General features: G+C 36.9%; 77 protein-coding genes, 2 other RNA genes and 1 CRISPR repeat array (1 of these 80 only partly in view). Of the genes, 46 read left to right on the top strand and 33 right to left on the bottom strand.

What is annotated here, in order from left to right; genetic code table 11:
* Positions 1–140: IS3 family transposase (locus C9914_RS06800; protein WP_158707287.1), on the top strand; the 140-nt coding region annotated here is incomplete at its 5' end.
* A 57-nt stretch (positions 141–197) separates the two neighbouring features.
* A CRISPR array of direct repeats spans positions 198–9,001; the repeat unit is 33 nt; unit sequence ATTTCAATCCACGCTCTCCGTGAGGAGAGCGAC.
* Between the two features lie 162 nt (positions 9,002–9,163).
* Here the strand turns inward: C9914_RS06800 and cas2 are convergent.
* The 7 genes from cas2 to C9914_RS06765 form a co-directional block, all read right to left on the bottom strand.
* Positions 9,164–9,454 (bottom strand): CRISPR-associated endonuclease Cas2, encoded by a 291-nt coding sequence (gene cas2, locus C9914_RS06795; RefSeq protein WP_106764298.1) that lies wholly within the window; start codon positions 9,452–9,454, stop codon positions 9,164–9,166.
* A gap of 11 nt (positions 9,455–9,465) precedes the next feature.
* On the bottom strand, positions 9,466–10,497 hold the full coding sequence (gene cas1c, locus C9914_RS06790; RefSeq protein ID WP_106764296.1) for a type I-C CRISPR-associated endonuclease Cas1c: 1,032 nt from the start codon (positions 10,495–10,497) through the stop codon (positions 9,466–9,468).
* A gap of 3 nt (positions 10,498–10,500) precedes the next feature.
* Positions 10,501–11,160 (bottom strand): CRISPR-associated protein Cas4, encoded by a 660-nt coding sequence (gene cas4, locus C9914_RS06785; RefSeq protein WP_106764294.1) that lies wholly within the window; start codon positions 11,158–11,160, stop codon positions 10,501–10,503.
* The gene (cas7c, locus tag C9914_RS06780) at positions 11,157–12,005 is read right to left on the bottom strand and encodes a type I-C CRISPR-associated protein Cas7/Csd2 (RefSeq protein ID WP_106764293.1); all 849 of its coding nucleotides are present in this window, start codon (positions 12,003–12,005) and stop codon (positions 11,157–11,159) included. Before cas7c ends, cas4 begins: the two co-directional genes overlap by 4 nt.
* Positions 12,006–12,007: 2 nt before the next feature.
* The gene (gene cas8c / locus C9914_RS06775) at positions 12,008–13,924 is read right to left on the bottom strand and encodes a type I-C CRISPR-associated protein Cas8c/Csd1 (protein ID WP_106764291.1); all 1,917 of its coding nucleotides are present in this window, start codon (positions 13,922–13,924) and stop codon (positions 12,008–12,010) included.
* Positions 13,908–14,666 (bottom strand): type I-C CRISPR-associated protein Cas5c, encoded by a 759-nt coding sequence (cas5c, locus tag C9914_RS06770; RefSeq protein ID WP_106764290.1) that lies wholly within the window; start codon positions 14,664–14,666, stop codon positions 13,908–13,910. Before cas5c ends, cas8c begins: the two co-directional genes overlap by 17 nt.
* Positions 14,667–14,871: 205 nt before the next feature.
* Entirely contained in the window at positions 14,872–17,250 is a 2,379-nt protein-coding gene (locus C9914_RS06765) for a CRISPR-associated helicase/endonuclease Cas3 (protein ID WP_106764288.1), read from the bottom strand.
* A gap of 472 nt (positions 17,251–17,722) precedes the next feature.
* Between C9914_RS06765 and C9914_RS06760 the strand changes: the two genes are divergently transcribed.
* The 5 genes from C9914_RS06760 (at position 17,723) to C9914_RS06740 (ending at position 24,869) form a co-directional block, all read left to right on the top strand.
* The gene (locus C9914_RS06760; protein WP_106764287.1) at positions 17,723–18,970 is read left to right on the top strand and encodes a hypothetical protein; all 1,248 of its coding nucleotides are present in this window, start codon (positions 17,723–17,725) and stop codon (positions 18,968–18,970) included.
* Between the two features lie 52 nt (positions 18,971–19,022).
* On the top strand, positions 19,023–22,052 hold the full coding sequence (locus tag C9914_RS06755) for a protein kinase domain-containing protein (RefSeq protein WP_106764285.1): 3,030 nt from the start codon (positions 19,023–19,025) through the stop codon (positions 22,050–22,052).
* A gap of 279 nt (positions 22,053–22,331) precedes the next feature.
* Complete coding sequence (locus C9914_RS06750; RefSeq protein ID WP_106764284.1) at positions 22,332–22,913, top strand: hypothetical protein; 582 nt, start codon at positions 22,332–22,334, stop codon at positions 22,911–22,913.
* Positions 22,910–23,803: an LptM family lipoprotein gene (locus tag C9914_RS06745; protein WP_106764282.1), complete on the top strand. Its 894-nt coding sequence runs from the start codon at positions 22,910–22,912 to the stop codon at positions 23,801–23,803. The genes C9914_RS06750 and C9914_RS06745 overlap by 4 nt, the downstream gene beginning before the upstream one ends.
* A 556-nt stretch (positions 23,804–24,359) precedes the next feature.
* Entirely contained in the window at positions 24,360–24,869 is a 510-nt protein-coding gene (locus C9914_RS06740; protein ID WP_106764280.1) for a hypothetical protein, read from the top strand.
* A 104-nt stretch (positions 24,870–24,973) separates the two neighbouring features.
* On the opposite strand, the gene C9914_RS06735 is transcribed toward C9914_RS06740, so the two are convergent.
* Positions 24,974–25,306, bottom strand: coding sequence for a cupin domain-containing protein (locus C9914_RS06735; RefSeq protein ID WP_106764278.1), 333 nt, complete (start codon positions 25,304–25,306; stop codon positions 24,974–24,976).
* Positions 25,307–25,507: 201 nt separating this feature from the next.
* Between C9914_RS06735 and C9914_RS06730 the strand changes: the two genes are divergently transcribed.
* From C9914_RS06730 to C9914_RS06670, 13 genes are all read left to right on the top strand, one after another.
* Positions 25,508–26,791 carry an ammonium transporter gene (locus C9914_RS06730; RefSeq protein ID WP_106764276.1) on the top strand — a complete coding sequence of 428 codons (1,284 nt, stop codon included), beginning with the start codon at positions 25,508–25,510 and terminating at the stop codon, positions 26,789–26,791.
* Between the two features lie 21 nt (positions 26,792–26,812).
* Complete coding sequence (locus C9914_RS06725; protein WP_022264204.1) at positions 26,813–27,154, top strand: P-II family nitrogen regulator; 342 nt, start codon at positions 26,813–26,815, stop codon at positions 27,152–27,154.
* Positions 27,155–27,649: 495 nt separating this feature from the next.
* Positions 27,650–28,918, top strand: a complete 1,269-nt coding sequence (gene yfmF / locus C9914_RS06720) for an EF-P 5-aminopentanol modification-associated protein YfmF (RefSeq protein ID WP_158707351.1) — start codon at positions 27,650–27,652, stop codon at positions 28,916–28,918.
* Between the two features lie 26 nt (positions 28,919–28,944).
* Positions 28,945–30,210 (top strand): EF-P 5-aminopentanol modification-associated protein YfmH, encoded by a 1,266-nt coding sequence (gene yfmH, locus C9914_RS06715; RefSeq protein WP_106764325.1) that lies wholly within the window; start codon positions 28,945–28,947, stop codon positions 30,208–30,210.
* A gap of 409 nt (positions 30,211–30,619) precedes the next feature.
* Positions 30,620–31,456 (top strand): prolipoprotein diacylglyceryl transferase, encoded by an 837-nt coding sequence (gene lgt, locus C9914_RS06710; RefSeq protein ID WP_106764273.1) that lies wholly within the window; start codon positions 30,620–30,622, stop codon positions 31,454–31,456.
* A gap of 24 nt (positions 31,457–31,480) precedes the next feature.
* Positions 31,481–32,335, top strand: a complete 855-nt coding sequence (folD, locus tag C9914_RS06705; RefSeq protein ID WP_022264200.1) for a bifunctional methylenetetrahydrofolate dehydrogenase/methenyltetrahydrofolate cyclohydrolase FolD — start codon at positions 31,481–31,483, stop codon at positions 32,333–32,335.
* A gap of 63 nt (positions 32,336–32,398) precedes the next feature.
* A complete protein-coding gene (locus C9914_RS06700) occupies positions 32,399–33,280 on the top strand; it encodes a LicD family protein (protein ID WP_106764271.1) in 882 nt (293 codons plus the stop codon).
* A gap of 11 nt (positions 33,281–33,291) precedes the next feature.
* Positions 33,292–34,002 (top strand): IspD/TarI family cytidylyltransferase, encoded by a 711-nt coding sequence (locus tag C9914_RS06695; RefSeq protein WP_106764269.1) that lies wholly within the window; start codon positions 33,292–33,294, stop codon positions 34,000–34,002.
* A gap of 13 nt (positions 34,003–34,015) precedes the next feature.
* On the top strand, positions 34,016–35,212 hold the full coding sequence (locus C9914_RS06690) for a DegT/DnrJ/EryC1/StrS family aminotransferase (RefSeq protein WP_106764267.1): 1,197 nt from the start codon (positions 34,016–34,018) through the stop codon (positions 35,210–35,212).
* Between the two features lie 45 nt (positions 35,213–35,257).
* On the top strand, positions 35,258–36,823 hold the full coding sequence (locus tag C9914_RS06685; RefSeq protein ID WP_106764323.1) for a peptide chain release factor 3: 1,566 nt from the start codon (positions 35,258–35,260) through the stop codon (positions 36,821–36,823).
* Positions 36,824–36,861: 38 nt separating this feature from the next.
* Positions 36,862–37,656 carry a class I SAM-dependent methyltransferase gene (locus C9914_RS06680; RefSeq protein WP_106764265.1) on the top strand — a complete coding sequence of 265 codons (795 nt, stop codon included), beginning with the start codon at positions 36,862–36,864 and terminating at the stop codon, positions 37,654–37,656.
* 303 nt (positions 37,657–37,959) lie between these two features.
* Positions 37,960–39,297, top strand: a complete 1,338-nt coding sequence (locus C9914_RS06675; protein WP_022264195.1) for a glucose-6-phosphate isomerase — start codon at positions 37,960–37,962, stop codon at positions 39,295–39,297.
* A 56-nt stretch (positions 39,298–39,353) separates the two neighbouring features.
* Positions 39,354–39,770, top strand: a complete 417-nt coding sequence (locus tag C9914_RS06670; protein WP_022264194.1) for a hypothetical protein — start codon at positions 39,354–39,356, stop codon at positions 39,768–39,770.
* 633 nt (positions 39,771–40,403) lie between these two features.
* Here C9914_RS06670 and C9914_RS06665 read toward each other — a convergent pair.
* A complete protein-coding gene (locus C9914_RS06665) occupies positions 40,404–41,678 on the bottom strand; it encodes a chloride channel protein (protein WP_408003188.1) in 1,275 nt (424 codons plus the stop codon).
* Between the two features lie 181 nt (positions 41,679–41,859).
* On the opposite strand from C9914_RS06665, the gene C9914_RS06660 reads away from it, so the two are divergent.
* From C9914_RS06660 to C9914_RS06625, 8 genes are all read left to right on the top strand, one after another.
* The gene (locus C9914_RS06660) at positions 41,860–43,185 is read left to right on the top strand and encodes a DUF5711 family protein (RefSeq protein ID WP_106764263.1); all 1,326 of its coding nucleotides are present in this window, start codon (positions 41,860–41,862) and stop codon (positions 43,183–43,185) included.
* 480 nt (positions 43,186–43,665) lie between these two features.
* Positions 43,666–46,302, top strand: a complete 2,637-nt coding sequence (adhE, locus tag C9914_RS06655) for a bifunctional acetaldehyde-CoA/alcohol dehydrogenase (RefSeq protein ID WP_106764261.1) — start codon at positions 43,666–43,668, stop codon at positions 46,300–46,302.
* 91 nt (positions 46,303–46,393) lie between these two features.
* Positions 46,394–46,786 carry a hypothetical protein gene (locus C9914_RS06650; RefSeq protein WP_106764260.1) on the top strand — a complete coding sequence of 131 codons (393 nt, stop codon included), beginning with the start codon at positions 46,394–46,396 and terminating at the stop codon, positions 46,784–46,786.
* A gap of 13 nt (positions 46,787–46,799) precedes the next feature.
* Positions 46,800–47,246 (top strand): YaiI/YqxD family protein, encoded by a 447-nt coding sequence (locus C9914_RS06645; RefSeq protein WP_022264190.1) that lies wholly within the window; start codon positions 46,800–46,802, stop codon positions 47,244–47,246.
* Between the two features lie 2 nt (positions 47,247–47,248).
* Positions 47,249–48,127 (top strand): radical SAM protein, encoded by an 879-nt coding sequence (locus C9914_RS06640; RefSeq protein WP_106764258.1) that lies wholly within the window; start codon positions 47,249–47,251, stop codon positions 48,125–48,127.
* Between the two features lie 86 nt (positions 48,128–48,213).
* Positions 48,214–49,071, top strand: coding sequence for a patatin-like phospholipase family protein (locus C9914_RS06635; RefSeq protein WP_106764256.1), 858 nt, complete (start codon positions 48,214–48,216; stop codon positions 49,069–49,071).
* Positions 49,072–49,082: 11 nt separating this feature from the next.
* Positions 49,083–50,072 carry a hypothetical protein gene (locus C9914_RS06630; RefSeq protein ID WP_106764255.1) on the top strand — a complete coding sequence of 330 codons (990 nt, stop codon included), beginning with the start codon at positions 49,083–49,085 and terminating at the stop codon, positions 50,070–50,072.
* Between the two features lie 191 nt (positions 50,073–50,263).
* A complete protein-coding gene (locus tag C9914_RS06625) occupies positions 50,264–52,084 on the top strand; it encodes a glycosyltransferase family 2 protein (protein WP_106764253.1) in 1,821 nt (606 codons plus the stop codon).
* 54 nt (positions 52,085–52,138) lie between these two features.
* Here C9914_RS06625 and C9914_RS06620 read toward each other — a convergent pair whose 3' ends face one another.
* The 10 genes from C9914_RS06620 to C9914_RS06575 form a co-directional block, all read right to left on the bottom strand.
* Positions 52,139–53,836 carry a glycosyltransferase gene (locus tag C9914_RS06620; protein ID WP_106764251.1) on the bottom strand — a complete coding sequence of 566 codons (1,698 nt, stop codon included), beginning with the start codon at positions 53,834–53,836 and terminating at the stop codon, positions 52,139–52,141.
* Between the two features lie 76 nt (positions 53,837–53,912).
* Positions 53,913–55,019 (bottom strand): UDP-galactopyranose mutase, encoded by a 1,107-nt coding sequence (gene glf / locus C9914_RS06615; RefSeq protein ID WP_181013442.1) that lies wholly within the window; start codon positions 55,017–55,019, stop codon positions 53,913–53,915.
* A gap of 5 nt (positions 55,020–55,024) precedes the next feature.
* Positions 55,025–55,927, bottom strand: coding sequence for a DUF4422 domain-containing protein (locus tag C9914_RS06610; RefSeq protein WP_106764249.1), 903 nt, complete (start codon positions 55,925–55,927; stop codon positions 55,025–55,027).
* Positions 55,928–56,061: 134 nt separating this feature from the next.
* Positions 56,062–56,316, bottom strand: coding sequence for an LPXTG cell wall anchor domain-containing protein (locus tag C9914_RS06605; protein ID WP_022264182.1), 255 nt, complete (start codon positions 56,314–56,316; stop codon positions 56,062–56,064).
* A 145-nt stretch (positions 56,317–56,461) separates the two neighbouring features.
* Entirely contained in the window at positions 56,462–57,586 is a 1,125-nt protein-coding gene (locus C9914_RS06600) for an EpsG family protein (protein ID WP_106764248.1), read from the bottom strand.
* A gap of 14 nt (positions 57,587–57,600) precedes the next feature.
* Positions 57,601–58,998, bottom strand: a complete 1,398-nt coding sequence (locus tag C9914_RS06595) for an undecaprenyl-phosphate glucose phosphotransferase (RefSeq protein ID WP_106764246.1) — start codon at positions 58,996–58,998, stop codon at positions 57,601–57,603.
* 39 nt (positions 58,999–59,037) lie between these two features.
* Positions 59,038–60,336 carry an Ig-like domain-containing protein gene (locus C9914_RS06590; RefSeq protein WP_158707350.1) on the bottom strand — a complete coding sequence of 433 codons (1,299 nt, stop codon included), beginning with the start codon at positions 60,334–60,336 and terminating at the stop codon, positions 59,038–59,040.
* A 13-nt stretch (positions 60,337–60,349) separates the two neighbouring features.
* The gene (locus C9914_RS06585) at positions 60,350–61,480 is read right to left on the bottom strand and encodes a glycosyltransferase (protein WP_106764243.1); all 1,131 of its coding nucleotides are present in this window, start codon (positions 61,478–61,480) and stop codon (positions 60,350–60,352) included.
* On the bottom strand, positions 61,467–62,255 hold the full coding sequence (locus tag C9914_RS06580) for an ABC transporter ATP-binding protein (protein ID WP_106764241.1): 789 nt from the start codon (positions 62,253–62,255) through the stop codon (positions 61,467–61,469). The genes C9914_RS06585 and C9914_RS06580 overlap by 14 nt, the downstream gene beginning before the upstream one ends.
* A 15-nt stretch (positions 62,256–62,270) precedes the next feature.
* Entirely contained in the window at positions 62,271–63,053 is a 783-nt protein-coding gene (locus C9914_RS06575) for an ABC transporter permease (RefSeq protein WP_022264176.1), read from the bottom strand.
* A gap of 310 nt (positions 63,054–63,363) precedes the next feature.
* On the opposite strand from C9914_RS06575, the gene hemZ reads away from it, so the two are divergent.
* The 17 genes from hemZ to ptsP all read left to right on the top strand — a co-directional run bounded on the left by hemZ (position 63,364) and on the right by ptsP (position 81,856).
* Positions 63,364–64,842 carry a coproporphyrinogen dehydrogenase HemZ gene (gene hemZ / locus C9914_RS06570; protein ID WP_106764240.1) on the top strand — a complete coding sequence of 493 codons (1,479 nt, stop codon included), beginning with the start codon at positions 63,364–63,366 and terminating at the stop codon, positions 64,840–64,842.
* Positions 64,826–65,788 carry a uridine kinase family protein gene (locus tag C9914_RS06565; protein WP_022264174.1) on the top strand — a complete coding sequence of 321 codons (963 nt, stop codon included), beginning with the start codon at positions 64,826–64,828 and terminating at the stop codon, positions 65,786–65,788. Before hemZ ends, C9914_RS06565 begins: the two co-directional genes overlap by 17 nt.
* Positions 65,789–65,865: 77 nt before the next feature.
* A complete protein-coding gene (locus tag C9914_RS06560; RefSeq protein ID WP_106764238.1) occupies positions 65,866–66,309 on the top strand; it encodes a zinc ribbon domain-containing protein in 444 nt (147 codons plus the stop codon).
* Between the two features lie 214 nt (positions 66,310–66,523).
* On the top strand, positions 66,524–68,290 hold the full coding sequence (locus tag C9914_RS06555; RefSeq protein ID WP_106764237.1) for a putative polysaccharide biosynthesis protein: 1,767 nt from the start codon (positions 66,524–66,526) through the stop codon (positions 68,288–68,290).
* A 617-nt stretch (positions 68,291–68,907) separates the two neighbouring features.
* Positions 68,908–71,661, top strand: a complete 2,754-nt coding sequence (locus tag C9914_RS06550; protein WP_106764235.1) for a cation-translocating P-type ATPase — start codon at positions 68,908–68,910, stop codon at positions 71,659–71,661.
* Positions 71,662–71,879: 218 nt separating this feature from the next.
* An RNA gene (gene ffs, locus C9914_RS06545) (signal recognition particle sRNA small type) lies at positions 71,880–71,977 on the top strand.
* A 72-nt stretch (positions 71,978–72,049) separates the two neighbouring features.
* Positions 72,050–73,642 carry a DNA polymerase III subunit gamma/tau gene (gene dnaX, locus C9914_RS06540; RefSeq protein ID WP_106764234.1) on the top strand — a complete coding sequence of 531 codons (1,593 nt, stop codon included), beginning with the start codon at positions 72,050–72,052 and terminating at the stop codon, positions 73,640–73,642.
* A gap of 1 nt (position 73,643) precedes the next feature.
* Positions 73,644–73,994, top strand: a complete 351-nt coding sequence (locus tag C9914_RS06535; RefSeq protein ID WP_022264169.1) for a YbaB/EbfC family nucleoid-associated protein — start codon at positions 73,644–73,646, stop codon at positions 73,992–73,994.
* A gap of 2 nt (positions 73,995–73,996) precedes the next feature.
* Positions 73,997–74,599 carry a recombination mediator RecR gene (recR, locus tag C9914_RS06530; RefSeq protein ID WP_022264168.1) on the top strand — a complete coding sequence of 201 codons (603 nt, stop codon included), beginning with the start codon at positions 73,997–73,999 and terminating at the stop codon, positions 74,597–74,599.
* Positions 74,600–74,628: 29 nt separating this feature from the next.
* A complete protein-coding gene (gene smpB, locus C9914_RS06525) occupies positions 74,629–75,096 on the top strand; it encodes an SsrA-binding protein SmpB (protein ID WP_022264167.1) in 468 nt (155 codons plus the stop codon).
* A 15-nt stretch (positions 75,097–75,111) separates the two neighbouring features.
* Positions 75,112–75,463, top strand: a transfer-messenger RNA (tmRNA) gene (gene ssrA, locus C9914_RS06520).
* Between the two features lie 111 nt (positions 75,464–75,574).
* Positions 75,575–75,805, top strand: coding sequence for a transposase (locus C9914_RS06515; protein WP_270750783.1), 231 nt, complete (start codon positions 75,575–75,577; stop codon positions 75,803–75,805).
* Between the two features lie 385 nt (positions 75,806–76,190).
* Complete coding sequence (locus C9914_RS06510) at positions 76,191–76,937, top strand: DeoR/GlpR family DNA-binding transcription regulator (protein ID WP_106764232.1); 747 nt, start codon at positions 76,191–76,193, stop codon at positions 76,935–76,937.
* On the top strand, positions 76,938–77,840 hold the full coding sequence (gene pfkB / locus C9914_RS06505) for a 1-phosphofructokinase (RefSeq protein ID WP_106764230.1): 903 nt from the start codon (positions 76,938–76,940) through the stop codon (positions 77,838–77,840).
* 65 nt (positions 77,841–77,905) lie between these two features.
* Complete coding sequence (locus tag C9914_RS06500; protein WP_106764229.1) at positions 77,906–79,816, top strand: PTS fructose transporter subunit IIABC; 1,911 nt, start codon at positions 77,906–77,908, stop codon at positions 79,814–79,816.
* A 61-nt stretch (positions 79,817–79,877) separates the two neighbouring features.
* Positions 79,878–80,144, top strand: coding sequence for an HPr family phosphocarrier protein (locus C9914_RS06495; protein WP_106764227.1), 267 nt, complete (start codon positions 79,878–79,880; stop codon positions 80,142–80,144).
* Positions 80,145–80,215: 71 nt separating this feature from the next.
* A complete protein-coding gene (ptsP, locus tag C9914_RS06490; RefSeq protein WP_106764226.1) occupies positions 80,216–81,856 on the top strand; it encodes a phosphoenolpyruvate--protein phosphotransferase in 1,641 nt (546 codons plus the stop codon).
* Between the two features lie 70 nt (positions 81,857–81,926).
* Here ptsP and C9914_RS06485 read toward each other — a convergent pair whose 3' ends face one another.
* From C9914_RS06485 to C9914_RS06475, 3 genes are all read right to left on the bottom strand, one after another.
* Entirely contained in the window at positions 81,927–82,508 is a 582-nt protein-coding gene (locus tag C9914_RS06485) for a hypothetical protein (RefSeq protein ID WP_106764224.1), read from the bottom strand.
* Between the two features lie 670 nt (positions 82,509–83,178).
* Positions 83,179–84,765 carry an NAD(P)/FAD-dependent oxidoreductase gene (locus tag C9914_RS06480; protein WP_106764223.1) on the bottom strand — a complete coding sequence of 529 codons (1,587 nt, stop codon included), beginning with the start codon at positions 84,763–84,765 and terminating at the stop codon, positions 83,179–83,181.
* Between the two features lie 20 nt (positions 84,766–84,785).
* The gene (locus C9914_RS06475) at positions 84,786–86,474 is read right to left on the bottom strand and encodes an ArnT family glycosyltransferase (RefSeq protein ID WP_106764221.1); all 1,689 of its coding nucleotides are present in this window, start codon (positions 86,472–86,474) and stop codon (positions 84,786–84,788) included.
* 437 nt (positions 86,475–86,911) lie between these two features.
* Between C9914_RS06475 and C9914_RS06470 the strand changes: the two genes are divergently transcribed.
* On the top strand, positions 86,912–87,199 hold the full coding sequence (locus tag C9914_RS06470; protein WP_022265033.1) for a helix-turn-helix domain-containing protein: 288 nt from the start codon (positions 86,912–86,914) through the stop codon (positions 87,197–87,199).
* A gap of 375 nt (positions 87,200–87,574) precedes the next feature.
* On the opposite strand, the gene C9914_RS06465 is transcribed toward C9914_RS06470, so the two are convergent.
* The 11 genes from C9914_RS06465 to C9914_RS06415 form a co-directional block, all read right to left on the bottom strand.
* Positions 87,575–88,201, bottom strand: coding sequence for a V-type ATP synthase subunit D (locus C9914_RS06465; protein ID WP_022265034.1), 627 nt, complete (start codon positions 88,199–88,201; stop codon positions 87,575–87,577).
* A gap of 20 nt (positions 88,202–88,221) precedes the next feature.
* Positions 88,222–89,670 (bottom strand): V-type ATP synthase subunit B, encoded by a 1,449-nt coding sequence (locus C9914_RS06460; RefSeq protein WP_022265035.1) that lies wholly within the window; start codon positions 89,668–89,670, stop codon positions 88,222–88,224.
* Positions 89,671–90,147: 477 nt separating this feature from the next.
* Positions 90,148–91,914, bottom strand: a complete 1,767-nt coding sequence (locus C9914_RS06455; protein WP_022265036.1) for a V-type ATP synthase subunit A — start codon at positions 91,912–91,914, stop codon at positions 90,148–90,150.
* A gap of 27 nt (positions 91,915–91,941) precedes the next feature.
* Positions 91,942–92,595, bottom strand: a complete 654-nt coding sequence (locus C9914_RS06450) for a V-type ATP synthase subunit E (RefSeq protein ID WP_106764219.1) — start codon at positions 92,593–92,595, stop codon at positions 91,942–91,944.
* Between the two features lie 27 nt (positions 92,596–92,622).
* Positions 92,623–92,931 carry a V-type ATP synthase subunit F gene (locus C9914_RS06445; RefSeq protein WP_022265038.1) on the bottom strand — a complete coding sequence of 103 codons (309 nt, stop codon included), beginning with the start codon at positions 92,929–92,931 and terminating at the stop codon, positions 92,623–92,625.
* Positions 92,932–93,265: 334 nt separating this feature from the next.
* Positions 93,266–93,679 carry an ATP synthase subunit C gene (locus C9914_RS06440; protein WP_207654838.1) on the bottom strand — a complete coding sequence of 138 codons (414 nt, stop codon included), beginning with the start codon at positions 93,677–93,679 and terminating at the stop codon, positions 93,266–93,268.
* Positions 93,680–93,758: 79 nt separating this feature from the next.
* Positions 93,759–95,696 carry a V-type ATP synthase subunit I gene (locus tag C9914_RS06435; protein WP_106764217.1) on the bottom strand — a complete coding sequence of 646 codons (1,938 nt, stop codon included), beginning with the start codon at positions 95,694–95,696 and terminating at the stop codon, positions 93,759–93,761.
* 14 nt (positions 95,697–95,710) lie between these two features.
* A complete protein-coding gene (locus C9914_RS06430) occupies positions 95,711–96,748 on the bottom strand; it encodes a V0D/AC39 family V-type ATPase subunit (RefSeq protein WP_106764215.1) in 1,038 nt (345 codons plus the stop codon).
* A 4-nt stretch (positions 96,749–96,752) separates the two neighbouring features.
* The gene (locus C9914_RS06425; RefSeq protein WP_022265042.1) at positions 96,753–97,064 is read right to left on the bottom strand and encodes a hypothetical protein; all 312 of its coding nucleotides are present in this window, start codon (positions 97,062–97,064) and stop codon (positions 96,753–96,755) included.
* 618 nt (positions 97,065–97,682) lie between these two features.
* Positions 97,683–99,041, bottom strand: a complete 1,359-nt coding sequence (locus tag C9914_RS06420) for a PFL family protein (protein WP_022265043.1) — start codon at positions 99,039–99,041, stop codon at positions 97,683–97,685.
* 42 nt (positions 99,042–99,083) lie between these two features.
* Entirely contained in the window at positions 99,084–99,353 is a 270-nt protein-coding gene (locus tag C9914_RS06415) for an ACT domain-containing protein (RefSeq protein ID WP_022265044.1), read from the bottom strand.
* 276 nt (positions 99,354–99,629) lie between these two features.
* On the opposite strand from C9914_RS06415, the gene C9914_RS06410 reads away from it, so the two are divergent.
* A protein-coding gene (locus tag C9914_RS06410) for a histidinol-phosphatase HisJ family protein (RefSeq protein WP_106764212.1) crosses the window boundary here: on the top strand, positions 99,630–99,711 show its 5' end (the start). It continues 731 nt past the right edge of the window; only the first 82 of its 813 coding nucleotides appear in the window; the start codon lies at positions 99,630–99,632; the stop codon falls past the right edge of the window.

Genomic DNA, 99,711 nt, shown 5'->3' with positions numbered 1-99,711 from the left:
CCAACCGCAGAACTTACTCTTCCTTTGATGAACTGAAACTGAGCATTTTTCAGTATATCAACGGTTTCTACAATTCTTTCAGACCTCATTCTCACAATAACGGCCTCTCTCCTGATCAGGCAGAAATGAATTTTTTGTAAAATTTGCTCTTTTACTTGTCTACTTTATTGACTATGGTCCAAAAGATTAACCTCCGAATTTCAATCCACGCTCTCCGTGAGGAGAGCGACTGAGCCAATTTTGCCCCCATTCTATCGCCAATTTGATTTCAATCCACGCTCTCCGTGAGGAGAGCGACTGTATCAGCTGGAGCTTCCAATGCTTCAACAATAAATTTCAATCCACGCTCTCCGTGAGGAGAGCGACAAGGCGGCAAAAAATCAGGCGAAAGCCGTCGTCATTTCAATCCACGCTCTCCGTGAGGAGAGCGACCGAGTGGCCTTACATTTTGCGCCGTGGAGACTATCAATTTCAATCCACGCTCTCCGTGAGGAGAGCGACTTATCAACAAGTACTCTAAAGCTGAATTAAAAGCAATTTCAATCCACGCTCTCCGTGAGGAGAGCGACCCTCCGCCGAGTAAGCGTATAACTCCGTTAATATTTATTTCAATCCACGCTCTCCGTGAGGAGAGCGACAGTATCCTTGAGAGCTGGCTGGAGCTTATCAATCATTTCAATCCACGCTCTCCGTGAGGAGAGCGACCTGGATAACAATGAGGATTGATTCGTCTCCTCGGAGGATTTCAATCCACGCTCTCCGTGAGGAGAGCGACGTACCAAAATGACGAATACTTCCACATATCCTGCTCGATTTCAATCCACGCTCTCCGTGAGGAGAGCGACCCCTCAAGCCAACTAAAAACGCTGTATGAGGTCTTATTTCAATCCACGCTCTCCGTGAGGAGAGCGACGTATATATGCACAATTTTTAAATACGCAATTTGTATTTCAATCCACGCTCTCCGTGAGGAGAGCGACTATATCAAATGGTATACAAAACGGAAATTTAGACATTTCAATCCACGCTCTCCGTGAGGAGAGCGACCGCAATTAGGCAATCTGTTTTCGGCTGGTATGAAATTTCAATCCACGCTCTCCGTGAGGAGAGCGACTAATCTCATACCGCAACGATAACCGAACAGTAGCGATTTCAATCCACGCTCTCCGTGAGGAGAGCGACTTTTTGCCCCTCAACGATTCGCAAACTGGCGGCAATTTCAATCCACGCTCTCCGTGAGGAGAGCGACTTTGGCTACTTAATACTCCCTCAATCGCTCCTGCGATTTCAATCCACGCTCTCCGTGAGGAGAGCGACTTGTACTTACATCCGCAACAGTGATATAGTCCTCAAGCATTTCAATCCACGCTCTCCGTGAGGAGAGCGACTATTTGTATATCCACGATTTCTAAGCCGTTTTCTATTTCAATCCACGCTCTCCGTGAGGAGAGCGACCAGTGACACTCTCTCGCTTAGTAGAGCTGGGAGCTATTTCAATCCACGCTCTCCGTGAGGAGAGCGACCTGTCGTATTCGTATTTAAATGTCGTTTCTCCTGATTTCAATCCACGCTCTCCGTGAGGAGAGCGACCTAAAGTCAAACAAGCCTCGACTGGACACATGGTTATATTTCAATCCACGCTCTCCGTGAGGAGAGCGACCATAGATTTTAAATATATATATTGCGATTAAATCGCAATTTCAATCCACGCTCTCCGTGAGGAGAGCGACACAAAGCGTAACAAATTAATTGATTACGCAAATATTTCAATCCACGCTCTCCGTGAGGAGAGCGACAGTAGACTTACCGTTACGAGTGGTCTTACCATGAAATTTCAATCCACGCTCTCCGTGAGGAGAGCGACCCATTTGGCTGGGGTAAAGTCTTGGATTATATAGATTTCAATCCACGCTCTCCGTGAGGAGAGCGACATACGATAATATGCAAAAACAAAAAATGCAAAAGAATTTCAATCCACGCTCTCCGTGAGGAGAGCGACAATTGAGGGAAGAATTTCACTTGTCACCCATTTACGATTTCAATCCACGCTCTCCGTGAGGAGAGCGACACCCATTTTCATTAAGTATATTTCTAAATTTCTTAATTTCAATCCACGCTCTCCGTGAGGAGAGCGACTATGTCAGTAGTTGCAGTTAATGCGTTCGCAGCTATTTCAATCCACGCTCTCCGTGAGGAGAGCGACCGGGTGATGGGCGGAGGCTTTAAGATTAACCTCCGAATTTCAATCCACGCTCTCCGTGAGGAGAGCGACCATTTGCACATTGGAAAACGCTCTTTCAAATGCTTACATTTCAATCCACGCTCTCCGTGAGGAGAGCGACATATGGCTACGGCTGCTATCCAAGCAGCTAAAACAATTTCAATCCACGCTCTCCGTGAGGAGAGCGACTAAAGAAGTGTCGTTGGATAACTCTTACATATGCTATTTCAATCCACGCTCTCCGTGAGGAGAGCGACTTCTTCAAGTCTTTGTGCTACTTTTGTTGCGTTATTTCAATCCACGCTCTCCGTGAGGAGAGCGACTATATGGCAAGTAAATTGCCTGGAGGTATTGGAATTTCAATCCACGCTCTCCGTGAGGAGAGCGACTTCGGGTGTGACTGCATACAATTCTCCATTTACAAATTTCAATCCACGCTCTCCGTGAGGAGAGCGACTCGGCATATCATTACAAGTCGCCAAACTAAATATCATTTCAATCCACGCTCTCCGTGAGGAGAGCGACATTTTTAACTACTTTTACTACTGCAATAACAATAAATTTCAATCCACGCTCTCCGTGAGGAGAGCGACTAGATATACAGGAGCATTGCTCGGTCATTATCGGAATTTCAATCCACGCTCTCCGTGAGGAGAGCGACTCCCCGGCAGCTTTGGCTTGCATACGCCGCTCGAATTTCAATCCACGCTCTCCGTGAGGAGAGCGACCCATAGAGAGTGACCCCACTTAGAGCCGATACGCCATTTCAATCCACGCTCTCCGTGAGGAGAGCGACATGTTGTCCTCCTTATTCTTCGTACTCTGTCGGATTTCAATCCACGCTCTCCGTGAGGAGAGCGACGTCCTCCATTGTGTAATCGTTCATAGCCGTCTTAGCATTTCAATCCACGCTCTCCGTGAGGAGAGCGACTGATATAATTCAAACAGAGGTGAGTTTGGATTATATATTTCAATCCACGCTCTCCGTGAGGAGAGCGACCATGCCAACAATTCCGCCGAATGTTGTTGATGTGCATTTCAATCCACGCTCTCCGTGAGGAGAGCGACAGTAGTAGTAGTAGCACCATCAACAGCAAAAGCGATTTCAATCCACGCTCTCCGTGAGGAGAGCGACCACCTCAATTTTTATTTTATTTTATTTTATTAAGTTAAGCTATTTCAATCCACGCTCTCCGTGAGGAGAGCGACCCATTGTATCATAACAACTTGCTTTTCGTTTATTATTTCAATCCACGCTCTCCGTGAGGAGAGCGACTTCTGTCTGTAAATGCTAAGGGTGCAGGTACAAACATTTCAATCCACGCTCTCCGTGAGGAGAGCGACTGCCTGTGACCCACCTCTCGACCGAAACGAGTTGCATTTCAATCCACGCTCTCCGTGAGGAGAGCGACTTCTGCAATCAGAGCTTCAATGTCAGTCTCCGGTATTTCAATCCACGCTCTCCGTGAGGAGAGCGACTCATGGTCGGACTTTGAGACAGCCGCTTCACTTGTGATTTCAATCCACGCTCTCCGTGAGGAGAGCGACAAACATTTCGCTTCACCTTCTTTTTATTACGATTCTATTTCAATCCACGCTCTCCGTGAGGAGAGCGACAGATGTTGTCGAGGTGGTCTATCTCACCACCAGGATTTCAATCCACGCTCTCCGTGAGGAGAGCGACCGCAACGGTCGTGTCATTATGGACGAGGACTTATCCTGATTTCAATCCACGCTCTCCGTGAGGAGAGCGACGCACTCTTTCGAGGTTTACCCGGTGGACGCTTTCGATTTCAATCCACGCTCTCCGTGAGGAGAGCGACGCTGTTTTGGATAATTTCAATATCGTTTGTATATCAGATTATTTCAATCCACGCTCTCCGTGAGGAGAGCGACATATTAAGAAGTGTATATAAATCTTCCATATCTATCATTTCAATCCACGCTCTCCGTGAGGAGAGCGACGAGGACTTAGAGAAGATAAAGATATAACGCAAGCTATTTCAATCCACGCTCTCCGTGAGGAGAGCGACTATAAAAAATCGTAATATAGGTACAACATCATCAAATTTCAATCCACGCTCTCCGTGAGGAGAGCGACAAAATGGAATATAATGTAGTGTATAAATACAATATTTCAATCCACGCTCTCCGTGAGGAGAGCGACCGGTATCATAATGATTTCATTGTTGACCTTGAGTGCATTTCAATCCACGCTCTCCGTGAGGAGAGCGACTTCCTCTCGCATTGATACAACGGCAATCAAAAAGATTTCAATCCACGCTCTCCGTGAGGAGAGCGACTTATCCAGATATAATGACAGGTGGATATATGACGGATTTCAATCCACGCTCTCCGTGAGGAGAGCGACATAATCGCTTCGAGGTGATTGAGCCTATCTGACAATTTCAATCCACGCTCTCCGTGAGGAGAGCGACAGCTTTGATGTCAGAGTGGGCTTAATAGTCGAGCAATTTCAATCCACGCTCTCCGTGAGGAGAGCGACGCTGTAATACTCCGCATAACCCTCAAGGACGGAATTTCAATCCACGCTCTCCGTGAGGAGAGCGACAGTTACCTCTTTGACCGGAGCTGTATGTCTGCCAATATTTCAATCCACGCTCTCCGTGAGGAGAGCGACTCTACATTATTGAAATTGAAGTAGATACCATTCAATTTCAATCCACGCTCTCCGTGAGGAGAGCGACCAAACCGCACATATACAAGGCAGAGGACACAAAGATTTCAATCCACGCTCTCCGTGAGGAGAGCGACCAAACATGTATAGGGACTCTTACCGCCAACATAGATTTCAATCCACGCTCTCCGTGAGGAGAGCGACGTGTTCACCACGGTAAGAGTAGCCACCGTGTCGGTATTTCAATCCACGCTCTCCGTGAGGAGAGCGACTCTTGTCTGCACGACATTCACCTCCGTTCTTTATTATTTCAATCCACGCTCTCCGTGAGGAGAGCGACAGTGGTGAGGTTGAAGGAGATAATGTCTCCTAACTCATTTCAATCCACGCTCTCCGTGAGGAGAGCGACCACCGCCTAAATTTGATATACCGTTTAAGTATATATTTCAATCCACGCTCTCCGTGAGGAGAGCGACACTAATGATGTTGATAATCATTATTTTAAATCCATTTCAATCCACGCTCTCCGTGAGGAGAGCGACAGTGGCAATGGTAAATCCAAGACTGCGAAGGATAGATTTCAATCCACGCTCTCCGTGAGGAGAGCGACGATACATTTCAGCAAAACTATATTACTAAATCGAATTTCAATCCACGCTCTCCGTGAGGAGAGCGACTTATATAGTCATTAAGATTATAATTACCACCTCTCATTTCAATCCACGCTCTCCGTGAGGAGAGCGACTCAGTTATTTTTTTCGCCGCCTTTTGTGCTGAATTTCAATCCACGCTCTCCGTGAGGAGAGCGACGGTGGTTCTATCTACAAAGGAGATTTTTAAACAATGATTTCAATCCACGCTCTCCGTGAGGAGAGCGACAAACGAGCTGTTGCCGCAACTGCATATATAAACGATTTCAATCCACGCTCTCCGTGAGGAGAGCGACCGTATGGAGCTTGAGATTAAAATATACAACCTCAAATTTCAATCCACGCTCTCCGTGAGGAGAGCGACAGCCAACAATCAGATAAGGAGGTGATGTTATGGCGATTTCAATCCACGCTCTCCGTGAGGAGAGCGACTGAAACAGGCAATACACTTATTCGTGCTTATACTGATATTTCAATCCACGCTCTCCGTGAGGAGAGCGACTGCAGTATAATCATCAACGCTTGTTACAGACTTTGATTTCAATCCACGCTCTCCGTGAGGAGAGCGACTGTGTCATAGCAACGAGCCTTAGAGCGATTAAAGCATTTCAATCCACGCTCTCCGTGAGGAGAGCGACAATTTAACACCGATACCGACAGCAAGAATCATACCATTTCAATCCACGCTCTCCGTGAGGAGAGCGACAGTATTACCGTAAATTATTTCTATTTTCTTATCTGGATTTCAATCCACGCTCTCCGTGAGGAGAGCGACAGCTTGATAATACAAACTATAAAATTGGCTAAAGATTTCAATCCACGCTCTCCGTGAGGAGAGCGACGCTTGTCATCTGACGCTTCTTCATGTCCTCATAATTTCAATCCACGCTCTCCGTGAGGAGAGCGACGGGTATGGCAAACCTGTTCGGTCTGCTCTACTCTCACATTTCAATCCACGCTCTCCGTGAGGAGAGCGACTCTTGAAAGTGTTATTGTATAGTCATAGCAAGACAAATTTCAATCCACGCTCTCCGTGAGGAGAGCGACTTTCCGTTCGTGGTCTTCGCTGACCTGTTGAAAATATTTCAATCCACGCTCTCCGTGAGGAGAGCGACTACCAGTGTCAATGATATGCTGTGCCGCAGACACGATTTCAATCCACGCTCTCCGTGAGGAGAGCGACCGAACCAGCAGAACGACAACGATTATTCCGCTGATATTTCAATCCACGCTCTCCGTGAGGAGAGCGACATGACCATACTTAACATCTTGACCTTCTGCATTTTATTTCAATCCACGCTCTCCGTGAGGAGAGCGACTTCTTAAATTACATCGTTTAGGGCTTACAGATACTCATTTCAATCCACGCTCTCCGTGAGGAGAGCGACACTGTATAAATAATAATGACCAAATTGTGCTTTGATTTCAATCCACGCTCTCCGTGAGGAGAGCGACTAGCGGTTATCATTATGAAACAATTTACAGCCCGATTTCAATCCACGCTCTCCGTGAGGAGAGCGACTATTATTAGTAATCGTTCTATTGCCGCCGCAAAACAGATTTCAATCCACGCTCTCCGTGAGGAGAGCGACCCGATTCATTCTCCATATCAATGTTTGGCATATTATTTCAATCCACGCTCTCCGTGAGGAGAGCGACTATATTGAGTTTTTCTAAGGTTAAAGTATGCAAATTTCAATCCACGCTCTCCGTGAGGAGAGCGACTCATTTTTAGCACCGTCCTTTTTTGTTTTTACCCATTTCAATCCACGCTCTCCGTGAGGAGAGCGACCGAGGTGCAAAAGGGCATTAACTTGATTATATAAATTTCAATCCACGCTCTCCGTGAGGAGAGCGACATCCAAAGCGGATTTTATATATACAAGTCAGAAAGATTTCAATCCACGCTCTCCGTGAGGAGAGCGACACAGTTCCTGAACAACATCAAGACGGTGCTTGGCACATTTCAATCCACGCTCTCCGTGAGGAGAGCGACGTTTAAGCAGAGTGATAATATTCCTCAGAAGCTCAAATTTCAATCCACGCTCTCCGTGAGGAGAGCGACATTATCCTGTAAGGATTGAAATTTGCATTATATAGATTTCAATCCACGCTCTCCGTGAGGAGAGCGACTGTATATCCAATTGCAATTATAACGGCTAATAACGAATTTCAATCCACGCTCTCCGTGAGGAGAGCGACACTATGTTTACCAGCATACCAATCTTGCAAAGTGCATTTCAATCCACGCTCTCCGTGAGGAGAGCGACGGTATCTGTGGCGAGCATGGTGGCGACCCATCATATTTCAATCCACGCTCTCCGTGAGGAGAGCGACACTACTTTGTTTACCTGCTTCCGCTTCGTGAGCGATTTCAATCCACGCTCTCCGTGAGGAGAGCGACGCTTTAAATGACTTCTCGTGTATCAGTGACGATACGCATTTCAATCCACGCTCTCCGTGAGGAGAGCGACTCTGCTTTTAACGCTTTATTTCTGATAATCTCATCAATTTCAATCCACGCTCTCCGTGAGGAGAGCGACGTGTGCAAATGTCAGGTAAAGGCTGTCGTGCATTTATTTCAATCCACGCTCTCCGTGAGGAGAGCGACGTGTCTGTTGGCATTAAATTTGTTCGTAAGTTTATATTTCAATCCACGCTCTCCGTGAGGAGAGCGACTAAAGATAAATGAAGTACCATAACGAATTATAGATTTCAATCCACGCTCTCCGTGAGGAGAGCGACTACATTGTCTTATTGGATACCAATATGATACACAATTTCAATCCACGCTCTCCGTGAGGAGAGCGACCTTAATCATAATTTAACCTCCTTTCGGAATTAATAGATTTCAATCCACGCTCTCCGTGAGGAGAGCGACAGCCGAGGGTGCCGTCTTTACCAACAGTAACAGCAATTTCAATCCACGCTCTCCGTGAGGAGAGCGACGAAGCAAGCATTATGTTTAATGCTCGTGATTTTGATTTCAATCCACGCTCTCCGTGAGGAGAGCGACTGACTATTTTTCGTTTGTGTCTAAGTGTGATGATATTTCAATCCACGCTCTCCGTGAGGAGAGCGACGTTATGGTTTTAAAATGATGTTTGATGCGGAGACTTGATTTCAATCCACGCTCTCCGTGAGGAGAGCGACGTTGCAAGAAATATTTATTTTGATTCGGCAACTTATATTTCAATCCACGCTCTCCGTGAGGAGAGCGACCCAAGCAACTAAAGTAGATAAAATAAAATCCACAGATTTCAATCCACGCTCTCCGTGAGGAGAGCGACCTGGGGCTTATAGCTTCGCTTATGATGTTCGTCAATTTCAATCCACGCTCTCCGTGAGGAGAGCGACACAACAGCTATTGCCTCCGCTTTTTGTGTTACTGATTTCAATCCACGCTCTCCGTGAGGAGAGCGACATTGTGACGGTGGTACCGTACAAATCACGCTTGGCATTTCAATCCACGCTCTCCGTGAGGAGAGCGACAGCAAAATCCAACATAATATTTACTCTTAAATCAACTATATATCTGCACTTTTTCACAAAATTATAGTTAGGTATATAAAAGCAGATTTAATATTAGATTTGCAAAATTATATTTTTATGGTGCGAATATCCTTGTAAATTTATGTAAGCTTACTATTCGCACTAAAATAGCAACACTCCCTCCACATCGAATGTATTATCTATACCATAATGTTCCACTTTAGTTTTATAGTTATTTCCAAGGTAATAGAATCTTATGCTATCAAATTTCTCATCTATTATATTTATTAGTTTTTCTTTGACTAGCCTGCTTGTTGCTGCATCCATAACACACTCGAAAACCGAGTTTTGAACTCTTTTTCCATAGTTAACACATTCTTTAGCAACCTTACGCAAGCGTTTTTTGCCGTCAGTAGTTTCAGTATTTACATCATAGGTAATAAGCACAAGCATATAAATTACACCTACTTCCACATAAAGGGCGGATAACCATCAAGATCACCTCTAAGACATCTTGCAAGAAGTAATGACTGAACATAAGGAACCATACCCCATTCAACTTTCTCTTCTAAAAATGGGTGTTTTATTTCAAGTGATTTTTTATTCTGCCATGACTTAATAATTTTCTTTTTACCATCATCATTAAGCAAGACCGCTCCATTTTCTTTGATAAAGAAATCATTCTTATTCACGATTTTTTTATTTATTACAGTAAGCACAAAACGGTCTGCAAAAACCGCTCTGAGTTCTTCTATCATATCAAGTGCAAGCGATACTCTTCCAGGACGGTCTTTGTGCATAAAGCCAACATATGGGTCAAGTCCCACACAATAAAGAGCTGAAGCAGTCATATTTGTAAGCAGTGTATACGAAAATGATAACAAAGCATTAACTCTGTCTGTTGGAGGTCTTCTGTTTCTTCCATTAAAAACAAAGTCCTCCTTTTGTTGTAAAATCAAATCATTAAATACAGAAAAATATCTCGTTGCAGCTTCGCCTTCAATACCTCTAAGCTGTTCGGTATTTTTGCAGTCATTAAGATTTGCTATTGAATCTTTAAGTTTTGCAGAAACACTCTTTAATTTATTAATATCAAGCGAATTAGGATAATCACGAGTTGCTCTTTCAATAACCCAACGAGAATTATACAGTTTTCCAGCTATCATATTTCTAGCTATTTCAGTACAAGCATTTTCATCATCAGAAAGTTTATATTGGGTTTTCCTAAGAATCACATTACCGCAATATGAACCTACCACATTTGCAAGGAATCTTCCACTTCTGCTCAGAAATGAAACACCTATACTATTATCAGCACATTTTCCAAGCAAAGCAGGACTCATTCCACTATATCCCAAAGTAACAATTGATTCTATGTTATGTAATGGAACTCTCGTTATTTCCTGTCTTTCTTTTGATAGAACAACATTTTCTCCATCGAGTGATAAATATGTATCCGGAGAACTGATATAGAGTGTATTAAGAAGCTTTTTCATAATTCAATCCTCGTTTGTCATATCAGAAATATATCTTTTTACAGTTTTTATTTTTGTTATCTTTGGCAAGCATAAATCCTTTAGTGAACACGCTCTGCAATTTTTATTTTGCTTAACTTTAGGTGTATATTTTCGTCTATAAAGTTCATGCATTTCTTCAACTACACTCTTTAAGCGAATTCTTATATCATCAGTAAGCTCTATTCTCTGTCTGCGTTTTGTTTTACCATAGAATATATGCACCTCGTTTATGCTTGTACAAAACATATTTTCAAGGCACAAAGCTTGTGCGGCAACCTGTAATATATCTGCATCTGATACCTTTGGTTCACCATGCTTGTATTCAACGGGAATGATAGTATATTTTCCAGGCTTATCATAAAGCAAGGCACCGCCTTCAGACGGAATAAATTCAACAACATCACATTCGCCGAATATGCCAAGTTCATATGAAGCAACTTGCATTCCTCTTGATACTATTACACCGTTTCTTGTTTCCGAGAAAGTATTGTCATGAGCCTTATTGTGCATAATTTCGCCGCTAACAGTAAGTAAATTTTCTGCCCATTGCTGTTCAATATGAATTAAAGCCCATTGTCTGCGGCAAAACACAAAATGTTGTATTCCAGATATACTTAGTATGTTGTCATCATCATAAGTCATTCAATCACTTCCGGAGTTAAACCTTCAAGACTTCCATCATATATAAATTCATAATCCTTAGCTGATGTAGGCTCTTCACACAAAGCCTTTGCGATAACGCTGTTATGTACCTTTGCTGATGAATATTGTCCCGACTTGCAGTTATGCTTAAACCAGAAAAGCTTTTCAATGTTCATAGTTCCTTCAGGGCGAGCTGATGAACAATCATTCTCAAAAAGTGTTGCTACTGCGTTTTTAATCTTCTCAGCGTCTTCTTCTGTAAAGCCAGTTTTTTCTGCAAGCTGGCAGTTGATGCTTCCTTTCAATACATATATACCAAACCTGACTCTATGCTTCATACCCATTGTATCAGATGCTTTACCTGACTTACTTTCACTATTAACACTCTTAGTAATCTGTATATCTTCAATTTCGACTGGTTCAAGACTAAATGCAGGTTGAATAGTCACAGGGCCTCTTACGCCTACCGAAACCGTATCGCCTTTAAAAGCAAAAACCTGTCCGAATGTTCTTACATCAATCCATTTTTCGCAAGCCAATTTTGCAAAAGCATCTTTGCCTGTTTCCTTACCTTTTGAAAGCTTTTTCAATTCCTCATAGCTATCTGCTCGTTCTTTAAGGCTCTTACAACCATCGTCGCTGCGCTCATCTGATTGTACAAATACACATTCACCCATATCCTGAAGTCTGTTTCTGATTTTACGCTTAATGCAGACATCAGAAATCTCTCCAAAACCTTCCATTGTATCTCTCGGACGATTACCATTGATTGGGTCGCCATTAGGGTTTGCATGATTAACGGAAATAAAAGCTACAAAATCCACCTTGTTATTAAGTACTGACATAATTATAAATCCTCCTTGTTATCATCATTTTTGTTTTTTCTTGATGTATAAAGATATTGTTGTTCGCCATAGTAGCCCATAAAGAATAAAGGCTCCAGAGGCTTTTTCATTTCATATTCTCCAGCTTTAAACATATTATATATTTCTCTAAGCTCTTTCTGATAATAAACACAAAGACCTGGGTTTTTACTTTGTATTTTGTTTATATATGGGATAAGTCTTTTACTAACATTTCCCCAAGACTTATATGGAGATGCAATAACCGAGTTCATAAATCTTGCCGCATTAGTCATTCTTGCCTCGTTATCATCATATGTATCAGTTTCAAGTTTCTCAGCAACAGCCATAAGTCTACCATAAAGATAGCTTCTATTATTGTAACTTCTATTAAGTTCCATAGTAAGTTCAACTCCTTTATCTTCATAATATTTTCTATATAATGCACAACAGACATCAAGAACCCTTTTCCAGTTGTTTTGTTCACTATAAAGCTGAGGATTTGAGGCTCTTGTGAAAATTCTTTTCAGTATGTTTTCTGGAAATCTCACACCAAGAGTAATGCAAGGATAGATTTGCTTAATTACCGTCTTGAAAATACCAGATTTATAATCAATAATAAGCTCTCCATCTCGCTCATTACCATAAGCACATCTTGCAATCTCGATAGGGGTAGGTGTCTGCACACAATGTATAACTTCACCATCATCTGTCTTATAGCAACTATGCCAGTATACTTTGCTATACCAATCTTGAATATTTTTATAAAAATCAGTAGAAGTAAGTTCCTGATACATAATAATTGAAAGCCTGCCAGGTGTAGCAGAATCTAATGCCATAAGAATAACCTTTGAAGAATTTAAATCCAGATTTTTTTTATATCCCTTAATTGCAATTTCTATTATATTCTTATACTGCTCTGCCGTCTTTGCATAAACCTTATCGTCCTTATCCTTTACAAAAGAGCCAGAATTTTCGCTTGCATCAAGCACTATTCTACCAAACACATTTGGTATTTCATTCAGACAGCTTTCCCACGCAACATATTTTTCATCACCAACACTTATGCCACCAGTTTTTATAAGCCACTTTAAAGCAAGATGAGCTTTCTGACTTACAATTTCACCTACTGCAAAAGCTTCTTCTCTATTTGCAAATCTGCCTCTATAAGTAAAATTCGATTCATCGTTTGAAGAGATAAGTTTGGCACTATCACCTGAATTTCGAATTCTAGCCATATGCTTATATGTTACAGGAACGATTTTTCCGCTTGCATAACAAAGCTGGCAATCTCTTTTCTTGCCTAAAGATTCATAATAAGCTATGTATTTATCAAAAAGTACCTTACTTTTCCAAACCTTTATATTTTCCCCTGAATCCAAATCATTGACAACAAAGCGTACAAATGAATCTATTTGCTTTACTGACTTTGTTATTTTATATTCTTCATCAAGAACAGCATCTTTTAATCTCAGTATCCCATCGCCTATAAGGTCGTTTATGAGTATTCTTTTGCTAAGATAATCGTATATAGCTGTAATACAAATATCCGAATACTCCGACTCTGCCCAAGCCTTTAAAGCCTTGATATATGTCACAAAATATTCATCAGCATTACTTTTAGCTTTTGCAACATACGTGCTGTAATCACCTGAAATATAAATCAGCTTATCACAAAGTGGATGTGGTGCAATCCCAGAACTTCTCGAACTCGAATCTTCCGTAACAGGTATTATAGTTTTTGCATCATCAGCATCAACTACTTCTGCGTGTGAAAATGTTCCGTCGCTAAAAATAGTAACCTGTATCTGTGCATTACTTGTAGAATGATAAAGCGGAAGAATAGGTTCCCATTCATCGCTATTATTAACCTTTTCCTTGATTTCATCGTATAAGGCGGCAGTTTCAGTTATCCAACTCATTTTTATCTACCTCCCTAAATAATTCCGTATGAAGTGTATCAACACTCTCACATTTTTCTGCATCAAAAACTTTCTGTTTAGCATCTCTTATATGACGCTTAATTGTGCATTGCTCAGGTCGAATAAAATCAATCTGTCCATTTTTCATAACTGGCGTATGGAAACAAACAGTCATCTTACCTTTATCTTCTTCGTTAATAGCCTCATCACAATATATTATGCTGTGATACATTAAGCCAAATGAGATTTCCGAGTTATTGCCATCATCATAGCAACTTTTTTCCTCATCAAAATTACAAGGCTCAACATATGCTGGACACTCGCTAACACCAAGCTGAGGAGAGCGTCTGCCGCCAAGCTTTATCATTCGTTTAAGTATTTGATAATGCTTGTCCTCATTTCTGTCATTTGCAAATTCGGGACGATTTTCGTTCCAAATAAAATGCCCTTTTACTGCATAAGCAACATCAGTAAGATAGGTATAGATTGAGAGGTCATTTCCGCCGTTGTATTTAATTGGTCTGACTCCCTTAGATACCGTTCTTATTGGTTTAAGCACTTTTACAGAATCAATCACATAAAGCAAAGTCGGTTTAAAATAGATAGCTTTTGTAATACCTATAAGAGCTGAATATGTAGGTATAGGGTAACTCATCTTTTCTCCACCAACTCTTGTTATAGGGTCGGAAAAAAGTGCATAATCTCCATAGACCTTATAACAAAATTCATTTTTATATTTCACCTCACAAACTCCTTTCTATTAATTTGAATTTATTATATATCGATTTTTTATACTTGTCAATAGAATTTGTAAAATAATTTATTTTAGGCTATAATATTTTTGTCATAGCTAATATCTTAGTTATGTGGATTGAAATTATTACTTTGACTTTATTATTGTAGTTTGCCAAAGGCTCTATCGAAAGATAGGGCTTTTGGCTTTTTATTTAGAAATAGCAAAAATCCAAATTAGGATTTTCCGAGAAACCATATATTTCATCATAATATCCATCTGCAAGAAAACGAATACCAGTTTTCTTATCGACACTTATATAAGTGTCTTTAAGCTTATTTTTCGGCAATCCTATCAAATATCGCTGAGCCTTTTTTATAATTGCGTCATAATCCTTATATCCCTCTGATAAAAGCTCGGATATAAGCTCCTTGCCGTCTTTATAGGGTACAAGGACGCTTTCATTTATATCAGTTATAACTTCAAAGCATTCTCCAGCGGTTTTCATAGCCGCCCTAAGAAGTGTTTTAGTATGGTATGAGCCTTTTTCATTAGTGGAAAGCATTTCAAATATTGAGCATGTAAAATCTTCAACATATAAATCTTTTTTGTCAAAATTTTTATAATAATCAATATAAAACTTTTTTATTGCTTTTAAATCAAGCAAATCCTCATATTCATCTGGTTTTTTCTTTATGCGTTTAAGCAAACCAATAGTAGCACTTTTACCCTTTTGAATGCTTTTCAAGCTTGAAACATTTTCATATTCATTGCTTATATTCAATATGTAAACATAGCCAATATCTCTTTCAGCATTTCTGTTACATCTGCCTGCCGCCTGTACAATACTATCTGTACCAGCAAGAGAGCGGACAACTGTTTCAAAAGAAATATCAACGCCCGCCTCAATAAGCTGAGTACTTACACAAAGAACACGCTTGCCATTTTTCATTTCATCTTTCATATTTTTGATAACATTAGCTCTATGTTCAGGACACATATTAGTTGAAAGATGCACAAGCACTATTTTCTCATCTTCAAATAAATGCTTTGCACTTTTAAACACCTCAAAAGCCGCTTTTTTTGTATTAACTACGCAAAGAATAGTTCGACAATCTTCTGAAAGAGAATGTAAAAAATCAGCGACATTATCAGCAGTATATCCTCCTGGAATTGTTTTATCTATAATTCTTGTACGCCTCATTTTTTCGCTGTAATCTTCAAAATCGTTTATCATTTCACAGCTTTCATCAAGCCTTAAACAATAATCCATATGTTCAAAAGGTGGTTGTGTTGCTGTACATAAAACAATTGTACAATTACATATATAAGCAAGAAATTTCATTGCCATATTAAATAATCTGATAAATTCATATGGAATAGACTGCACCTCGTCTATAATAATTACCGAATTTATAAGACCTCTCATTCTTCTTATTGAACTTATTTTTCCATCAAAAAGAGAATTTAAAAACTGTACCATTGATGTAGCTATAACATAAGAATTCCAATTTTCACTCATATATTTAATATTTTGTTCAGTAGCTAAACTTTCATTATAATTACAATCAAGCATATCTCCGAAATGTGGTAAAACAGAAACATCATCAGGCAAAAAAGATTTTATTTCATTATAATTCTGTTCAAGTATTGAATTAAAAGGAGCAACATAAAAAATCCTGTTCTTATTAAATTTTTTAGCATGATGAATAGCATATCTTAGTGAGCTTATAGTCTTTCCACCACCTGTTGGAACAGTCATTCTTACGATATTTTCAGAATTTTCTGAATAAGCTAATGCCTTATCAGATATTTCTGCTCTTATCTTATTGAGTTCAGTATCTTTATTAAATAGCTTAATCTTTTCTTCAAAATAATTGCAACATTTCTCCCATAGTTCTGCATCTCCATATAACTTAGGTCGTTCTATCCGATTAACAAATTCCGCAGTATCAGAATGGTCAGAATCAACCAATATTGAAAGTAACACTCTTATCAGCAAAGAACAATTAAATAACTTAATCCTTTCTAAAGATTCGCCATCTTTTCTTTTATCTTCATCTTTACTGCAAAAATTCAGAAATTCATTAACTTCATTTTTAGCGTTGAGATAAAGCTCTTCAATTTCCTTTTCGCTTATAACCTCATCGAGTGTAAGCTTTTTACATTCATTGTAATCGTAATTTGTATTATTTATTTTTGTAACAAAGCCATTTTCTTTGCCTGATTTAGGATAATCAAAATCAAACAAACCATGATGTGACATAATAACCGAAGAAATAATTTCAACAGTATAGTTATTTGTTTTATCAGAATCATTGTTCTTTATAAATTTTTCGTATATATATCTTCCGCCACAATTTGAATGTACAACCTTACCTTTGTTCCACTCACCACCTGAACCAACTGTCCTTTGATATTCATCACTGCGAGCAGTGTTTTTACCCATATCGTGTAAAATTGCTGCAAGATAATAAAGGCTTGGCATATTTATAAGCTCAGAGTCCCTTTTACCTTTTTCGGCTACACTTATGAGATGCTCTTTAACAGTTTGTAATCTTCCATCTTCTGTAAAATGTGCTGCATATTCCATATAATTTCCTCTAATCTTTGCTTATATTATTTGTTTTGAAAGGTATATATCAAATTTTATTTAATTCACAAATTTCAACAAGACATATGTAAATTTGATATAGCTATTATAGCATATAAGGAAATAATTGTAAACTATTTAATTATTTTTTGTTAAAACTGTATAATATTATACAAAACTTTTTCTTTTCAAATATGAGTCAGTTTTGTTTTCATAAACACTTATATGTTAATAACTTTTTGACATTAAAAAATTCCTCCTGATGTATATTCTAAATCAGAAGGGTTCTGTTTTCCTAATTTTACGGACTTGTCCATTTTTGTTGATTACTTTATTGTTTTTTTATTCAGAAAATATCGACAATATTATTATTTATATGTATAATATTATTATAATTTATAAATTCTATATTCTGAACGATAAAGGTACAAACTTAATATATAAGTAAATTTAAATAATAGGAGTAAGGAAAATGGAAAAGTATACTGAACAACTTGAAAATATAAAGTATGAAATTTCACCAGAAGATGATAACTATACAGAAGAACTACTTTCTGTCGCTAAATCTTTTCGTGATTTTGATGAAACTTTGGATACTTTTATAATTAATAAGGGATTTATCGGAGATATATTGAATATTGATGAAAAGGTTGAGTTTATTAAGGATAAATTTCAGAAAGCGGATATTTTACCCTTGCCAAGAAATATAAAGAAATGGTTTACAGAGAAAAAGAGAATTGAAAAAAGAAAAATTGCTTTTCAATTTTGTTTTGCTTTTAAACTTGATTTAAAGGAAAGCGAGGAATTTTTCAGAACAGTATGCTTACAGAGAGGCTTTGATTGCCATTATATTGAGGAAGCAATTTACTATTATGCGATTAGTAATGAATTGAGCTATGCTGAAACAATAGATTTGCTTGAAAAGGCACCAAGTGATATAAAGGGAAAAGTCGATTTTAATGATGAGGTGCTATTTACTGAGTCGATTATTAAAGAGATAAATAGGTTTAAATCTAAGGAAGAACTGATACAATTTTTTAATAATAATCTGGAACAGTTCGGATATAATAATGCGACAGCTTATAAATACATAATGAAAATATGGAATGAAATTAAAAAATCTAAGGGTTTAGCAGAAAGGGAAAAGGCTTTATTATTTCCTAATCTTATAAATAATGGTGATAAGACAGAATCAAAAAAGCGTTCTGTATGGGATATTTATCTTCAAATACTGGGATTGTATGATTTTGATTATGATAATTCTCCTTTGTTTGTTCTTGATACTGATAGAACTTTAAAACCCATTTTGAAAAACAATGATTTATTGCACCCTTTGGCAGAAGATTCATTTCCAGACAGGCAAGGCTTGGAGGCTATACTAAGAGGAGAACATAAATCTAATGAGCTAGTACGCAAAACCATTATTTTGTTGGTCTTTTATGAATATTGGACAAAACGCTTATTAAAAAATAATGTTAAAGTTTATTGTGCTGATGATGACAATGAAAGATGCTATGCAGAAATAAACAGATACCTTATAGATGCAGGTTATCCTACCTTATATGCTGGAAATCCTTATGATTGGATTTTTCTCTTTGCTATGCAAGATGAATATCCAATGGAAACATTTCGCTATTTTATGAGAGAGCTTTATATAATAAAAGAAGATGAGTTGAGGGCTTCTTCTGATAGTGTGGCTTGCACTCAAAAAACCATTTGACGAAAAAAGCATTGTAAAATCTAAGTAGAAATATCAATGGAGATGTGAAACTATGGATACAAGAGTTGCATTAAAAGATAAAACAGAACTTAGATTTTATAATTCTTCAAATGGAGTTTGTGTATATACTATTCAAAAAGAGCTTGCAAGAGGGGCGGCTTGTATTGTATATGATGCCTCTTATGTAAATAATTCAGGAGTAAAAGAATCTGTTAGAATAAAGGAATGTTATCCTTTTGCTCTTGATATTGAAAGATGTGAAAATAATTTTCTATTCCCTAATGAAAGTGATAAGGATAGTTTTGAAAAACGCAAGGCTGAAATGTGTCGTGCGTTTGATTTGGGAAATGAGCTGTTTAGCACAAGTGGTTTGACGAATTTTACATCAAATACAGTGGATATTTATGAGCTTAATAACACCATTTATGTTGTTACTAACTATCAGGAGGGAGAAACTCTTTCGCATAGTAAGTTCATATCGCTTAAAGATTGTATTGCAGTTGTGAAAAGTACAGCTAAGGTGATTATGAAAGTTCATCGTAAAGGTTATCTATATTTAGACCTAAAACCAGACAATATCTTTTTGTTGACTGGAACAAAAGAAGTTGTACAATTATTTGACTTTGATTCTCTTGTGCCGATAACTGCATTTAAAAGTGGGGCAGAAGATTGTGAATATAAAATATCTCACACTAAAGGTTTTTCGGCTTTAGAATTACAAACTGGAAAGCTAAGGAAGGTTGGAAAGCATACAGATATATATGCAGTAGGTGCAATTTTATTTTATCTTGTATTCGGAACTATCCCGACAGCTTTAGATTGTGGGATATATGCTGAATATAGCTATGAACAATCAAAATATGCTGCAAAAACATTTCAGGATAAGATGTATTATGAATTGACGGATTTTTTTCATCATACATTAGCTAATTTTTATTTGGATAGATACCAAGATATGCAGCAAGTAATCAGAAAGCTTGAAGAAATAGAAAAGCTGGCTGATACGGCAATTCCATATATTCTCAATTATTATGCATCTTATACAAAAGCGATTATAGGCAGAGAGAAAGAACTTCAAAAACTTAATGAGTGGATTGAAAATACAGGACAAAGCCTGCTTTTTGTTACAGGAATGGGAGGCATTGGAAAAAGCTCCTTGATACAAAGTTATCTAGCGAATAATGCTCAGAAATTTGATATTGTGATTTCTTTAAAATTTTATCATTCCTTAAAGGAAACAATTGCTGATGATAGGCAGTTTGTTATCAATGCAGTAATGCAAAGCCCTCAGGAAGAACCAGATGAATATTTTATCAGAAAGTTGGCTATTGCCCGTAAATTAACACATAATCAAAAGGTTATCTTAATTATTGATAATTTTATTGGAGATAATTTCAGTGGTGTAGAAGAATTATTAAAGCTTGGCTGGAAAATTATCATCATTACCCGTAAGGACATACTTAAAGGCGAATACTTTTGCCTTAATATAGAAGCAATACAGAAAAAAAGTGATATGTATTCTATGTTTGAGAGTTACCTAAGACGAACTATTGAGCCTTATGAATATCCTATGATAGACTGTATTATAGAAAAGGTTCAAGGGCATACCTTAGTGCTTGAATTGATTGCCAAACAGATTGCAAATAGCTTTCTTTCTATATCAGAAGCTGAAAAATTGATGGAGAAAAATGGTTTTTCAGAAATTGCACCTGAAAAAGTACCATATACAAGAGATTTTATAGCTTATACCGATACGATAAAGAATATTATAGATACGCTATTTATTTCATCGCAAATAACAGAATATAAAAAATCTGTTCTAAAGGGAATATCATTTTTTGGTATAGAGGGAATAGAGGTAAAATTATTTGCTTCTGTATATGGGCTTAGAACAAAAGATATAATAAATGAATTGACAACAGACGGCTGGATTTCCATAAATAATTATAAAATTGTAATGCACCCAGTTATTGCGGAGGCTGTTAAAGGTTGGAAAATTACTGACACATTCAGAAAAGCTTCAACTCATATTATGATAGAGCTAAAAAAGGTGTTAAAGGAAGACAAAAGAAAGGCTTTACATTTGTGTGAAGAATTTTTGGAATGTTGTAAGAAAGATAAAGAACTTGCAAGTCAAAATCCATATAGGGAATTATTTTTTGAAGTATTATCTGCAATGCCTCGTTATAGGGAAAGCTATATACTCAATAATGCCATAGAACTGATAAAAAATCGTGGCGATTTGAATGGCAATGCAGTAATCAAATTATATGAGTTTATTTCTGAAATTTATGAGGAACAGCGTGATTTAGATAAAGCATATGAATGTATTATTAGTGCAGAAGATGTTATAAATGCATTTTCTGATGACCACATAAAAGGGCAATATTACTATCTTTTAGTGGGTTATTATGATTATAAGCTTGAGGGGTGGTATGATACAAGAAATAAAGAGGATGCAAAAGTATTGTCTTTGCTGATGAAAAATCTTGATAAGGCAATCAGATATATGAAAAAATCTTATCATCAAGATGGAAAAAAGCTTCTTGCTGAGTATTTAAGATGTAAGGCAAATATACTGATAAGAAGTAATCCGAAAATGAAATTCAGAATTGATTGGTTGCTTAATAAAGTAGATGATATAATAAAAAAAGAAGCCTATGAATATACTGAGCTTGGTTGTGGCTACTATCTGACTTGTGCTTGGTATTATACTTATGTTGAACCTAATAAAAAAATAGTTTCAAAATATATTCAGCAGGCTTATGAGATAGAAAGTGCGATTTGTGAAAATGACTTGGATTTCATTGATAATATAATTATTCCAAGTGCGAATATTTCACTTGAATCTGGACAAGAAAAGAAAGCGGAAAAATGTTTGCTTTTTGGAATAAAATTATGTGAGGAGAATGATGAGATTATTCCATTTATCCGAAAGAAAATGGAGCTATATACATATTTAGTAGATGTATACTACTTTACAGACAATAAAGAAAAATATTCTGAAACTATAAAAATAATAAAAAAGGCAAATGAGAAATATAAGGATATTGGCTTAATTACTGATATTAAAGAGTTATAAAAAACAAATAAATTCACAGCATTTAGAAGGATATTTCTAAGTGCTGTTTTTCTTTTGCAGTCACAAAACCAATTTCAAATATTCATATGTTAAAATAAAGGCGGTTAAAGTATTAATAGATAAAATTTTTAAAAATAAGGGGGTGTGTAAATTATGGGAAAATTTACGGTGCAGATGATTCATATTAAAAATCATATAAAGCAAGTTGTTTTATGAATATCTGTGCCAAATAAAGAACTAATTTCTATTATTACAAAATTATTTTAGGGGGAAAAGTCTATGTCAGAAAAAATTGAAGTAAAGAAAGCTGGTTTTAAAATGGATAAACGCTTGATTTCTTGTATAATTGCGTTAATCGGTTCGATAATGTTAATCGCAACATTATTTCTGCCCTTTGCATCAGCTACGGAAAAATATAGAGAGCAACTTGAAAAATTTCCTGATACAATGTATGCAGAAGAAATTGGAATGACAAACAAAGACGCTGTGAATATTTCATTATTTGAATTTGGTAAGATTTATTCTTCAACTGCTGCTGCACAAAATGCACAAGCTGTAAGTATTACCTGTGTGGTTATGATTTCTGCTTTTGCAATTTTTGCTTTATTGTCAGCGATCTTCTCATTATTGAAAAAACCGATAGCAATAATGATATTCAATGTTTTGTCTTTGGCAACATTTCTTTTATTAAAATGGGATTTCAATGACAGAGGTGTACTTCCAAGTAGTAGATATGACTGTGGAATGGCACAATATTTTTGTTACTTTGGAGTAGCTATAGTGTTTGTAGGTGCTATTATTATGTTATTAATAAAAATTAATCAAAATAAAAATTTAGAACAAATGGAGGAATCAAAATGAAAAAAATAGTATCACTTATCCTTATTGCAATGTTGGCATTATCATTGACAGCTTGCGGAGGAAAAAATTCCAATAGTCAATCATCTATATCAGATAAGAGTAGTTTCTCAAGCAGTGAAGCATCAAAGGAAGCTGAGAGCGGTTCAAATAGTACTGTTTCTGAGGAATCAAGCAAAATAGATGAATCGACATCAAACGAGAGTAGTTCAAATAGTATCGTTTCTGAAGAATCAAGCAAGGAAACAAAATCTGAAAGCAGTGCAGATAATGCTACATCTAAAGATTTAAGCAAAGAGTTTAAAGAATCTGTAAAAAAGGATATTAAAGACACGATTGAATCTCTTGAAAAAGACTATAAACAGCTGAAAGCAGATATTGATACATACGATAAATATTCTAAAAATGTTGATAAGGTAAAAGCTTTCTATGATAATATTAATGAAACTCATAAAAGCTTGTGTATTAGAATGAGAGAGTATGCCTTAGATTATGCTGATAAAATTCTATCATCAAATACTTCTAATGATGAAAAATACGAAGAACTTGATAAGTTATATAAAATCATATATGATGATGGCGGTGAAAGCATTTATGATGGAGTATATGATGGAATATTAAGTGATATGTATAAGGATTTCTATGATGGCATTTTAGCAGATGCATATGATAGTGTTCCATACGCTGAATTATCAAAGCTACAAACACAGGAATATAAGTGGTGGTCAAACACTGGTTCAGATGTCTATAAGCAATGGTCAAGCTTTGGCTCCGATGTATACAAATTTTGGTCTGATTTAGGCAGCAAAGTTTGGAATGATGAAATTGATAAAACTAAAGAGATAATGTCTGATTTCAAGGCTGACATCAATGAATTAAAAGAAAAGAATTAATAGCAATATAAAAAATATTTCTATGAATTTTTGGACAATGCTTTCGTATTTATTGCGAAAGCATTGTTTTTTAATTTGGAAATTTATGATTTGTACTTCTAAAATTATATAGACAGTATAAAAAAGACTATCTAAGATAGAGAATTAAATTTTAAACAACAAGCTGATTTCGTTTTTTTGAAATGCTTTCCAAACATCAGCCAATAAGCTATAAGTCATCTACTTCGATGAAGTATGCAGAAATAAAGCTTTCCAAAGGTGACTTTGTATAGGCTGGATATGATTTTGAAGGATTCTAAGCGGATATAGATAATATCGTTATCGGACTTACTAAAATCGTTACATTTGAGAAAGAGGATAGGATAAGCTTATTAGAGAAAAATGTCTTTTTGCAAAACTTGTTGTAAGACAAGGATTAGATGATAAGTAAATCAATAAGCATTTACATAAAAGTTTCTAAATTCAATTATAATTGTGTAAAATTCAACATATTATGATATTTTATGTATTGTTGAGTTATAATTCAATCATAAAATTTAAGAAAGAAGGATATTCTATGAAAAAAACAATCAAACAAACCTTAGCTATTGCAATGACAGCAGCAACACTCCTTGCAGTTCCCGTGGTATCTATGAGTGTTGCTGCAACAGACAATGCAACTACCTTACAAGCATCAAATTCGGACAATTATACCTTTGTAGAAAATCATTCTATCATTGATTGCACAAACCGTTATAAGATGGATGATGGAAGATTTAATTTTACAATTAAACTTCCAGCTGGCACAGATACATATGCTGTTACTCTTGAGGTTACAAGAAATGACCAAGGTGAAAAGCTATTCTCCGACCGTTTGATGTATTTTACAGGTGGAATTTGGAACACAAGCTTGAGATTAATAGATTCTTATGATGGTTCAGATTATTATGAACTTATAACAGATAAGTCTGTAAATGCTGGTGTAGGAATTAAGCTTTATATGAATTACGATGGTGCAAGCTATATGGCTACTAATAATGCAGATGGTTCTACTGTAGAGGGCAGAGGTTATTGGCTTAGTGCATAATAAACTCCTTAGATTGGTGATGACTTTGGTTATCACCAATTTTTTATATAATAAAACAAGCTTCTTGTTTAAAAGAACTTGTTTTAGATGTGTATTTATTAAAACTATTTTACGACAGCAAGAAGCATTTTGAATTTTGTTACAGCCTTTACAGAGTGTGGCACACCACAAGGCATAACGACAGATTCGCCAGCTTTAAGAATATATTCCTTATTGTTTATAGTAATGCTTGCCTTACCTTCAAAAATATAGACCAAAGCATCACCTAAAGCAGTGTGTGTGCTTATGTCCGCATTTTCGTCAAAAGCCATAACTGTTATACCAATACCAGGTCTTTGTGCAAGGGTAAGGCTTGCTACTTTGCCACATTCATATGCAACTTTGTCTGCAAGTCTGATGATTTCAGATTTATCTATATTTTTAATAAGTTTTTCCATTGTTGTTCCTCCTAAAATAAAAATTCTACTTATATTATGCCATAAGTCTTCCTATAAAATACTGTTTTTAAAAAAAACTATTAAAAAAAGTGTTGACAAAATAATCCAGTAGTGCTATAATACGGAATATAGACGAAGGCGTCGGATTTATTTCCGACGCCTTTTTTATTTTCTAAAAATTATTTTGAGGAGAGATGTTTTATGAACAGCGGAAGTGTCAGCTTTATAATCATATGTTCCGCACTGGTTTTCCTAATGACCCCAGCACTCGCATTTTTCTATGGAGGTCTTGTAAGAAGAAAAAATGTCCTTAACACAATGTTTGCAACTATGTTTATTGCAGGTACGGCAATAGTTATGTGGATTTTGTTTGGTTACTCGCTTTCTTTCGGAAGTGATGTTGGTGGAGTTATCGGAGGCTTCGACTTCCTCGGTTTTAATAATGTAAGCATTTCAGAAAGCACAAGAGGACTTGAAATTCCTGATGCACTTTTCGCAGGTTTCCAAATGATGTTTGCGGTTATCACACCTGCTCTTATAACTGGTGCTATTGCGGGCAGAATGAAATTCAAGGCACTTGTTCCATTTATCTGTCTTTGGTCAATCGTTGTTTACTATCCGCTCGCACATATGGTATGGGGTGGCGGTTTCCTCGGAGCAGGAACTGACGGAGGACTTTTCGGTACAGGTCTTTACCTCGATTCCGTAGACTTTGCTGGTGGTAATGTTGTACATATCAGCTCAGGTATTACAGGTCTTGTTCTTGCAATTATTCTTGGCAAGAGAAGAGATTATGAGAGAAGTGCATATAAGCCACACAATATTCCATTCGTACTTCTCGGTGCAGCATTGCTTTGGTTCGGTTGGTTTGGATTTAATGCAGGTAGCGCACTTGCAGCAAACGGTACAGCAGTTCACGCATTTATGACATCAGCAGTTTCTTCGGCAGCAGCTTTGATTTCTTGGATGTTTATTGATGTTGTTAAGACAGGCAAGCCAACACTCGTTGGTTGCTCAACAGGTCTTGTTGTAGGTTTGGTCGCAATTACACCAGGTGCAGGCTTTGTTCCAATGTGGTCAGCAATTCTTATCGGCTTGCTCGTAAGCCCTATCTGCTATTTCGGTGTACATCTCATAAAGAGAGTATTTAAAATTGATGATGCACTTGACGCATTTGGTTGCCACGGTATCGGTGGTATCTGGGGCGGTATTGCAACAGGTCTTTTCGGTGTTAAGGAGCTTGCTCCTGGAGTTTCATCTGGTGCAAAGTGGAATGGTCTTATCTACGGAGAAACTGGCTTGTTCTTTGCACAGATAGAAAGCATTTTAGTGACTGTTCTCGTAGCTGTTGTGGGTACACTTATTTGTGTAGGTATCGTAAGATTATTTACAAAGCTCCGTGTTTCAGAGATGGACGAAAGAGTTGGTATGGATATTACACAACATGGTGAAAGTGCATATCCGTCATTTAATGGTCTTGATTAATATATGAAAGGGTGAGTTTTCGTGAAGAAGATAGAAGCTATCGTTCGTCCTGAAAAGTATGAGGAAGTAAAGGACGCATTAGAGTCAATAGAAGTTCGAGGAATTACAGTATCTCAGGTTATGGGTTGTGGCCATCAGAAAGGTTCAACTGAGAATGTTCGTGGTGTTGATGTCAGCATAACAATGATACCAAAGATTAAGTTTGAGATTGTAGTTTCTACTGAAGAATGGGCAGAAAAAACCATAGATGTTATTCAAAAAACAGCTTGCACAGGACATATAGGTGATGGTAAAATCTTTGTTTATGATTTGGATAATGTAGTAAGGATTCGTACTAATGAACGAGGAATAAAAGCAATTTAATCTGATGTATAAAACATTGTAATTTACTGCAAAATAATGCAGTGGTTTAGAAATTTATATTTCTGACCACTGCATTATTGTTTTTATTTAGCTAATAACCTTCTCTAAGACAATTAAAAGTTTCGCTCGAGGCGGCGTGCCGCCGCAGTCAAGACACAAAATCGCATTAGGTGACTACCTGCGACAAGTCTCGTTCGGTGTGGGCAGGGGAATGATGTGGTGGAAGTAATTTCCAAAGAACTACTGAACGGGCGAACACAGTTCGCCCCTACATTTCGTAATTCAAGGGTAATGCTTTTGTCAATTTTCATAGAGAGTGAAAAATTTAGAGTTGATTAAATAATTTTATATAGCTATTGGAAAGTAATGAAAAATGTGGTATAATAATTAAGATATATCGCAGGTTAAAGCGTTTTATCTATGCTTATGAAAAGTTTACTTTGTTGATTATTTTAATTCATATAAATATAAAAAAGAAAGGGCGTAATGAAAATAATGTCTGAAATAATTAGAGAGAAAATCGCTGATGGTGTATATTTTAATTTCATTCCCGATAACCGTTTCAAAACAATCCGTATAACTGCATCATTGTTTCTGCCAATAACAAAAGAAACAGCTTCCGCAAATGCTCTTGCGGCAAGCCTTATAACACGCTCTTGCAAGGCTTATCCTGATTTTACATCACTTGCTAAAAAGCTTGATGAACTTTACGGTGCAGCACTATATTCAACAGTAAGAAAGCTTGGTGAAATTCAAGAGCTTCGATTTACTGTTTCAGGTATTGACGATAAATATGCTCTTGATAGCGTTAAAATTTCTAAGGAACTTACAGAACTCCTTTGTTCTGCATTGTTTGAGCCAAATATTCAAGAAAATGCTTTCCTTGGTAGCGAATTTGCTGGTGAACGCCGTCAGCTTATAGAGGAGCTTGATTCTGAATTTAATGAGAAGCGTCTTTATGCAGTAAAACGCTGCACAGAGATTATGTGCGAAAATGAGCCATTCTCTGTAAACAGAACTGGAACAAAAGAAAGTCTTATGGATACTACAAGCGAACAGGCTTATAAGGCTTGGACTAATGCGATAGAATCCGCTAAGATTGAGCTTTATATGCTTGGTAATACAGAACCTCAGAATGCACTAAATGCCTTTAAACAGGTATTTGATGGAAAGAATCGTTCAATCGGTCTTTCAACAACTCTTGTTACAAAAGCTGATGAGGTTAAGAGAGTTACAGAGCGTCAGGAGGTTACACAATCTAAGCTCGTAATGGGTTTTAGAACTCCATATGCAGAACCTTATACAGATGTTGCAGTAGTAAAGCTTATGTGTGCTGTACTCGGCGGAACACCAAGCTCAAAGCTCTTTATGAATGTTCGTGAGAAGATGAGCCTTTGCTATTATTGTGCCGCAAGATATAATCCTAATAAGGGAATTATTATCATAGATAGTGGCGTTGAAAATGCTAATATAGAAAAGACTGAAACAGCTATTCTCGAACAGCTTAAATCTATGCAGGCAGGAGATATTACAGATGAAGAAATTGATGCAGCAAAGCTTGCACTCAAAAATGCCTATATAACATCTCTTGATAGCCTTGCATCAATTGAAAATTTCTATCTTTCACAGACCTTCAATCGTGAAACACTTACACCTGAAGAATCTGCCGAGAAGATTATGGCAGTAACCAAGGAACAGATTATAGAGGCAGCAAAGGCTGTTTCACTTGATACAATTTATGTTCTTACAAGCAACGAACAATAATAAAGGGGAGAAAGAGTTTGAATAAAATGGAAATTGTAGAAATAAAAAGCGAAAAGCTTAATGATAAATATTATAAAATAAAGCATACATCAGGACTTACTATATATGTCAGCCCAAAGGAGGGCTATAAGTCCGCGTATGCGATATTCGGAACACACTTTGGTTCAGTAAATTCTCATTTTATCACAAATGGTGAAGAAGTTATTGTACCTGACGGAATTGCGCACTATCTTGAGCATAAGCTTTTTGAGAGCGAGGACGGCGATGCCTTCACAAAGTATGCAAAGACAGGTGCTAACGCTAACGCTTATACCTCATTTAATACAACTTGCTATCTGTTCTCTTGTACAGATAAGTTTGATGAAAGCCTTAGAATTTTGCTTGATTTCGTTCGTGACCCTTATTTCACTAAGGAAACTGTTGCTAAGGAACAAGGCATTATTGGTCAGGAAATTAAGATGTATGACGATAGTCCGGACTGGAGAGTTATGATGAATCTTATATCTTCAATGTTCCAAAATCACCCTGTCAGAAAGGATATTGCAGGAACAGTCGAAACTATTGCTGAGATTACTCCTGAATTGCTCTATACTTGTTACAACAGCTACTATAATCTTAATAATATGGTTCTTTCTGTTGCGGGTAATGTTACACCTGAACAGGTTATTTCTATTGTAGATGAAATTCTTACAAAGCAAGATGAGCCTTTGGATACACAGTCAATTTTCCCTGATGAACCTTATGAAGTTGGTCAGGATTATGTTGAACAGAAATTATCTGTTGCTGTACCACTTTTTCAACTTGGTTTTAAAGAAGATGCAGGCGATAAACGCTTAACTTCTAAGGAAATTGCCGAAACAGATATTCTTTTGTCTGCTTTTGCAGGAGAGGCTTCACCACTTTATAAGCGACTTCTTGATGATGAGCTTATCAATCAAAGTTTTGGATATGAGTATTTCGAGGAAATGGGTTATCGTGCAGTAATTTTTGCAGCAGAAACTCGTTTTCCTGAGAGAGTTGCTGAGATTATCAAGCAAGCTGCCGAGGAGCTTCATAAAAGTGGTGTCCCGAAAGAGGAATTTGAGAGAGCTAAAAGAGCTATTTATGGTAAAAATATTGCTGCTCTTAATAGTCCTGAGAATACTGCAACTATTATGGCATCATTTGATTTTGCGGGCAGAGAACTTTATGAATATATGGATGCCATCGCAAATGCAAGTCTTGATGATATTAACGAAAGACTTAAATCACAGCTTGACCCAAATAACACAACACTCTCTGTAGTTAAATAAGACATTTAAGACAATTCAAAGTTTCGCTTGAGCCTTTTTAAAGGCTCACAGTTTCCAAAGGCAGAGCCTTTGGTCGCCGTCCGCAGACGGAGAAACACTTTTGGGCGAAGCCCAACATTTGTTTTTTCCTTAGGCGAACGCAGTTCGCCTTTATTGACTAATGTTATCAACAGAGAAAATTAAGATGTGGACGAAGTCCACCTCTTGAAAAGAAATATATGTTAAGGGCTTTGCCCTTAAAACCCACCAAAGGCTCTGCCGTAGGTGACTACCTTTGGAATCCGCAAGCCTTTAAAAAGGCTTGACCTAAACTTTGAGTGTCTTGGGTAAGTGTATATGCTAAGCGGTTGAAGTAATTACCAATGAACGCAGTTCACCCCCTACATCTAACGATGAAAGGATAATTAAAATGTCAGATATGAATGTATCTTTTCCACATCTGGGCATAAGTCTGAATATAAATAATGTCGCCTTTTCAATAGGCGATTATCATATCTATTGGTATGGAATTATAATCGGAATTGGCTTTATTCTTGCATTTATTTATGCGATGATGAGTTTGAAGCGTTTTAAAATTCCGAGTGAGAAATTTCTTGATTGTGTTATTGTCGGCCTTATAACCGCAATAATTTGTGCAAGACTTTACTATGTATTTTTCTCGTGGGATTTTTACAGTAGTCACCCCGATAAAATCTTTGCGATACACGATGGCGGACTTGCGATTTATGGCGGTCTTATCGGAGCATTGCTTGGTGGCTGTATCGTTGCGAAAATTCTCAAGCTTAATATTCCTGCGATACTTGATGTTGCCTCACTTGGTTTTCTGATTGGACAAGGTATAGGCAGATGGGGCAATTTCATAAATCAAGAGGCTTTCGGTACAGAAACTAATCTTCCTTGGGGAATGATGAGTGAAAATACCGGCGGAGTAACGGTTCACCCTTGTTTCTTGTATGAATCATTGTGGTGCTTGCTTGGTTTTGTGCTTTTGCACTTCTTTAGTAAGAAATTTCAGAAGTATTACGGACAGATTTTCTTGCTTTACCTTGTATGGTATGGCTTTGAGCGAATGATAGTTGAAGGCTTGAGAACAGATAGTCTTTATACACCATTCTTAAATCTTCGTGTATCGCAGATTCTTTCAGCGGTGGTTATGATAGCAGGAATTGTGATGCTTATCGTATTCCGCAAGAAAAATAATTTCGTTCATACAACAAAAGCATTAAAGGATAAAGTTAAAGAATAATTTAATATAAAAGGTGGAAATTTTATGGCTAAGATAATTAACGGTAAAGAGGTTTCTAAAAAGGTTCGTGAGAGCGTTAAGGCAGAAACAGAAAAACTAAAGGCACAGGGCATAGTTCCAGGACTTGCAGTTGTTATTGTTGGTGATGACCCCGCATCAAGAGTTTATGTCAATAATAAGAAAAAGGCTTGTGCAGAAGTTGGTTTTATGTCTGAAGAATATGCACTTCCAGCTGAAACAACTCAGGAAGAGCTCCTTGCCCTTGTTGATAAGCTTAATAAAAAGCCTGAAATTAATGGTATTCTTGTTCAGCTTCCATTACCTAAGCACCTTGATGAAAAGGCTGTTATTGAGGCAATCAGCCCTGAAAAAGATGTTGACGCTTTCCACGCATCTAATGTTGGTAAGATTATGATAGGCGATTATAAGTTCTTGCCTTGCACACCTGCTGGCGTTATGGAGCTTATTCATTCTGAAAATATAGAAATTTCCGGCAAGAATTGTGTTGTAATCGGCAGAAGTAATATTGTTGGTAAGCCTATGGCTATGCTTTTGCTCCATGAAAACGGCACTGTAACAATTACACACAGCCGTACAAAGAATCTTGCTGAAATTACAAGAGATGCTGATATTCTTGTTGCGGCTGTCGGTAAGCCTAAGTTTGTTACAGGCGATATGGTCAAAGAGGGTGCTGTTGTCATTGATGTTGGTATGGACAGAGATGAAAATGGCAAACTTTGCGGAGATGTAGATTTCGATAGCGTAGAGCCAAAGGCTTCTTATATAACACCTGTTCCTGGTGGCGTAGGTCCTATGACTATTGCTATGCTTATGAAAAATACTCTTATGGCTGCAAAAATTCATGCAGGTATTGAATAATAAAGGCGGATTATCTCCGATTGTTTATTAGCTATTATATTTACATATTAAATGAGGTTTTATATGGAAAACCAAAAGTTATATGAATTTACTCCCGAAACATTGCGTAAGCTACAGCTTAAAGAACTTGATACGCTTGTGTATTTCAAGGAATTTTGCGATAAAAATAATCTGCTTTTCTATCTCTGCGGAGGTTGCTGTATAGGTTCGCTCAGAACTGGTGGCTTTATCCCTTGGGACGACGATATAGACATACTTATGCCGAGAGATGACTATGAAAAGTTATATAAACTTTGGGATAACGATAAGCATGAACGCTTTAAGCTATTGCGGACAGATGAGAAAATCTTTACAGGAAATATTTTTACAACAATAGTTGATACTGAAACTACTTGTGTTAAGGCAAATCAGGCTCATCTTGATATACCTTTTGGAATAATGATGGATATTTTTCCGATAGATGGCTGTCCAAAAGGAAAATTTAAACGCACAATGCAAAAGCTCAATGCTATGATTTATTCGCTGTTTCTTGCACAAATCGTTCCAGAAAATCACGGCGGAATTATGGCTCTTGGAAGTAAATTTTTGCTTTCGATAGTCAAGTCACCAAAGGCTCGTGAGAAAAAATGGCGTAATGCTGAAAGGCGTATGAGCAAATATAAAATTTCCGATTGCGAATATATCACAGAGCTTTGCGAGGGTGTACATTCTATGCAGCCTGAATACCCTAAGGAATGGTTTGCAAGTGCGGTTTATCGTGAATTTGAGGGCTTGCAGATGCCTATTCCTGTCGGTTATGATCCATATCTTAAAAAAGCTTTTGGGGACTATATGACGCCCCCACCCGAAGATAAACAAAAACCTCATCACGATATGATTTTAGTTGATACAGAGAGAAGCTATAAAGAGGTTTTGAAGGGAAAGAAACCCTCAGAACTTTTATAGGAGTTGATAGAATGATTTTTGCCGCAATAGTTGCAGGTGGTGTCGGTTCAAGAATGAATATCTCGACTATGCCTAAGCAATTTCTGCCACTTGGCAATAAGCCAATTATAATTTATACACTTGAAAAATTCTTGCTTTCTGAAAAGCTCGATTATATCTATATTGGTGTACATTCAAGCTGGATTTCTCATATGAAAGAGCTTTTAGATGAATTTAATATAGATAAATCAAGGATAAGAATTTCTCAAGGCGGTGCGGATAGAAATTCTACAATTTTCAATATTATTGCCGATATAGAAAAAGAGTTCGGCGAAAGTGATGAACATATAATCGTAACACACGATTCAGTTCGTCCGTTTGTTACACTAAGAATGATTGATGAAAATATTGATGCGGCTCTTAAATATGGTGCTTGTAATACTGTTATTCCTGAGGTAGATACTATAATTGTATCTGAGGACAGCAATACTATTTCAGATATGCCTGATAGAAGTAAAATTTATCATAGCCAAACACCGCAAAGCTTTAACATAAACTTATTGAAAAGGCTTTATAATGCTCTTTCTGACGAGGAAAAGCTTACTCTTACAGATTCTTGTAAAATATGCTTTATAGGTGGAGTAGAAGTAAAGCTGCTAAAGGGTGACGCTTCAAATATGAAGATAACGACTGTCGGTGACTATAATATAGCCAAGGCAATAGCAGAAAATATATATAATTAAATGGGGGACAGCAATGAAAATACCATTTTCACCTCCTGATATTGGCGAGGAGGAAATAAGCGAAGTGGCAGACACACTTCGCAGTGGTTGGATAACAACAGGTCCTAAAACCAAAAAATTTGAAAAGGAAATAGCTGAATTTTGTGGTACAACAAAGGCTGTTTGTCTTAATTCTGCGACAGCCTCTCTTGAAATGACTCTCCGTATTCTTGGAATAGGTGAGGGCGATGAGGTTATCGTTCCTGCATATACTTATACAGCGTCTGCAAGCGTTATATGCCATGTGGGTGCAAAGCCTGTTATAGTTGATTGTGCAAAAGGAAAGCTACACCTTGATGCTGAAGCTTTGGCAAAGGCTATTACCGATAAAACAAAGGTGGTTATACCTGTTGATGTCGGTGGAGCTATGTGCGATTATGACAGCATTTTTAAGGTGCTTGAAACTAAGAAATCGTTGTTTAAGCCTAAAAATAAAATCCAAGAGGGCTTTGGAAGAATTATAGTTCTTGCAGATGGTGCTCATTCCTTTGGGGCGGAATATAAAACTCAAAAAAGCGGAGGTGTAGCAGATTTTACCGCTTTTTCTTTTCACGCTGTAAAAAATCTCACTACTGCAGAGGGCGGTGCTGTTACATGGTGTGACAGAGATTTTATTGATAATGATGAGCTTTATAAGCAATATATGCTCCTATCCTTGCATGGTCAGAATAAAGATGCTCTCGCAAAAACAAGAGCCGGCGCTTGGGAATATGACATAGTAGCGCCATACTTCAAGTGCAATATGACGGATATTATGGCATCAATCGGACTTGTACAGCTTAAACGCTATCCCTCAATGCTGAAAAGACGCAAGGAGATAATCGAATATTACAATTCACAGCTTGATAAGCTTGGTATAGATTATCTAAAACACTATACTAAAAATGGTACTTCAAGCGGACATCTTTATATTTCGTGGCTTACAGGACACGACTCAGAATTCAGAAATAATGTTATTTCAAAGATGGCAGAAATGGGAGTGGCTACTAATGTTCATTATAAGCCATTGCCTCTGCTGACAGCTTATAAAAATCTTGGTTTTGATATAAAAGACTATCCGAATGCATTTGAGCTATATCAGAATGAAGTAACCTTACCGCTATATTCCACCTTGACAAATGAACAGATGGAATATGTAATTTCAGCACTAAGTGAGTGCATTAAGGCTTAATAAAATTTATCCTATGGAGGAATCAGTTTGCCAAGTAATAGAGAAATGATTGAAAAGAGAAGAACATTTGCGATAATCTCGCACCCTGACGCAGGTAAAACAACACTTACCGAAAAACTTTTGCTTTATAGTGGAGCTATACAGCTTGCTGGCTCGGTTAAAGGAAAGAAAACCGATAAACACGCTGTTTCTGACTGGATGGAAATTGAAAAGCAGAGAGGTATTTCTGTTACCTCCTCTGTTATGCAGTTTGAATATAATGGCTGTTGTATCAATATTATAGATACTCCGGGACACCAGGACTTCTCGGAGGATACTTATAGAACACTTATGGCTGCGGACTCAGCAGTTATGGTTATTGACGCTTCAAAGGGTGTTGAAAATCAAACTAAAAAGCTCTTTAAGGTTTGTTTGCTTCGTGATATTCCGATTTTTACATTCATAAATAAAATGGATAGAGAAGCAAAAAGTCCCTATGATTTGCTTGAGGATATTGAAGATGTTCTTTGCATTAAAACTTGTCCGATTAACTGGCCTATCGGCTGTGGTAAGGAATTTAAGGGCGTTTATGACCGCAAAAAGAATGAAATCCTTGCTTTCACCGCAAATAACGGTCAGCGTGAAGTAGATACGGACGAGCTTAAAATTGATGACCCAGATTTGGATAAAAAGATTGGTGATGACCTCGCTCACACTCTCAGAGATGATATTGAGCTTCTTGACGGAGCAGGCGATGAGCTTAATCTTGATGATGTTCGTCACGGCAGACTTACACCTGTATTTTTTGGTTCTGCGTTGACGAATTTCGGTGTTGAGCCATTCCTTAACGAGTTTATCAATATGACAACTCCACCGCTACCAAGAAAAACTGTTGACGGAGAGGTTGACCCATTTGATGACCGTTTTTCCGCTTTTGTTTTCAAGATTCAAGCAAATATGAACAAGGCTCATCGTGACAGAATTGCCTTTATGCGTATTTGTTCAGGAAAATATGAGAAAGCCATGGAAGTTTATCATGTTCAAGGCAACAAGAAAATGCGTCTTTCACAGCCTCAACAGCTTATGGCTCAGGACAGAGAGGTTATTGATGAGGCTTACGCAGGAGATATTATCGGTGTATTTGACCCAGGCATTTTCTCGATAGGTGATACAGTATGTTCACCGAATGCGAAATTTAAGTTTGAGGGTATACCGACCTTTGCACCGGAGCATTTTAACAAGGTTCGTCTGAAAGATACTATGAAGCGTAAACAGTTTGTTAAGGGTATTACGCAGATTGCACAAGAGGGTGCTATTCAGATTTTCAGAGAACTTGACAGCGGTATGGAAGAGGTTATAGTTGGAGTTGTCGGCGTACTTCAATTTGATGTTCTTGAATATAGACTTAAAAATGAATATGGCGTTGATATTATTATGGAGGGACTTCCATATGACCGTATTCGTTGGATAGAAAATGAGGACTTAGACCCGAAAACTCTCGACCTTGCATCTGATACAAAGCGTATTGAGGACTTAAAGGGCAATCACCTTCTACTCTTTACAAGTGATTGGAGCATAAGCTGGGCAACTGAGCATAATAAGGAATTGATTCTTGCAGAGTTCGGAAGATGATAAATTTTTAAAATAATGTTTTGAGAGGTGAATAAGCAGTGAATTATGTTGTAGAAAGTTATGAAAATTATCGTGAAGAGGACAGATTGACAACCAATAATGCACGAAAAATTGAATTTATTACAACTATCCGTATTCTTAATGAAATTTTGGGAGAAAATCTGAAAATTTTAGATTGTGCTGCGGGAACAGGAATATATTCATTTTATTTGGCAGATAGAGGATACAATGTAACTGCAACAGATATTACTCCAAGACATATAGAAATTATTAATAATGAACTGAAATCCAAAAGTTATAAAATGGATACAGCTGTTTTAGATGCAACAGATATGAGCATTTTTCCAGATAATTCTTTTGATGTTGTTTTAAATATGGGGCCTTTCTATCATTTGACAGATGAAAATCAAAGAGAAAAGTGTTTTTCTGAATCCCTGCGTGTATTGAAAAAGGGAGGCTTAATTTTTACTGCATATATTCCAAGATATTTTATTTTTCAGTATGTTGCATTATCTGATAAGAAATATATAGATAGTAATTTAGCTGAACAGCTTATTACAACAGGTATTTTAAAACATACTGATGAAAAATGTTTTTGGACTGATACTTATTATTCAACAGATAAAGAAATGGAAAAATTATATTTAGATAATAATGTAAAGATAATAGACCATTTTGCACAAGACGGATTGACCCCTCTTTTTGCAGATAAAATTGATAGTTGGAAAGATGATGAATTTAAAATATGGTGTGATTATCATTACAGTATATGCAGGGAGAAATCAATTCTTGGAGCAAGTAATCATGTTATTATAATAGGAGAGAAAATATAAATATAAGTATTTTCCTAAATTAAAACTCAAATGATAGCTTAGACTGTTGTTTGGGTTTTTTATTTTTGCTTGGTATTTGTATGAATGTTTATTGCGAAAGTATTGATTAAAATTAAAAACAATATCATTGATTTTTGATAAATTTATAAAAAATGTTCAAATAGGCTTGTAATTATAGTTTAAATATTGTAAAATAAATTATAAAGGGATGGGGAATAGTAGGCAACTTTGTTTTTTCGAACATATATTTTGAATAAGCATTTAGCCAAACTTCCTGCTAACTTAAAGGAGGATATTTTAATTATGGCAACAAAATTAAGCGTTAAGCATGTTTCGGATTTTATCGCTGACCGTGAGTATACAGCAATTGCTCCACAGATTAAGGCTGCTCACGAAATGCTCCACAACAAATCAGGTCTTGGCAATGACTTTGTTGGTTGGCTTGACCTTCCTGTTGATTATGATAAGGACGAGTTCGCAAGAATTAAGGCTGCTGCTGAAAGAATCAAGAAAAATACAGAGGTATTTATTGTTATCGGTATTGGTGGCTCTTATCTCGGTGCCCGTGCAGCTATTGAATTCTTGAAGTCCCCGAACTACAATGCATTGAAAAAGGATACTCCTGACATCTATTTCACAGGCAACAGCATTAGCTCAACTGCTCTTTCTGAGCTTCTTCAAATCTGTGAGGGCAAAGATGTTTCTATCAATATGATTTCTAAGTCTGGTACAACTACTGAGCCTGCTATTGCTTTCAGAGTTTTCAGAGAATTTCTTGAGAACAAGTATGGCAAAGAGGGTGCTAAGGAGAGAATTTTCTGCACAACTGATAAGGCTAAGGGCACTCTTAAAATGCTCGCAGACCGTGAAGGCTATGAAACTTTCGTTGTACCTGATGATGTTGGTGGTCGTTATTCAGTTCTCACAGCAGTAGGACTTCTTCCAATCGCTGTTTCTGGTGCTGATATTGATGCTCTTATGGCTGGTGCTGCAAAGGCTCGTGAGGAGCTTTCAGTATGTGACCTCGAAAAGAACGATTGCTATAAGTATGCTGCAATCAGAAATATTCTTTATCGCAAGGGCAAGGCTATTGAGCTTCTCGTAAGCTATGAGCCAGCATTCACTCTTATGAACGAGTGGTGGAAGCAGCTCTTTGGCGAAAGTGAAGGTAAGGACAACAAGGGTCTTTTCCCAGCATCTGTTGTTTTCTCAACAGACCTCCATTCTATGGGACAGTTCATTCAGGACGGTTCTCGTACAATGTTTGAAACAGTTGTTCTTATTGATAAGCCAAAGCAAGATGTTACTCTTGGCACAGACCCAGAGAATGTTGACGGCCTAAACTTCCTTAGTGGCAAGACTATGGATTTCGTTAATAAGAAAGCTTTTGAAGGAACAGTTCTTGCTCATACAGACGGTGGAGTTCCTAATGTAATTCTTACAATCGAAGATTCAAGCGAAGCAGAGCTTGGCTATCTCATTTATTTCTTTGAGAAGGCTTGTGCTATCAGTGGCTATACAATGGGTATTAATCCATTTGACCAGCCTGGTGTTGAGAGCTATAAGAAGAATATGTTCGCACTTCTCGGCAAACCTGGCTATGAGGCTCAGAAAGAGGCTCTTGAGGCAAGACTTAAATAATATTTTAATATGTAATCTTTCCGCATATGCGGTTAAATTTATAAGGAGGCGTTACAATGGTAACTCTAATCATAGGCAAAAAAGGTTCGGGCAAAACTAAGAAACTCATCTCTCTCGCAAATGAAGCTGTTTCAGCATCAAACGGCAATGTTGTTGTCGTAGAAAAGGGTGCAAAGCTTACTTATGATGTTACTCATAAAGCAAGACTTATTGACACAGACCAATATGCTATCACAGGTTATGACTCATTCTTTGGTTTTCTTAGCGGTATCTGTGCAGGTAACTACGATGTAACAGATGTTCTTGTAGATTCTACACTCAAGATTTGTGGTGATGACTTTGATAAGCTCGCAGACTTTATCACAAAGGTTAATGTTCTTGCAGCTAAGTCCGAAACAAAGTTTACATTCTTGATTTCTGCTGATGAAAGTGAGCTTCCAAAGAGCCTTGATGCAATTTCTGTTAAAATCTGATTTAAGGCTAAAATGATATAAAAAGAAACCGTTCGTGCCAATGGCATTGAACGGTTTTTCTTTTTGGCATAATTAAAATAACTGCATTCGCCCCTACGATTAGTTAATGCACTTTTCTTAGACATTTAAAAGTTTTGCTCAAGCTTTTTCAAAAGCTTGCAGGGTCGAGGGACAGAGTCCCTCGTAGGTTTTAAGGGCAAGTGGCGAGCCGCCTCCTCCAAGACGCGGAATCGCTCGACAAGTCTCGCTCGTGATGAGTGTGGGAAGTTTGTTCACACGGAGGACTAAGCTACCGATAAGTTAATGCACTACCTCAAGACACTTAAAAGTTTTGCTCAAGCTTTTTCAAAAGCTTGCGGATTCCAAAGGCAGAGCCTTTGGTGGGTTTTAAGGGCAAAGCCCTTAACATCTCTTGCTCTCTAAGGGCGGACAAAGTTCGCCCTTAGGGACTAATGTTACTAACAAAAGAATAAGCGGCGGATAAAATCCGCCGCTAAGAAAAAACAAATGTTGGGCTTCGCCCAAAGGTATGTCGCTCTTTGCGAAGAGCGACAAGGGCGTTGCCCTTGACCTACGAGCCTTTGAAAAGGCTCGAGCGAAACATTTGAGTTTCTTAGGCACTTTGTTTTGCTGTTATTTAGTATGACGATTGACATATTTTGTTTTGTATTTTGAGTATACTATTGTTTGGTCATGATATAGTCCATAGTAACCAGACATAAAGTAACTTATTGCAACCGCAATCATAAAGAATGGTATACCACCTGCACCGAAAAGTTCAAAGCTGATAAGAATAGAAGTTATTGGACAGTTTGTAACGCCACAGAAAAGTGCAATAAGTCCAACAGCGGCACAGACAGAAGGAGAAAATCCAACGATATTTCCGAAAAGACAGCCGAAGGTCGCACCAATAAAGAATGTAGGAACAATTTCTCCACCACGAAAACCAGCACCGATAGTTATAGCTGTAAAAATCATTTTTAATATAAAAGCATAGGGAACAGCTTCACCTTTGAGAGCTTTTGTTATTACTGGTATTCCTGCACCATTATAATCTCTTGTATTGAATAATAATGTAAGACCAACAACAACTAAACCAGCAAGAAAAATTCTTATATAAGGATTTTTCAAGTATTTTCTTAGTAAATCACTTGTTTTATGGAGCATAATGCAGAATGCAATGCTTATACCAGCACAAAGAATAGAAAGACAGACTGTTTCAAAGGTATTAAGAAATGTTAATGACGGGAATTTTATAAATGTGAAATCCTCGCCACGAACACCAAAATTAGTCGCAAAGTATGATGCAATAAGAGATGAAAATACACAAGGAACAAGTGCTGCATAATACATTATGCCAATGCTGACAACCTCCATAGAAAAAACTGCTGCAGCCATAGGCGTTCCAAAAACCGCTGAAAAAGCTGCACTCATACCGCAAAGAACAACAACTCTTTTATCTGCGTCGTCGAATTTGAACCAGCGTCCAAGTTGATTTCCGATACTTCCACCAAGCTGTAAGGCGGCGCCCTCACGACCTGCCGAACCTCCAAAAAGATGGGTGAGTATTGTGGTTATGAATATAAGTGGAGCCATTTTGAAAGGAATTTCGCTTTGTGCATGAATTGTAGAAAGAACAAGATTAGTGCCTTTGTCGTCCTTGAATTTGAAGGCATTATATAGAAAAACCGTTATAAGACCTGCAAATGGAAGAAAATAGATAATATAATCGTTGTTACTGCGAAAATCTGTAACAACATTCATCATAAAGGCAAATAATGTACTAAATCCTCCAACAGTAAGACCTGTTATAATGGAAACGAGTGTCCATCTCAGAAATTTTTTCATCTTAAAGTTAATTTTTTTCAGATAGGTTTTAATCAGCTTGAAAAAAGTCAAATATAACACTTCCAATTTTATTTATATAATTAAATTATACAGAAGAAATCAGATTAAATCAATGCTAATATGATTTATTTGATAACTTATAGCACTATTATATAGCAGACTTGAATTTCTTAGGGAATGAATGTATAATAGAGAATATATTGGATTTTTTTATCGAATTGTCGAAAGGATTTAGATATAGATGGCGGAAAAAAACAATAGATTCAATGATGAAAGCGAAAAAAAAAGGCAACCTAAACGCTCTGCAAGAGGTGAAAGACATGCTGCCGCTAAAGAAAAAAATGCCGCAGATAGACGAGTTGTAAGCTATGAAGATGTGCCTATTGATAAGTATGATGAGCCTACACCTATTCAACCAGAACTTATAAAAAAGCTTTTAAAGGTATTGCTGATAATTTTTGCGTGTGTGATTTTGCTTCTTGTCATACTTAACTGGGAAAATCTTTCTCCAGATAATGTTTCAAGATTTATTCAGTATGATTTGTTAGGTATATCTCAGGGTGATGGATACCCTTCAAGCATAAATGGAAATGAAGTTACAGACGGAAACTTTGCCCTTATGGATGAAAAAACCCCTATATATGTAAGTGATACAAGCATTGTGCTTTTGAATGATAATGCCGGTCAGCGACAAAATCTTGGAAATGCTTTTGCAAAGCCTATATTAAGGACAAGTCGTGACTATTCTATGATTTTTAATGTTGGCGGAACAGGATTAAGGATTCTTAGTCATAGCGATGAATTATATAATCTTTCGCTTAAAAATAAGATTTTCTGTGCTGATATTTCAGCAAGCGGTGTGTTTGCTGCGGTTACTCAATCTGATGACTATCTCGCAAAGCTTACTGTATATAGCAAGGATAATAAGGAAAAATATGCCTATTCCTTTGCAGATTATTATATAAATAATATTTCAATAAATTCTGATGGAACTCGTGCTATTGTTTCGGGTATTTCCGCACAGAAGGGTTCTCTTGTGAGCTCAGTTTATATACTCGATTTCAGCCAAGATGCTTATATAGCAAAGTATGAACTCAAGGATAATAGCATTTATGATGTAAAATTCTTTGATAACGGAAATGCAGCCGCAATCGGCAAGAATGAAAGCTACTTCTTTGATATAGAGAATAATAAGAAAAATCTTATAAGCTATGATTCTAAAACGATTACAAATTATGAGGTTTCAAATGAAAAGGGGATAGCATTGTCACTTGCAAAGTATCCAGATGGCAGAGATTGTGAAATTGTGACAATTTCTCCAGAGGGCAAGACAACTGCAACTATTTCGACAGATATTAAGGTTGAATCAATTTCTAATGCAGATAAATCCGTAGCAGTTTCATCTGGTGATACAATTTATCTCTATGATAAAGAGAGTGGCAAGCTTACTGCCCAAAAGAAGTGTGAGCAGACGCTAAAAAAGATTGCTATGGCTAATGACAATACTGTTTATGCACTTGGAGCAACAGAGATTATTAAAGCAGAAATGAACAGTACTGTAAAATAGTTGTAAATAAAAACGGGTTTCTTTTACGCAAATAACACAATATGATTACTTTTTAAAGTTGATTTTTGATAAGGCGTATATTGTCAGAAAAGAATTTTTCGACAATATACGCCTTATTTTCTCAGCTTATTAGTATTACAAAAAATAAAAACGGATTATTTTATAAAAATGCTATTTTCTACTTTTTCTACAAATAAATTTTAACAAAAAGGCTTAAAATAGCGGAAAAATGAAATTGCTAATTTTTTGACAAGCTAAAATTATGCAAATATAACAGAAAATAAAATTATGATTGAACTTTATAAGACAAAATTCAGCGGACAAAGCATCTACTTTTTTGCACCTTGTTTAAATTCGATTTTCTTAGCAAAAATTACATAAAAATGCTTATTGACATTTTTTTAACAATGTCTTATAATCATTCTTGTAAGCGAAACAATTACAAAGCAGATTATATTTATAATAATAGGAGGACTTACCATGGCTAAGGAGAAAATCCAAGAGGTTGCAGCAGAAAATACTGCAACTGAAACAATTATTGACAACATCGAAGCTCTTCAGGCTAAGATTGCTGCAATGAGAGAGGCTCAAAGAATTTTTGCTAATTACACTCAGGAGCAGGTTGACAAAATCTTTTTTGCTGCCGCTGATGCTGCTAATAAGCAGCGTATCCCTCTTGCAAAGCTCGCTGTTGCTGAAACAGGCATGGGCGTTGTAGAGGATAAGGTTATTAAGAATCACTACGCATCCGAATATATCTACAACTATTACAAGAACACAAAGACTTGTGGTGTTATCGAAGAGGACACAGCATATGGCATTAAGAAGATTGCAGAGCCAATCGGTCTTATCGGTGCTGTTATCCCAACAACAAACCCAACTTCTACTGCTATCTTTAAGTCACTTATCTGCTTAAAGACAAGAAATGCAATCCTTATCAGCCCACACCCTCGTGCAAAGAATTCTACTATTGCTGCTGCAAAGGTAGTTCTTGATGCTGCTGTTGCTGCTGGTGCTCCAGAAGGCATCATCGGCTGGATTGATGTTCCATCACTCGAGCTTACAAACGAGCTTATGAGAGAGGCTGATACAATCCTCGCAACAGGTGGTCCTGGTATGGTTAAGGCTGCTTATTCTTCAGGTAAGCCTGCTCTCGGCGTTGGTGCTGGTAATACACCTGTTATCATCGACGATACAGCTGATATTAAGCTTGCTGTTAACTCTATTATTCATTCAAAGACATTTGATAATGGTATGATTTGTGCTTCTGAGCAGAGTGTAACTGTTCTTAAGGGCGTTTATGACGCTGTTAAGAAGGAGTTCGCAGACAGAGGCTGCTACTTCCTCAAGGGCGACGAGCTCGACAAGGTTAGAAAGACAATCATCATCAACGGTGCTCTTAACGCAAAGATTGTTGGTCAGAAGGCTTACACAATCGCTAAGCTCGCAGGCGTTGATGTTCCAGAAAATACAAAGATTCTTATCGGTGAGGTTGAGTCCGTAGACATCAGCGAAGAGTTTGCTCACGAGAAGCTTTCTCCAGTTCTTGCTATGTATAAGGCTGAGAACTTTGATGACGCTCTTGCAAAGGCTGCACAGCTTGTTGCTGACGGCGGTTACGGTCATACATCTTCTCTCTACATTCACCCAGCTCAGAAGGAAAAGATTGAGAAGCATTCCCACGCAATGAAGACTTGCCGTATTGTTATCAATACTCCATCTTCACACGGCGGTATCGGTGACCTTTATAACTTCAAGATGGCACCATCTCTTACACTTGGCTGCGGCTCATGGGGCGGTAACTCTGTTTCTGAGAATGTTGGTGTTAAGCATCTTATTAACATCAAAACAGTTGCTGAGAGGAGAGAAAATATGTTGTGGTTCAGAGCACCTCAAAAGGTTTACTTTAAGAAAGGCTGTATGCCAGTTGCCCTTGACGAGCTTGGCACAGTTATGCACAAGAAGAAGGCATTCATCGTTACTGACACCTTCCTTTATAAGAATGGTTATGTAAAGCCAATCGAAGAGAAACTCGACCAAATGGGTATTCAGCACACTTGCTTCTATCATGTTCAGCCAGACCCAACACTCGCTTCTGCAGAGGAAGGCGCAGCAGCTATGAGAATGTTTGAGCCTGATGTCATAATCGCTCTTGGCGGTGGTTCTGCTATGGACGCTGGTAAGATTATGTGGGTTCTTTATGAACATCCAGAAGCAAACTTCCAGGATATGGCTATGAGATTTATGGATATCAGAAAGAGAATCTATACATTCCCAACAATGGGCGAGAAGGCTTATTTCGTAGCTATCCCAACATCTTCAGGAACAGGTTCTGAAGTTACTCCTTTCGCTGTTATCACAGACGAAAAGACAGGTCAAAAGTATCCTCTTGCTGACTATCAGCTCCTTCCAAATATGTCAATCATTGATGCTGACAACATGATGAACCAGCCAAAGGGTCTTACAAGTGCATCTGGTATCGATGCTCTTACTCATGCTCTTGAGGCTTATGCTTCAATCATGGCAACAGATTACACAGATGGTCTTGCTCTTAAAGCAATGAAGAACATCTTCACATATCTCCCATCAGCATATGAGAATGGTGCAAATGACCCACACGCTCGTGAGAAGATGGCAGACGCATCTTGCATGGCTGGTATGGCATTCGCTAACGCATTCCTCGGTGTTTGCCATTCACTCGCACATAAGCTCGGTGCTTATCATCACCTCCCACATGGTATTGCTAATGCTATCCTTATCACATCTGTTATGCGTTTCAACGCTGACCCAGTACCTGCAAAGATGGGTACATTCTCACAGTATCAGTATCCACACGCTCTTGAGAGATATGTTGAGTGTGCTAACTTCTGCGGTATCTTCGGTAAGACAAATGAAGAAACATTCGAGAAGTTCATCGACGCTATCGAAGAACTCAAGGCAAGAGTTGGTATTAAGAAGACAATCGCTGATTACGGCGTAGACGAGAAGTACTTCCTTGATAACCTCGATAAGATGGTTGAGGACGCATTTGATGACCAGTGCACAGGTGCTAACCCAAGATACCCACTTATGAGCGAGATTAAGGAAATGTATCTTAAGGCTTACTACGGTAAGTAATACCGCTTATAAATATTAACTGCTTAAGGAATTCCCACGGACGCTTAGTCGTTTCGTGGGATTTTCTTTAATATCAAAAGGGGGAATTTTGTTGCAATTAGACTTTATCAAGCTTGTAGCAGTTTTAGGCTTGCCTCTTTTGTCAACGATTCTCGGTCTTTTTGTCGGGAATATTATACTTTTTGATAGTTTGTTGATTTCTGCTGCCTGTGGATATTTTTGTTATTCGGCTTTAGCAATTCACCCTGCATATTGCCTTGTAGCATCGGCGGTTTTGTGTCTTGTGTTATTTTTAATACAGCATACGCAGATAGGCTTCTGGGCGATTGCAATATTACTTTCTTATTGTTGGGGCTTTGCCTTTGCTTTATTTGCATATCACATTAGCGGGAATAGTGAGCTATGGTTCTATTCAGTGCTGATTTCAGGTTTTATAATAATGCTTTTGCTACATATAAAGGCAAATAAAAATAGTTTGAAATAAAAGAGATATAATTATGAAGATTTTTATTGATGGTGATGGCTGTCCTGTTATAGATTTGACTATCTCTATGGCTAAAAACTATGGCTTAGAGTGTATTATAATCTGCGATACTGCTCATTCCATAGAGCGAGATGATGCAAAAACGATTACAGTTTCAAAGGGCAGAGATAGTGCAGATTTTTATTTGGTAAATATGCTTTCTAAGGAAGATATATGTGTAACACAGGATTATGGACTTGCAGCAATGTGTTTATCGAAAAAGGCTTTTGCACTTAATCAAAATGGACTTATATACGATGAAACAAATATAGATTCACTTTTGCAATCACGCTATCAGGCGCAAAAGATAAGGCGGGCTGGCGGTAGACTGAAAGGACCAACAAAAAGAACTGCAGAGCAGAACGAGAAATTCAAAATATCACTCGAAAATTTGATTATGAGGATAAAGAGAGGAGAATAGTTGTGAGTGTTATAGAGGCTTGTGCTATTTGTCCAAGAAAATGTTCAGCTTATCGAGATGAAAATGGCGGAAAAGGCTTTTGTCATGCTGGAACACTTCCTAAAATAGCAAGAATAGCTCCACATTTTTGGGAAGAACCTTGTATAAGTGGAGAAAATGGTTCAGGAACAATATTCTTTTCAAGCTGTGTGCTTGGTTGCGTGTTTTGTCAGAACAGCAAAATAAGTAGGGAACCTATTGGTAAAATTTTTACAAAAAAAGATTTTATAAAAGCTTGTGAAGAATTGATAGAACAGGGGGTTAATAATATAAATCTTGTTAGCCCGACACCGTATGCGGAATTTTTGCTTGATGTGTTTAAGGAATATCGTCCATCTGTGCCGATTGTATTTAATACTGGTGGTTATGAAAGTGCTGAAACAATCCATAAATTTGAGGGTATAGTCGATATTTATATGCCAGATTTTAAGTATGCAAGTAATACTCTTGCGAAAAAATATTCCAATGCACCAAATTATTTGGAAAATGCCCTTGCTTCGCTTAAAGAAATGATTCGTCAAAGCGGAGAGGCAAAATTTGATGATAAGGGTATTATGCAGAGTGGAGTTATCGTTCGACACTTGATTCTGCCGAATAATATCGAAAATTCTTTCGATGTGCTTGATATACTCGACCAATTTTCAGACAAGATTTTGCTAAGTCTTATGTCACAGTATATACCGCTTGGAAATGCAGAAAAATATCCAGAGATAAGCAGAAGGCTTACGGAAAAAGAGTATCAGAAAGTACTTGACTATCTTGATACAACAGAGCTTGATGGTTTTTTGCAGGAGCTTTCATCTGCAAGTGAGGAGTATGTTCCAGATTTTAATTTGATATAAAATTGTATAAATACTTTTTATGAAATATATGGATTTTTTTCAAAAATAAGGATATAATAAAATTATTACAATAAGGTGGTGGAATTATGTCAGTTGGTTTGATACTTGAGGGCGGAGGTACTCGTGGAGTTTATACTGCAGGAGTGCTTGATGCCTTGATTGATAATAAAATATTTGTTAATGATGTTTATGGAGTGTCGGCTGGTGCTTGTAATTCACTTAGTTATATTTCTAAGCAGCGTGGCAGAAATTATAAAATATTTGATGAATATATTCGTGACCCGAGGTATCTTAGCATTAATTCATACTTAAAAACGGGTTCATTTTTCGGCCTGGATTTTATATTTAATGAGCTTTCAAGAGAGCTGATACCATTTGATTATTATGAATTTTTTAAGAGCCACACAAGGCTTACAATAGGTACAACGGATTGTATCACAGGTAAACCTCTGTATTTTACTAAGCAAGATTTAGACGAGGATTTTATACCTGTAAAAGCATCATCATCTTTGCCACTTGTATCGCCGATTGTGAATTTCAGAGATTATAAGCTTCTTGATGGCGGTATAGGCGACCCTATTTTGATTGAAAAGGCTATTTCGGACGGCCACGAATATAATATTATCGTTTTGACACAGGATAAATATTACAGAAAACCACCTAAACCAGATTTCCCCGAGCCTATATTGAGAAAGAAATTTAAAGATTATCCTAATTTTGTAGAAACTATGTTGGTAAGACCAGCCGTATATAATAGACAAAAAGAGCTTTGCTATCAAATGCAAGAACAGGGAAAGGCTATTGTTATTCAGCCACCAGAGCCTATGCCTGTTGGCAGATATACAAGAAACAGAGATAAGCTGAAAACGGTCTATGAATGGGGCTTGAATGACGGTAACAATGCCGCAAGAGAAATTATAAGGTTTATGATAATTCATTCTTGATGAGGTGCAAAATGACAGACTACAAAAAGCTATTAAAAGAACTTTTTGAAAAGTATGATGAAGAATTAGCTTTAGCGTTAGATGGAAATATAGAGCAGTATTGCTACAAAGAAATCTATACAAAAGAATATGGCACAAATGATGCAAATTATAAAAATAGATTGAGATTATCATATGCCATTTTATATACTCATAAATATGAGGAACATTTTAGAATTGATGGCTTGATTTTAAAGCTATTTAACGAGGAATTGTTTGATAGAGAAAGCAATAGCTTTCAAGGAATAGGAAGAAGTCTTGAAATTCTTACTGAATTGATGAATAAATATGATGTTCCAGATAGAGAGGTGCTTTTTGAGAGGGCAAAGCAAGCTAACTTCGATTGCTATGGTGGATATAATAGCAAATATGTTTCACCAAAGCTTGAGAGTTATAGCCTTGAAGAAGCTGTTGAGCTTTTAGTAGAACTTGATGAAAAAGAACTTGCCAAAAAATTGCTTGTTGAATATACATATTCAAATGATATATGCGATGAAGCAAAGATGTATTTCTGTATGAGAAATTTTAAGAATATTGGCGATGTTGATAATGAAATTTATTGTGCAAAAATGCTCTTAAATATGGAGGCTATGACTGGTAATAATTATGCAATTTGCAACCGTATGCTCGAGCTTCTTATAATCTATAATAAAAATAAGCAGTATGATGAGGCGTCAAAGGTTTTCGATATGCTTATTCCAAGACTTCACTCTATTGATGAGTGGTATAATACTGGAATAGGCAGAAATGCTCTTGAGCAGTGTATGGATATTATTTTACATACTGAGGATTTAGCAGAAGATTTGTGGGAATGGTCTGAGCCAATTCTCAAACAAATTATAGAAAAAATGCACGGAAGCTTATATAATAAGGCATCTTTTGCAGCTTATAAGATGGGTGATTTTCTTTTTGCAGAAATCCTTTCAAATAAATATGATGAACTTATGTCACCACTTGGTTAATAAGTACTAATTATTCCATATAAAAAGTGTGTGATTTGTAGTATTATACCGGTATTGTAAGAATGTTGTTGACAATTAGACTTTAAGGCGGTATGATTATATATGTATGAAAAAATGTAGTTTTGCTTTGTGAACTGCTTTAAAGCACTTTATAACTAAATAATTTTTATGTTTTAGGAGAGTTTAAATCTATGGGTCTTGTTACGCTAAAGCTTCAAAATTTAGTATTTCCTACTAACAAATATCTCAATGAGCATTGGTGGCTTCAATATCGTGGAGATAGATTGTTTTATAATGACGAATTGGGTGGCTATATGCTTCCTCAATATCGTTTTGTTGAATTTTTTACTTACTTTAATTCATTTTCTATTAAAAAATGGAAGCATTTTACCAATATAACTAATGTATCACTTCATCTTAAAATTAAAGGACACTTTTTTGTAAACACTTTCGGTCATTATATCAGAAACAATGTTATAGAAAAGGAAATTTCCGAAGATAAGCATTATAACTTCCCAGAACCAACAGAGCTTGTTATTAACTTTGAGCAAGAAAAAAGTTCGGTTATTTCTTTTCAGATTTCTTCACTTTCAGAGTGTGAAATCTATTCTGGCTACTATGCTACAGAGATTGATGAGGAGCAAGTGCGTAATGTAGATATAGCTATTGCTACAACTACATTTAAGAAAGAAGAATTTATTACTAAAAACGCAGAAATGCTTAAGAATGAAATTCTCTATTGTAATGATGAATGCTCAGACCATTTCTATGTTAATATAGTAGATAACGGCAGAACACTTAATCCTGATGATTTCAACGGCAGCAAGATGCATGTTTTCCCGAACCAAAATGTTGGTGGCTCGGGTGGATATGCAAGAGGTATGATTGAGGCTCTGCGTGGCAAGAAAAAGCCTACTCATGTTTTGCTTATGGATGATGATGTTATTATCGTTGCAGAAAGCTTAAAGCGTACATTCTATCTGCTTAGAGTTGTCAAAGACGAATATCAAGATAGATTCGTTAGTGGTGCTATGCTCTACTATGAAAAGATGAATGTTCAGCATGAAGATGTTGGTTATGTACATAAGGACGGTTCATATGGTCCTCAGAAGCCTTCATTCGAGCTTCAGAAATGGGATTCTGTTGTTAAAAACGAAGAAAACTATGATAAGTTTGATGACCATTATGCAGGCTGGTGGTACTGCTGTATTCCTACAACCTATATTGAAGCAAATAAGCTTCCATTACCACTCTTTATTCGTGGTGATGATGTTGAGTATAGCCTTAGGAATGATGCAAAGTTTATCACTTTGAATGGTATCTGCATTTGGCATATGGGCTTTGTTACAAAGTATAATGCTGCTATGGAGCTTTATCAGGTTCATAGAAACAGTCTTATTTTCCAAGCATTTAGTGGTGTATGCCAAGATATAGACTTCGTTAAGAGAATTACAGACTTCTATAAAGTTGAAATCCGCAGATTTAATTACAATAGCTGTGAGCTTTTGCTTGAGTCTATTGATGACTTTATGAAAGGCCCAGATTTCCTCTTTAAGCCTGAGGGCGAACGAATTATGAAAGAACATGGTGCAATGAACGAAAAGCTTGTACCAATAGAGGAAAATTATCCTGATATTGAGGTTAATCTTGATGACCTTTATAAGTTTGAGGAGCTTGGTTTCTGGCAAAAGGTATTCTATAAAATTACTGTAAACGGACATTTGTATCCAAAGTTTATGCTTACTGATGATGTTGGCGTAATCGCTTACGATTGGTTTAACTGCCCGAAAAAACAGTATAAGAGAAAGGTTCTCCTTGCTGTTAATCCATATGAAAATACTGGTGCTATGCGTGTGCTTTCAAGAAAGAAATATCTTGAACTTCGTAAGCACTATAAAAAGACTATAAGAAATTATAAGAGAAATCATAAGAAAGTTGAGGAAGAGTTCAGAAAGAAGAAAGATGAATATACATCTTATGAATTCTGGCTTAACTATCTTGGAATTAAATAATAAATCATAAATAAAATAGCTAATCTTCTGATAAAGGAGATTAGCTATTTTTGCTTATTTTGAGAAGTAATTTTGCCAGTATTGTTTTGAAGTTAGTTTTTCTTGATTGTGTATATAATCTGAACGAACCTTTTTATACTTTGTAAGAAATTTGAAAAACATACGAATAGTTTTTCCAACAACCCAGAAAAGCTTTCGTTTCTTGAGTTTTGTTACAAATGCAGTCGAACCATCTGTTTTAGTATGTGCAATGTATCTTGCACGAAAGGTCTTTCTGATTTCAATATCTGTCAAAGGAAGCTCTATGCAAATATTCTTTGATGGAAAAATATTTCCTCCGAAGCTTGGATAATATAGTGCAGAATTTACTATTTTAGGCTTTGAAATAATTTTCGCATTGCCGATAATGCTTTTATCATTTGCAGGTTTAGCAAGTGAGGAAAGATAAGTATTATATTCTGCAATATCTATGCTGAGAAGTTTTTCAGGACCTTCCATAAAATCGTCATATGCTTTAACCACTAATTCTGCAAGAAAATATCTTTGTAATAATGTAAGTCTTGCAGTTGATGCAAATAATTTGCGGATATTTGTAATTATGCCTGTATTTTTGTTGTGGAGAGCAGTATTTATAAGTTCATTTCTTTTTATGTAGTATTCAAAATGTCCAGCATACTTTCCCTCAAAGCCATCGTGCCAGACAGCAATGCCGTTCATAGTTATGATAGGTTTTTGACAGCGAATACCATACTCTACATCATCGCTTTTGATGAAATAGGGCATAGGATAGCCGAAATTTTCTCCAAATGAAGTTGGAAAGCAACAATACCACCAAGCTTGATAATCTGCTTTTTGGAGTTTTTCGTTTGCGATAACACTTTCTTTTTTACGCAAATCTACTTCGTGTCCGATAGGCGAAAGATAAAAGCCGTCCCATAAAGCGCCACATTCGTGCTGTAAATATGGAATTTCAGAATGGAGCATTGCACCGCCGATAAAGCTATCATAATATTCAGGCTTTAGAATTTTTAGTAGGGAATAGGTTTTGAGAATAACATTTGTATCGAGGCTTATGTCATCATCAAGAAAAATGATATGCGAACAGCCAAAATTAACACCCTCAAGCAAACCTCTTGCAAAGCCACCACTACCACCGCAGTTTGGATTATGTATAATTGTAATTGTGTTGTCAGAAAGTGTTTCAGGTAGTGTAGAACCATTATCCACAACAAAAACCTTTAGTGGGATAGAGTATTTCAAGCCAAAGTCACGCAGACGCTCCATATTTGAAATGATATACTTTTCACGCTTATATGTGCAGAATGACGCACCAAGCAGAATATCTCTTTGAGGGCTTACTTTTGTTTCATAAGAGCCACCAAAAATCTGACAATCACTTTTTGCTGATATTTCAGGATAGAAAATTTCTCCATCTTTGGCATCTATAATTGAAAAAGTTATTGCAAGGGCTTCAGGCTTGCTATTTTCTATAAGTCTTGAAGTAATAATGTTGCCATTTTCACGCTTTATAAAAATTTCGGCAAAGCCTTGAATTTTAATATTAAAGGTGATATTTTGAGCAAGAGTATATTTTCTATATTTGCCAGCGGAAAAGCTATTAAAGTAGCTGCACAAGCTACAAGAAGTACCACCTTTGATATTAAGAGAATTATTATAGCTTGTGCCAATACCATCGAAATAAAGCTTGCTTTCATCGACAAGTATAGGAAAAGATAGCTCAAATAGCAACATTTTGAAATACTCCTTTTATAAAATGATAGGGAATCCGGACGGATTCCCTATGGAAAATCTATTAGAAATCTATATCTTATTCACCAAATTCTTTAGCAATAGCCTCGAATACAGCAGCGATAACCTTATCCATATCGTAATACTTATAGTTACCAAGACGACCACCAAAAATAACATTTTCTTCCTTATCAGCAAGTTCTCTATATTTAGCGAAAAGTGAGTTATTCTTATCATCATTGATTGTGTAGTATGGCTCATCACCAAGCTTCCACTCGGAAGAATATTCACGAGAAATGACAGTCTTAGGCTGTTTGCCAAATTCAAAATGCTTATGCTCGATAATTCTTGTGTATGGAACTTCTCTGTCTGTGTAGTTTACCACAGCGTTACCCTGATAGTTATCTGTATCAAGAACTTCTGTTTCAAAGCGAACAGAACGATATTCGAGAACACCATAGCAATAGTTATAGAATTGGTCGATAGGTCCTGTAAAGAGCGTTTTCTTGATACTTGCTGCATTATTGCTATCCTTAATCCATTCAAAATAGTCTGTGTCAGTAAGAACATCAATGCCATCAAGCATTTTTTCGATAATCTTTGTATAACCACCAATAGGAATACCTTGATAGCGGTCATTGAAGTAGTTGTTATCGAATGTAAAGCGGAGTGGAAGACGCTTAATGATAAATGCAGGAAGGTCTTTGCAGTCACGCTCCCATTGCTTTTCTGTGTAGCCCTTGATAAGCTTTTGATAAACATCTTTACCTACAAGTGAGAGAGCCTGTTCTTCAAGGTTTTTAGGCTCTGTAATGTTGAGGTCGGCAATCTGGTCAGCAATAATTTTCTTAGCCTCAGCAGGTGTCTTAATACCCCAAAGCTTAGAGAATGTATTCATATTGAATGGGAGATTATAAAGTTCGTCCTTATAAATAGCAACAGGGGAGTTAATATAGTTATTGAATCCTGCGAATGTATTAATATAATCCCAAATCTTCTTGTCACTTGTATGAAAAATATGGGCACCATATTTATGAACATTGATACCCTCGATATTTTCGCAGTAGATATTACCGCCGATATGATTTCTCTTATCGATAACAAGGCACTTTTTTCCTCTCTTTTTCGCCTCATATGCGAACATCGCACCGTAAAGACCTGAACCAACAATTAGATAATCGTACATTTTAATCAACCTTTCACTATTTTTCTTAATATATTTCGTCTGAAAGACCCCGGAGGGAAAATCAAATTTCCAAGCTTATTACACGAGAAATTTTTGGTTGTGCCGCCAACTTTAGCAAAATGAATTCTTGGCAATTCGGCCCAGTTTATAGAGCCTTCTTTTTTGATATATGTCATAAATACGCCAAAAAGCCTTTCAGCCATCATGCCATCATCTCGTTCAATACGCTGTGGCATATTTGCGTCAACATATTCAAGAATATCAAAAAGCCAACTGCAATATTTATCAAAAATATCTCTATGCATAACATACATATTACAAAAATATAAGTATCTGCTCGACATATATTCATTAAACGCGGACAAAAACTCAGGATAGTTCAATTTCAATTTTTCTTCAATTAACTTAAATTCTGTTTTTCCATTTTTTTGTGTGCGGATTAGATGCTCATATGTAGTTTCGGGCATTTTTTCGGGAATAACTCCTATAATAGGATAAATTTTAAGAAGTGATATAATGTTCTCCTTATCATATCCATTTTTCTCAAGAAGTTCCTTTGTCGGAAAATCCTTAACTATATATGGTTTTGGCAATTTTCTTTTGGAATAGCTTTTATCGACTAAATTTTGTCGATTGAATGAAATATATCTTCTGCTATGAAAAAAGCCGAGATAATCTGCATTAGTGTTTTTCCAAGCATAATAATGAACTGTAAGCTCACAATAATAGGGATTTTTTTCAGAAATATTATCGCCTATATTATCTTTGAGAGTATCCGAATCAATAGTATTATTATTTAATGCTGCACCTGCATATATATTATAAAGAAACGGAAAGGTAGGTTTGTCATTAGTTGCAGAACAAGAAATATATATAGCAAGCTTACTACTCAAACTATCATCACCCATAGAAATATATTACTTCTATTATAATATATTTTAAGAGACTTGGCAATAGTTTTTATCTATAAATGACAAACAGCAGACCGAATAAATGGCCTGCTGTTTCGAAAACACAATTGAATTTTCGACTTAGGTAAGGATTATTTTGCAGTTTTCTTTGACTTTACAGCAACAATGATTGTTGTAAGAGCAACTACTGCTACTGCACCAGCAACGAGAAGAAGAGTTGTAGAAGCATCACCTGTTGTAGGGACTTTACCATTGCTTGTGATATTAGAAACATCACTTGGTTTAACAGAAGTACTATCACCAAGGGTTGCTGCTGAAACACTTGCTGCAATAGAGCTTACTGCTACACTTGCTGTTGCAAGAGCTGCAAGAATCTTCTTTTTCATCTTCGGGTTCCTCCTAACATCATTTATTATACTATTTACAGTACAATAGAATTATATCATCAAGTTACAATATTGTCAATAATGGGAAAACTAAAAAATTAGCAATAAAAGGTGATTATATTGTAGAGTTTTATAGTAATTATAATTAAAATATCCAAGATGTATATGGTACTACTCCGTGTGCATTTTCGAACATACCATAAGTAAACATAGCGTAAGATAGAACTAAAATCACTATTGTGAGTATGATAGATTGATCTTTGAATCTTTTAACATCTTCTATAGGTGTTTCATTTGGTAGCATAACATTATTTTTAACACGACCGAAGCCATATTTTTCAACAGATGAAATAAGCTCTGGAACAAGCAATACAATATAAATAAAGAAGTAATATGAGAAACGCTCCAAAATAGAATGTCGTGCCATTATTATCATAAAGAATGTTCCTGCGAAAACCATACTTATAACATAGCGATTATCTGGATTTAGTTTTAGTATTTTCTCTGCATTGAGCATGGTGAATAACAAAATAATAATTGGTACTACGGCATAAATCAGCGAAATGCCTTCTGTAATAAATTGGGTATTATTATATTCTTGATGGAAAATCTTTGTAATAAGGTTTAGTATTCCTGTTGATGAGAAGTAGAAGATTGTGAGGGCATAGCCGTAAAATATAACCTGCTTTCCCGTAGGACGCATTTTTGCGAGGAAGTAGAAAGGAATCATTACAAGTACAGTTGAGTGGAACAATGAAGCAAAAAGAATTACTAAAATGAACCAGAAGAATTTCTTTTTTCTTATGAATTGCCATGCAAATAATGTGATAGAAACTGCAAAAGCCTGACGAATGAAGTTCATCTGCATAAAGAAAAGGAAGAAGTTTATATACATAAATGTTCCAATCCAAACTTTTTCTGTATTGCGATAAATAAATATTGCAACAGGAATCAGAGTGAAGATTGCAATTACTGCAAAATATGATGTGTAGCTTGGAAGAATCATTCCTAAAATCTTTGTTATAAAAACGAAACCATATTCCCAGTCATAGTAGGTGAAATTCCAAAAATCCTGTGTTTGCAGGTCCATAAAGGCTTTAGCATACATAACATAGTCATAGCCAATGAGAAATCTAAAAATTGTCAGTAAATAAAGCTGCCCAAAAGACAAAAATAGAAATATCATATTTTTATTTTTAGATGGCTTATGAAAGCAGAATATCGCTGCCCAAACTAAGATAAGTAGGTTGTTTAAGTGGTAAATCAGCATATTGTTCCTCCAAGTTAAAATCCATTTTTTGAGAAAATACCTTTTGTTAAGGTCATAAATAGAATCTTTATATCAAACATAAATGTCCAATTTTCTATGTAATACATATCATACTTAATTCTTTCCTCAATAGAGGTATCTCCACCCCTAAGGTCATTTACCTGTGCCCAACCCGTCATGCCAGGCTTTACATAGTGTTTCAGCATATATTGAGGAATGGATTTTTGAAATTTGCTAACGAAAAACGGTGTTTCAGGTCTTGGACCTACAAGACTCATATTGCCAATAAGCACATTGAAAAGCTGTGGAAGCTCATCAATACTAAAGCGTCTTATGAATTTTCCGACTTTTGTACAGCGTTCATCATCTTTTTCTGTCATCTTATCTAAGACTTCAGAATTTTCTTTCATAGAACGAAATTTATACATAGTAAATCTTTTTCTATTATAGCCAATACGCTCTTGCTTAAAGATTATCTTACCTTTTGATGTGGCTTTTATAGCTATTGCTACACCAATCATAAGAGGAGAGCTTACTATAATACCTATAATTGAAATAACAATATCACCCAAACGCTTTATAAAGGCATTTAATTTATTATCGAGTGGAACATTTCTTAGGCTCATTACTGGCAAAGAACCAAATTTACTGACATATATTCTTGAAGAAAATGAGCCGAATATATTTGGAATAATTGATGTTTTAATTCCAAAGCGTTCACAGATATTATAAATCATAATAAGAATCTTTTCATTGCTGTCACTTGTCATAAGTACAGCTTCATCAATGGTATTTACCTCAAAATATCTTGCCAAAGCCTTGAAAGAACCAAGAAATGGCTTGTTTATAGTATTGACTGGCTTATCATTGAAATATCCTGCAATCTCATAGCCGAGGTCTGGATTTCGTTTGATATTTTCTATGAATTTTTCGGTACAAGCATTTATACCGATTATAACAATATATTTTTTGTTATATCCTTTACTTCTCAAATAACGCAATATCCGTCTTAGAAAAAACCTATATGCAATTATTATAAAAGTATCTGCCACAAAGAAAATTATCAAGAAAAGCTGAAGCTGATATATTGATTCTGTTATGAGCAGAGTTAGTTCAAGAATAAAGAAAGCAGTAATGTTTGCTTTAATTATGTTCATGGCTTCATATCTCAAGCGAGTTGTTCTGTATGAGCGATAAAGGTCATATAGGGCATAGAACATAAGATGAAGCAAAACTATTCCAAGTGAAAGTATAATTAAAATAAAGCTGTCACTCTTAATCTTTGTGCTGTCAAAGTCAATCTTATGAATACTGTCTGATATTAAGAAAGAAATAACGATACTGATAACAGCAGATAAAGCATCTACAAGAATATGTATAGCGTTAAATTTTCGCTGATTCTGTTTTATCATTATCTCACTTCCAATATCATGCTATTTTTCTTTGGAAAATTAATCGTACATATCTTCACGAAGCTTTTTTTGAATCATAAATTTCTTATAAGTTTTAAGGAAACAGAAAAATATAATTAAAATTACTAAAAAGATTAATGCAATATAAATCAGACTATATTCAGTAGACTCTGTTTCAAGTACATTTACTTTGCATACAGCCGTACTTTTTCCATCGAGAGTTTTATAGGTAATGTCAGCATAACCACTTTTTATGGCTACAAGCTCGCCTTTATCATTAATATCTACAACAGATTTATCTGAGCTTGTAACTTTGAGTTTGGTAATATCAGCATCACGAGGAGTAGTTATAATATTAAGCTCCTTGATGTCACCAATATTCATAGAAAGATATTCATTAGAAAGGCTTACAGTCTTTGGAGTGGTATTTTCTTCTGATTTGATTTCGCCCTGAACTGCAAGCATAGTTCCTTTATTGAGGATAGCAGTATATTTTATGTCTTTTCCACTTACTTTGATATTGTTGCTGTGAATAACCTTTCTATTGGAAGCATCATAATATGCAAAATTATAGGTGCCGTCCTTTATTCCTTTGAAAGTAAATTTGCCATAGGAATCTGTTTTAACTGTCGCATAATATATTTTTTTGTTTTTTGTATATGAGATTGCAATGGTTGTGTTTTTATATAGCTTATTAGAGGCATTGAGAAGTGTTCCACTAACCTTTCTGCCCGAAATATATTTTGTTCCTTCGCCTACATTAACCTTGCAAAAGCATGTGATTTTGCCGAAGGTTGCAGTTATTGTAGTAGAACCGTTTTCAATGGCTTTGATTGTTCCGTTTTCATCAACAGTGGCAATATCTTCATCAGAGCTTAAAAAGCTTGATGACTTTGAAAAAACATATTCATCTTTATTATAGTTATAAAAAATTGAAGACGAACTGCCTTTTCTTAGATAAAGCTCTGTTTCTGCAAGATTTATAACTTCGGTGTCCTTATTTTCTGTAACTTTGACTTTGCAGGTAGTGAAATTAAGACCATCACCACTTTTTATAACAATTTCAGTTAAGCCTTTTCCGGTAGCAATAATAAGACCGCCAGCAGAAACATTTGCAATGCTGGTATTTTTAGAATAGAAGGTTGCAGATTGGTCATCATCAGATGGAATAACCGTCCATTTTAGCTGATAAGAATTTCCTACTGCAAGGCTTATGTCATTTTTATCGAGAACAATACCTTGAGATGTAGCATTTGCAGGAAATTGAAATAAAGAAATTGTTATTAAAACAAAGAGCATAATACTCAATATTTTTATAGAGTGTACTTTGGTTTGCATGGAATAACCTCCATTAAACAGAATATGTTGGAATTGTTTCGGAAAGCTGAAGATAATAATGCAAAAGAACTTCTGTTGCCTCTGAAACTTCATATTTACTTTCGAGAAATACATTTTTCTTGATTTTATTATAAATTTCTGAATTTGAAAGCTCTGACATTTTTTCAGATAAGCCTATTTGGTCATTATCAGCAAAAAGCATACCGTTAAAGCCATCAATTATCAAGTCCTTATGTCCTTTTATCTTTGAAACAATAGCTGGAATACCACATTCAAGAGCTTCCATTATATTGAAAGGTAAACCTTCAATATGACTTGCTGAGATAATCGCCTGAGCTGAGCGGTATAATATATTTGTATCTGTGATATATCCTAAAAAGCGAACTTTATGAGAGATTTCATAATATTCGGCGAGAGCCTTACAATTTTCAAGAAGCTCACCATTGCCAGCGAATAATAATACTGAATCAGGCTTTGTTTTTAATAATTCTGAAAAAGCTCTTATAATAAGCTGTTGATTTTTTCTTTCGGAAAATTCAGCTACACAAAGGAAAACAAAATCATTTTCTTTTATTCCAAGAGATTTACGGAAAGAATTACACTCATCAGCACTTAAAACAGGAAATTTATTAGAATCTATTCCCATACCATTTATATACTGAATATTTTTACAGAGGGCATATTTTTTCGCAATCCCAAGGTCATCGTTATTCATAGTGAGCAATAAATCAATCTTTGAAGAAGTGCTTTTTTCTATACTACGATAAAGCTTTGCTTTTTTTGAATTATCATCATTAAAAAGGTAGCCGTGACATATGTATATATGATAAGGCTTCTTTTTGAGCTTTGGAATTGCAAGTCTTGTAATAACTCCTGCAAGAGTAGTATTTGAGATTATTACATCGTATGAATTTGATTTTATAATTTTAGAGAGTTGATTTATTGTTCCTATATTTCTTGGGGAATAAATTTTTTTTTGAAATATCAGGTTATAAGAGTGGTCAACCAAATTTTCTTTGATATAGTCCTCGGTTGCAGTATCAACTGTATGTCCATTTTGACGCAGGGCATTTATTGCAGGCATATGGAAATTTTCAATATGTGATGCCCTCGATGCAGTAAATAAAAATTTAAGCTTTTTCATTTTTTATTTCTTGAGCTTCTTTGGCTAAACGAGTTTGCTCTTCGATATATCTTTTGTATGCGATACATACATCACGAGCATTACCATTCTGAATAACCCTGCCTTTTTCAAGCCAAAGAGCTTTTTTACACATTTTTACAACAGAGTTGACATTATGTGAGACATATAGAACAGTTGTACCTTCTTTAAGGAGATTGGCAATTCTGGTTTCACATTTCTTTCTAAATCTTGCATCACCAACAGAGAGAACCTCATCGGCAATAACTATATCAGCGTGAACAGATGTGGCAATAGAAAAGCCAAGTCTTGCGAGCATACCAGAGGAAAAGTTTTTGATAGGAACATCAACAAATTCTTCAAGTTCTGCAAAGCTTATAATATCATCAAAACGCTTTCTCATAAATTCTGTTGAGTGACCGTGCATAGCTCCATTAAGATATACATTTTCTCTTGCGGAAAGTGTAGGTTCAAAACCACCACCAAGAGCAATAAGAGGTGCAATAGTACCTTTTGTGTATATGGTGCCATATGTAGGCTCCATAATTCCTGCAATAAGTCTTAGCAGAGTAGACTTTCCGGAACCATTAACACCGACAAGTCCCATAGACTCACCTCTTTTAAGCTCAAACGAAACATTCTCTAATGCCCAGAATTCGTCAAAGAAAAGATTGCCTTTAACCATATCTATGACATATTCTTTCAGGCTTGTTTGCTTATTTTTACTTAGGTTGAACATCATATAAACATTATCAACCTTGACTGAGGTTTCAGCCATTTTATTACCTCCAAATTACAAGTAGTTATAGAATTTACTTCTTTTTTCTTTAAAGACAAGTATGCCGAGAGCTAAGGTTAATATAGCGTAGCAGGTAGCGACAAGCAAGGTTTTCTCATTTGGAATGGTATTATAAATGAAAACCTCTCTTAAAATTCTTATATAAAGATATAGGGGATTGAAGTCCCATACAAAACGATATTCAACAGGGATAATTTCAATTGGATAGAATATTGGTGTAAGGAAATTCAGTGCATATGTGAGTATTCCATAGAGATGGCTTAAATCTCTGAAAAATACGCCATATGCAGCGAGAATAAGCGAACAGCCCATTGTAAAGATAAAAGCAAGTATAATAGGCAAAGGAAAAAGCAACATTGTAAAATGTAATGGCATACCTAAGACTAAAGCCAATATAAGCATAGGAACAGAAGAAAACAGAAGTGTTATAAAGGCAATAGTTACATTAGAAAGACAATACATATATTGTGGAACTTTAAATTTTCTGAAAACGCCTGCGTGATGATATACAGAAGAAAGTGATTGTTTTGTTGCTGTTACGAAGAAAGTCAGTATAAGATGACCTGAAATATTATAAATAGGATAGTATTCAATAGACCTTTTAAAAAGTGTAGAGAAGATAATTGTCATAATAGTTGCCAAAATCAAAGGATTAAGCAATGTCCAGAGAACACCAAGAAATGATTTATAGTATTTCATCTTGAAATCTCTCTTGACGAGTTCCTTTAAGAATGGCAGATATTCCATAAATTCATATAAAGCTTTATTTTTTGTCATTAGATTCTCTCCAATATAGTTTTTCGACTTAGCTAATCTAAATTATAACACTTTTTAGGGTTATATGTCTATACATATAAATTGACAAATTATTATTTTTAAATGATTTTGATGTAAAATTATATTTTTTGTACTAAGAATAAATTGTATATAAATTACATATTGTCTAAAAAGCAACGAATTGATATGATTTATATTTTGTTTGTCAAGTTGTGGAGATTGTATACAAAGAGTATTATGCTTTTCTTGATTAAAATAAATATGTGTGATATTATAAAATTAATAAAATTTTAAATTAAGGATTGCTGTTATGAATATCTATATTATAAATAATCCCTTTCATTATGAGATTGAAAATCTGACTCGTGCATTTTTTAATAATGAAAAAATGAATGTCATAAAATGCGATGAAAATGTAAATCGTGAAAAGCCTTTTGTTGCAATAGAGCTTATTAAGCACGAAAAAGATTCTGATATAATTGTAAGCTTTGCTGATGAAGATTTTGAAAAGACTTTATCTAAAAAAATAGATGGTGAGTTCGATTCTGAATATTCAGAATGTGAGAGAGCGGCTGCCATTATGCTTTTTGAGATATTAAGCGAATATACAGGCATAAGACTTCCTTGGGGAATATTAACAGGAGTTCGTCCAATAAAGCTTTTGCATAACCTCGTAAGAGAACTTGGCACAGATGGTGCAGATAAATATTTCAGAGAAAAGCTGCTTGTTACTGAGCAGAAAACAAAGCTTGCACTAACAACAGAAAAAAATGAGCGTAAAATTCTCGAACTTTCAAAGCCTGATTCATTCAGCCTTTATATATCAGTGCCGTTTTGCCCGACAAGATGCTCTTATTGTTCATTTGTTTCTCAGTCGATAGAAAAAGCGAAAAAGCTTGTTGAGCCATATCTTGATTTGCTATGTCAGGAAATAAAATATACAGCTGAAATAGCCAAAGAACTAAATCTCAGACTTGAAACTGTATATATAGGAGGAGGAACCCCAACAACTTTTTCTGCTGAACAGCTAACAAAGCTTATTACTGCAATAAATGCCTCTTTTGATATGAAAAAATGCCGAGAATTTACGATAGAGGCAGGCAGACCAGATACTATAACTCGTGAAAAGCTTGAAGCAATTCTTGATGGTGGCTGTGATAGAATAAGCATAAATCCACAGACTTTGAATGATGAGGTTCTTGAGGCTATTGGCAGACGACATACCGCCACACAGACCTTAGAGGCATATAAGCTTGCGGAAGAAATTGGTTTTAAGCATATAAATATGGATTTAATAACTGGACTGCCAAAAGATACTCCGGAAACCTTTAAATATACTCTTGATACCTTGTGTGACCTTTCACCTGCAAGCATAACTGTTCATACTCTTGCTATGAAGCGTTCATCTTTCCTTACGCTTGGCGGAACATTGGTCAAGACGGGTGCAGAGCCACCGGCAGCTATTATGATGAAATATTGTGAGGAAAAGCTTCCACAATTTGGTTACCACCCATATTATCTGTATCGTCAGAGCAGAATGGAGGGTAATCTCGAAAATGTAGGTTGGTCTAAAGATGGTTTTGATGGCTTATATAATGTATATGTTATGGACGAAACCCATACAATTCTTGCGTGTGGGGCAGGTGGGGTTTCTAAGCTTCGTGAGCCTGGCGTAAATCACCTTGAACGAATATTTAATTATAAATATCCATATGAATATATCAACGGTTTTGATGAAATGCTAAGACGAAAGGAGCAGATTAAGACTTTCTATGGTAACCTTAAATAATACATACAGAAGATATTCTTATAATCTTCCTGTAATAAACTACTATGCCGAAAACGAGGCTAAAGGCTTTATAGATACAGTAGAGGAACAGTTTCACAGCGACTTGGATAATATTGCTGAAAGCATTATGGAGCTTGAAAAGCAGTGTAATATTATAATGCTTACAGGTCCGTCATCAAGTGGAAAAACTACAACAGCCAAGCTACTTAAATCAAAGTTTGAAAGTGCTGGAAGAAATACCCATATAATTTCTCTTGATAATTTCTATACGGGAAAGAAAAATATTCCAAAGCTTCCGAATGGTGAGTATAATTATGAGGCTCTTGAGGCATTAGACATTCCATATATAAAATCTTGCATAAAAAGTATACTTACAAACGGCAGTTGTATGCTGCCTAAGTATAGCTTTGCAAAGGGAGAGAGAGACTCTGTTTTTACAGAGCTTAAAGTTGAAAAGGATAGCTTTATAATAATTGAAGGAATTCATGCACTTAATCCGATATTTACAGAGGGAATAAATGCAGAGGCTATTAAGAAGATTTATATAAGTGTAAAACAGGGTATCAAAAATACTGAAAAGAAGATTTTGAGAGCGGAGGATATACGCTTTCTTAGAAGACTTGTGAGAGATACAGCGTTCAGAGGCTCTGATGGTGAGGAAACTATATCTATGTGGGATAATGTCTGCCTCGGCGAGAGAAAATATATTCGTCCATTTAAGTATATGAGTGATTACACTTTGAATACATTTCACCCATATGAGGTATGTATTTTGAAAGATGAGGCAATAAAAATACTTTCCGAGGTTGATAGAAATGGTGAGAATTACAGCTATGCCGAAAGAATGATTTCAGCTTTAGAGCAATTCTCTTCAATAGACCAAGAACTTGTGCCGAAATACTCTCTTTTGAGAGAATTTATAGGTGGCAGTTCGTTTGAATATTAGCTAAAAAACTATTGAAGATACAGATAGTTTGTGCTATACTCTAAAATATACTTAGAATCGAAAAGGAGTGTCTGTTTATGGGAATACTTGAAGATGCAATCTATAATGCAAAGACTGCTGCAGGTTTTGTTGGCAAGAAGGCAGAAAAATTTGTTGATATTTCTAAGCTTACTATTTCAGCCGCAGAGCTTAGCAGTGAAATTTCTAAGAAGTGTGAAATTCTTGGACGAGTAGTCTATGAAGCAAAGACAAGTGACAAGTGTTATGATAAAGCAATAGCAGAGCTTGTTGAAAAGATTTCAGACCTCAAGGGACAGCTTGATTCTGTAAATAAACTTATTGCAGAAACAAAAAACAGAGTAAAATGCCCTAATTGCAGTACAGTGAATTCTAAAGATGCAATTTTCTGTGGGAAATGTGGCGAAAGGCTTAGAAATTCAGAGGATATGCTACAGCCTGATGAAGTAGAAGAACCAAAGAAAACAGAAAAAAATACAGTTGAAGCTTCTACTGAAGAATAATATTGCAAATTTAAAAATTGTGTTGATTGAAATAATTTAACATAAGCTTAATAGATTAAAGATTTTGCTTAAGCTTTTTAAATCTTATGTTAATCTAAGTTAGTATTTTGACGGGCGAACTTAGTTCGCCCCTCATATTTGCAGTATTATTTGCGTAAAAATCTGATTTTATGAGTTTGTCGGAAATTACGCTATACTGTAGGGAGGTTAATGAGTGCTTAGAAAAAAGAGTATACCAAAAGAAATAAAAAGCCAATCATTTTTACAAGGAGCTTTTATTCTTGCAGCAAGTATGATTATTGTTAAGACATTTGGAATGGTTTATAAAATCATACTTGCGAATATGTTTGGTGGTGTTGGCACTGGTCTTTTTAATGCTGCATATGCACTATATAATCCGCTTTTTATGCTTGCTACTGCTGGATTCCCTATTGCTATTTCAAGAATGGTTTCAGAAAGTGTTGCAAACGGCAGATATAAAGATGTAAAGAAAATACATAGAGTTTCTGTTCCTATATTTATAGTTACAGGCTGTGTGTGTTTTCTTTTAATGATAGGCGGAAGCTTTATTTATGTTAATCTTATTAAGACACCAAATGCCATTTTTGCAATATTGGCTCTTGCACCAACAGTTCTTTTCGGTTGCCTGATGTCAATATACAGAGGTTACTTTGAGGGTATGCGAAATATGGTTCCGACAGCAATTTCGGAGATTATAGAGGCAACCTTCAAACTCTTTGTTGGACTTACTATGGCATATCTCACAATTAAGTTTGGTACAAATCAATATGAAACAACAGGCTATGTTCTTGGAATGAAATGCTCAAGTCTTGAGCAGGCAACGGATTATATTATGCCTATTGCAGTAGGTGCGGCAATTACAGGAATATCTCTTGGTGGAATTATGGGCTTTGTATTCCTTTATATCCGTTATAGAAAGAACGGTGATGGAATCACTCAAGAAGATCTTGCAAATTCTCCAAGACCTCGCTCAGACAGAGAAACAATAAAAATACTTGTTAGAACAGCTATTCCTGTCGGTATGGGTGCAATTTTGTTAAGTATCACAGATGTTATAGATACATCTATCGTACAAAGCCGAATCTATGATATTATGCAGACCAATCCAGAAGCATTGCTTAATGTTTATGGAACGCTTTTACCAGATAGTGTATATTATGCAGGCACAACACATACCTATCTTTTCGGCTGCTATGGATATAGCTCAACTTTAACTATGCTCATAACAGCACTTACACAGGTATTTGGTTCAAGTGCCTTACCATCGGTAACTGCGGCTTGGGCAAGTAAAGATAAAGCAAAGCTGAAACAAAGTCTTGAGGCAGTTTTAAGAATAACCTTGGTTGTTACCATTCCATCAGGTATCGGACTTTCGGTTCTTTCTGAGCCTATACTTGGTTTGATTTATAGTAGCCCTAATGTATCTAACGAAGTAGAAATTGCTTCTAAGGTTTTAACCACAATGGGCATAGCTATTATCTTTGTTGGAACAGCAACACCTATATGCAGTATGCTTCAGGCTGTTGGAAGAGTTGATTTACCGGTTAAGCTTATGGCTATCGGCGTTGCCGTTAAGATTATTACTAACTATGTTCTCGTTGGTATTCCTGAGATAAATATTCAGGGTGCGCCTATTGGAACATTTGTATGCTATTTGTTTATATCTGTTGTTGGAGTATTTTTCCTTTGTAGGCATACCAAAATCGTTCCGAACTTTATGTCGATACTCGTAAAGCCACTTCTTGCATCACTTGTATGTGGTGTCGGAGCTTTTGTATCATATCATCTTTTTAATTACTTTATGAGCGGAAAGATTGCTACTATTCTTGCAGTTATAGTTGCTATAATAGTATATATATTCTGTCTGTTTATTTTTAAGGCTATACAGAAGGACGATGTTCTTCAGATGCCAAAGGGTGAAAAAATTGCAAGATTCCTTGAAAGAAAAGGAGTATTTTAAGCTTAAAAATTTATTTTGATAAAAATATCTTATTGACAGCTAATATTTCATATGATAAAATATAAATATTAGGAATCCCTTGTGAGGGAGTAGTAAGCGTACTTAATGTGCGTAGTAAGTCAACACTCATGGCTCTTTATAAAAGACCTGGCTTGCTTTAAATTACCAGACTCACACATAACTCTAAATGAGGCTATGTGTTGAGTCTTTTTTATTATCCATTATTATGCTAATGCACTTCCCCAAGACACTTAAAAGTTTCGCTTGAGCCTTTTCAAAGGCTCACAGATTCCAAAGGCAGAGCCTTTGGTGGGTTTTAAGGGCGAAGCCCTTAACATTCTTTGCCTTCTAAAGGCGGACAAAGTCCGCCTTTATTGACTAATGTTGCTGATGTAAGAAAATGCGGCGGATAAAATCTGCCGCTTAGGAGTAAAGAATGTTGGGCTTCGCCCAAAGGTGTGTCGCTCTCTGCGGAGAGCGACAAGGGCGTTGCCCTTGACCTACAAGCTTTTGAAAAAGCTTGAGCAAAACTTTTAATTGTCTTAGGGAAAATATAAACTGATTTGGGTTATTGAGGGAATTTTTAAATTTTATATATTAAGGAGAAATAATAAGTTATGAAAAAACAGCAAAATGTAGAAACTTTTTCGACTCTCAAACTTGCAAATGAGTATGAAACAGACTTGAAAAATGGTTTGACCGAAAAAGAAGCCAAAAGACGCTTAGAGCTTTTTGGAGAAAACAAACTCAAAGAAAAGAAAAAGAAGCCTTGGTTTTTAGTTTTCCTTTCACAGCTTAATGACCCTATGATTTATGTACTTTTTGCCGCAATAGCTGTTACGATAGGTGTATCAATATATGAAACGGTTAATTGGCTGAAAGCGGGTAATGCTTTTAATTTTTTAGAAGTGGGCGATTGGCCTGATGTTATAATTATCCTTGCGGTTATTATAATAAATGCAATTATTGGAACAGTTCAGGAATTAAAAGCACAATCTTCGCTTGACGCTTTGAAGAAGATGTCAAGCCCCGAATCTACTGTAATTCGTGATGGTAAGCGTCAGAAAGTTAAATCAAGTGAGCTTGTTCTTGGCGATATTGTTGTGCTTGAGGAAGGCGATACAATAGGTGCAGATTTAAGACTTATAGAATCAGCTAACCTTAAAGTAAATGAATCAAGCCTTACAGGCGAATCTATGCAGGTTGAAAAGAACGCAGACATTATATTCAGCGAACCTGTTGGTGTTGCAGACAGAGTTAATATGGTTTATATGTCAACACCTGTAACATATGGCAGAGGAATGGGCATTGTAAGTGGTTGTGGAATGGAAACCGAAATAGGTAAGATTGCATCTGCTCTTGATAATGAGCAAGAAGAGCTTACACCACTACAAAAGGTTCTTGCAAAGCTTTCTAAAGGACTTGGAATAATAACACTTATAATAGTTCTCCTTGTGCTTGCTGTTGACCTTGTATGGATTTTTGTTGATGGTAAGGGTACGAATATTGAAGCTTATATAGAGGCTATTCTCTCATCAATTTCACTTGCTGTTGCGGCTATACCAGAGGGCTTGCCAGCAGTTGTAACAATAGTTCTTGCTATTGGTGTGCAGAAGATGGTTAAAGCAAATACGATTGTAAGAAAACTGCCTTCTGTTGAAACGCTTGGTGCTGTTTCAGTAGTATGTTCAGATAAAACAGGCACACTTACTCAAAATAAAATGACTGTTGTTGAGGCATATTGCAATGGTCAGGTTGTAGTTAGCTCTGATTTTAAAGCTCAGAAAAGTAATGAATTTAGATTTCTTGCAAAAGGTATGAGCCTTTGCTCTAATGCTACTGTTGATGACGGCTTATATGGTGACCCAACAGAAATTGCACTTGTCAATTTTGCAAATGAGCTTAGTTTTCGTAAAAAAGACCTTGAAACAATGTCGCCAAGAATAGATGAACTTCCATTTGATAGTGACAGAAAAATGATGACCACTGTCCACAATGATAATGGAAAGAATATCGGTTATACAAAGGGTGCTTTAGATTCTATCTTAAAGCATACAACCAAAATCCTTGAAAATGGTAAGGTTAGAAGTATTACAGATGATGATATAAAGAAGATTTACAGTACAAATAGCTATTTCAGCGATAAGGCTCTTAGAGTTCTTGCTCTTGCATATCGTATAACAGATAAACCAATCGAGGACGATTTGATTTTTGTCGGCTTGGTAGCAATGATAGACCCTGAAAGACCCGAGGCAAAGGGCGCAGTTGAGAAATTTAAGCGAGCAGGTATTGCAACTGTTATGATTACAGGCGACCATAAGGATACCGCCTTTGCAATAGCTAAAAATCTTGGAATTTGCGAAACAAAGGAACAGTGCCGAACAGGTGCAGAGGTTGACGCAATGAGCGAAGACGAACTCAAAGAATGCTGTAAGAGCGTAAGAGTTTTTGCAAGAGTTTCGCCTGAAAATAAGGTTCAGATTGTTAAAGCATTTAAGGCGAACGGAAATATCTGTGCTATGACAGGTGATGGCGTTAATGATGCACCAAGCCTTAAAGCTGCTGATATTGGCATAGCAATGGGAATTACTGGTACAGATGTTGCCAAAGGTGCAGCTGATATGGTTCTTACTGATGATAACTTCGCATCTATCGAAAAGGCTGTTGAAGAGGGAAGAGGTATTTTTGCAAATATCAAAAAGACAATTATATTCCTAATTTCAAGTAATATTGCCGAAGTTCTTGCTATGTTCTTTATTATATGTCTTGGCTTGCCAGCACCACTTATTGCTATTCATCTTTTGTGGGTAAACCTTATCACAGATAGTTTGCCAGCGATTGCTTTGGGTATGGACCCCAAAGCACATGATGTTCTTGATGAAAAACCAAGAGACCCGAAAAAGGGTATCTTTGCCGATGGCGGAGTTAAGCTTACAGCAGGTTTTGGCGTTGTAATAACAGTAGCAGTTCTTATCTCGTATTTTGCGGCAGGCTGGCTAAATGGTGTATTCTCTCTTGGAGATATAAAGGCACTTTATGAAGGTAATGCAGATATACTTCATCAGGCACAGACAATGGCATTTACAACCCTTGCATTCTGCGAGCTTTTCCATATGATAGGTATGAGTAATGTCAAGAAATCATTTATTCATATTTTCAGCAATAAAAACTGGATGATGGCACTTGCATTTGTAGTTGGTATCGGACTTCAATTTTTAGTTATTGAAGTTCCTGCTGTCAGAGCCGTTTTTTCAACAGCAAATCTTACAGGCAACGAATGGATTATAACAGCAATATGTTCTGTACTTCCATTGATAATACATGAAATAGTAGCTATTGGTTATTCTATTTGTAGTAAAAAATCTAAATAAACTTGTCGTAAAATGGGCTCAGTATTTTACTGAACCCATTTTTAATACCGATTAGCTGATAGATTACCCTCTAAGATAGATGAAAAATTCACTCGAGCCTTTTCAATAATAAATTTTTTCAAAAAAGGCTTGCATTTTGTGAAAATATATTGTATAATAACACTACTGCCGAAGAATATCGGTATAACAAGACAGAATGTGCTTTTTGATATGCTGGCGGATAGGTGCTGTACGATGAAGCACCGTGAACCATGTCAGGCGGGGAACCGAGCAGCATTAAGCGGTTGTAACATGCGATACAGTTAATCTGTTCGTCAGTATACCAAAGAGCATATGACCGACTTCCTCGGCTGTCTTGTTTTTTTGAGCCAAAAGGAAGGTGAGCTTAATGTATCGTGTGCTTTATAGAAAATATCGCCCGAAAACCTTCTCAGAGGTTTCAGGTCAGCCACAGGTTACTGTTACACTGAAAAATGAACTTAAAGCCGACAGAATAGCTCACGCATATCTCTTTACAGGTTCGAGAGGTACAGGAAAAACTTCTTGTGCAAAAATTCTTGCTAAGGCTGTCAACTGCCTTGATTTGCAAGATGGCGACCCTTGTGGAAAATGTGCTGCTTGTAGAGGTCTTGATGATGGCTCAATTCTCGATGTTGTAGAAATTGATGCTGCAAGTAATAATGGTGTTGATGATATTCGTATGCTTCGAGAAGAAGCAAATTTTACCCCTGCCGGTGTAAAATATCGTGTATATATCATTGACGAGGTTCATATGCTTTCTCCAGGAGCTTTTAATGCTCTCTTAAAAACGCTTGAAGAACCTCCTCCTCATGTTGTTTTTATTTTGGCAACAACTGAGGTTCATAAGCTTCCTGCAACAATACTTTCTCGTTGTCAGCGTTTTGATTTTCATAGAATCTCGCCACAGGCTATTGCAGACAGACTCGAATATATTTGCAGTCAGGAAAATGCAGAGATTGAGCGTTCAGCGGCTTTGCTTATTGCCTCGATTGCTGATGGCGGTATGAGAGATGCGGTTTCCTTGCTCGACCAATGTATGGGTAGGAGTCGACATATCAACGAACAAACTGTTCGTGACACCGCAGGCTTGGCAGATAGGGAATACCTTTTTAAGCTTGTTGAATCAATTCGCAAAAGAGATTCCGCAGAGGCTCTTGCGATAATTGATAAGCTACACACAGATTCTAAAGATATGGCTCGACTTTGCGATGAACTTTGTTCTCAGCTAAGAGCGATGATGCTGATTAAAACAGTAAAAGATGCAAGACCTTTTGTTGTTATGACAGACGAGGAATTTGCCCAGACAAGTGAACAGGCTCTTGCAATGTCACTTAACGAAATTATTTCAGCGATAGATACTCTACAAAAAGCATATGAGCGTATGATGAGGGGAGTTAATCGCAGAATAGAAATGGAAATGACTGCAGTTAAGCTGTGTTCAGAAATTTCTAAGCTAGAGATAAGTGAAGATGTTGCAAAGCGTATTGATGAACTTACTAAAGAGGTAGAAAGGCTCAGAGCTAATCCGCCAGCAGTTCAGCAAGTATCTGTCAGCAGAACTCATTCTCAGACAAGAACACCACCGATTAAGCGTCCACCAGATATGGAAAAGCTCAGAAGTGAAGCCGTACCAATGAAAGAATGGCCTGAGGTTATAGATGACATAAAACAATATTCAAAGATTATTGGTGCATCATTTGATGGCAGTAAGGCTTATATAAGCGGAAAATATGTTCTTGTTGATTCGACAAATGATATATGCTTTGAAATTTTACGCAAGCCTGAACAACGAGAAAAAATGCGTAATTCAATCAAAAAAATTACTGGAAATGATTATAGTCTTGGAAGATACTCCTATCCAGATGAAGTTAAACAAGATGACCCACTTTTAAAATTCGCTTCCGATGCAAAAGCATCAGGAATACCAATAGAAATAAATAATAGTTCGGAGGAAAATTAATATGAAAGCAAGAATGCCAAAGGGATACGGAAATGCTGGAGCAGCTAACATTCAACAGCTCGCTCGTCAGGCACAAAAGATGCAGGCTGAAATGGATGTTGCTAATCAGGAACTCGAGCAGAAGGAATATTCTGCAACAGCAGGTGGCGGAGCAGTAACTGCTACAATTACTGGTAAGCTTGAAATTCAGAAGCTTGAGATTCAGAAAGATGTTGTTGACCCAGAAGATATTGATATGCTCAGCGACCTCGTAATCGCAGCTGTTAATGAAGCTATCAGAAAGGCTCAGACTGATAAGTCACAGACTATGGATAAGATTTCTGATGGTCTTAATGTTCCAGGATTATTTTAATTATGGCTGAATATAGTGTAGCTCCGCTGGCAAAACTTATAGAGCAGTTTGAGCGTTTGCCTGGAATAGGGCATAAAACAGCACTCAGGCTTGCATATCATATTTTGCGTATGCCGGAAGCAGAAGCACAGAAATTTTCTGATGCAATAATGGAGGCACACTCCAAGATAAAATATTGCAGTATTTGCTGTAATCTTACTGATAAAGATGTTTGTTCCATATGCAGTGACCCTTGTCGTGATAGGTCGCTCGTATGTGTAGTAGAAGACCCTCGTGATGTTATGGCTCTTGAGCGTACACATGAATATAATGCTTTATATCATGTTCTTCATGGCTCACTTTCGCCTTTAAATGGTGTTACAGCCGATATGATTCGCATTAAGGAGCTTCTTGCAAGATTCAAAACAGATGAAATCAAAGAAGTAATTATGGCAACTAACCCTACTGTTGAGGGTGAAGCAACTGCAATGTATATTTCTAAGCTTTTAAAGCCATTTGGTGTAAAAGTCACACGCCTTGCGTATGGTGTTCCTGTCGGCGGAGATATAGAATATGCCGATGAGGTTACACTTACAAAGTCCTTAGAAGGACGCAAGGAAATTTAATTTCAAAATAAACAGAGGGGGGCTTTTTCGTGCCTAAGGAAAACACAAAAACAATAGCACAAAATAAAAAAGCCTTCCATGATTATTTTGTGATAGAAAGTATGGAGGCTGGCATAGAGCTTTGCGGTACAGAGGTTAAGTCCATTCGCAATGGCAGAGTGAATTTAAAAGATTCGTGGTGTAGCATTGACGATGGAGAGCTGTATATAAAAGGTATGCACATAAGTCCATATGAGCAGGGAAACATCTTTAATCGTGACCCTATGAGAGTTCGTAGATTGCTTATGCACAAGCGTGAGATTATGCGTCTTTTCGGTACGGTTAAGCAAGATGGATATTCGCTGATTCCACTTTCGTTATACTTTAAAGGTTCTAAGGTTAAAGTTCAGCTAGGTCTTTGCAAGGGTAAAAAGCTTTACGATAAGCGTGAAGATATGGCTGCCCGAGATGCAAAGCGTGATATGCAAAGAGCCATTAAGGAGCGTTCAAGAGGCTGATTCCTCTTTATATATGGGGATGTAAAGGTTTCGACGGGGAATGTAAGCTCCGGTAAGCGAGCAGCGGTGCGGAACCGCTATAAAATCCGCAACTTAAACAATAATTGACAACAATAAAACTGTTGCTGTCGCTGCTTAATTAAGCGCGACCGTCTATTATAGAAGTACCACGGTCTTTAATAGGCGTCGATTAGTGGTGAACGTGAACAGGGGAGTGCCTTGTACCTTGTCATGACTTTAAGGATACCGAGGTTGATAGCCTGTCTTTGGGCGATTAGCTGAGGGAATTTAAAAACAATGACTACGCTCGAAGAAAGCCGTTGTAAGCGTTTTTCGGACACGGGTTCAATTCCCGTCATCTCCACCAAACAGTGAAAAGCCGAACACAATAGTTTTTGTATCTGGGCTTTTCGGAATAATATGCAAAATAAGGGATAAAGCTTAATGCTTTGTCCCTTATTCGCTTTAGGAGTCTTGAATACATCAAGAAGTTTTAAACAATCTTGAAAGCATACACGGAGCATTGCTCAGAATGAATCGTTCGATACAAGCTGAGGGTATCTTCGGTGTAATGAAATACGACCGTTGGCACAAAAGGTTAGTGCGAAGAGGTCAAATTAAAGTCGAATTGGATATTTATTTGGTTTCAATCGGCTTTAATCTTCACAAATTTTATACAAAACAAATCAGACTGCAAAAAGTTGCTTGAGTTTTCAACATTACGCTGTTTGTGGTAAGGAGGAGCATACCATTTTTTAAATAATTGCCTTATTTTTTTGCAAAAATTGAAAGGAACTGTGAAGAATGAAGTCTTAAAATTCATTTCTTTACAGCCCCCGAATTTTAGATTATTTATCCCGATTTCATATAAAAAGCGTCAAATTTTGAACGAATTTGACGCTTTTTGAATTTGCATATAGTGAGTTTGCACAATAAAATATAACAAATACTGTTCAAACATACGAAAGCGATATTGTATGAAAGATCTTGAACGAAAACACTTGAAATTCGTTGTAAATATGCTATTATAATATCAGAACAAGTCAAAACATTTCAAAACATTTCAAACGATCTCAGTAAGGGGAAAATTCAAAATGCTTGCAGAAGAAAGAATGGCTATTATACTTGAAACCATAAACGAACAAAAAGCAGTTAAACTTTCACAGCTTTGTGAAATGCTTGATGCCTCAATATCAACAGTAAGGCGAGATATAAACTCTCTTGCAGATATGGGAAAGATTGTTAAGGTTCATGGCGGAGCAATGGCACTTGATGATAATTTCAGTTTTATAGAGCATAATGTAGAAGAAAAGCTGGCTCTTTTTGCAGAAGAAAAAATTGCCATTGCAAAATATGCCGCCTCGCTGATTGAATATGGCGATTTTGTATATATAGATGCTGGAACAACAACCGAAAAAATGATAGACTTCATTCCTCAAAAAGATGTGAGCTTTGTAACAAACGGATTTACTCACGCAAAAAAACTTGCACAAAGAGGCTTTAAAGTTTATATTCCTGGCGGAGAGGTTAAATTTGTAACAGAAGCTATTATAGGAGCTGAATGTGTTATGACCTTAAAATCCTATAATTTCACAAAGTGCTTTATAGGTGCAAATGGAATTTCGGTTTCGGCAGGCTTTTCTACACCCGATGTAAGAGAAGCGAGAGTCAAGACAGCCGCAATAGATGGAAGTCGAAAAGCTTATGTTCTTTCAGACCATTCAAAGTTTGATAAAATAACATCTGCTACATTTATTCCCCTTAATCGGGCAACAATAATTACAGATAAATTGTTGGATAAGAAATATACAGAATATACATCAGTTAAGGAGGTTTTGTAAATGATTTATACTGTTACTTTTAATCCGGCTATCGACTATATTGTTCATACGGGTGAGATTGAACTCGGAAGGGTTAATCGCACAAAAAATGAAGAGATATACTTTGGTGGAAAAGGTATCAATGTTTCAATGGTTCTTTCAGAGCTTGGCATAAAATCTAAAGCATTTGGATTTGTTGCGGGATTTACTGGAAAAGCTATTGAAGAAGGTGTTTCATCAGCAGGAATCGAAACTGACTTCGTACATCTTGATAAAGGCTTTTCAAGAATAAATGTTAAGATAAAGTCAAGCAGAGAAACAGAGCTTAATGCTCAAGGCCCTGAGATTTCTAAAGAAAAGATAGATGAGCTTTTCAGAAAGCTTGATGAAATTCAGAGTGGAGATACAATAGTTCTTGCAGGAAGCATTCCATCTTCGTTACCGTCAGATATATATGAAAAGATTCTTGATTATCTGAAAGAAAAGAATGTAAGGGCAGTTGTAGATGCTACAAAGGACCTATTGATGAATGTACTTAAATATAAGCCATTTCTTATTAAACCCAATAATTTCGAGCTTGGCGAAATGTTCGGCGTTGAGCTTAAAAGTACAGATGAAATTATAGAGTATGCAAGAAAGCTAAAGGAGATGGGAGCGGTAAATGTTCTTGTTTCTATGGCAAGTGATGGAGCGGTACTTCTTGATGAAAATAACAAAACACATATCTGTGGGGTATGTGAGGGAAAAGTCAAAAATTCCACAGGCTCAGGCGATTCAATGGTCGCAGGATTTTTAGCAGGCAGTGAAAAAGGTGATTATGAATATGCACTAAAGCTTGGTACAGCATCGGGTGGTGCAACAGCCTTTTCAGATGGACTTGCAAAAAAAGAAGAAATTTTTAAGCTTCTTAGCCAGCTTGCTTAAAATAAGGCTCTATTAGATTGATAAATCTAACGAAAATAAAAAATTAGTAACAGGGGGAAAAACTTATGCGTATTGTTGATTTGCTTAGCAAAGAAAGCATTATGTTGAACGGCACACCAAAAACTAAGTCAGAAGCTATTGATATGCTTGTAGATTTACAAGTAAAGAGTGGAAAGATTGCCGACAAAGCAGAATACAAGAAAGGAATCTTAGCACGAGAGCAAATGAGTTCTACTGCGGTTGGAGAGGGAATAGCAATTCCACACGCAAAGAGTACAGCAGTAAAAGCTCCATCACTTGCTGCCATGACAGTTCCAAGTGGTGTTGATTATGAAGCACTTGACGAAGAGCCTTCAAATCTTTTGTTTATGATTGCTGCTCCAAATGATGGAGATGTACATCTTGAGGTTCTTTCCAGACTTATGACAATCCTTATGGACGAGGATTTCCGAGCAAAGCTTATCGCAGCAAAGAATAAGGACGAGTTCCTTAAAATCATTGACGATATGGAAAAGGAAAAATATCCTGATGAGCCAAAGGAAGCTGTTGCAGAAAGTAAGACAGGATATAGAGTTCTTGCAGTAACAGCCTGTCCGACAGGAATAGCACATACTTATATGGCGGCAGAAGCACTCGAAAAAGCCGGCAAAAAGCTTGGTATAACAATCAAGGTTGAAACAAACGGCTCTGGCGGTGCAAAGAATATTCTCACAAAAGAAGAAATTGAAAATTGTGATGGTATTATTGTTGCAGCCGATAAAAATGTTGAAATGGCAAGATTTGATGGCAAAAAAGTTATTTCAACACAGGTTTCAGACGGAATAAAGATTCCAGAGAAGCTTATAAACAGAATAGTTTCTGGAGATGCTCCTATATATCATCATTCAGGTGCAGCAGCAGAAAGTGCCTCAAGTGGTAATGAAAGCTTTGGCAGAAAGCTGTATAAGCATCTTATGAACGGCGTTTCAAATATGCTTCCATTTACTATTGCAGGCGGTATCTTCATTGCACTTGCTTTCCTTATTGATACAATAGCAGGTGCTCCACAAACGGGTGATTTCGGAACATATACAGCTGCTGCAAAATTCTTCAAGACAATCGGTGACTTTGCATTTAACTTTATGATTCCAGTTCTTGCTGGTTATATCGGCAAGAGTATTGCAGATAGACCTGGCTTCTTAGTAGGACTTGTAGGTGGTTATCTTGCAACAAAAGGTTCAACCTTTGCTGCGGTTGGTGGAGATGTTCCATCAGGCTTCCTCGGAGCATTACTTGCAGGTTTTGCAGGTGGCTATCTTATGCTCGGCGTTGAAAAGCTTTGCGATAAATTGCCAAAGGCTCTCAATGGTATTAAGCCAGTTTTGATTTATCCACTTGTTGGCTTAGGAATTATCGCAGTTATAATGTGTGCAGTCAACCCATTTATGGGAATGATTAACACAAGCATTTCAAACCTCCTTAATAGTATGGGAAGCTCAAGTAAAATTCTCCTTGGCTGCATACTTGGTGCTATGATGTCTATTGATATGGGTGGCCCATTCAACAAAGCAGCTTATGTTTTCGGTACAGCGGCTATTGCTTCTGGTAGCTATGATATAATGGCAGCAGTTATGATTGGCGGAATGGTTCCTCCTCTTGCAATCGCTCTTTCAACAACATTCTTCAAGAACAGATGGACAGAAGAGGAAAGAAAAAATGGTCCAGTCAACTACATTATGGGACTTAGCTTTGTTACAGAGGGTGCTATTCCTTATGCAGCAGCAGACCCACTGAGAGTTATTCCAGCTTGTATGATAGGAGCAGGCGTTGCAGGTGCTTTGTCAATGGCATTTGGCTGCACACTTATGGCACCTCATGGCGGTATATTCGTAATAGCAGTTATAGGCAACTGGCCAATGTACTTGCTTTCACTTGTAATAGGTTCAGTTGTTGGAATGCTTTTACTTGCATTGTTCAAGAAGAAAATTAAAAATTAAAATAGTTTAAAAACATTTTAATAGCTAAAAAATAAATTTAAATAAAAAGGAGATTTTAACTATGGTATCAAAGACAGTGGAAGTAAAAAATGTACAAGGAATTCATATGCGTCCAGCAGGAATGTTAGTTGCGGAGATGAAAAAGTTCCCAGGCTGTACAGTGATGTTAAATACTGCTGATAAAAAAGCAAAGGCAACAGCAGTTATGCAGATTATGGCAGCAGGAATTAAATGCGGTACTCAGGTAGAGATTACCGCAGACGGCGAGAACGAACAGGCAGCTCTTGATAAGGCAGTTGAGCTTTTTGAAAGCGGTTTCGGCGAATAATTTAAAAAATTAGATTAGTTTGCCGCCGTATGGCTCATATACGGCGGCAATTTTTATAAGAGGTGAAAATAATGAGGATATATACAGGTAAAGGTGTTTATGGTGCAATCGCAATAGGTAAGATTTCTATATTCAGCCGTCAGCAAATTGCTATAACTAAGCTTCATATAGAAGATATAGATGCAGAAAAAGCAAGAGTTCAGGCAGCAAAAGAAAAATCAATAGCTCAGCTTCAGGAAATTTACGAAAAAGCATTGAAAGATGTCGGAGAGGCTAACGCTCAGATATTTGAAATTCATATGATGATGCTTGAAGATGACGATTATAATGACTCAATTTCAGATATGATTGAAAGCAAGCATGTAAATGCAGAATATGCTGTTTCGGTAACAGCCGAAAATTTTTCTGAAATGTTTGCGTCTATGGACGATTCATATATGCAAGCGAGAGCGGCTGATGTAAAGGATATTTCAAATAGAATAATCAGAAATCTATCTATGGACGCAGAAAGTGAAAATGCAATGAGCGACAAGATGATAGTTTGTGCTGATGACCTTTCGCCAAGTGAAACTATTTTGCTTGATAAGGATAAGGTTTATGCCTTTGTAACAGCATATGGTTCATCAAATTCTCACACAGCAATTCTCGCCAGAAATATGAATATTCCTGCTGTAATAGGTGTAGGAGAAGCATTCCTGAATAAAATCAAAAATGGCATAACAGCAATAGTTGATGGTTATACAGGTGAGATTTTCGTTGACCCTGATAATGAAACTCTCGAAAGACTTGAAAAGAAACAAGCAGAGGATATTCAAAAGAAGAAGCTCTTGCTCGACCTTAAAGGTAAGGAAAACATAACTCTTGACGGTACAAAAATCAATATTTATGCAAACATAGGCGGAGTAGATGATGTAAAATCTGTTTTAGAAAATGATGCGGGCGGTATAGGACTTTTCAGAAGTGAATTTCTCTATCTCGAAAACAGTAGCTATCCGACAGAGGAAGAACAATTCAATGCTTATAAAAAGGTTCTTGAATCAATGGGCAATAAAAAGGTTATAATAAGAACTCTTGATATAGGCGCGGATAAGCAGGTTGATTATTTTGAGCTTGATAAGGAACAGAATCCAGCTCTTGGATATAGAGCAATCAGAATTTGTCTTACAAGACCTGAAATATTCAAAACACAGCTAAGGGCTTTGTATAGAGCATCAGCTTATGGCAAGCTTGGAATAATGTTTCCGATGATTACATCTGTTTCAGAGCTTATACAAATAAAAGAAATCTGCGATATTGTTAAAACGGAGCTTAGTTCAGATGGTATTGCATATTCCGAAGATGTAGAGTTGGGAATTATGATTGAAACACCTGCCGCTGCAATAATCAGTGATAGACTTGCACCAATGGTAGACTTTTTCAGTGTTGGAACTAATGACCTCACACAGTATACATTAGCTTGCGATAGACAAAATTCCAAGATAGAAAGCTTTTGTGATACACACCATGAGGCGATTCTCAGATTGATTGAAATGTCCGCCCAGAATGCTCATAAAAATGGTGCTTGGATAGGCATTTGCGGAGAGCTTGCCGCTGATACAACACTTACAGAAACTTTTCTTAGGATGGGAATAGATGAACTATCTGTTTCACCAGGCTTTGTCTTAAAGGTTAGAGATAAGGTAAGAAGCATAGATTTATCTAAAAAAGATTAATAATTAAAAGTAAATAATGTATAATAAAAAGTCCTCGGAATCAAATCCAAGGACTTTTTATCCAAAATCTTTAATTAGAATGTTCTGAAACAGCTCTCTTGTAATATTTCATATATAAGAACAAGGTGAGTATAGCTAAAACTAAAATAATCACAACATAAATCCAGAAGCTTGCAAATAATCCGTTAAAATAATTTATAAACAGATTGTATAATGAACGGGTATTTATATTGATTTGAGGAATTTTTCCTGAGAGCAATACAAAGCAGGGAATAACTGCCGTTGTAATACCAGCCCCGATAAGACCATAGTAAAGATAACGAAATCTTCTGTGTCTATATTTATTGGTAAGGAAAATTATAGCAGCGATAATCAGTGCAGCTATGCTCAAACCAATTATCAAGCCATTCACCAATGGTTGAGCCTTGTATATGTAATTTGCAACTACTGAGAAGAAATGTATAGAAATCTGATTTACATAAATATCAGTTGCAGAATTTACGAAATAGTCGATATTTTCTCCTGAAGTCTTTGATTTATCATAATTCTTTTCACTGATATAATGGTCAATCGCAGTATAAAGATTTTGCTTGAATAATGTAGTATCAGTAAAGGGAATCCTTGTTAAACTTAGATTAAAATAATAATACATATATTTTTTCACATCAAAGAGAACACAGATAATTCTAAAATATAGTGGAAAAATACGGCTCAATGTAAATATAGTTGGGGTGACCCGAAAAATAGAATAAAGTGTAATTACAAGTGGCAGAGAATTAAACAGTCGCTTGTTTTATTGTAGAATTGATATGTTTGTTGGAAAACATATGTAAAATGCGGTTGTGAAAGAACTTGAAATTTCTGTAGTTGTAAGCATTTTTTTATTAAGAACCTTGATTTTGTTGCTACAACTTTCAATAAAGCTATTGGTGATTGGTACGGAAAAACAAATTAAATATTTTGTCAATTAATTTTGTGCTGCCTTGGCACTGCAATCAAATGCCGAGGTAATCCAATCTGACAGAGCCTCTTTAGCGGACTTTCTGTCTTTGCAAGCAATGATTTTTTAAAAGTCATCCTAAGAGTTTTTCTGTAAAATATCTATAGAGCATATTTTGTCCTCCGTTTCAGGTTTCTAAGCAATTTTATTTTAACGGATTTTGGTTAAAATATGCTCTACTTTTTTACTTGTAGGCTCTTTTTCTACCACAACTTTTATTATAGCCTAAAAATAGAGCATATTTGATAAACTCCTGCAGATTTCAGGAAATATCAAATATGCTCTATAATTTTTATCAAAAATTTATTTGTTAATCTAAATACTATGCCTTTTCACTTTGGTTTGTTGACTGTTCTTTGCCCTCGTGATAAGTTTTCTCGGTATTTACTTTCCATATTTCAGATTTGTCTGTGTTACCAGATTTAATATGTTCAACTGCACGAATAGCTGTAAGCATTGAATGGTCCATATTGTTATAACGATGTTGACCATTTCTTCCAACACAATATAAATTTGGAATAGTATTTATATATGCAATAAGCTCATCTATTTGTGAATAAGTATCAAAATATGCAGGATAAGCTTTTTTAACGCGTTCTCTGTGTGAATCAAGAACATCTCCACTTGAAATAATTCCCATCTTTTCAAGTTCTTTGGCTGCAAAGTCGATACACTCATTATCATTCATATTCCAGAAATTGTCACCTTCAGTGCAGAAATATTCAAGACCAATCCAAACAGTATGCTCAACATCTTTTACCATATAAGGCGACCAGTTATTGAATATCTGTATCCTGCCAAGCTTAACATTTGTGTCTTGAACATAAATCCAGCAGTCAGGAACAATGTTGCCCATAGTCTTGATTTCAGTTTCGTTCTTTAGAGCAAGCTTTGGTACAAGCAAACCTACTGTTACGAAATCACGATAGGGCAGACCACTTGCAATATTAGCAATATTTTGAGGTATAGTTTGACCTTTAATACCAGCTACTAAGTCCTTGAGAGGCATTGAGGAGATAAAAATATCGCCATTAATTTCAGTTAAACCATTTGAAGTTTCGCATTTAACAGATTTAATTGAACCATTTTCAAGATTAATTTCTTTAACAGAGGTATTCATAAGGATTTTTCCGCCAAGTTTTTCAAATTCTTTAGCAGCAATTTCCCAAAGTTGACCAGGACCGAACTTAGGATACCAAAATTGCTCAATAAGTGAGGTTTCAACATTTTTGTTATCCTTTTTACCAAAAGCCTTAGAGAACATATCTTTGAGTAGTGTTTTTATAGAAAGACCTTTAACACGCTGAGAACCCCAGTCAGCAGCGATTTCTTTAGGGTGTCTGCCCCAAAGTTTTTCAGTGTAGCCTTCAAAGAACATAGAATAAAGCTTTTTGCCAAAGCGATTTATATAGAAATTCTCAAGCGAAGTTTCCTTTTTCTTAGCAACAGTAGACTTCATATAGCTGCAACCTGCGACAAAAGTTGTGCCAAGTCCCATATTTTTAATTGTTTGAGGTTTCATAGAAATTGGATAATCAAAGAAATGCTTTTTATAGTAAATTCTTGAAACTCTATGACGAACAAGCATAACCCTGTCCTCATTTTCTGGGTCAGGACCATTTTCATATACTGGGCTTTCACGATTAAGAACTTTATCATCATAGGATTTTTTACCTTGAAGTGGCATAAGTTCTTTCCAACGATTCATAACTTCATCGCTCTTTGAGAAAAAACGATGTCCACCTATATCCATTCTGTTACCGTTGTGATAAACGGTTCGAGAAATTCCGCCAATAGCATTAGATTCCTCAAGAATAACTACATCATAGTTTTTATTTCCATCTGATAATAATTCCAAGCCTGCTGTTAAGCCCGCAGGACCTGCACCAATTATTACTACCTTTTCCATCTTATTTCATTCCTTTTAAATTATATTCCAATTAAAGTATAGGTCACTGCAGACGAGATACAGAAACAAACTGTAATTGCACAGACTGCAATTCGGAATACTTTTGCTGATTTAGTTTTTTTGCCAAGAGTTTTTGTCAGCCATAAGCCAATAAACATTGCGCCAGTTACTATAAGTGGAACAACATATCGTACATTCTGCGTACAAGTGAACGGAAACTCAAAGCAGAAAATATAGTAAGAGCCTAAAATTACAACAAAAAGTAATGCAAAGAAAACCTTAAATATAGGCTTCATACTTCTTTTATTAATAAGTATGTAGACCATTGCAATAACGCCAAGTAATGCAAGAACCACGCCCGACCAGAAAAGCACAACCCCACTGAATTTTATTTCAGGGTAGTATGTGTCATTTATGATTTCATCAAACATAGCTGTTTTAAATAGTGCTATTGTAGGATTATATTCAAAGTACTTTCCAGCGTAGAATACAAATTGAGTATAAACGCTATCAAATTGGCTGAAATTGAAGTCAAAAAGCCTTTCAAAAATGCTATAATAACCAATATACTGGCTATTAGTCACAGAAAGCTTAGGTACATAGGTGAAAGGAACTTTATGCATAAGATAATTTCTTATGCTCCAGCCAAGTCCAAGTGGTATACATACGCCACCAAATGCAAGCATCTGTCCAATAAGGCTTTTGAAATTTTTTCTATTTTTGATTAATACAATAAGAAAAACAATCGCAATAGCAGGAGCAACCATCCATACAGAGAGTTTTGTAAACATTCCTAAGCCAACGCATAAAGCAATTTTCATTATATTCTTTAAAGTCTGTTCTCTATACCACACTATGGTATTAAGAATAGCTCCAAGCATAAATGTTAATGAGAGAATATCGTTATTAACACTTCCTGCAAGAATTATAAAAGTAGGGTGAAAGGCAACTATTGCAAAAGCGATTATAAGTCCCATTCTTCTAAGTTTAAGCTCTTGCATAATTCTATAAGAAAGATACATAGATACACTTGAATAGAAAAGCGTAAGGTATTGCAAGCCCTCATAAGAAGCCTCTGTTGCTATTCCAAAAATACTTTGTATTTTCAACCATATCGCAGCAAGAAGATGATGCAAAGGTGGGTGATAAAATTGCCAATAATCTCTTACATCAATATCAGGCAAGGACCAGTTATTGAATATATAGAGTATATATGCAGCATGACCTCTTGCGTTAATATCAAATTTTTCAACATCATGCTGTCTTTGATGAACTGTTGTATAGAGGATATATGCAAGTTTCAATGCAAAAGCAAGAATAAAAAGTATTATGATAATTTTTCTAGTATCAAGTACATTGTTTATATAGCAATGTATTCCATAGATTATTGCAAGAAATACTGCAAAGAGAAATAGAAAAGCTCCAGATTTTTGTTGTATAGCCATTATACAGTAGGCTATAAATAGCATAGATACATAGCTGATTGCTTTAATAGAGGTTATTTTAAAGCTCTCATCGTCTTTGCTTTGCCAAAATGTTACTACTATAATTATAAATGCGATACAAAGTAGAAGTATTATTCCAGTAGTTGAAAACGGTACTGTTCCGAATATGAGTGCCAAACAAAAGCAAATAAGCCCAAGAGTCAAAATAGGGTGCTCTGAAAAGTTGAAGGATTTATATTTATTTTTTTTAATAGTATCACTCATATAATTCCCCTTTTACCAAATTTACTATTAAATTTGCTCAGCCGCTTTATATTTTAACACATTTAGCACAGTTCGTCAATTTAATATAATGGATTTTTACAATTCATTCTTAAATTTGTTTTTAAAAATATGTATTTTTATGTATAAATCAAAGCATAAAATTATTGTCAATCACCTAATTTTGGCTATTGATTGTAAACTATTTTTGAATATTTTCAATTTACTATTGCAAATTCAGAATTATTTGATATAATAATAAGTATATTAGATGTTATTTCAAGGATATTCAGTTTTGTTCACAAGGCCTTGCATCTCTGATTAATTTTTGAAATACATAATATAAATTCTATACTGATGATATTATATATGCTAAAATATTTTATATTTTTGGCTATCTGTAATATTATTATAAAAAATTAGTGAAATGGGGAAAACTGATGTTAAATGTAAGAATTCGTGAATTAAGGTCCGCAAGAAATATTACTCAAGTAGAGCTTGCAAGAAGTTTGTCTGTTTCTAAGCAGAGCATCTCTAACTGGGAGAATGATAATATTCTTCCTTCAATCGAAATGCTCGTTAAGATTGCTGATTTCTTCTCAGTAAGCACAGATTACCTTCTTGGCCTTGACGACAAGAAATATCTCTTGATTTCTGGTCTTAATGAAGAGCAAATCGCTCACATCCAGCAGTTGGTTGACGATATAGCTGAGAACAACCAAAAGTAATTTTGGACTAAACTAAATAAGCTATTAAAAATCAAGTAGAAATGCCTGACAGAATTCCGCACTGTCAGGCGTTTTTATATTGTCAATTAACAAATTTTATCTCGACACTTAAAGGTTTTGCGCAAGCCTTTTCAAAAGCTTGCGGTTTCCGAAGGCTCTGCCTTTGGTGGGTGTTAAGGGTGAAGCCCTTAACATATCTTCCACCTTGATTTCTTTCGATAGCAATAAACCTCCTTTGCAGATGTCAAGGTTTTGTTTGCAAAACCGATTATGCGTCTTGTGTGTGGTGGCTCGCCACTTAATACTTTAAACTTATTTTCAGACAAAAAAATTCAGGGACGAATATAAATTCGTCCCTGTCTTATGTTTTTGCAATTAAGTATTAGCCTTAGCTGCCTTTTGACTTTTTATAACTTTAAGTCTTGAGAATTCCTCACGCTCTTTTTCTTCGAGAGCCTCAGTTATGAACTTAACTGTTGCCTCAAATTTCGGAATCATAACATTTTTGAGAGCGTTGGCACGCTTTTGCGTCTTTTTAATAGCGTCAGCAAGTCGATAGACGCTGTTTTCTACCTCGGCAAGAACCGCAGTAAGCTCCTTAACCTCGTGAAAGCGTAGATAAGCTTCATCAAGAGAGGAGTTCGTATTGGAAATACTGAAATAGATTCCGTTATTAGAATTTTCGTCTATTGTTACAATCGGAATCTCAACACCCATAACGCTTCGGTAGGAGAGCTTGAGGCTTGTTTCCTCAGGAACTGATTTCGAGATTTCATCACAGAAGCCAAGGGTAATATTAGCAACCTCAAGAGCCTTATAAGCCTTATGATATGTGCTGTCGATTTTATCCTGAATTTCAGAAGCCTTGTCGATAAGCATCATCATTTCTCTGATAAGGATATTACGCTTTTTGTCGAGAAGCTCAAAACCATTTTTGGCAAGTGCAAGAGATTTCTTTGTTGCCATCAGGTTTCCTTTTGTAGGTACAGCCTGAACTGCCATATCTGTCACCTCCCAAAAAATTAAGCAATATCGTTATCATCACTGTCATCATCTTTTTTCTCAGAAGAGGCAAATGTTTCAAAAACGATAGAATCCTTATCCTCAATATAATATTTATCAAGAATAGCGTCATCAACACGGTCAAGCTCTTCACGAGGAAGAGTAGAGAGAAGCTTCCAGCCAAGGTCAAGGCTCTGCTCGATAGTTCTGTTCTCGTTGTAGCCCTGATTTACGAAATAAGCCTCAAAGAGCTTACCAAACTCGATATATTTCTTGTCAATAGGGGAAAGCTCTTCCTCACCGATAACAGAGGCGAGCGAACGAGCGTCCATAACTTTCGCATAAGCTGCAAAGAGCTGGTTAGAAAGTGCGGAGTGGTCGGCTCTTGTAAAGCCTTCACCGATACCGTCTTTCATAAGACGAGAAAGTGATGGAAGAACCGAAACAGGTGGATAAAGACCAGCACCCTCGAGAGAACGGTCGAGAACTATCTGTCCCTCTGTGATATAACCTGTAAGGTCAGGGATAGGGTGAGTAATATCATCGTTAGGCATAGTAAGAATTGGAATCTGAGTAACAGAACCATTCTTTCCTTTAATCATACCTGCTCTTTCATAGAGAGAAGCAAGGTCTGAATATAAGTAACCAGGATAACCCTTTCTGCCTGGAATTTCGCCCTTAGATGAGCTGAATTCACGCAAAGCCTCGGCATATGAGGTCATATCAGTCATAATTACGAGAATGTGCATATCAAGCTCAAAAGCAAGATATTCAGCCGCAGTCAAGGCACAACGAGGTGTAAGAGTTCTTTCAATAATTGGGTCATTAGCGAGATTAAGGAACATAACAACTCTTTCGAGAACGCCGCTTTCGTCAAAGCTCTTGCGGAAATATTCCGCAACATCGTTCTTAACACCCATAGCTGCAAAGACGATACCGAATTTATTACCAGCACCAGCAATCTGAGCCTGACGAACAATCTGAACAGCGAGTTCGTTATGTTTCATACCTGAGCCAGAAAAAATCGGTAGCTTCTGACCACGAATAAGTGTCATAAGAGTATCTATTGTAGAGATACCAGTATTTATATAGTTTTGTGGATAAATTCTTGAAACAGGGTTTATCGGAGTACCATTGATATTAGCCTTGTGAGTAGGATAGATATCGCCAAGACCATCAATAGGAGTACCCGAGCCGTTAAAGACACGACCCATAATTTCAGGTGAGAGAGCAAGCTCCATAGGGTGTCCTTTAAGACGAGTGCGTGCATTGTCGAGTGACATACCCTTAGTGCCTTCAAATACCTGAACGACACAACGCTTACCCTGAGTCTGAACTATTCTTCCGTGGCGAATTGAGCCGTCATCAAGACGAATATCAACCATTTCTTCATAAGAAGCGTTTTCGACATCATCGAGAACGATAAGTGAACCATTGATTTCCTTAACGCCAACATAATCGAGAATCATTCATTTCACTTCCTTAAATAAGTAGTAATAAATGTGGGTGCTGAAACAAACTTTCCCTAAGACACTCAAAGTTTAGGTCAAGCCTTTTTAAAGGCTTGTAGGTCAATGGCAAAACCCTTGTCGCTCTCCGCAGAGAGCGAAATACCTTTGGGCGAAGCCCAACATTCTTTACCCCTGAGCGGCGGACTTTGTCCGCCGCCTTTTCTTTTGTCAGTAACATTAGTCATTTAGAGAGCAAAGAATGTTAAGGGCTTTGCCCTTAAAACCCATGAGGGACTTCGTCCCTCAACCCTGCAAGCAGCTTTCACCAGCAAAGCTGGTGTAGAAAAGGCTCGAGCGAAACTTTTAAGTGTCTTAAAGAAGTGCATCAGCTAAGCGGTAGATTAGTCCTCTGCGTGGAAAAACCTTTTGTGTTCACCACGAGTGAGACTTCTTGAGCGATTTCGCATTTTGTATAGTGCGGTCACGCACCTCCGCTTATATGTTTGAGATTGTTGCAAGAGCGTCATCAATAGACTTATTAAGCTCATCAAACATTTCGGGTTTGTCATTCGGAATATCATACTTCATCTTTGTGATTTTCTCAAAGAGATGAAGCTCAAGAACCTGCGAAATAGGAATCTGTGCAGCAACAATATGTTTAGCCTTTTCGTAGAGATGGAGAATAGTCTTCATCATAAGCTTTTGCTTTTCAAGCGGAACGAAGGTATCGTCCTTATGGAAGGCGTTCTGCTGTAAGAAAGCAACACGAATAGCCTTAGCTGTTTCGATAACAAGCTTCTGGTCATCAGGAAGAACATCAGAACCGATAAGCTTAACGATTTCCATAAGCTGATTTTCTTCGTGGAGAAGAGCAGTAATCTTGTTTCTATACTTGATGAAGTCTTCACCGAGATTCTTTCTAAACCAAGGGTCAAGGTCTGTATAGTATTCGCTGTAACTTGTCATCCAGTTTATTGCAGGATAATGTCTTGAATAAGCGAGTGACTTATCCAAAGCCCAGAAGCAACGGATAAAACGCTTTGTGTTCTGTGTAACAGGCTCGGAGAAATCAGCACCAGGAGGTGAAACCGCACCGATAATAGTAACTGAACCCTCTGCTCCGCAAAGAGTCTCAATTCTGCCAGCTCTTTCGTAGAATTCAGAAAGTCTTGATGGAAGATAAGCAGGATAACCTTCTTCAGCAGGCATTTCTTCAAGTCTACCAGAGATTTCACGGAGAGCTTCAGCCCAACGAGAGGTTGAGTCAGCCATAATAGCAACGTGATAACCCATATCACGATAATATTCAGCAAGTGTAATACCTGTATAAATAGAAGCTTCACGAGCTGCAACAGGCATATTAGATGTATTAGCGATAAGTACGGTTCTGTCGGTCATAGGTCTGCCAGACTTCGGGTCAACCAGTTCGGAGAACTCAGTAAGAACTTGGCTCATCTCGTTACCACGCTCACCACAACCAACATATACGATAATATCCGCATCGCACCATTTTGCAAGCTGGTGCTGTGTCATAGTCTTACCAGTACCGAAACCGCCAGGAATAGCAGCTGTACCGCCCTTAGAGATAGGGAAAAGTGTATCAATAACTCTCTGTCCTGTGATAAGCGGAACATCGGCTGAAAGTCTTTCTGCTGATGGTCTTGGTGTTCTGATAGGCCAAGCCTGACAAAGTGTAAGCTCGTGCTTAATGCCCTCGTCATCTTCAATAGTAACGACCGTATCGTTTATCTTATACTTGCCGTTAGGTTCAACTTTGATAACTTTACCACCCTTAATCTTAGGGGAAAGTATGCAGCGATGTTCAATGATAGGTGTTTCTGGGCAAGTAGCATAAATCTGACCTGCTTTGAGGTAATCACCGACCTTAGCTGTGATAGTTACATCCCACTGCTTTTTGTCATCAAGTGAAGAAACAGCAGCACCTCTTGAAATAAAGGAAGAACCTGTTGATTCCTCGATAGCTTTAAGAGGTCTTTCGATACCGTCAAAGATATTATCAATAATACCAGGACCGAGAAGAATGTTCATAGGCTCGCCTGTGCCGTAGATAGGGTCGCCAAGCTTTAAGCCTGTTGTTTCCTCATAGACCTGAATAGTAGTAAGCTTATCTGTGATACCGATAACTTCGCCGACGAGGCGTTCGTCGCTGACATAAACCATTTCCATCATAGAAAAGTCTCTTGTGTCCTTAACAGTAACAACAGGGCCGTTGATTCCGTAAATTACATTTTTATTTGCCATTATCTCATCTCATTTTCCAGTCGGGAATTACTCAGTAACTCTAAGACCTGAATTTTGATAGAACCACTCCCGCTGACCATCAAGCTTTGTATCGAGAGTTTCATCAGCGATAAGTCCCAGACTTGCACTTCTGCCTGTGATTCCGCCAATTTTAATTTCCTTAGAGGACTTAACCTCGCAAGAAGGAGAGAAAGCCGACTTGATTTTATCAGCGAGCTTTTTATCCTTTAATTTTTCTGCTGTATAGGCAGCCTTAATCTTATCAGCAAACTTTAGGTCGCTTTCCTTAATGAAGAAGATTACATCGTCTGCCTTAAGAGCTTGTGCAATTTTCTTTACGCTTTCGAGCATAAGCTTTTCATAATCTGCTGTCTTAGTAAATTCGACAAGCTTTTGGGTAACCTTTTCAAAGACATTTTCAGTCATTTTATTTCTTTTCTCGAAAATTTTCTTTCTGCTTGCCATCTCGTCACGAGAAAGCTGGCTTGAAATTTCCGTTCTTATGGCTGCCATTTCTCTTTGAATAAGGGTATAGGCTTCTCTAATTCCTTCTGCTTCAGCCTTTTCAAGCTCTTGCTTTTTGAAGGATTCAGACTCAAAGCGAATTTTATTTCTTTGTTCCTCGGCATATTTTTCAATAGCCTTCAAAAAATTTTCAGAGCCACTCTGAACTTCTGCCATATAATGTCACCTCCGTAGAGATTTTTATTAGATTTTAACACCGATAGCATCACGAACATATCTTGTGATACTATCCTTTGCACGACCGTTTCCATGTCTGTCGGGAATTTCGACTATAAGCGGTTGTTTGCGGTTTAGCTTTAGGTTATAGACAAGGTCAGGACAAAGAGAAACCAGACGCTCGGTCATAAGGATAACTGCGACATCATCATAGTCCATAGCCTTTGTGAGAGCGTCACGAACCTCGCTGTCCTCGTGAACGACAACGCCTTCGATTCCCGCAAGACGCATACCCATTGCCGTATCAACATTGTCGCTGATTAAATAAAATCTCATAATCTCACCTGACCTTTATGTAGTTTAAAAAGTACTTTTTGTTGCGTAATTGCTAGACAAATCTTGCTTGTAGTGAGTGTGGGAAACTTGTTGCTGTGGATGAAGTAACTACCGAGCGGGCGAACACAGTTCGCCCCTACAATTAGCTAACATACTTTTCTAAGACAGCTAAAAGTTTCGCTCAAGCCTTTGGTAGTTCATTGGTAATTACTTTATTCGTGACAATAAACCGCCCTTGTAGATGTAGAGGTTTTGCTTGCAAAACCGATTACGCGTCTTGGGTGCGGCGGCTCGCCGCTACGAAACTTGCGATTTGTAATTCGCCAATTTAGAATTAGAACTTGTTAAGGATAAGGATAGAAACGAGAAGTCCGTAAAGAGCAACACCTTCGCCAAGAGCAACGAAGATAAGTGACTTACCGAATGCCTTAGGGTCTTCACTTGTTGCACCGATAGCAGCAGGAGCAGCACCAGCAACAGCGATACCACCGCCGATACCAGAGATGCCAGTTGCAAGAGCAGCAGCAAGCATACCAAGACCATTAGCTGTTGAATCAACAACAGCAGTTGTGTCAGCAGCGCTAACTGTCATAGGAATTATAAGGCAAACAAGACCAACAATGCAGAAAGAAGCAATCTGTGTGAAAACAGCAGTTTTGCGTTTAGCACCGCTCTTAACAGCCTTATAAGCGAGCAAGATAGAACCAACTAAAAATACAACAGGTACAGCCAACAATACAAATTCCATGATTTCCATAATTAAAATCCTCCATTTAATTTAAAAAATTATTTATAACCCATATATGAGCTTTTAAGCTCATATGGAATTATTGATTTTCTTCGAGTCGGACAGGCTCAAAGGCTCTGCCCTGACCAACATAGAATCTGCTGAACAATTCGTAATACTCAAGTCTTAGCACCTGAATAGCAACAAGAAGTGCCTCAAGAGCCATAACTATTGCGTTGCCCAACAAAACAACTATATAGTACATAAATCCGCCAGACATATTTGCGAGTGTGAATACAACAAGCATCATACCAGCGTGAACAAGGACATATGCACCTATACGCAAGAAAGACATTGTGTTAGTAACATAGCTCAAGCAAGTTTCGAAAAGCTCGAAGAAGTTCTGAACACAATATTCGCCCCACTTTTGCGGTTGCCAATTTTTATTTCCTGAAACAAGTCTTCCGAGTGGCTCTCTGAGGAAGATAAGAATAAGTGGTATTATAATCAAGCCGATGACATATACGATATTCATAAGTTGAATTCCGAGAACCATCTGACAGACAAGACCGACAACAAGCGATGTATAGAATACAAAGCCTGCTATACCGTTCGGACCGAAGATTCCGCTTTCATAATCTCTGCGTTTCAGTGAAGAATAGATGTTCAAAAGCATAACAATCATAATAATTACTGCACCGACACCGACTGATGCATAAACAATCAGATTTGATGTTGCAGGAGCCATTACATCAACGGGTTTTTCATCAAGTCCAAAGACTGCCTTATATATCGGATTGAAGGCTTCTTCAAAGCCGAAGCACGAGCCATAGATAAATCCGAATATAGCCGAGGAAATACCGCAAGGAATAAGAATTTTTCCTATATCCATCTTTTTCAGCTTCCACATAAGGTAGCCAACAATAGAAAGGACAATACCCTGACCGAAATCACCGAACATTATTCCGAAGAATATGGTGTAGGTTATAGCTACAAGCATAGTAGGGTCGATTTCGTTATAGCTTGGCAAGCCGAACATCTTAACATAGTATTCGTAACGCTTAGCAAATCTCGGATTTTTAAGAATGACAGGCGGAGAATGTTTTATCTCGTCCTTGCCATCGCTAAGGGTATATTCAATACCGTTTATCTTGTCAAGCCCTTGAGTAAATTGTTTTTCTTGGTCGGCAGGAATCCAACCGACAAGAATGAAGTTTCTGTGATAGCAGTAGACATATTTTTTAATGGTATAGTAGGTATTCATTTCTTTCAGCCTACTATAATACATACTGCACTTTTCGCTCTCAGCAGTCCAAAAAATATCAAGCTGTTGCTGAATCTTAGTGAGCTGTTGTCTGAGTGCAATCTCTTTAGCTTTTAGCTTTTCGAGATATTTTTCGGGATTCGTAACGCCCTTTGGAAGATTCATTCTTTCGAAGTAAAGGCTTGCGAATATCCTGTCGATTTCGTCCTCACTGCCGAGTGGTGAAAAATAAACACCCCAGTAATGAGTCTGGTCATTCGTGCAGGGGAAGAAAAGAATGTATGGATTGCTATTAAGCTCTGTAAGTCTATCGTAGCTTTCCTTTGGAATTCGACCAAAGTTTACATTGATAAATTTACAAGCGAAAAGCTTTTCCATATCAAGATTACTTCCTATAAAGTGGTTAAGCTCCTCTTGGTTTTTTCTGCATTCATCAAGCTCTGCATTAATTTTAAGCGTTTCGGTAGTAAATCTATCAAGCTTAGAAGAAACGAACTTGACATACTTTTTGATACCACTGTCGCTGACAGTGAATTTCTTTGTCTTGCGAAATTCGAGTGCCAGTCCGGCTGATTGAACCGAAGAGGTAAGCTCAGCCAATGGGTCTTGATAAGGATTTCTTTCGTTTATCGGAACGAACTTTCCGGTATTCTCATAGAAATTCATAGCGTCATCGGGGTGAAAGATTTCAGATTCTCCGCAATATCGCATAACCTTATCAAGCTCTGATGAAAGACCAATAATGCCGACCGCTTTCATAGGTCTTACGGACACGTAATCACCTCATTTCATCTCACGAGAAGTCTTGATTTTTCTTCTTCGGAAAATCCGTATCGAGTGCCCTCAATGAGATTTATAATATTAGATAGTTCGATTTCTGAAAGCATAACATAAGAAAGCATAACTACCGAAGCGTTTACAGAGAGTCTGATGTTTTTTTTGCAGTATATAGAATTAAGAGCAGTTATCATCTGGCTTTGAGTGTTATATTCGGCTTTGTTGAGAGACTTTCCTATATAGGTAGCCTTCAGATTGTTCATAAGCTCATTAGAGCTTTCACATTCGAGCAAGGAGTTGATTTGAGCCTTGCTTAACCTTCCATAGGGAAGAAGCATACTTCTTGTATAGTCCTCAGAGGTATGGTAGCTCATTTTCAGACGAGAAATTCTTACGAAATTTCTGAAATCAATAAAAGCATTGATAAGAGCAAGAAGTTCTTTTTTCTCTTTACCTCTTGTATTCTTATTGATAGATTCAAACAAAGAATTAAAGTTATAGGTATAAAGAGCGGTTTCAATTTTTGGAACATCAAGCTGTTCGTCACCCTGTGGAATGAAAGGCCGTATAATCTTAGCATACTTAGTATTGCTGAGAACATCACAAAGCTCACTAAGATTTGTCACTTCAGAGAAGGATTTAAGATTGAGATTTGTGTGTTTCTCAAAGAAAACAGGCATTTCGTAGGCATATTCAGAAGCTCTTCCAATATTAAGAAGAGATATACATCTCATAATTTGCTCAATTTCCATACGATTTATGAAGAAAACTGAAAGAAATTTTTCTGAGTTCATATCAAATCTTGCGAGAGAAACCTTTTCATAGAAAATTTTCTTTCTTAGTAAGGTTTCAAGCTGACCTCTATGAACATCATTTTCGTTAAGACCTGAAAGAATTTCTGAATATACTGTTTCATTTTTAAGATAGTTTGCAACCTCAGGAACGGTTTTGCAGGCGAGCAAATCCTCGTAATCCTTGTCTGTCAGTCTGCGTCCATACATAGTCCTTGCCTTAGCAAGAATAGCGTTGGAAGACATAGACGATAGCATAAAATCACCCCGATATTACTCTCTTGAAGATTTCGTCAACCCAGCTGTCACAATTTGAGCCGTAGAGGTCATCAAGCTTTTTTTCGATTTTGGCGTGAGCCTCACGAGTTTGAGCGAGTTCCTTTTTGGCAGCATCTCGTTCCGACTGCGCGTTGATTTGTACACGCTTTCTTGCTCGTTCAAGATAGTCTTTGATGATAGTTTGCTTAGCAACAGCAATCTCCTGTTCATAGTCGATTTTGCTTTTGAGAGCCTCGTCATTAAGTTCACGAGCCTTTTCGTCCATTTCGACTATTTTTGAAATCATATCTTGCACCAGTTATACACCTCCTATAAATAAACAGGCGTGGAGAAACGAAATCTTTCTTACGAAATATAAGTAAGATTAAGTTCCACCACACCCCCTTGTGTACCACATAATAATATCACAGTTGGCGTTTAATATCAAGTCAAAAATTTCAAAATTTAGACACGAAACTTACCTTGTATAGTCAATTTGTCCAATTATATATTTTGTAATAAACTTGTTTAAAATATTGTTGATTTTTGCCAGCGACGAGCCTCCGCACCCAAGACATGGATTAAGTAGCTACCTCAAAGCTAAAAGACTTCTCTAAGACACTTAAAGTTTAGGTCAAGCCTTTTTAAAGGCTTGCAGGGTCGAGGGACGGAGTCCCTCGTAGGTTTTAAGGGCGAAGCCCTTAACATCTCTTGCTCCCTAAGGGGCGGACTTTGTCCGCCCCCTTATTGACTAATGTTGCTAAGAAAAGAAAAAAGCGGCGGATAAAATCCGCCGCTCAAAGAGCAAAGAAATGTTGGGCTTCGCCCAAAGGTGTTTCGCTCTCTGCGGAGAGCGACCAAAGGCTCTGCCTTTGGAAACCGCAAGCCTTTGAAAAGGCTTGACCTAAACTTTTAAGTTTCTTAGAGAAGTCTATTAGTTTTTAAGGCTCTGGAGAGGAGCTGGAATTCTACCGCCTCTTGCAATGAGTTTTGCAGGAGATTTTGTATTAACTTCCATAACAGGTCCGCCACCGAGAAGTCCACCGAAGTTGAGTTCGTCACCAACTTTTTTGCCAATAGCAGGAATAAGACGAACAGCAGTTGTCTTTGTATTAACCATACCAATAGCAGCTTCGTCTGCAATAATTCCAGAAATAACATCAGCTGATGTGTCACCAGGAATAGCAATCATATCAAGTCCGACAGAGCAAACAGAAGTCATAGCCTCAAGCTTAACAATAGAAAGAGCCTTACTTCTTGCTGCCTCAATCATACCAGCGTCCTCAGTAACAGGAATAAATGCACCTGAAAGACCACCGACATGAGATGAAGCCATAGCTCCACCTTTCTTAACAGCGTCATTGAGGAGAGCAAGGCAAGCAGTTGTGCCGTGAGCACCGCACTGCTCAAGACCCATTTCCTCAAGAATATATGCAACAGAGTCGCCGACAGCAGGTGTTGGTGCGAGTGAAAGGTCGAGTATACCAAAAGGAACACAGAGCCTTTTTGCAGCCTCTTGAGCAACAAGCTGACCTGCACGAGTAATCTTAAACGCAGTACGCTTAACAATATCAGCAACCTCAGTGATATTGCAATCTCCAGCCTTGCTAAGAGCAGCTCTTACAACGCCAGGACCAGAAACACCAACATTGATAACACAGTCAGGCTCGCCAGTACCGTGAAAAGCACCAGCCATAAATGGGTTATCTTCAGGAGCATTACAGAAAACCACAAGCTTTGCTGCACCAATGCAATCTCTGTCCTTAGTCTCCTCGGCGGCAGCCTTGATGATGCGTCCCATCTTAGCAACAGCATCCATATTGATACCTGTTTTTGTGCTGCCAACATTAACAGAAGAACAGACATTATCAGTAACAGAGAGAGCCTCAGGAATACTCTCAATAAGAGCATAGTCACCAGGAGCAAAGCCCTTATGCACGAGAGAAGAATATCCACCGACAAAGTTTACACCGACAGTTTTAGACGCTTTGTCGAGAGTTTTAGCAAATTTAACAGGATTTTTTGTTGGGCAGGCAGCCGCAACAAGTGCAATAGGAGTAACAGATATTCTCTTGTGAATAATTGGAATTCCATAATCCTTGCTTATATCTTCGCCTGTCTTAACAAGGTCTTTTGCATATCTGCAAATCTTATCATAGATTTTATCACAGGCTTTATCAATATCAGAGTCGATACAGTCGAGCAAAGAGATACCCATAGTGATTGTACGAACGTCGAGATTTTCGTTATCAATCATACTGATGGTTTCAAGTATATCATGTGAATTTATCATTTTTAGAAAATCAATCCCTTCAAATTATTCAGGTTTTAAATATCAGACATGGTACATTGTGTTGAAAATATCCTCATGCATAACATGAACCTTAAGTCCAAGGTTATCGCCGAGGGCAACAAGTTTATCTGAAAGTTCAGAATAAGGGATTTTAATATCTCCGATTTCAACAAACATAATCATAGCAAACATTTCTTGAAGAACGCTCTGAGTTACCTCGATTATATTTGCACCAGCATCAGCACATACATTAGAAACCTTTGCAAGGATTCCAACATTATCCTTTCCGAGAACTGTAATAACAGCACGCATTTGTTATTCCTCCTAATTATATAAGTTTATATTAAATTATCCAACATAATCCTCAACTTGTCAAGTCTTTTGATGATAAATATAATTTTCTCGAGAAAGCACAATATATAGGAAATACAATAGAAATATGCAAAATGAGCAAACAGTTGCAAACTTAATAATTTCCATCAATTCAATTATAGATATTTTTGTTAATATATCCGTATAAATTATTTTTTTAGTGTGCTATAATCTATAATAGCAGATTCAGAACTGAAAATTGAAAGGGTATTAAATATGAATAAGCGTTTTTTCTCAGATAGCCATACCCACAGCAAACATTCGTTTGACGGAAACGACCCTGTTATGATGCTCTGCG

Origin of the sequence: Pseudoruminococcus massiliensis (assembly GCF_900291955.1) — a bacterium.
GTDB lineage: Bacteria > Bacillota > Clostridia > Oscillospirales > Acutalibacteraceae > Pseudoruminococcus > Pseudoruminococcus massiliensis.
Note: the sequence above shows the minus strand (reverse complement) of the source record. Positions and strands in the feature narration are given on the sequence as shown.

Bases quoted from the DNA above. Each gene is read 5' to 3' on its own strand.
- cas2 (WP_106764298.1), bottom strand. From the start codon at position 9,454: ATGCTTGTGCTTATTACCTATGATGTAAATACTGAAACTACTGACGGC.
- cas1c (WP_106764296.1), bottom strand. From the start codon at position 10,497: ATGAAAAAGCTTCTTAATACACTCTATATCAGTTCTCCGGATACATAT.
- cas4 (WP_106764294.1), bottom strand. From the start codon at position 11,160: ATGACTTATGATGATGACAACATACTAAGTATATCTGGAATACAACAT.
- cas7c (WP_106764293.1), bottom strand. From the start codon at position 12,005: ATGTCAGTACTTAATAACAAGGTGGATTTTGTAGCTTTTATTTCCGTT.
- cas8c (WP_106764291.1), bottom strand. From the start codon at position 13,924: ATGAGTTGGATAACTGAAACTGCCGCCTTATACGATGAAATCAAGGAA.
- C9914_RS06765 (WP_106764288.1), bottom strand. From the start codon at position 17,250: ATGGAATATGCAGCACATTTTACAGAAGATGGAAGATTACAAACTGTT.
- C9914_RS06760 (WP_106764287.1), top strand. From the start codon at position 17,723: ATGGAAAAGTATACTGAACAACTTGAAAATATAAAGTATGAAATTTCA.
- C9914_RS06755 (WP_106764285.1), top strand. From the start codon at position 19,023: ATGGATACAAGAGTTGCATTAAAAGATAAAACAGAACTTAGATTTTAT.
- C9914_RS06750 (WP_106764284.1), top strand. From the start codon at position 22,332: ATGTCAGAAAAAATTGAAGTAAAGAAAGCTGGTTTTAAAATGGATAAA.
- C9914_RS06745 (WP_106764282.1), top strand. From the start codon at position 22,910: ATGAAAAAAATAGTATCACTTATCCTTATTGCAATGTTGGCATTATCA.
- C9914_RS06740 (WP_106764280.1), top strand. From the start codon at position 24,360: ATGAAAAAAACAATCAAACAAACCTTAGCTATTGCAATGACAGCAGCA.
- C9914_RS06735 (WP_106764278.1), bottom strand. From the start codon at position 25,306: ATGGAAAAACTTATTAAAAATATAGATAAATCTGAAATCATCAGACTT.
- C9914_RS06730 (WP_106764276.1), top strand. From the start codon at position 25,508: ATGAACAGCGGAAGTGTCAGCTTTATAATCATATGTTCCGCACTGGTT.
- yfmF (WP_158707351.1), top strand. From the start codon at position 27,650: ATGTCTGAAATAATTAGAGAGAAAATCGCTGATGGTGTATATTTTAAT.
- yfmH (WP_106764325.1), top strand. From the start codon at position 28,945: ATGGAAATTGTAGAAATAAAAAGCGAAAAGCTTAATGATAAATATTAT.
- lgt (WP_106764273.1), top strand. From the start codon at position 30,620: ATGTCAGATATGAATGTATCTTTTCCACATCTGGGCATAAGTCTGAAT.
- folD (WP_022264200.1), top strand. From the start codon at position 31,481: ATGGCTAAGATAATTAACGGTAAAGAGGTTTCTAAAAAGGTTCGTGAG.
- C9914_RS06700 (WP_106764271.1), top strand. From the start codon at position 32,399: ATGGAAAACCAAAAGTTATATGAATTTACTCCCGAAACATTGCGTAAG.
- C9914_RS06695 (WP_106764269.1), top strand. From the start codon at position 33,292: ATGATTTTTGCCGCAATAGTTGCAGGTGGTGTCGGTTCAAGAATGAAT.
- C9914_RS06690 (WP_106764267.1), top strand. From the start codon at position 34,016: ATGAAAATACCATTTTCACCTCCTGATATTGGCGAGGAGGAAATAAGC.
- C9914_RS06685 (WP_106764323.1), top strand. From the start codon at position 35,258: ATGATTGAAAAGAGAAGAACATTTGCGATAATCTCGCACCCTGACGCA.
- C9914_RS06675 (WP_022264195.1), top strand. From the start codon at position 37,960: ATGGCAACAAAATTAAGCGTTAAGCATGTTTCGGATTTTATCGCTGAC.
- C9914_RS06670 (WP_022264194.1), top strand. From the start codon at position 39,354: ATGGTAACTCTAATCATAGGCAAAAAAGGTTCGGGCAAAACTAAGAAA.
- C9914_RS06660 (WP_106764263.1), top strand. From the start codon at position 41,860: ATGGCGGAAAAAAACAATAGATTCAATGATGAAAGCGAAAAAAAAAGG.
- adhE (WP_106764261.1), top strand. From the start codon at position 43,666: ATGGCTAAGGAGAAAATCCAAGAGGTTGCAGCAGAAAATACTGCAACT.
- C9914_RS06645 (WP_022264190.1), top strand. From the start codon at position 46,800: ATGAAGATTTTTATTGATGGTGATGGCTGTCCTGTTATAGATTTGACT.
- C9914_RS06635 (WP_106764256.1), top strand. From the start codon at position 48,214: ATGTCAGTTGGTTTGATACTTGAGGGCGGAGGTACTCGTGGAGTTTAT.
- C9914_RS06630 (WP_106764255.1), top strand. From the start codon at position 49,083: ATGACAGACTACAAAAAGCTATTAAAAGAACTTTTTGAAAAGTATGAT.
- C9914_RS06625 (WP_106764253.1), top strand. From the start codon at position 50,264: ATGGGTCTTGTTACGCTAAAGCTTCAAAATTTAGTATTTCCTACTAAC.
- C9914_RS06620 (WP_106764251.1), bottom strand. From the start codon at position 53,836: ATGTTGCTATTTGAGCTATCTTTTCCTATACTTGTCGATGAAAGCAAG.
- glf (WP_181013442.1), bottom strand. From the start codon at position 55,019: ATGTACGATTATCTAATTGTTGGTTCAGGTCTTTACGGTGCGATGTTC.
- C9914_RS06610 (WP_106764249.1), bottom strand. From the start codon at position 55,927: ATGGGTGATGATAGTTTGAGTAGTAAGCTTGCTATATATATTTCTTGT.
- C9914_RS06605 (WP_022264182.1), bottom strand. From the start codon at position 56,316: ATGAAAAAGAAGATTCTTGCAGCTCTTGCAACAGCAAGTGTAGCAGTA.
- C9914_RS06600 (WP_106764248.1), bottom strand. From the start codon at position 57,586: ATGCTGATTTACCACTTAAACAACCTACTTATCTTAGTTTGGGCAGCG.
- C9914_RS06595 (WP_106764246.1), bottom strand. From the start codon at position 58,998: ATGATAAAACAGAATCAGCGAAAATTTAACGCTATACATATTCTTGTA.
- C9914_RS06590 (WP_158707350.1), bottom strand. From the start codon at position 60,336: ATGCAAACCAAAGTACACTCTATAAAAATATTGAGTATTATGCTCTTT.
- C9914_RS06585 (WP_106764243.1), bottom strand. From the start codon at position 61,480: ATGAAAAAGCTTAAATTTTTATTTACTGCATCGAGGGCATCACATATT.
- C9914_RS06580 (WP_106764241.1), bottom strand. From the start codon at position 62,255: ATGGCTGAAACCTCAGTCAAGGTTGATAATGTTTATATGATGTTCAAC.
- C9914_RS06575 (WP_022264176.1), bottom strand. From the start codon at position 63,053: ATGACAAAAAATAAAGCTTTATATGAATTTATGGAATATCTGCCATTC.
- hemZ (WP_106764240.1), top strand. From the start codon at position 63,364: ATGAATATCTATATTATAAATAATCCCTTTCATTATGAGATTGAAAAT.
- C9914_RS06565 (WP_022264174.1), top strand. From the start codon at position 64,826: ATGGTAACCTTAAATAATACATACAGAAGATATTCTTATAATCTTCCT.
- C9914_RS06560 (WP_106764238.1), top strand. From the start codon at position 65,866: ATGGGAATACTTGAAGATGCAATCTATAATGCAAAGACTGCTGCAGGT.
- C9914_RS06550 (WP_106764235.1), top strand. From the start codon at position 68,908: ATGAAAAAACAGCAAAATGTAGAAACTTTTTCGACTCTCAAACTTGCA.
- dnaX (WP_106764234.1), top strand. From the start codon at position 72,050: ATGTATCGTGTGCTTTATAGAAAATATCGCCCGAAAACCTTCTCAGAG.
- C9914_RS06535 (WP_022264169.1), top strand. From the start codon at position 73,644: ATGAAAGCAAGAATGCCAAAGGGATACGGAAATGCTGGAGCAGCTAAC.
- recR (WP_022264168.1), top strand. From the start codon at position 73,997: ATGGCTGAATATAGTGTAGCTCCGCTGGCAAAACTTATAGAGCAGTTT.
- C9914_RS06510 (WP_106764232.1), top strand. From the start codon at position 76,191: ATGCTTGCAGAAGAAAGAATGGCTATTATACTTGAAACCATAAACGAA.
- pfkB (WP_106764230.1), top strand. From the start codon at position 76,938: ATGATTTATACTGTTACTTTTAATCCGGCTATCGACTATATTGTTCAT.
- C9914_RS06500 (WP_106764229.1), top strand. From the start codon at position 77,906: ATGCGTATTGTTGATTTGCTTAGCAAAGAAAGCATTATGTTGAACGGC.
- C9914_RS06495 (WP_106764227.1), top strand. From the start codon at position 79,878: ATGGTATCAAAGACAGTGGAAGTAAAAAATGTACAAGGAATTCATATG.
- ptsP (WP_106764226.1), top strand. From the start codon at position 80,216: ATGAGGATATATACAGGTAAAGGTGTTTATGGTGCAATCGCAATAGGT.
- C9914_RS06485 (WP_106764224.1), bottom strand. From the start codon at position 82,508: ATGTATTATTATTTTAATCTAAGTTTAACAAGGATTCCCTTTACTGAT.
- C9914_RS06480 (WP_106764223.1), bottom strand. From the start codon at position 84,765: ATGGAAAAGGTAGTAATAATTGGTGCAGGTCCTGCGGGCTTAACAGCA.
- C9914_RS06475 (WP_106764221.1), bottom strand. From the start codon at position 86,474: ATGAGTGATACTATTAAAAAAAATAAATATAAATCCTTCAACTTTTCA.
- C9914_RS06470 (WP_022265033.1), top strand. From the start codon at position 86,912: ATGTTAAATGTAAGAATTCGTGAATTAAGGTCCGCAAGAAATATTACT.
- C9914_RS06465 (WP_022265034.1), bottom strand. From the start codon at position 88,201: ATGGCAGTTCAGGCTGTACCTACAAAAGGAAACCTGATGGCAACAAAG.
- C9914_RS06460 (WP_022265035.1), bottom strand. From the start codon at position 89,670: ATGATTCTCGATTATGTTGGCGTTAAGGAAATCAATGGTTCACTTATC.
- C9914_RS06455 (WP_022265036.1), bottom strand. From the start codon at position 91,914: ATGGCAAATAAAAATGTAATTTACGGAATCAACGGCCCTGTTGTTACT.
- C9914_RS06450 (WP_106764219.1), bottom strand. From the start codon at position 92,595: ATGGCAGAAGTTCAGAGTGGCTCTGAAAATTTTTTGAAGGCTATTGAA.
- C9914_RS06445 (WP_022265038.1), bottom strand. From the start codon at position 92,931: ATGAGATTTTATTTAATCAGCGACAATGTTGATACGGCAATGGGTATG.
- C9914_RS06440 (WP_207654838.1), bottom strand. From the start codon at position 93,679: ATGGAATTTGTATTGTTGGCTGTACCTGTTGTATTTTTAGTTGGTTCT.
- C9914_RS06430 (WP_106764215.1), bottom strand. From the start codon at position 96,748: ATGCTATCGTCTATGTCTTCCAACGCTATTCTTGCTAAGGCAAGGACT.
- C9914_RS06420 (WP_022265043.1), bottom strand. From the start codon at position 99,041: ATGATAAATTCACATGATATACTTGAAACCATCAGTATGATTGATAAC.
- C9914_RS06415 (WP_022265044.1), bottom strand. From the start codon at position 99,353: ATGCGTGCTGTTATTACAGTTCTCGGAAAGGATAATGTTGGAATCCTT.